Source organism: Rhizobium acaciae, assembly GCF_025941625.1.
Taxonomy (GTDB): Bacteria; Pseudomonadota; Alphaproteobacteria; order Rhizobiales; family Rhizobiaceae; genus Rhizobium; species Rhizobium acaciae.
The window spans coordinates 1-111889 of sequence record NZ_JAPCZO010000021.1 but is presented as its reverse complement, the minus strand read 5'-3'; the positions used below and the strand labels follow the sequence as shown (position 1 = coordinate 111889).

The window sequence follows — 111889 nt, the reverse complement described above, 5'->3', positions numbered from 1 at the left end:
CAGCTGCGAACAGTGCCGGTGGAATCGCGCTCGATCAGCGTGACCGGCACTTTTACGATCGCGCCTTGCCGAGATTCGTCTCCTGTTTGGTGCTCCTCGATCAGCGCTTCCAGCAGCCGTGCTGCCTGCTGTCCGACATCGCGGATCGGCTGTGCGACCGTTGTCAGCCGTGGAAAGACGTAGGCGGCCTCCGGCAGATCGTCGAAGCCCACGACGGAATAGTCGCCCGGAACAGAAAATCCGCGATCCTGGATGGCATGGATTGCGGCAATCGCCGAAACGTCGGTCGTGCCGATGATCGCGGTGACCTCGGGTCGAGACGCCAGCAATTCCCGCGCCAGCCGGTAGGTCTCTGCAAAGCTGTGCTCTTCCGCCATCGCCACGATGGCAGGCGCGATCCCATCTTTCGCCATCTCCGCCGTGATGCCCTGAAGGCGAAGCTGGATCGGCTGGCTGTGGGCCGGCGCGCCGACGATGGCGATTGCCCGGTGGCCGAGATCGATCAGGTGGCGCGCCATCAGCCGTCCGCCTTCCTCGTGATCGGCCATGACAGCGTCGTCGGCGATGCCGCTCAGCTCGCGGTCAATGGCGATGATTGGAATGCCAGCGTCCCGCAGCACCCCGAAATGCTCGATGCTGCCGAAGGCGCTTGCCACGATGACGCCGTCGACGCGCTGGGCGAGCAGCATCGAGATGTAGCGCACCTCATGGTCCATATTTTCCGCCGTGCTGCAGATCAGCGTCTGATAGCCGTGCTGGAACAGTTCCTGTTCAATCGCATGGGCCAGGATGCCGAAGAAAGGCACTTCAATCGACGGCAGCATCAGTCCGATCATCCGGCTTGGTGCGCCGCGCAGCATACGGGCACCCTTGCTGGGCGTGTAATTCAGCGTTCGGATAGCCGCCTCGACCCGCTCCCTGAGCTCAGGCGAGGCATAACCGCTGTTGTTGAGCACGCGCGAGACCGAAGAGACCGATGTTCCTGCAAGTTTAGCGATATGTCTGATGCTGGTCGTCACGTGCTCGCATTTCTTTCTCTACAGCGCCGGCGTCTTTTCAGACGCGCAAAGGACGCTAGCGTAGGAGCGGTCGAACATTCATCAGACGGGCTGCTGAAGTTCGGCTTGATTTCATCATCCACTAGATCACTAGCGGGACGCCGCATCAAGCGCGCCGCTGGTGCACTCCCGTGCAGGCTCAGCAAAGACTTTTCCAGGTGCCGAATATTTTGGCGATCACCTTCCCATTTTCGCGTCGTAGCTGCCCATGGACAGTTCTTTGCTCGTCAGAAAAATCGATAAGGTCGAAGAAGACGCTTTCATTTCGTTCGATATTTCCAAGGAAGAAGACGTCCTTTCGGACGACCGACCCTTGGCGGGGAAACCAATTTTCCAAGGCGCGATCGGCCAATGCCTGATACTCGGCAAAGTAAAATAGTCCTGCGCCGTTGAACTCCTGCGAGGCGCTGGGATCAAATCGAAAGGTTCTGAGCGCTTTGTTGGCGGGGACCGGAAACCCGAAATGCGTTGCTGACCGCCCATTCCGGATGTCTGCAGCATTCTCAGCCAGACGGCTGGGCTGGAACCGCTCTCCCTGCGGCTCAGGCAACGTCACACGGGCAATCGAGTGATTGTTGTCTTTGATCGTTCTGTGAACGAAGGTTGAGATGAGTTCGACCGCGCCGACGCTTCGTCCGTGGACAGACAACTCGTGCCGGGTCGACGTCCGGGTTCGCGAGACTGCGGACAGTCTCGAGTGGATGGCCAAAATGTCGTTTGCCTGCACCACGTCGAAACGTGCATCCGTCAGTGACGTTGCACAGATCGCGGCATAGGCCTCTTCTCCATTGGCAGTTCTGAAATCCGCATTGTCGAGCCCGAGATGACACGCAAGCATCAGCCAGTGACGATGGCCGAGTTCCTTCATCAGCCAGGTCTCGGACAGCCCGTTTCCATTCAAATGCGGCATGCCGAGGAGCATATGCGGATCGAGGGCACGTTCCATCAGGTCGCGTGCCGAAGGTCCTGCGGGCGGAAAATCGAGAAGGGCCGCGATCATGATCAGGCGCTGACCGATTGCTTGAGAGACGATGTCTGTGCCGAATGTCGCGCTGCGAGATGCCCGACCACATGTTCGGCATCCCTGCCGACGCTGAGGAACCGGCCCGAGCCCCAGGTCCAGAGCCAGGGAAGTCCGAGAACATAGACGCCATCGACGGCGGTGACGCCGCGGCGATGAACGGGATAGGCGTTGCCGTCGAAGATCGGCAGGCCGACGAAGGACCAATCCGGGCTGAATCCCGTGGCCCAGATGACCGAGGTGATCCCCTCCGCCTTCAGGTCGAGTTCGGCAATCTCCGCCTCAGGCTCCCAGACGGGGACATAGGGGGATCCGGCCGGAGCCTCGATGCCTTTTTCGGCGATATGCCGGTCAATCAGGGCATTGATGCCGTTATAGACACGGTCGGCGCCGTCGAGATTGGCCTTCAGGTTCGGCTCGAACAGCATCCGGCCGGCGGCGACACCGGACATGCGGCCATACAGCGCCATGCCCTCCTGCGCGAACTTGCGCAGATCGATATCGCGTCCGCCGTCGCGTCCCGTCAGATAGTGGTTGGTGTCGTGCTTTTTCTTCGTCATGCCGTCATGTTCGACCGTGATGTCGTACTGGCCGATATCGGAAAGCCAGTCGACCACATCGCGCCCGCGATAGAACCGGGCGCAACGCGGCGCATTGCCGGTGACGAGATGCACCTTGCGGCCGGCAAGATGCAGATCCTCTGCAATCTGGCAGCCGGACTGGCCGGAGCCGACCACGATGACGCCGCCTTCCGGCAGTTGCTCGGCATTGCGGTAGGCGGCGGTGTGGATCTGCGTGACGTCCTCGGGCAGGCGCTCGCCGGCACGCGGAATGGCCGGATCCGCATAGAGGCTGGTGGCGATCACCACGGCATCGGCGGTCACCGCGCCAGCCGAGGTCTCGAGCCGGAAGAGGCCGCCATGCTTTTCGAGCGACGTCACGCCGGTTTGCTCGAGGACCGGCGCCTCGACCTTCTTCACGAAGCGATCGACATAGGCGAGGATCTCGTCCTTGACCATGAAACCGTGCGGATCCGGACCGTCATAGGGATGATCGGGAAGCTGGCACTGCCAGTTCGGCGTCACCAGGCAGAAAGCGTCCCAGCGTTCGTTCTTCCATTTATGCGCAACGGTCTTCTTCTCGAAGACCACGTGATCAATGCCGTGCCTCTTCAGATAGTGAGAGGCCGACAGCCCGGCCTGGCCACCGCCGATGACAACCGCACTGTAATGGCTCTTGAGGGATGGTGTGGTCATGATGGGTCCTTTCAAAGGATGAAGCTTTCGCAGCGGACTTCGGCCTCTGCGTCGGTGAGATAAGGAGTGGCGGCCTGTTCGATGCGCGACAGCTGGCCGAGCGCCAGCGAGCAGGGATAGCCGTATTTCGCCTTGACCCTGTCGCTGGCGATGGTCAGTGCCGCGCGGCTGCGATCGAGAAAGTCGGACAACGGATAGGTTTGGCCCTCGGCGAAATAGTCCTTGATCACCAGCGAGGGCGAATAACAGGTCTCCTTGCGGCCATCCGGCCAAGCAATAACGAACCGCATTTCAGGCATGGTCGGGCTCCAGCAGCGTGTGATAGCGGGCAAGATGGGCAGTCGCGGTTTGCTGCCAGCCATGGCGGGCTGCAACCGCTAGACCACGGGGAATGATCTGCTCGCGGATCGGTGCGACCAGCGCCAGCGCCATGCCTTCGGCAATGGAGACCGGATGATGCGGATCGCACCAGATCGCGTCGCCGGGACCCAGATATTCGGTGAAGGGCGCAATCGAGGATGTAACAACCGGAATGCCGCTGGCCATGGCTTCCAGAACGACGAGGCCGAAGCCTTCCTTGAGCGAGGGAAACACCAGCGCATCCGCCAACCGGTAGAGGCTCGGCATGTCGGCATCCGCGATCGCACCGGTGATATGCACCGCTGCGGCGTCCCGACCGAGACAGGCGAGGCAAGAGCGGAACTCCTCCTGATAGTCTCCATGGTCCAGGAGAGAGGCGCCGCCGGCAATGACAAGCTGGGCATCCGGCTGGATGGCGCGGACCTGACGAAAGGCTTCCAGAATACCGAGGGTGTTCTTTCGCGCCTCGATGCCGCCAATACTGAGGAAGATCGGCCCGCTTCCCAGCTGCAGCCTGTCGCGCAGAGCGACCTGCTCCCCGCTCCAGGCAGGCGAGAAGCGGTTGGTGTCGACGCCATTGCCCACCACTGCCGCCTCGATGCCGCGCTCGTCTCTCAGCCTGTCCTGCCAGAGGCGGCTGACGGCGAAGAAGATATCGGCCGCATCGATCGCGCGATCCTGCAAAGCCATCAGGCGCGGATCGGCGAACTGGTCGATATGGTGGACAGTGCGGGCAAAATTCGGGATCAGGCCCTCCAGCTTGAGGGTCGCCAGCGCATTGCCGGAAATGCCGTCATGGGCGTGAAAGAGGTCGAAGCCACTGGTTCCGGTTCTCCGGAAATAGTCGACATAGTCGGCAATCCGCTGCTCGACCATTTGCGTCATGTCGGCGGGTGCCGGCGGCACGGCAATGCAGGCCGTGCCGCAGGAGGGTTGACGAAAGAAGCCCGTCCCCTTGGCATCCGGCGCATGCAGGACCACTTCATGGCCAAGCGAGGTCAGCGCTTCCGAAAGCTGCATGGCATGAACCACGCCGCCACGCGGATTGGTGGAATGGGTCAGCATGGCAATGCGCAGAGTTCGGTGCGACGGGAGGCTCATGCGACGACATCCTGTCGGCCGAGCTGCAGCAGTGGTGTTTCGACATGATTGCGCACCACTGCACGGCTTCCGCCATCGACCAGCGCGACTTCGGCGCCGGCCACGACCGCACCGATGACCGCAGCGCTGATGCCGCGCGCGGTGAAGCGGGCGACGACATCGGCCACATCTTCCGGCGCGACCGAGAGCAGGTAGCCGAAGCTCGGAAAGGTGACGAGCCAGCGATCGAGGCTGACACCGGCGGGCAGGGGAATGGCGGTGACGTCGATGTCGATGCCGACATGCGAGCATTCGGCCAGCATGATGGCCGTGCCGACGATGCCGCCCTGGCTGATATCCTTCGCAGACAGCGCCAGCCCGGCCTCGGCGACCTCGGGCAGCAATTCGAGGTCGCCGCGCAGGCGCGCCGGCGCGGCGTCGGTGGCGGCTTCCCAGTTGTTGAAGGGTTCGCGGTAACGGCCGCGATGGTCGATGGCTGCAACCAGCACATCGCCCGGCTTTGCATCGAAGCTCGTCAGCAGCTTCTTGGCGCGACCGAGAATGGCGACCGACAATTGGCCGCGTTCGCTGCGGATATTGGTATGGCCGCCGACGATCGGCACGCCAAAGGCGCTGGATGCCGCCCGCATACCTTCGAGAACGGGTGTCGCGCCTGCCTCGCCATTGGCCCAGACGGCATCGACCACGGCGATCGGCCGGCCGCCCATGGCAACGATGTCGGAGATATTGACCATGACGCCGCACCAGCCGGCGAACCAGGGGTCGGCGGCGACAAACTCGTTCATGAAGCCTTCGATGGCAAAGAGCAGATAGTCGTCGCCGTCGGGCAGCGCGGCGCAATCGTCGCCGACGGCAATCTGCTGCCCCTGCAGACCGAGCCTTGCCGCGATCGTGCCGATATCCTGCTTGGCGGCGATGCCGCTGCTGGCCGAGAGTTTTGCAGCCAGGCTCTTGATGTCGATTGCGGCCATCCTCACGCCGCCTTTCTGGAAAGGGCGGTGAAGCCTGCCTCGGGTGTGGCGCAGGGCGGATAGTAGGCAAGGTCGGCCTTCATCCTGAGATGCGGCTTGCCATAGACCTCGAACTCCTCGATCACATCCCAATGCAGCCTGCGGAACAGCAGACCGTTCTGCACCTGCACATTGGCGAGGAACGTGTGGCATCCGATCGCGTTGGCGGAGGAGACGGCGAGTTTGATCAGGGTCGCCCCCAGGGCGCCGATCTTGCGGAAATCGCGATGGACCGTCAGTCGCGAGCCCCACCAGAGACCGGGTTCCGCCTGATGGATGCGCACCGTTCCGACCAGCTGGTCGGCGGCAATGCCGAGCATGGAGAGCGCAACGATCGGGATGGCGTGATCGTCGATCGCGTCGCGGTCATCGCCCTCGAAGATCCGCTGTTCCTCGCAGAAGACGGCACGGCGCAGCGCATGCGCTTGGCTGCGCTCCCAGGCGGAGGTCGCGAACTTCACCTGGAACTCGCTCGAGCGATAGGGAGCAAAGGCTTCGAGCATCATTTGGTGAGCATCCTTTCATAGGTGGAAAGGGCGGAGCAGGCGCCGCATTTGCCGCAGCCGGCCTTGATGTCGACGGCCTTCAAGCCGCTGGCGACCAGCATCCTGGACAAGGGTCCGAGGATCGAGTGCATGAAGTCGGGCCTCGGTGCCGGGTGGCTTTCGAGCGGCGTGCCGGAGATCGGTACGAAGGGCACGACGAAGGGATAGACACCGAGCGCAACCAGCTTTTCGCAGATGTCCAGAATGGCTTCACGGCTGTCGCCGAGCCCCGCCAGAACATAGGTCGAGACCTGGCCGCGCCCGAAGACCTCCACTGCGGCCTTGAACGAGGCCATGTATTTGGCGATCGAGACCTGCGCCTTGCCGGGCATGATGCGGGCACGGACCTCCGGCGTCACGGCCTCCAGATGCATGCCGAGGGCATCGACGCCGGCCTCCTTCATGCGGGTGAACCATAGATCGTCCTCCGGCGGCTCACATTGCGCCTGGATGGGAATGTTGACGGCCGATTTGATGGCGCGGGCGCTGTCGGCGAGGATCGCAGCACCGCGGTCGTCGCCCTTCGGCGTGCCGGTGGTCATCACCATATGCTTGACGCCGTCCAGTTCGACGGCGGCCTTGGCGACTTCCGCGAGCTGCTCCGGCGTCTTGTGGGCGATGGTACGGCCGGCGGCCAGCGATTGGCCGATGGCGCAGAACTGACAGGTCTTGGTACGGCTCTGATAGCGGATGCAGGTCTGCAGCACGGTGGTGGCGAGCACGTCCTTGCCGTGCAGAACGGCGATTTGCGAATAGGGAATGCCGTCGGCGGTCGAGCGCTCATAGAAGCGCGGGCGCAGGGGAAAGGAGACCTCGCCCAGCACCGTGCCGTCCCGGCTGATACGGCTGCGGCCCATCTCGTCCGGCTTTTCCACCAGATAGGGGCTCTCGAACGCAGGTGCGGTGTGAACCGGCACCATCACCGTCATGCCGTCAATGGTCAGTGCCTTGTGGTCGGAAGGTCCGGCCCCGCCGCGGCGGCTTTCATGTCCGGCCTTGGGATCAACGAGCCGGGCTCCGTAGGACTGCAATTCGTTGATCAGAATCTCGGTCGGCAGACGTGTCGTATTCTCCATCGGAAAGGGTCCTTGCTTCGGCTGTGGGGAGGGATGGCTGGGTGGTGGTGACCATCGGCACCGTGGCGCGGCCATCCATGACAAGATGCAGCAGCTCGGGCCGGGCATAATGGCCGACCGAATCCATCATTCGCTTGCGTTTGACGATCAGGCTCATGTCGAGATCGGCGATCAGGATGCCTTCGCCTTCTATGAGCGGCGGCACGACGTGTTTGCCTTCGGGCGAGATGATCGCAGTCATGCAGCCGCCGCGCAGGGCCTTCTGCAGGCCGGCGTCGGACGTGATGGAGGCGATCTGCTCGTCGCTCAGCCAGCCTGTGGCATTGATCACGAAGCAACCGCTTTCCAGCGCGTGGTGGCGGATGGTGACCTCCATCTGGTCGGCAAAAATCGGCCCGACCATCGAGCCCGGAAACTGGGCGATATGGATGTCCTCGTGCTGTGCCATCAGGGCGTAGCGGGCCAGAGGATTGTAATGCTCCCAGCAGGCCAGCGCCCCAAGCCGTCCGACGGCGCTATCGACCACCTTCAGGCCGGAGGCGTCGCCCTGGCCCCAGATCATTCGCTCATGAAAAGTCGGGGTGATTTTGCGACGCTTGAGGATGAGCGTGCCATCGGCATCAAACAGCAGTTGGGCATTATAGAGCGATCCGTGGTCACGCTCGTTGACGCCAAGCGCCACGACGATGCCATGCTCGCGGGCGGCTGCCGAGACGGCATCGGTGGCAGCACTCGGCACTGTGACGGCTTCCTCGTAAAGTCGCACATGCTCCTTGCCGGAGAGAACGGGCGGCAGCACGAAAGAAAAATAGGGGTACCAGGGGACGAAGGTTTCGGGAAAGACGATGAGCTCGGCGCCTTTGGCGGACGCTTCGCGAATTGCATCCAGCACGCGGGCCAGTGTTTTCTCGCGCGAGGTCAGATCCGGCGCGATCTGCGCGGCGGCAACCCGGACGCTCGGTTTTTTCTCCATGACGAAATCCTCGATTGACGGTGGGGAGGCGGAGCGCCAGGCTCCGCCCCTTCTTCTTCGGCGCGCGCCTGGTTCTTAGAGCGTCCAGGTATCAAGGATGAAGGCGCCGTCGCGGCGATGGATCAGGATCAGGTCGAGAACGTCGAGCGGACTGATCGGCGTAATGCCGGGGATCAGCGCGCCTTCGCCATGGCCGTAAAGCGCCTGAAGGGCAAAACGGCAGGCATAGACCTTGCCGCCTTCTTCCATGAACTTGACGATCTGGTTGTTGAAATTCAGATGGCCGGGAAAGGCCTCCGCGCCGAGCGTCGGAAAACCGCGCTGAACACCGAGCGTCACGCCCGGGCCGTAGAGAAGGATCGAGGTTTCGAAACCCTTCCGCTTCAGGCGTGTCGCCTGCAGCAGGTTGACGAATCCGATCGATCCTTCGAAGGCCACGGTATGGAAGGTGACGAGGGCTTTTTCGCCTTCGCCGGCCTGTACGTCCTCGAAAACCTTGTCCTCGTAATCGACAAGAAAGTCGCCTTTTTGATTGGCTGGCTTGGTCACTGCGGGCATGGATGGCTCCTTGATTGAAATCCGATCCCCATCCGGGGAGCATCCATCCAATTGCAAGCGTCATGCCAGATTGATTATGCATAAATAGCAGTCAAATCTACCAATTACACATTCAATTATGCGATCAATTGCGAGAGTTAAAGTTTTAAAGCCAATTTTCTGGGCGATCGAATGCAAAAAACGAATGCATGAAAGCTCAAAACAGATGCATTCAATTGATCGTCAATCAGGGCAAGGAGACATGATATTGTGCAGCATGAGCCGCTTTCGCGGCTGGGTTCCGGGGAAGCTCTTCGAGCGTGCCGCCTCTTCTGGTGCCGGTCACATAGCCATGGATGCGAGGGAGGGCTCCGCATCAAGAAGCGTTGCCGCATCAAATGGGAAAGTTATAACTATATTGAATGCAATCAATCAATGTGTTTGGATGTATTGTGAGGGCTGCTCGGGCGCCAACGGAGTAAGCCGCTAATTCCGTCGGCGGAAGAGCGGAGGCTGGCCTGCGCCTCTCCAGCGTCGAAAGGGAGTGCTTGGATTTCGTTCTCACCGATCACTGCCGTGTCACTCTTAGCTTCGAGCACGCGTGCTCCACAGCAAAACTGCTCGGATGTCTGGCCATTCCGCATTGATCGACAATCTTCACCGCGAGAGCTACAGAATAGGCCAGATCGATAGCAGCCCGGTTAAGCGGCCACATGATGAACGACACTGTCCTCCTGTTTCACGGCATTGCCCGGACGAAGAAAAGCATGGCGAAGCTCGCCGGCTTCCTGTCCGGCTACGGTTATCGGGTTGTGAACGTCGGTTACCCCTCCACCAAATTTTCGATCAGCGACCTCATCGACATCATTCGACCGGAGATCGACGACGCCGTGAAAGCAGGCGATGGCCGGGTTCATTTCGTCGGTTATTCGATGGGTGGGCTGGTCATCCGCGCTTTTCTTACGCGTTATCGCCCGGCCAACCTGGGGAGAGTTGTGATGGTCGGAACGCCGAACAACGGCAGTCAGATTGCCGATTTCCTCAAGAACTGGCCACTATACAGAAAGTTCTATGGACCGGCGGGGCAACAGCTGATTACCGATCAAACCGCCATGACCGCGCTGTTCGGCACGGTCGATTTCGAACTTGGCATCATTGCCGGGAACCGAACCATCGACCCGGTCTCTTCGCTTATCATCGGCGTCAGGGTTCCGAATGATGGAAAGGTTTCGGTGGAGAGCACCCGTCTCGACGGCGCGGCAGCGCATATCGTCATTCCGGCAAACCACACTTTCTTGCCCGTCAACAAGACGATGTGGAGCCAGACCCTGTCGTTTCTGCAAGATGGGCGGTTTACAAGCTGAATTTCCAAATATTCAAACATCCGCCACATGCCCTCTGCTTAATTCCCCGCAGCACCGATATCGAAGGAAATGTAATGACCGCCATCCTGCGAAAGAAAGTTCACGGCGCGTCTACACGCGGACAGGTCATCGATGGTGCGCCCGATGTCGGCGTCGCCTATCAGGTGTTTTCCGATACGGTGATCGAAGACGTTATCGTCAAGAATTCTCCTCGAGGCTTCAAATTTCACAATGGCAGGAATCTCACCGTCAGGCGCTGCGAAACGGAGAATGTGAACGGCGACGGCATCTACCTGACGAAGACGACGCACGTGTTGCTGGAGAATAACCGCATCGGCGCGGCACCGGGCGAGGGAGCAGACTGCTGCCAGTTCGCTTATCAAAACAGCGACGACAATATCAGCTCCGATATCGTGATCCGCGGCAATCTCTTCCTGCAGTCGCCGGCGAGCGCATCGAACAAGGGCGCGCTGGTCTGCGACAGAACGCGAAAATACCTGGTCGAATACAATTTCATCGGCGGCAAGAATTTCTCCTTTTCGTCGATTGGGGATGACGCCGTGGTGCGCAGCAACATCATGCGCGATGGCAGGATGAATGATTATTCCTTCGGCTACGGCGTCGGCGACAAGGCCGACCACGCCGACCATCACATTTATGATAACTGGATCGAGAACACCAATCGTGGCGTCAGCCTGAGCGGCTTTTCGGATCAGGAGCTGGCATTTCGCAAAGACATCGATATCCACGACAACGTCATTAGCCAATGCGACATCGCGTTCTTCGCCAACCGTCGGTGGTCCGGCAGCTTTCGGCGCAACATATTTCTGCGGTGCGAGCAGGACATTGTTCTCAAGGGAAACGGCAAAGCGACTGCGGGTGATATCGATGGCAACTATCGCAACGATGGCAGCTTTCTGAACGTCACCCCGCCGCCGCTTCGCTTCAAGCCTGACGGCAACGCTTCCGTTTCCTCCGGCGAATGGACATCCGAGCCCGACGAAATCCGCATCCAGTGGCGGAACAAGGGTATCGATATCCCAGGCGCCAATCGGCCCTCGATCGCGGTTGAGCCTGGCATGGAATTGTCATGCGTCCTACTGGCCCGCAAGGCGCAGAACTGGATGCTGGCGATCGCCGAGACTGCCTATGACGACTTCACGCCGCGGGCATGGCAGGAACACAAGCTGCCGTGGCAGAAGCGCTATCTCTCGATTTAGACGATGCGACGGAGACCCGGATCGCGCAAAATCAGGATCGACGCCAGCCAAGCCTCATGGCCTTTCCTGCGCTGAGCGCTTTGCGAACCGGTTCATCGTAGAGGCGGGTGACGACAATGGCCAATAGGACGATCAGCGGAAGAACGATGGCAAAGATCGCCCAAGCCGGCGGTTGTCCCATGCCAGCGGCCTTCCAGGCTCCCAACAGCAATCCCAGCAGCGGAACATGAATTGCATAGAGCGCGTAGGACGCCTCTCCCGCAATAAGAAGGGGCTGCCGCAGCACGCCATCGAAGTTGGCTGTGTAAAGGACAAGCACGGCGAGAGGAAATAAAGCAGTGATGACGATCAGGTCCTTTATGCCAACCAGTGCGGCTGGCGCCTGGAAGACGAGAAGAGCAGTCGCGACGACGATTGTTGTCACTGCGGCTGCTTTTCCGATGCCCGAAGGGGAGAGCCGCTGACGGTAGCGGTACATCAGGATACCGAGGCTGAAAGAAAAGAGAACGCGGGGAAATCCGGAGAGCAAGGCGCCGTCGAGCGGGATCAGGTCGGCGCTTCCATGGGCCAGCGTTTGCGCCGCCAGCCAAACCCATGACGCAAGCAGGATGACAGCGAGCACACCGTTGGACAGCAATCTCGCCGTATAGCCGTAGGCGAGGTTGATCACGATCTCCAGGAATAGGGACCATGACGGACCGTTGAAGGGGAACAGGTTCGGCGCCTTCAGCGATGTTCCGCCGATCGCCGGCAGGAAGAACATCGAGGCAATCAACGAGGTGGCAAACAGCATCGGATCCATTTGCTGATTTCTGCTGAGCGACATGCCTGCATATGCAAGCACACCGAGCAGCAAACCGAGCAGATAGAGGGGATACAGGCGGATGAGACGCTTGATGGCGAAATCATTGGCAGAGAGCGAAGACTCTTGGATGAGTTTCCTCTCATAGGCGTGGCCGATCACAAAGCCGCTGAGACAAAAGAACAGGTCGACGGCGAGATAGGCAGCCGGCGCTGCATCAAATCCGACAAAACCTTCGGTGTGATGCACTGCCACACAAATAGCCGCCAAGCCACGAATGCCATCGAGGCCAACCAGTCTACGATTATTTGAAGTCATCTTTTTAGCCTGATGCATGTTGCGCGCCTGCCTGGGTCGGTTTGCGGAAGCGGGACAGGAACTCCGGGCCAAGGCTCGTAAGCGCGATCACGGTGTGGGGCCATAAGATGAAGGGGGCGAGCATCATTCCGGCTTCGGTGAACGCACCGATCAAGATCAGGAGGATAATGACAACCTCCTTTCTCTTGGTGATGGCGAGCGCCTGATTGAGGGGCGACGAGGTCATCTTCGCCACGAGCCGCACCACGACGAACGAGGTCCAGATGATGGTCGCGGGTATGCCCATGTTCAGCGCAAGTTCGATATAGGTGTTGTGGGTGGATTGAGCGTCCCACGTAAGGCGAACATATTGCTCCATGATGTCGGGTTGCCGGAACAAGGCAAATCCCCAGCCTGAAAGCGGCCGCTCGTAGATCAGCGGCAGCAACTGTTCCCAGACATTCGTACGTCCGCTGAGCGTAAGGTCTTTCCCGAATGACTCGGCAATCGCCTGTGCCACACCCATCAACGCGACGGAGACGACGAAGCCCAGCAGGGCGAATGCAAGAAGAACGATGAAGGATCTGAAGATGCGGCCTGGAAAGCGCTGAATCCAGCTCATTCCGTAGTATACGGCTACTCCGATGGAAAGCAGGATGATCGCAGTTGATGATTTCGCCAGCAGGATGAGCACGAGGTAGAGCAGCATTGCTGCCCATCGCAGGAGATCATAATAGCGCAGACGCCACATCGGCAGGGCTGGAAGCAGCAGGATGAAGTTTGCTGCCGAAAACTGGCCGAGCATGTTTTTGTGGTAGAACGCCCCTTTCACCATCCCGGCATAACTGCCTCTCATCACCGCAAACCGGGGAAAGGCTGCCGTGTAAAGAATATTGATGAACGCCGTCGCAATGGCAAATTTCGCCAGGCTTTCAAATGTGTCGACGGCTCCATAACGGGCTCTGTAAAGAAGGGGTCCAGCCGTCAGCAATGCGACGGCGACGAGAGCCCGGAGCGAGGCTGTAACGCTGACGGAAAAAGCAATCGACATAAAGACGCATAAGCAGACTATGCCAACCAGCGGCGAGGCGCTGCGGAGCAATTCAACGATTCGCCTGGGCTCCAGCAAGCAGTAGAGGCCAATGAGTGGAACGAGCGACATCAGCAACAGTCGCATTGGCATGGGATCTTTGCCGACACCCTCCTGGAAGTCGGCGGGCAGCCCGTACCACATGCCGGTCGCTCTCCAGAGGGAAATATAAAATATTGCCGAGAGGACGATCCGAACGAGGGTTTCACGCCGAATGCGATATTGCGCGCGAGCTCTGGGTCTATGTCTTTGCAGGCCAATCGGTTGGTAGCTGTCAAATGAGGTGCTCATGACATTCCGCCTTACGTTTTGGTAACCACCTGAGCGGCAAAAATCAAAGCTGTAGACCCGCTGCGGCGAGGAAGCTCGTGATCAGCTTGTATGCCCCTTCATTGAAATGAAGATGGTCAGGCTTGTAGTTGGAACAATCCTTATCGCTTGGCTTACCGCACCGCAACATATCATCGTTCATTTGAACGAACGTGACACCCGGCATTTCAGCCAATGACGATGCGACAAGCTGGTTGGCCGGAATTCGTACATCCTCGTAGAAAGCGTAGCGTTTACCCCGAGGCGGTATGGACAACGCGTAAATATGAGCGCCCGGCCAAAGAGCGCGAACCTTGCTGACAACAGCCACGACACCAGCTGCCACTGCGCATGGCGCGGTTTTCGCACCCAGGTTGTTCGTGCCGATCAGCACGACGACGTCCGCGGGATGGAAATCCGGAAGGCCTAAACCCTCGAGGCGGTACAATGCATTTTGCGTGGTGTCGCCGGCGACCGCGAGGTTCATCACCGGGCGGGTGGGAAAGCTGTCCTTGATCCAGGGCTGCCAGAGTTCGACGAGGGAATCACCGACAAGAGCCATGTTGTATCGGGCCGATCTGGCGCGATAGCTGGGAAGAGCGCGATTAAGTCGCTTGCTTGCCTGCTTTTGCTGGGCCGAGGCATTCATCGCTTTTGTCGGGTCAGGGCATTCCTGTGCGAAGGACGTGCCAGCATTGCCGACGATGAAAAAGAAATTGCATGCGAGGACGATGACGAGGTTGGCGAAAAGTCGCAACATTCAGATTACCGATATCCTGACGTCTTGGGGCTTTCATTATTGAAGAGGAAAATGGCGGTGGCAAGGAAAGAGTGGCTCTGGTCCCTCCGCCCGCAATGCTCGGGCCGATCCATGAAATGGAAATGCACCGACCGCATCTTATCGACGAAATCTTCAACTCCCGGAACCAAAGACCGAACCCGCCGTTGATTGCCATGTCCAACCGTGTCCGGGAGCAGGGCAGACATGGCACGTCAGACATTCTGGAAAGGTTATCTCAAGCTCTCGCTTGTCACCGCCGCCGTCTCGCTGACGCCGGCGACGACCGAAAGCAACAAGGTCCGTTTCCACGTTCTCAATCGCCAGACCAAGAACCGCGTCGAAAGCCGCTATGTCGACAGCGTCACCCACAAGCCGGTGCCTGAGCGGGACCAGGTGAAGGGCTATCCGCGCGGCGAGGACGACTATGTGCTTCTCGAGGACGAGGAGATCGAGGAGGTCGGGCTCGAAAGCACCCGCACCATTGAGATCGACAGTTTCGTGCCGCGCGGCTCGATCGATTGGATCTGGTACGACAAACCGCATTTTCTGGCGCCCGAGGACAAGGTCGGGGTGGAGGCCTTCTGTGTTATTCGCGAGTCGATGAAGGCGAATGACGTCGTCGGCATCGCCCGCCTTGTTCTCTATCGCCGCGAGCGTGCGGTGCTGCTGGAACCGCTAGGAAAAGGCATTGTTCTCTGGACCCTGCGCTATGGCGACGAGGTGCGTGATCCCGTGGCCGAACTCGACAGCAAGGCCGAGATCGACAGCAAGCTGCTGACGCTGATGACGCAACTGGTGAAGGAAGAGACGAAGAATTGGAGCCCGGCCATGGTGCAGGATCCGATCCAGAAACGCCTGAAGTCGATGATCCGCGGCAAGCAGAAGAGCCTGAAGAAGGCGGCGCCCGCGCAAAAACCCGCACCGGTGAAATCGACCGGCAATGTCATCAATATCATGGATGCGCTGAAAAAGAGCCTGGCGGCCGAAGGCGGCGAGAAGCCGCGCCAATGAAAAGTGGCCAGCGATTTCTTGAGATTGCCCATCGCCCGCCAGGGGCGAGGCCATCTCAGCTTGCCTTCTTGCTGCGGCTGTCGCTGCGCGCCGGCGCCTTCTTCGCCACGGCCTTCTTTGCTGGAGCCTTGCCGCTCATCTTGGCGCTCTGGCGCAGCGCTTCCATCAGGTCGACGACCTTGCGTTCCGGGGCCGGTTTCTTCTTCGGTGGCGCCCGGCCCTCGATCTTCGCCTTCACCAGCTCGACGAGGGCAGCCTCGTAGCGATCTTCATATTCGCTCGGTTCGAAGCTGCCTTGCTTGGTGCCGATGATATGGCCTGCAAGCGCGATCATTTCCTTGTCGAACTGGATGTCGGGAATGTCGTTGAAGACCGTTTCGGCCGAGCGCACCTCATAGTCGAAATTCAGCATGGTCGCGACGATGTAGTCGTCATGCGGACGGATCAGCAGCGTCCGGTTGCGCCGGAAAAGCACGGCTTCGGCCAGAGCCGCGACCTTGCCGTCACGCATGCCCCTGGCGATCAGCGACAGCGCCTCCTCGTCATGTTCGTCGACGGGCGCGAGATAGTAAGGGCGGTCGAAATAAAGCTTGTCGATATCGTCATAGGCGATGAAAGCCTTGATATTGAGGACCTTGTCGCTTTCCGGCATGATTTCGGCAATCTCGTCACCCTCGATGACGATGTAGTCGCCATTTTCCATCTGGTAGCCTTTGACCTGGTCGCCCCGCTCGACCGGTTTGCCAGTCTCGCTGTCGACGAATTGCCGTTCCACCCGGTGGCCGGTCCTGCGGTTGATAATGTTGAAGGAGACTCGCTCGGAGGAGGAAACGGCGGTGTAGAGCCCGACGGCGCAGGCAAGGTCGCCCACCTTCAGATGACCCTTCCAGCTTGCCCGAGCGGCCATTCCATCCTCCGTCGCAAATCAGAGCCGGCTGCCGCTCTTGTCGGTTTCGAGTTCCTGAAATGCCCAGCCGCGGCCGTCGGGCGCGGGATAGGCGAGTAGCGCATCGCCATCGCCGATTTTCTGGCGCGATGCAGCGTCCTTGGCATGGACGATCGCTTCGTCCGCTGTCGCATAGGTTTCCGAGAGTGTGTCGCCGAGCTTATAGGCCCAGCCATTGTCATGCGGCACGACCTGATAGGTGATATCGGCCATTTCGGATCTCCTCTTCTCACTCAAATAGGGTGCATGTCGTCGTCGGCTAGTTCCGATTTGGTTTGCGCCGTTCATCGAGCGCAATGATCTTCTCTAGCGACGCGATATCCTCGCTGGTGACGACCGGAACCGGATCGGCAGCGATGGCTTCCAGCACCTCCTGTGAGACGGCGCCATTTCGGATCGCCCATTCCAGCGTTTCGCGGGTTTCGCGCTCGGCCTTCAGCTGCGCATAGAGCGCAACGATCAGCCGATCGCGAGCATCCATCCGCCGGCCCTGGTTATCCATGCTGCGGACGTCAGGCATCGCAATCCACCTTTGTCACTGATTTCGTTCAGGTGTATTCAACTGATGACGGGTGGAAAGGTTCCGAAACCCATGGCGGCGTTTGCCATTGCCGCCTCAGGCGGAAATCACCATCTGCAAGATATTCGCAAGAGGATTTCAACATGGCCGATCTCAAGGCACGTCCCCGCCCGACCGGCGCCACCGCCGTTGTCGGCCGTACCGGTTTTCCGCACGTCACCTCCGCCACCAAGGGCGAGATCGATATCGTCACCGCGCCGTCGCAGCCGGGTTTCAATCCGCTCGATCTGCTCTATTCCTCGCTCTCGGCCTGTCTGGTGCTCAGCGCCCGCATCGCCGCCAGCCAGATGGGCGTTCTCGACAAGATCAGCGAGATCACTGCCGAGGTCACCGGCGAGAAGGCAACGGAAGGCCTTTCGCGCGTTGCCAAGTTCAACATCGTTTTTTCGATCAAGGGCGATATCGACGAAGAAACCCGACAGAAAATCGCCCATGCCGCCGAAGATGAGATCTGCACGGTGAGCAACACCATCCGGGGCAATCCCGAGTTCTCGACGACGATATCGGGGTAAGGCTAAATCTACATCATAATTATAGACGATCGGGGAGAGGATTGCGGGACCACTGCCCCGCTTCTATGCTCCGGCATCGAAAGCAATGATCCCGGCCACCATGCAGCCCAAGCCCCTCCCGACGTCTGAACAGCCCGTCGTCGCCATCATCGGCGGCGGTGTCTCCGGCGCCGGTGTCGCCTATCATCTCGCCAGAGCCGACTGCGGCGAGCGCCCTGCCATCGTGGTCTTCGAGCCGCGCGCCGAACTCGGCCGCGGCCTTGCCTATGACACGGCCGATCTGGCCCACCGCATCAATGTTCCAGCCGCCAAGATGAGCCTGCAGCCCGATGACCTGGGTGAGTTCCTGGCCTGGATCGAAGCCCGCGACGCCATCGCCGACGACCCTGAGGCCAGGCAGCCCGATGGCTCGCTCTTCCCCCGGCGCCGGCTGTTCGGCGATTATGTCGCCTCGCTGCTGAAGCCGCTGCTGGAAGACGGTACCGTGCGTCATTGCCGCGCTGCAGTGACGGCTGTCGAACGCCGTGCCGGCCGCTGGTCGATCCTCGACGATAGAGGCGGCGTGACGGAGGCCGATATCGTCGCGATCGCCACCAGCCATCCGCCGCCGGCAGCCCCCGGCCGGCTTGCGGGCCAGCTTGCCGCCCATCCCCGTTTCGTCGGCGATACCACCAAGCCCGGCGCGCTCGACGTGATCCGCCCGCAGGACCGGGTGCTGGTCATCGGCAACGGCCTGACGGCCGCCGATGTCATCGCCTCGCTGGCGCAGCGCGGGCATAACGGTCCGGTGACCGCGATCTCGCGCCGCGGTCTGCGGTCTCGCGGCCATCCGCCGGTACCGCAGGAGCTCTTCGGCGATTTTATCTCCGATGCGGCCCAATCCGCCGTGTCGCTGCTGAAAGGGATCCGCGCCGCCATAGATGCGGCGAAGGAAGAGGGCATCAGCTGGCATGGGGTGATCGATCAGGTGCGGGCGCAGGGATACGATCTCTGGCAGGCGCTGCCGGTTGCCGAACGACGCCGTCTCGTCCGCCATCTGCGTCCCTATTGGGATGTGCATCGTTTCCGTATCGCCCCGCAGGTCGAGGCCGTGCTCGACGCGGCGGTTGCTGCGGGCCGCCTCGATATCCTGGCCGGGTCGGTTGTCGATGCGCGCATCGAGGGCGAGCTCATTCTTTGCACCCTGCAACCGCGTCATCAGCGCCAGCCGTTGGAGGGACGCTATGACGCCGTCGTTGTCACCACCGGCCCGGCGCATGGCGGTATTCTCCAAACCCAGCCCTGGCTCGCAGCACTTGCGGCAAATGATCACCTGACGCTCGATCCGACCGGCCTCGGCCTTACCTGCACCGAGCGCTCGGAGGCGATCGGCCCGTCAGGAAAGGCAGATCCTTCGCTGCTGATCTCCGGTCCGCTGGCGCGCGGCACCTTCGGCGAGTTGATGGGACTGCCGCAGGTGACCGAGCATGCCTTCTTCGTCGCGACCGCGATCGCCGAAAAGCTGCGGACCAGCGCGACGAATAGGCATCCTGCCTGATTTTCCATCAATATGTCGCTCTTCGACTGTCCCCAGTGATCGACTTCTGATAGTCACTCGGCCACCAACTTTCGCCGGCCCGGCATTTGGGCGACCAGAAATATCGAGATCATGTCGCAGGCCGCTCCCACCCTTTCTGAAGCCTCGCCTTCCAATCGTTTCGCCCTTGCGGCGCTCCTTCTCGGCGGGGCGGCGATCGGCGGCTCGCCGATCTTCGTCAGGCTCTCCGAAGTCGGTCCGATGGCGACGGCCTTCTGGCGCGTGGCGCTGGCGTTGATCCCGATCGTCATCGTCTCGCTGATGAAGAAGGAAAGGGGGGCGAAGCCGCAAAGCCTTTCCGACTATGCCATGCTGGTTCTCCCGGGCGTCATGTTGGCGCTCGACCTCGCCGCCTGGCACCTTTCGCTCACGATGACGTCGGTCGCCAATGCGACGTTGCTTGCCAACCTCGCACCGGTTTTCGTCACGCTGATCGCCTTCGTCTTTTTCAGCGCGAGGATCAGCCGCGTCTTCGCGCTCGGGCTTCTCCTGGCGCTCTCAGGCGTCGTCATCCTGAAGGGCGGACCGGCAGCCATCGGCAATGGCGACCTCCGCGGCGACGGCATCGCGATGATCGCCGCCTTCTTTTATGCCTGCTACATCCTTGCGATCGGCAGGCTGCGCAGCCGCTTCGATACGATCCGCATCATGCTGTGGAGCACGGCCTGCGCTGCCGTCTGCATCTTTCCGATCGGCCTGATCTACGAGGGCCATATGCTGCCCGCGACCGTCTATGGCTGGTCGATCGTTTTCGGCCTCGCCTTTATCAGCCATGCTGGCGGACAGGTGGCGATCACCTATGCGCTCGCCTATCTGCCGCCGGCCTTTTCCTCGCTGACACTGCTGCTGCAGCCGGTCGTTGCAGCAATCCTTGCCTGGGCGCTGCTTAACGAGGCGATCGGGACGATGCAGGCGCTTGGCGGTGCCGTCGTGCTTGCCGGCATCATGATTGCCCGGACGTCCCGCGTTCAGGTGTGAAGCCGCGGCTGATCAGCGATTTTCCTGCAGCAGCCATTTCTGGATGATCGGCACGTCGGCATCGCCGAGATCGTGGCCGCCGGGGATGACGTCGGAATCGACGGTGGCGCCCGAACTCTTCAGCCTCTCTTCCAACTCGCTCGCATATTTGCCGTAGGCATCCGTCTTGCCGCTGATGACGAGCAGGTCCGTGCCTTTCAGATCGGCATGCGGATAGTCGCTGAGAACAGGCATGGAGCGCAGCAGCACCGCCTTGTGAACCAGGTTCGGGTGCAGGTAGAGCAGCGAGTTCAAAAGGTTGGCGCCATTCGAGTAGCCGACATAGACGACTTTCTGAGGGTCGAGCCCGTAGGATTTGACGGCACCCTCGATGAAGGCCGCGAATGCCTCAACCTCGGTCTTGATGTCGTTCTGGTCGAAGGAAAAGGGGGTAATGCGCTTGTACCAGCGCGGAAAACCTTCCTCCGTCGCCCGGCCGCGCACGCCGAGCAGTGTCGCCCGCGGCGCCACCTTGTTCAGGAGCGGCATCAGCGTCGTCTCATTGCCGCCGGAGCCGTGCAACAGCACGAAGACACTGCCATCGGGGTCCGGGGGCGTATAGAAGCGGTGGACGAATGGCAGCTCGCGATAGTTGACACGCGGCTGGCCGGGCATTGAAAATTGCGGCAGCATCACCTTCAGGTCGTGAAGATTGGCGATGGCTTCGGGCGGCGCGAACAGCTTCCCCCCGAGGGCGGCCTGCTCTTCGTCCACGGTCACGCCGGGCTTGTCGGTGGCGAGTTCCAACAGCGTGCCGCCGGGTTCGCGGGCGTACAGCGAGCGGAAATATTTGCGGTCATGCATATTGGTCGGCGAGGCGTCGGTCGCCTCCAGAGCCCTGCGAACGGAATGCAGCGTCTCCTCGTCGGCGGCGCGGAAGGCGACGTGATCGACCGTCCCGGTGCCCGGCGCGCCGGACCAGAAGCCGCGTGCATCGCGCACGTCGATGACGTCGCCGGATTGCGACACCAGCCTGTCGATCGTGCCGCGGCTGGCCTGGAAGCGGTAACCGAAATGCGCCTCGATGAAGCTGCGGCTTTCGGCGGGTTTCTCCGTCAGCATCGTTGCGCCGCGCACCCGCTGAACGGCATGCTCGACCGGGATCGAGGCGCCGTCCCAGGCGGCAGGCGATCGGAGGTTCTTTGCGCCCGCGAGCTTGAGGATGATGTTGTCAGGGTCCTTCAGCCGCAGGACAGGCTCGCCGAATTCGTCGGCCGGTCCCTCCGAACTCAGACCGAAGCTCATGGCGCGCGTCAGCCAGTAGCCGATGCTGGTGGGATTGATCGACAGCGATATTTCGCTGATCTGACCGTAACCGGCCCGGCCGGGCGCACCATCTTCCCAGGCGAGGAAAGTCAGCAGCGAACCCGGCGTCCCCACTGCATCGCCATAGAACAGATGAAGCTGCGTCGCGTCCTCGTAACCGGCCGTCTGCTTGACGAGCCGCATGCCGAGAAATCCCACGTAGAAGTCCACATTCGCCTGCACCTTGCGGGTGACGGCCGTGATGTGATGTATACCTGATACCATCGAGAGCAGTCCTGATTGAAGCGGTGTCGTCAGGAGCGCGAGTATGAGAGCTGCGAAGGTCATACCGTTGCCAATGACGATCGCTTAATTTTGTTCCGCACAAAGCGCAAGCGAATCGCCGCGCTGCAACAACTCCAAATGTTCGACATCTTCAAGTGCCTCTTCCAGTTGCTGCAGGGTCGGCGGCTTCACCATATAGGCGCGCGCGCCGAGATTTCTGGCCCGCCGCATGTCGCTCTCGTCGCTTGACGTGCTGAGGATGCACACGGGAATTTGCTTGAGGCGGATGTCGACAGAAAGCGCATGCAGCACCTCGAAGCCGTCCATGATCGGCATGTTGATGTCGAGCAGCATCAGGTCGATCTGCGGCACATCGGCGATGCCGGCGCGTTCTTCGAGCAGCCGCATCGCCTCGCGTCCGTTGGTCGCGACATGCAGGTTGAAATTCACCTTGTCCCGCCGCATCAGCTTGATCTTCAGAAGCTGGATGTCGGCCGGGCTGTCCTCGACCAGCAGCACTTCGGCGAGCCTGCCCGAACCTTCGCCTGGCTGCTCCGCCGATCTGGCGCTGTGCGGGACGGCCGATGCGGCTGATGGCACGGGCCTCGCCTCGGCGAGCGGCACTTCGAAAATGAAGGTGGCGCCCGGCCCATTTTCTGCCTCGCACCAGATCGAGCCGCCATGCATCTGCGCGATGCGGCGGCAGATGGCAAGGCCGAGCCCGGTGCCTTCGATGCCGCGCCCGACGAGACGCTTGAACGGCTGGAAGATCAGCTCGCGGTGCTCGGGGTCGATGCCGGGCCCGTTGTCACGCACCGTGAGGCGGCAGATATCGCCCTGCGCCTCGCCTGTGATGCTGATCTCCGGAACCTTCTGCTCGCAATAGCGGACGGCATTCGACACCAGGTTCTGCAGGAGCTGGGTCAGCAATGTCGCATCACCCATGACCTCCGGCAGCGCCGCGCGGATGATGACGGCTCCGCGGCTTTCGGTCTGCTGGCGCAGATTGTCCTCCACCTGGTCGAGCACATCGGAGAGCGAGACCGGCCTGAGCTCCAGCCCGCCCGAGGCCTCGAGCTTGGTGAAGCCCGAGACCTTGACGATCAGGTCTTCCATGTGGTCGGCGGCGCTGAGCACGTAATCCAGCAATTCCCGGTCTTCGGCCGGGAGCGCTGCAGAACCGTGCAGGATGCGGCTGAAGGATTTGATCGTCCGGAGCGGTTCCTTCAAATCATGGGCCATGGCGCGGGTAAAGATCTCAAGCGATTGCCGCTTCTGCTCCAGCTTCGCTTCCAGCATGCCATGCATGATGGCATTCTGAATGCAGCGATGCAGTGTCTCGGGCGAAAGCGAATCCTTTGTCAGATAGTCGCGTGCCCCACTCTTCATCACCTCGACGGCGACGGTTTCGTTGCCTTGGCCGGTCAGCATGATGACGTTGGCGGCGGGATCATCCTCCAGGATATCGGCAAGAACGCCGAGCCCGTCGCGCCCCGGCAGCGAATAATCGAGCAGGATGCAGTCCGGCCGTTTCCGGCCGTTCAGCGCACGACCCTCTTCGCCCGTCTCCGCCTCCACGACGGTATAGGCAGTGCTGGAAACGCGGCCCAATATGCGGCGATAGACCTCGAGATCGTCGATGTTGTCGTCTATGATGAGAATAGAGCAGCGTTCCGCCAATCTGTCAGTCCTCGAGTGGCAGAATCGCGATTTCGAACCAGTATTCCTTCAGCCGCTGGATCGCGGCGAAGAGCCCGTCGAGATCCACCGGCTTCTGCACATAGGTATTGGCGCCGAGCGCATAGCAGCCTTCGATATCGCGTTCGTCGTCGGAGGTCGTGAGGATCACCACCGGGATCTTGCGCCAGCCGGCGTTCGACTTGATCGCCTCCAGCGTCTTGCGGCCGTCAAGACCCGGCATGTTGAGGTCGAGCAGGATCAGCCCGGGTTTCGGCACCATCTCGGCGAGCATGTCGAGCGCTTCCTGACCGGAGGCCGCCCAGCGAATCGAATTGCGCAGATTGGTGCGTTTGAAGGCGCGCATCGTCGCTTCGAAATCGTCTTCGCTGTCCTCGACGATCAGGATCGGTTGCGTATCACGCTGCTGCATTCTGCCCCTCGCGCCTTTTTCCCAGAGTGAAGTAGAATGTTGTGCCGGTGCCGACCTCGGATTCCAGCCAGATATCGCCATTGTGCCGTGCGATGATCTTGCGAACGAAGGTGAGGCCTGCTCCGGTCCCGTCGTCGGAATCCTGCGACTTTTCCAGCCGTTTGAAAATGCGGAAAATATCCTCGTGGAATTCCTGCGGAATGCCCTTGCCGTTATCCTTAACGAAAAACACGTTGCGGGCAACCGTGCCGTCCTTGCCGACGAACCGGTCAAGATAGCCGATCGAGACGAGCGGCGCCGGCTTGTCGTTGTATTTGATCGCATTGGTTATGAGATTGCGGAACACTTCGGTCAACCGCGGCGCGTCGCAGACCACCTCCGGCAGCCGGCCGTCGATGATGACCTTGGCGTGCCGTTCCTCCAGCAGCAACTCCATCGTCGCGACGACATCCTTGACGATCAGGCCGATATCGGTGCGTTTGACCGCCAACTGCTGGCGCCCGAGCCGGGAGAAATAAAGAAGCTCGTTGACGAGCTTCTCCATGCGCTGGCTGAGACGCACGAGCCGGTTCAGCCGGCGCACGCCGTCCGCATCGAGCTTGTCTTCATAATCCTCCAACAGGAAGCGGGAGTGGTTGTGCAGGCCGCGCAGCGGTTCCTTGAGATCATGCGAGGCGATATAGGCGAATTCATCAAGGTCGTGGTTGCTACGCTCGAGTTCGGCCGTATAGGCCTCGAGCTGGGAAAGCGTCGTTTTCATCCGTTCTTCCTGCCGGACGCGCTCGCTGATGTCGCGCACGATACCGACGAAGGTCTTCGTATGGCCGGTGACGACGGCGCTGATGGAAACATCGATCGGAAAGACGATGCCGTTCTTGCGTCGTCCGGAGACCATGCGCGTCGTGCCGATGATGCGCTCCTCGCCGGTCTGCCGGTAATGGGCGAGATAGCCGTCGTGCTCGGAATGGTAGGGTTCGGGCATCAGCATCTTGATGTTTTTGCCGATCGTCTCCTGCGGGGAGTAGCCGAACATGCTTTCAGCCGCCGGATTGAAATTCTTGATCGTCCCACGCTCGTCGATGACGACGACGGCATCGGGCGTGCCGCGTACCAGCGCGCCGAAGCGGACACGCTCGCTTTCCAGATGATGGGTGTTGCGCATGAAATAGAAGACGAAGAGCGCGATCAGCCAAAGCGTGGCAGCCGTAATGGTGCGGTTGGCGATCTCCTGCCAGAACCCCGCCTCGTCGTGCCCGACAGCGAAGAAGCCGAGCATCAGGAGCACGGTGCAGGCAAAGGCGAAGAAAAGCGGCGCATTTCTGTTGCCGAACCAGAGCGCCGTCAGCACCAGCGGTACATAGAGAATGCCGTTAGCAACACCCAGCGGCGTATAGAGATCGGCGAGAAGGCCGGTGAAGCAGACCGCAGCCGGGATCCACAGCGGGATCTGCGCCCGGTTTGCCGGCTGCATCCACCAGGAGCGGGCGAGAAGTCCGGAGCCGAAGATCACCATGCCGACCGCCGTATGCAGCGCCATCGCCGCATAGGGGCCCCAGCGGTAGCCCTGTTCGGCATCGGTGACATAGCTGGCCAGCGCGATCATGCCGAGGGTGATGACGACGTAGCTCGTCAATTCCTGCACCACCTGGCTTCTCGACCTCTCCACTTGGAGCGAGAGCAGCAGCGAAAGATTGGCGATCAGGAAGACCAGCGCCGTGTTCGGCCCCATGCCGCCGCCGATCTCGGCGATGAAATCCGGCGAAACCAGGAAGCGCGCGATCAATACGTCGACGTTGTGAAAACTCCGCCCGATCATGACGATTTCCACGAGCCGGGCCGCGGCGATCGCCGCCGCAAGCCCCGCCGTGAGCATCGCCGTTGCTCGAAAACGGCGGGCGGCGAGTGTCGAAGCGGCAAGCCCCACGCCGGAAAGCACGAAGCAGAGCGCGGTATTGAAGGCCATCGACGGAAAGCCGGGAACCAGCGAAATGACAATCTCGACCTGCAGCAGCCAGCCGGTAAGCGCCGTCACGCCGAGAAGCAACATCAGGCAGCCGACGGCAATCGCAAAGGCACGGTAGTGCCGCCTTGGCTGGTCCTGCAGGTCCACGTTGCCCTGATCCTGCACCCGTGTGTCCTCCTTCGGTTTGCGCGGCCATCTTTTCCGAAATCGAGGAATACTCAATAGGCAAGGCAGGGCAGTGCCGCGCTTTTTGCGAAATGATCTGCGATGAGGTATATCGAATTTTAGTGGAACCGCGGTATGGTGATGTCGAAGGACAGCGAGGTTCATTCGAACAATATCCAGATCACGGTGCTAGATGACCACCCTATTTTATGTCGACGATAGCAAGGATGACCTCTTCTATGTCGACTATATGAGCAAAAAGCAGCAGTTAGACGTCGATTTATTCTGTTTTTCGACCGCCGAAATGGCGCTGGAGGTACTGGAGACGCGCGCGGCGGAAGGCAAGACCTCGCCCGATCTGCTGGTCGCCGATCTCTACATGCCGCTCGATAGCGGTATAGGCCTGATCACTCGGTTGCGCCTGGATGATCGTTTCAAGGCGATGCGGCTTGCTATCTGCAGCGGATCGGATGCTGCCGAGGACCGCGCGCGCTCACTCGATGCCGGCGCCGATGTCTATCTGGAAAAGCCACTTGACCTTGCCAAGATCATTCTCAATCTCGAGATGTAGAAAACGGCGAAAGCCGCATGGCCTGTTCCTCCTCATTCGTCCCAACCATATGACAAACCGCAATTGACAAGGGCGAGGACGCATCACAAGATGCAACCGAAGCGAAGAATATGGAACGCAAAATAAGCGCTGAGAGAACCGATCAACCCGCGTTCGCCGCCACGAACATCAGCCAACCCCTTAGCTGAATGGGTCTATCGGCTCTCTCGCGCTTACGTCTGGCACTGCCTTCTCGCATTCATGGATGTTGAATGCAGGAAGAATACGATACCCAGGTAAGAACTACTGCCCCTCAGTAAAATCTGCCCGTGCATCACCTGTCGTTGAGATAATTGATGATTTCCGCCTTACATATCGAAAGTCCCCGTTTTCGATATCTCTCATCAACCGTCTCGCAATTTTTGTAGCTCTTCGCGTTTAAGACGTATATCCCAAGATTTCGGGATTAGAGGCATTGGCGGGAGGAGAGGAAGAGTGGGAATGAACAATGCCCCGGCAATTCCCTTTCATGCCGGACCGGAGCTGAGCCGGGCGATCAACCGCACCGATTTTTTCCGTCTGCTGAAATCGGCGGCACAGCATTACAACTTCGATAATTTCGCGCTTGCCCGCATTTCCGAGGCTTCGGCCCCGTTCGGTGAACGCGATATCGTCATCACCAATGTTGCCGATCGGCGTGTCGGCCTTTTCATCACGACGTTGAAGGAAGCACTGGGCACCGTCCGGGCGAAGACCGCCCAGTTCCTGGCAACGCCGGTCCATGGCCGGAGCGCACAGCCTGAAGGTTATCCGTCCGATCTTGTTTTCAACGAGTTCCTGAGCGGCGTCTTTCTCTTTATCCCGCTGTTCACGCCGGAAGGTCGGCGATATTGCCTCGTCCTCAGCGGCGAACGTCTGGAGCCGGATCAGAGCGAGATCGCCGACATGCTTCTCGACGCCATGCGTATTTTTGACAAGCTCTACGAGGAAATCCTGACGCCGGAAATGTCCGGACGCCTGACCCAGCGCGAATCGGAAATCGTCAAATGGACGAGCGAAGGCAAGACGTCGGCGGAAATCGCCATCATTCTCGGTCTGTCCGAACATACGGTCAATTCGCACATCACCGCGGCTGCGCGCAAACTTGACGCTGTGAACCGCGTTCATATGGTGGCGATCGCCTTGAGGAATGGTTTGGTTTCGTGAAGTTGGTTTCGGGATTGGGGAAATGAGACGATGATCACCGAAACGAGCCGGAGGAATGCCGTAAAGGTTCTCTTTGTCGACGACGAATTCATCGAATTTCGCGCGCTCAAGAAGAAGATCGCCGATCTCTCCGAGCCGGCCGTCGAGGTTGAATATTCGCAATCGATCGGTGACGCGCTGGAAAAGATTCGCGCGGCACGCTTCGATCTCATCCTGCTCGACAATCGTCTTTTGCCCAATGCCGATTTCCGCGACACGGTGCCGGAGTTGCGCGGCATCGGTTACACCGGTCCGATCGGCGTCGTCTCGACCGATATATCGGGCGGCTATTTCCAGGAATTCCCGGATTACGGCGTCGATTTCCGCATCGGTAAGGACGAAATCGATGCCCAGACGCTGCAGCACATCATCCGTGAATATGTGACCTATGACGTTCCGGACTTCTGGAAGGACGATTACAGCATCTAAAGCGCGTCGCGATCCTTCGGATTCGCTTGTCGCGCTTCAGTCTTTGTACTTTCGCAATTCCGGACGCAAAACCGCTGCACACTTTTGCTGGAATTGCTCCAATCTCAAGCAATCGGAAGGCGGATGATGAAGCGACTGCCGCCTTCATCCGAATGTTCGAGGTTGATATCGCCGCCAAGCGCGGCCAGAAACTCTCGCGTCGTCGTCAGTCCAAGACCGGCTCCTTGGACCGTTCCGGGCTTCGGCAGTTTCCAGAAAGGCTCGAATATCCGCTCCCGATAAGCGGGATCGATGCCCGCCCCGTTGTCGGAAATCCGGATGAACCAGTCCGTCCCCTCGCGCTCCGCGGCAATGGCCACATGCGGCGGCGCTTCCCCGCGATAAATGAGGGCATTGGTCAGCAGATGCCGCAGCACCAGACCGAAGAGGGCAGGGTCGGTACGGATGGAGGGCAGGCCGTCGCTTTCGAGCGTTGCCTCGCCGACCGCCGTCTCGTCGGTCAGTTCGCCCCAGACATTTTCGGCGAGCGCCTGCAGATCGACCTCTTCAGGCGTCACCTGAGGTGTGCCGCCGGCAAGGCTCATCAATGCCTTGGTGAGACGCTGCGCCGTCTGCGCCTTTTCCATGATCATCCGCAGGCTCTGAAGCTGTTCGCCGTCGAGCGTCCCCTCGAGATCGTCGAGCAGCAGCTCGGCATACATGGCGATATGGCGGAGCGGCGATTGTAGGTCGTGCGAGGCGGTCGCGAGAAAACGTTTGATGCGCTTCTCGCTGTCATTGGCACTGTTGGATTCCGGCGGTCTCGTCGGGTCGGATGACATCTGGCGGCTTCCCCGATCTCAATTACGGCGCCGCGCGTCATTTCAGACGCGCGAAGGACGCTGTAACACCTTGAATTGGCACATAATGCAGTAGCCGACAATAGAAAGAGGGCGCCGGCTCTGCAACCGGCGCCCTATCAAGGATGCGTTAACTGGATTTTAGCTCGCGGACTTGCGCGGGCGACCCTGTTCCGGCGGAATGATCTCGACTGCTGCATCGGTTGCCGGTGCCACCTTGGCATGGCGGCGGCGCCAGTCGCCGAGGAAGAGCAGGATGGGTGCTGCGATGAAGATCGACGAGGCGCCGGCCACGAGAATGCCGAAGACCATCGGGATCGCGAAGCTCGAGACCGCGCTGCCGCCCCAGATCGCCATCGGCACCAGCGCGAGGAAGGCCGTCGCATTGGTGTAAAGGCTTCGCGCCAGGGTCTCGTTGATCGACTTGTCGATGATCTCGCGCAGCGGCATCGACTTATAAAGCCGCATGTTTTCGCGCATGCGGTCATAGACGACGACCTTGTCGTTCACCGAATAACCGACAAGCGTCAGGATGGCGGCGATCGCCGTCAGGTTGAAGTCGAGGCCGGTGATCGCGAAGAAGCCGATTGCTTTGGTGACGTCGAGCACCAGCGTGACGATGGCGCCGACGGCAAATGGCCATTCGAACCGCACCCAGATGTAGATGAGCATCGCAAAGCTTGCGATCACCACCGACAGGATACCGGCCCAGGCAAGCTCACCGCTGACCTTCGGACCGATGACGTCGGTGCCTTCGACGGTGGCGGTTGGATCGATCTTGGCGACTTCGGCCTTCAGCTTGGTCACCGCCGCGGTTTGCGCTTCTTCGCCGCCTTCCTGCCGCTGGGCGCGAACGAGAATGCTATTGTTGTCGCCGAAGGACTGCAGCGTGATTTCGCCGAGGCCGAGACTATCAAGACCTTCGCGGAACTTCGCGAGATCGGCCGCCCCTTGAGTCCTGACTGACATCTGGATGCCGCCGCGGAAATCGACGCCGTAGTTGAGACCGGGGTGAATGAAAAGCACGACGGAGGCGATCGACAGCAGCGCCGAAACGGTGACGCCGAAGAAGCGCGCCTTCATGAACTGGATGTGCTTGTCATAGGGGCTGAACGGGATTAGCGGCCGGATATTCAGCACTTTGAGTTTCTGGCGGCGGGTGATCTCGATCATCGCGACGCGCACGAAGGCGACCGAGGTGAACATCGAGATGATCAGGCCGAGCGCCATGGTGACGGCAAAGCCGCGAACCGGCCCAGAGCCGAACCAGAACAGGATGGCCGCGGCGATCAGGGCGGTCATGTTGCCGTCGATGATGGTCGAATAGGCGCGGCGGAAGCCGGTGTCGATGGCAGCGAAGGCGCTCTTGCCCTTGCGCGTTTCCTCGCGGATGCGCTCGTTGATGAGAACGTTGGCGTCGACCGCAAGGCCGATGCCGAGAACGACACCGGCAATGCCGGGCAGCGTCAGCGTCGCGCCGACCAGTGTCAGGGCCGAGAAGGTCAGGATCGTATGGATCAACAGCGCGATATTCGCCAGGACGCCCCAGGTTCCGTAGAGCACCAAGATGAAGAGCGCGACGAGAGCAAAGCCGACGATGCCGGAGTAAATGCCCATCTTGATGGCGTCGGCGCCGAGGTCGGCGCCGACGGTGCGTTCTTCGATGACCGTCAGCTTGGCGGGCAGGGCGCCGGCGCGCAGCATGGCGGCCAGCGTCGTGGCGCTGTCGGCCGAGAAACTACCTGAGATCTGGCCCGAGCCGCCGGTGATCGGCTCGCGGATGACGGGCGCGCTCAGCACCTTGTTGTCGAGGACGATGGCGAAGGGATTGCCGACGTTCTGGCGGGTGATCTCGGCAAAGCGGGTGGCGCCGGCGCTGTCGAAGCGGAAGCTGACGATCGGCTCACGCGTATTCGGATCGAAGCTGACGCGGGCATCCGAAAGGCGGTCGCCGGAGATTTCGACGCGGTCGAGGACCGGATAGGTATTGCCTTCATCGTCCTTCAGCATGGTCACGCCGGGTCCGGGAGCATTGTTCGGCGCCAGCATGTGGAACGACATCTTGGCGGTGGAGCCGAGCAGTTCGCGCAGGCGCGACGGATCCTGCGCGCCCGGAAGCTGGACGAGCACGCGGTTGGCGCCGATGCGCTGGATGGTCGGCTCGGAGACGCCGACCTGGTCGACGCGCTGGCGGATGACTTCAAGGCTCTGCTGGACGGCGTTGTCGACATTGGCGGCGATGCCGGCCCGCGAGAAGCCGACAGTGATGGTCGCGCCGTTCGCCGTAACATCAAGATCCGCCTGGCCGGCACTGAGGCCGGTGCTGATCGGGTTGGCAAGCGTCTTGAGTTCGGTGACGGCAGCATCGCTCTGCGCGGCATCGGCGAGCGTCACGACGATCTGGTTCTGGCTGCGGACCACGGCCTTCGGCTGGATGCCCTTTTCGCGCAGCACGCGGCGCGCGTCCTGAAGCAGCGATTGCAGCCGCTCCTTGGTAAGGTCGGCTTCGTCGACTTCCAGAACGAGGTGCGAACCGCCGCGAAGGTCGAGGCCGAGCGACACCTGCTCATGCGGCAGCCAGGCCGGCAGGCGCTGGAGGACGGATTGCGGCAGGACGTTCGGCAGGGCGATCAATAGGCCGAGTAGGATGATCACCGTATAGGTGACCACCAGCCATCGTGAAGTACGCATGTTGTATTCCTTGATATCGAGGGCCGGCGCTTGGGCGCTGGCGGAATGTCGTCAATGGTCGGAAGCGCCGATCGGCGCGAGCGTCAGGCAGCGACCGGCGGTGCGCGCGGCTGATGGGTCCTGGAGACTGCGGCATGAAGCAAAGCTTCAAATGCCGGAAAAGGCGCGGCCATGGTCCAGCCGGAAAAATCGACAACCGGGGCGGCGGCAAGGGCAAGCGGTCCGGCGTCATGCGCCGCCTGCTTCGGTGCAAGCTTGCGTTCTGTGGCAAGCAACCCGCGCACGGCATCGCGCGCAGTCAGCTGCTGCGGCTGCGAATCCCGATCGGAAGAGGAAAGCGTATTGGCGGCGGCGGCCGGCGAGATCACCAGATTGCCGCCGAAAAGCAGGCCGAGATAGGCAAGGACGGCGACGAGGAGGGAAGCGGCGATACGGCTCGTCAGACGGCGCTGGTCCAGCTCCATCTTCTCCGTCCCGGCGATGTCACTCCCGCATCGGCTCAAAAGCGCGCCAATCTCTCATTCTCTTTCCGGCGGAGGGTCATCCGTCGGCATAATTGTATCAGGCCCATGCCCGTCTTCATAGGGCACACTCTCATGATGCACTTGGGCGAGCCGGTCAACCATGCCCAGCGCAATTTCACGCTCGCCCATGATGACGGTGTCGGCGCCATATTGCTTCAGTTCATCGACCTCGGCGTCGGAATGGGCGCGGGCGACGATGAGGATCGATGGATTGACGCTACGCGCCTGCTCGGCGATGCGGCAGGCTTCGAAGGCGTTCGGGATGGCGATGGCAATGCTGCGGGCGCCAGAAAGATTGGCAAGGTCGAGCGTTTCCCGCATCACCGCATTGCCCGCCAGAGTTTCGATACCCTGCGCCTTCAGCTCGCCGATGCGCTTGTCGGAGTCCTCGATGACGAGAAAAGGTGTGGCTGACGATTTAAGATTCTGTCCGACGATGCTGCCAACCCGCCCATAGCCGACGAGAATGGCGTGGCCGCTGAGAGCGGTCGGCTGCACCTCGTCGTCTTCGGGCGGGATCTCCTCCTGCGCTGCTATCGCATCTGCAGCGGGAGCAGGGTCTGCCACGACGTCTTCGCGCTTTGCACCATCCAGCAGCGGCCGCATGCGGTCGCAGAGGAAGAACAGCAGCGGATTGAGGATGATCGAGATGATGGCGCCGGCAAGGATCAGATCGCGGCCCTCTTCCGGCAGCAGTCCGAGTTCGACGCCGAGGGCTGCGAGGATGAAGGAGAATTCGCCGATCTGGCCGAGGCTTGCCGAAATCGTCAGCGCCGTGCCGAGCGGCTTCTTGAAGGCGAGCACGATCAGGAAAGCGGCGACGGACTTGCCGATGACGATGATGAAGATGGTGGCGAGGATCGGCAGCGGCTTGTCGATCAGGATGTTCGGATCGAACAGCATGCCGACCGAGACGAAGAACAGCACGGCAAAGGCGTCGCGCAGCGGCAGGCTTTCCTGTGCGGCGCGATGGCTGAGCTCGCTTTCTGCAAGCACCATGCCGGCAAAGAAGGCGCCGAGCGCCAGCGACACGCCGAAGAGCTTCGCCGCTCCGAAGGCGACGCCGAGCGCGATCGCCAGCACGCCGAGCCGGAAGAGCTCGCGCGAACCGGTATGGGCAATGCGGTGCATCGTCCAGGGAATGAGCTTGCGGCCGAAAACCAGCATCAGCGCCACGAACAATGCCACCTTCACCAGCGTCATGGCGATCATGCCGCCGATGCCGAGATCGAGGCCGAACAGGCGGCTCAGCGCGGCCGAGAGCGGCTCGACGGGAGCGTGACCCTCACCGCCGATGCTGGCCGCGGCCGGAATCAGCACCAGCGCCAGCACCATGGCGAGATCCTCGACGATCAGCCAGCCGACGGCGATCCTGCCGCGTTCTGTTTCGACCATGCGCCGCTCCTGCAGCGCCTTCAAGAGCACGACGGTGGAAGCGACCGAAAGCGCCAGGCCGAAGACCAGGCTGCCGCCGGTCGGCCAGCCCATGAAGGCGCCGAGCCCCCAGCCGAGCAATGTCGCAAAAGCGATCTGCACGATCGCGCCGGGCACGGCGATGCCGCGCACCGACAGCAGGTCTTTCAGGGAGAAATGCAGCCCGACGCCGAACATCAGCAGGATGACGCCGATTTCGGCAAGCTCCGGCGCAAGGCTCTGATCCGCCACAAAACCCGGCGTATGTGGCCCCACGAGCACGCCGGCGATCAGATAACCGACGAGCGGCGGCATCCGCAGCCGATGGGCGAAGGCCCCGAAGATGAAAGCCAGCACGAGACCGCCGACGATTGTCGAAATCAAAGGCGTATCGTGTGGCATCGTTGTCTCCGCTCTGGAAATCCCGTTTATAATATGACATATATGGTCTATATCAACCAATATGGGCAACTTGAAATCATGGGTCAAGGCGCAAGGGAAACAATTCTCACTCCCGCTCTCTGCCGCGCGGCGCGCGGTCTGCTGGACTGGACCCAGACCGACCTTGCCGAAAGGGCCGCCGTTTCGCGCAGCACCATCCGCGATTACGAGGGCCGGCACCACGACATCCATCGCGCGACTGAGGCGCAACTGCGCCTCGCCTTCGAAGAAGGCGGCGTCAAATTCGTGGAGATCGAAGGGGCGGGCACCGGCCTCTGCCTGCCCACTGCATAAAATGGTGCAGCAATTCAAAGTGTTACTTCGTCGCACCTCTGAAAAGAGGCTTGGCGCTGTCGTCGGGCAGGCTGAACACGCTCAGGGCGCCAGGCAGTTGGCAGAGACCTTGTAGATGGAAAGCGTCTTGCCCTTGTAGTAGCCCTCCGTCGGCTGCCAGTTCTTCAGTACTTCGGGCGTCTCGGTGGCACAGGTAAAGGCCCCGTCCGTCAGGAAAAGAACCTTGCCGGTGATGCCGGCGGGCAGAGCGAATTCCTGCTCGTAATAGCTTTCCGGAAGGCCCGCGGGCGCCCGCGCATAGATCCTGTAGGATGCATCGCGGAGCGTATAGAAAAGATCGGCGACCATATCGCGATTGTCGGTGACGATGATGTCGGTGCCGGCCTGAGCTGCGAACGCGGCGGCCTCGCGGCTGACCTCGGCGCGGCCGAGATAGCGCTTCATCACCTCGTCGCCGTTCGGCAGCAGCAACTGATGCGGAAAGATCGTCGCCAGCGGAAAGAGCAGGCTGGCGATGCCGTTGATGGTCAGCGACAGCCTGAGCCCCTTCGGCCACTTCAGGTAAAGCAGCCAGACGGCAAGGATGGTACCTGCGACATAGGCAGTCACGGCCCAGTTGGCATAGGCCTTGGCGACCGTTGCCTGCAGCGTGATGAGCAGCACCACCGGCATCGACAGCCAGACAAGTATCTTTTCCCGATCGTCGCTCCTGCCTCTGATCATCCGGTAGACCGCCCAGAGCATCGCAAAGAAGATGATCGGTCCGACGACGCCGAATTGGGCGGCGAAGAATTCAAGCCCGCGACGGAGATTGATGCCGAGTTCGCTCCAATGGGCGATATCCTGCGTATGCCTTACCGTCGTGTTGTCGTGCTGCAGGTTCCACCAGAGATTCGGCAGGGCGACGACCGCCGCGACCGCGACCGCGATGATGAAATCCCGGATGGCGATGCGCGCCGCCGGAATGAGGAGGAGGGCAATCGCGCCGCCCGGAACGACGAACAGCACGGCATATTTCGTCAGGAAGGCGAGGCCGACGCCAAGGCCCATGACCAGCGCCAGCCCGAACGAGCGCCGCTGCGTCAGGCCGAAATAGGCAAGCAGCGCGATCGCGATGAAGAACAGCAGGATCACGTCGGTTGAGAAGAACACCGAAGAAAGCGCCACACCGGGGAGCGTGATGTAGGTGGCGCCCGTCCAGCCTTCGATCTCCGGCCCGACGAAACGTTTTGCCGTCTTCATCAGCACCAGTGCCGCTGCCATGTGGATCAGCGGTCCGAGCAGCCTGATCCAATAGATGGCGTTGGAGCCGGAAAGCTCGGTCATCGCCCGGATCACCCACGCAATCATCGGCGGCTTGGAATAATAGCCGAGGTCGAGGTTTTGCGACCAGAACCAGTACTGCGCCTCGTCGACGAAAAGGTCCGTCGCATCGAAATTGAGCATGACGACGCGCCAGAGCGTGAAGCCAAGAACGATGAGGAGACCAGATCTGGGGGACATGAACCGATAGTTCCGCTGACATGAAAGGCGCGAGTGCGATACACCAAAGGTGCCGGACTGCCAACGGGGGAAGGATGGGTTTTAGAACACCCGAAGGGCGCGGATATCGCGGTTCGCGGCGAGGGAATCGAGGCGGGCGACGGCTGCAAGCAGCGTCATTGCAATCAAGCAGGCACCCAATCCGAGAACAATCATTGCTCTGTCCTTGTCGACGTCATGTCTTGGTTATCGACCGGCATATAACACGGAGCTTGCGTGTGCCTTGTAGCAGCCATGCAACTCCGCAACAGTATTTGCTGCGAACGGCCTTGAATTGCTTCAAAAGCCTGTCCTCCGAAAGGCTTATTAACCTTCAAGCAAGGAATTAACCATAAACATTGATGTACACGTCGGAATGGGAAGATGCACTCGTTCCCACCAGGCATGACGCCGTCCCGCCGTACCGGGTTGATCCGGTATCCATCTCTTCAGACAGCTCCGAAACATAGCTGATCAGGGGGTTTCGATCCGCCGGTTGTAACCGGTGGTGAGGACCGTCTCCATGCTTCGCGTTCAACGGATGCTGCGCAAGTTTTTGGCCGGGCCTTCGCCCGGAAAGTGGTTGGGGACAGGCGTTGAGGCAGGACATGCCATCAGATCAGGCTCGTGGAGCGCAGGCAGGCAGCTTGCGCGACCGCCTGCGCTTTGCCGGTCTCGATGCCGATCAGTGCGAGCTGGTGCGCCGTAACCGGCCGGCGCTCGAAGCGCATCTGAAGGCAGGCCTCAGGGATCTCTTCCACAGGTTTCAGTCATTCCCCGACGCCTCGCGCAATTTCGAGAGCGAGCGCCAGGTCGAGCGCCTGCACGATCTGCAGTCCTCGCATTGGGACGTGCTGACGGACGCGCGGTTCGACAGCCTCTATGCCGAGCGCGTCAAGGTTCTCTCCGATACCGAAAGCAAGATGGGCCTCGACCCGCGCTGGCATGTGGCCGGCCATGGCGTCATGCTGGAGCATGTCGTTTCCGGTCTCGCCGAAGAGATCGCCGGCCGTCCGCTGCTGCCGTCGGCCAAGCGCCGCGCCCGCGAAATCTCCGATCTGATGACGGCGATCATCCGCATCGTCATGGTCGATGTGGAAATCGCCGTCTCGCTCCGCTTCAATGCGCTGCGCGCCGCCCAGAGCCGCGCGCTCGCCGACCAGCGTGCCGACAACGAGGCCGAAATCATCAGGATCTTCGGCGATGTTATCGAAAGCCTCTCCGCACGCGACCTGACGCGGCGCGCGCCGGTCGACGGCGACGGCGCCTATGGCGGCATCGCCGTCGCGCTGAACGGCGCGTTGGACGGCCTCCAGGCCGAGTTCACCACCATTACCGAGCGCACGGTCAAGGCCGAAGCGGCGACAGGTTCGCTTGCCGGCCTGTCGCGGCAGTTTGCCGGCACGGCGTCCGGCCAGGCCGACCGGCTGCAGCTTTCCGCTGCTGCCCTTGCCGGCATCGCCGGTAGTGTCCGCGACGGTGCTGCCGACAGCCGCGCTGCCGAACAGGCGGCCGCCACGACGCGCGCTGCCGTCGAGGAAAGCGGCGAAGTCGTCGGCCGCGCGATCAGCGCCATGGCCGATATCGAGCAGTCGGCCGAAAAGATCGGCCAGATCATCGGCGCGATCGACGAGATCGCCTTCCAGACCAATCTTCTGGCGCTGAATGCCGGCATCGAAGCCGCCCGCGCCGGCGATTCCGGCCGCGGCTTTGCCGTCGTCGCTCAGGAAGTCCGCGCCCTTGCCCAGCGTTCGGCCGAAGCCGCCCGCGAGATCAAGACCCTGGTGACGACGACCAAGGCGCAGGTCGACGCCGGCGTGCAGATGGTCGGCCGCACACAGGATTCGATCGGCAGCATCGTGCGCCAGGTCACCGACATCAACGCCGCCATATCAGGCATCGCCACCCGAACCGGCGAACATGCCGCAAGCCTCGACAGCGTGACATCAGACGTCAAGGGCCTGGGTAGTGAGGTGGCCGGTAGCGCCGACCTTGCGGAGCGCTCGGCCGAAGGCGCCGACCACCTCCAAACCGTCATTCTCGAGCTTGGCCAGACGATTCGCGAATTCCGCATCGCCCGGGAAAACGCCACTGCCGGGCGCCCGGCGCCGGTGCGCGTGACACCGCCGCGCGCCCTTGAGGGCGCTAGCCGCCCGGCACCGGTCGTCGACGAATACGAAAATGACGATTTTGGCCTTCCGCAGGCGCTCGCAAGCGTCGGAGGTGGGCGGAATGTTTACTAACCTATCGGATGATTGCCTCAGCTCGTCTTTTCGGGCCGGGGACAAGGGGACAAGGAAAAGCTGATGGCAGCAAAGAAGAGTGGCAAGACGCTGGATTTGACAGCGGTGCTCGACCTCAACGAGGCTTCCGCCTTGCGCGATAAACTCCTCTCTCTCCGGGGCAGCGGTCTTTCGATAGACGCTTCCGGCGTCGAACGGATCGGTGCTCTTTGCGCCCAGGTTCTGATGTCCGCCGAGAAGACCTGGGAGCAGGACAAGCAGCCGTTCACCTTCTCCAAGGTGTCCGACGCATTTCAGAAAACCATGCAGCTGGTTGGCGTCAATATTGACCACCTGCTTGCCAAGGAGATTCGGCAATGAAGAAAAAAGTGCTGACCGTGGATGATTCCCGCACCATCCGAAACATGCTTCTCGTGACGCTGAACAATGCCGGCTTCGAGACGATCCAGGCAGAAGACGGCATCGAGGGCCTCGAGGTCCTCGAAGAGTCCAATCCTGATGTCATCGTGACCGACATCAACATGCCGCGCCTCGATGGCTTCGGCTTCATCGAAGGTGTGCGCCGCAACGAGAAATATCGGGCGATCCCGATCCTGGTCCTGACCACCGAAAGCGACGCGGAGAAGAAGAACCGCGCCCGCCAGGCCGGTGCCACGGGCTGGATCGTCAAGCCTTTCGACCCGGCCAAGCTGATCGATGCCATTGAGCGTGTAACCGCTTAAACCCAGGATTTGCTCCTATGGATATGAACGAAATCAAAGAGATCTTTTTCCAGGAGTGCGAGGAACAGCTCGCCGAGTTGGAATCCGGTCTTCTGAAAATGAATGATGGCGATCGCGATCCGGAAACCGTCAATGCGGTGTTTCGCGCCGTGCATTCGATCAAGGGTGGCGCCGGCGCCTTCGGCCTTGACGATCTGGTCGCCTTCGCCCATGTTTTCGAGACCACTCTCGATTGCGTTCGATCCAACAAGCTCGAGCCGAACCAGGATGTCCTGAAGGTGATGCTGAAGTCGGCCGACGTGCTCGCCGACCTGACGAATGCTGCGCGCGACGGCGGCAGCGTCGATGAAAGCCGCAGCCGCGGCCTCGTCAAGGAGCTCGAGGCGCTGGCCAACGGCGAATTGCCGTCTCCCTCGGCCTCAGCCGAGGCGCCTGCGCCGAAGGCCGCCGCAAAGGCTTCTCCGACCGCTCCGGCGCCGACCCCCAAACCGACTGACGACAGCGGCTTCCAGCCGGTCCCCTTTTCCTTCGACGATTTTGGCGGCGAAGACGATGCGGGTGGCATGCCGACCTATGAAGTCATCTTCAAGCCGCGCTACGAACTCTATTCCAAGGGCAATGACGCCACCCTGCTGCTGCGCGATCTCTCGCGCCTGGGTGAAATGACGATCTATTGCAATACGGATGATCTGCCGGGCCTCGAGGAACTCGATCCGGAAGGCGCTTATTTCTTCTGGAACGTCACGATCAAGACGGACAAGGGCGAGGACGCCATCCGTACCGTCTTCGAATTCGCCGAGTGGGATTGTGAACTGACGGTCAAGCCGGTCGAAGAAGCAAGGGCCGACGCAACCAGCAACGACGAACTGCCGATGGTGCCGGTTCCCTTCGATCTGTCGATCCTCGACGAAACGGGCGCAATGGACGAGGTTTCCGCCTCGGACGCGTGGGCCGAGGAGACGGCCGCAGCCGTTGCCGCCGCCGAGACTGCCTCCAACGTCACGCAGATTGTCGCCGCCCGCGTCGAGAAGAAGGAATCGGCAGCCGCCGCAGCGGCCGCAGCAAGTGCCGCCGCCCAGAACAATGCCGCCGGTGCCGGCCAGACGATCCGCGTCGATCTCGACCGCGTCGACCGCCTCATCAACCTCGTCGGCGAATTGGTCATCAACCAGGCGATGCTGTCGCAGAGCGTCATCGAGAATGACACGACCGGCACCTCCTCGATCAATATGGGCCTCGAGGAGCTGCAGCAGCTCACCCGCGAGATCCAGGACTCGGTCATGGCCATCCGCGCGCAGCCGGTGAAGCCGGTCTTCCAGCGCATGTCGCGTATCGTCCGCGAAATCGCCGACATGACCGGCAAGTCGATCCGCCTGATCACCGAGGGTGAAAACACCGAAGTCGACAAGACGGTCATCGACAAGCTGGCCGAACCGCTGACCCACATGATCCGCAATGCCGTCGACCACGGCATCGAAACGCCTGAAAAGCGTGCAGCCGCCGGCAAGAACACCGAGGGCACGGTCCGACTGACCGCCAAGCATCGTTCGGGACGCATCCTGATCGAGCTTGCCGACGACGGCGCCGGCATCAACCGCGAGAAGGTTCGCCAGAAGGCGATCGACAACGACCTCATCCCGGCCGATTCCAACCTGTCGGACGAGGAAATCGACAACCTGATCTTCCTGCCGGGCTTCTCGACGGCCGACAAGATCTCCGACATCTCCGGCCGCGGCGTCGGCATGGACGTCGTCAAGCGTTCGATCCAGGCGCTCGGCGGCCGCATCAACATCACCTCGAAGCCGGGTCACGGATCGGTCTTCACCATGAGCCTGCCGCTGACGCTCGCCGTCCTCGACGGCATGGTGGTCACCGTCGCCGGCCAGACGCTGGTCGTGCCGCTGACGGCAATCGTCGAAACCCTGCAGCCGGAAGCGGCCGCGATCCACTCCTTCGGTGCGAACCACCGGCTGATCTCGATCCGCAACAGCTTCTGCCCTCTGGTCGATGTCGGTCGCATCCTGAACTTCCGTGCGACCCAGGCCAATCCGGTCGAGGGCGTGGCGCTTCTGGTGGAATCCGAAGGTGGTGGCCAGCGCGCCCTGATGGTCGATGCCATCCAGGGTCAGCGCCAGGTGGTCATCAAGAGCCTGGAAGCGAACTACACCCATGTGCCGGGCATTGCCGCCGCCACCATCCTCGGTGACGGGCGCGTCGCCCTCATCCTCGATGTCGACGCGGTCGTCGGCGCCTCGCGCGGCCAGTCGCTCAAAGCGGAAATGTCGTTAGCAGCAGTGGGATAAGGGAATGTCGTACACTGTAAAAAATCTGAACGAAGGGGATCGCGAGTTGATCGCGTTCCGCATCGGGGATCAGGAATTTTGCGTGAACATCATGTCGGTTCGCGAAATCCGCGGCTGGACCCCGGCAACCGCGATGCCGCATTCGCCTGGCTATATGCTGGGTGTCATCAACCTGCGCGGCGCGGTGCTGCCGATCATCGATCTTGCGGCCCGGCTCGGCATGAAGCCGGCCGATCCGACTGCCCGTCATGTCATCATCGTCGCCCAGGTCCGGCGCAAGGTCGTCGGCCTGCTGGTCGATGCCGTTTCCGATATCCTGACGGTGACCGACGAAACCATCCAGCCGACGCCCGAGATCTCCTCCGAACTCGAGCGTCAATTTGCCCGCGGCGTTCTCGCCATCGAGAAGCGCATGATCTGCCTGATCGAACTCGAATCCCTCTTTCCAGAGACCGAAAGCGAAGCCGCATGAGTGTAATGGGCGCAAAAGATCAGAGGCAGGGATCCGACGAGGTCCTGGCAAGCGGAGAATATCCGCTGACGCGCCGCGACCTCACTGAGATCGCCGCGATGATCTATTCGGATGCCGGCATCTTCCTCAACGAGACCAAGGCGTCGCTCGTCTATTCGCGCCTGTCGAAGCATATCCGCAATCTCGGCCTGTCCGGCTTCCGGGAGTATTGCGACCTCGTCGCCTCGCCGGCGGGTGCTGCGCCGCGCCGCGAGATGCTCTCGCATCTGACGACCAATTTTACCCGCTTCTTTCGCGAAAACCACCATTTCGACCATCTGCGCGATCATGTCCTGCCGGAGCTTCTGCAGCGAGCGAGATCGGGCGGCAGGGTGCGCATCTGGTCGGCCGCCTCTTCCGACGGGCAGGAACCCTATTCGATCGCACTGACGGTGCTGTCGCTGATGCCGAATGTCGCGGATTACGACTTCAAGATCCTGGCGACCGACATCGATCCGAAGATCCTCGCGATCGCCCGGGCCGGCGCCTATGACGAGAGCGCACTCGAAACCGTGTCGCCGGCCATGCGCAAGCAATGGTTCAGCGAAGTCGAGGTGCAGGGCCGCCGGAAGTTCCAGGTCGACGACCGCGTGAAGCGGCTGATCACCTACAACGAACTGAACCTGATGGCGCAATGGCCGTTCAAGGGCAAGTTCGACGTCATCTTCTGCCGCAACGTTGTCATCTATTTCGACGAGCCGACGCAGATGAAGATCTGGCAGCGTTTTGCCGGTCTGCTGCCGGAGGGCGGTCATCTCTATATCGGCCATTCCGAGCGTGTGTCGGGTGAGGCAAAACACGTCTTCGAGAATATCGGCATCACGACCTATCGCTACACGGCCAAAGGTCTCGGGAGGAAGGCATGAGCGCTCCGGCAAGAGTTCTCGTTGTTGACGACTCCGCAACGATGCGGGGGTTGATCACCGCCGTGCTGAGTTCCGATCCCGAGGTCAACGTCATCGGCCAGGCCGGCGACGCTCTGGAAGCGCGCGAGGCGATCAAGCGGTTGAACCCCGACGTCCTGACGCTCGACATCGAGATGCCGAACATGAACGGCCTCGATTTTCTCGAAAAAATCATGACGCTGCGTCCGATGCCGGTGATCATGGTATCCACGATGACCCATCGCGGCGCCGAGGCGACGCTTGCGGCGCTGGAGATCGGCGCGTTCGACTGCGTCGGCAAGCCGGGGCCGGGCGAACTCAGGCCATTTGGCGACCTCGCCGAGAAGGTCAAGGCCGCCGCGCGCACGCAACGCCAGTATTCCCAGCCCGTCGCCGCTGTCGCGCCACCACCCTCGGTTGCCGATTTCCGCGTCGGCCGCAAGATCGTCGCGATCGGCTCGTCGACCGGCGGCGTCGAGGCGTTGATTGCCGTTCTGCAGAAATTCCCGGCCAATTGCCCGCCGACCGTCATCACCCAGCATATGCCGCCGACCTTCACCAAGAGCTTTGCCGAACGGCTGAACCGCCTCTGTGCGCCGGTGGTGCAGGAAGCGACCGACGGTGCCCGGCTCGAAATCGGCAAGATCTATCTGGCGCCCGGCGGCGAGCGCCACCTGCAGGTCAGCGGCGCCTCGGCGCCGTCCTGCCGTCTCATTGACCGCGCGCCGGTCAACGGTCACCGCCCCTCGGTGGACGTACTATTCGATTCGGTCGCGGAACTGGCTGGCCGTAATGCCGTCGGCGTGATTTTGACCGGTATGGGCCGCGATGGCGCCGCCGGACTGTTGAAAATGCGCCACGCCGGCGCCAGAACACTCGGCCAGAACGAAAAAACCTGTGTCGTTTACGGAATGCCAAGGGTTGCCCACGAACTTGGCGCCGTCGAGCAGCAGCTACCACTGTCTGCTATCGGTGAAGAAATATTGAAAATGACAGCCGCCCGAAAGGAAGGAACCGAATAAATGTCGCTCGCGGAGAAAATCAAAGTTCTGATCGTTGATGATCAGGTAACGAGCCGGTTGCTGCTCAGCGATGCGCTGACCCAGCTCGGTTTCAAGCAGATCACGTCGGCCGGTGACGGCGAGCAGGGCATGAAGATCATGGCCGAGCAGCCGCACCATCTGGTGATCTCGGACTTCAACATGCCGAAGATGGATGGCATCGGCTTCCTTCAGGCGGTGCGCACCAACCCGAACACCAAGAAGGCGGCCTTCATCATCCTGACCGCCCAGGGCGACCGCGCTCTCGTGCAGAAGGCGGCCCAGCTCGGCGCCAACAACGTGCTCGCCAAGCCGTTCACGATCGAGAAGATGAAAGCGGCGATCGAAGCCGTGTTTGGAGCCCTGAAATGATCACTGAGGGGGCAGCCCGCCGCGTGCATATCATTCAGGGCGAGTACAAGGTTCTGAACGATCCGAATGCGGTCCTCTCGACCATTCTCGGTTCGTGCGTGGCTGCGTGCCTCAGAGATCCTGTCGCCGGTGTCGGCGGCATGAACCACTTTCTGCTGCCCGGTTCGGCGACGTCGCCGACCTCAGGCGGCGATGCCACGCGCTACGGCGTGCATCTGATGGAACTGCTGATCAACGGTCTCCTGAAGCAGGGCGCCCGGCGCGACCGGCTGGAGGCAAAGATCTTCGGCGGCGCGAAGACGATCTCGACATTCTCCAATGTCGGTGAGCAGAACGCGGCCTTCGCCGTGCAGTTCCTCAGGGATGAAGGCATTCCGGTGGTCGGTTCCTCAACCGGCGGAGAGCATGGACGAAAGCTTGAATATTGGCCGGTCTCCGGTCGTGCCCGGCAATACCCCCTGACCGGCGCCGAAACGCAGAGAACCGTCGCTCTCGAGCAGCGCCCCGCCGCTCCGCAGAAGCCCGTCGAAACCAGTATCGAATTTTTTTGATGGCGAGGATTTTCATATGACATTTACCCAGATGATGGAGCCGCCTGCGCCTGTTGAAGCGCTGAGCGACATCCTGATGCGCATCGTGTCCGAACTGCACGATGTCGCCTACCTCATCGAGCGCATCGAGCCGCAGCTTCTCGAAATCGGCGGCGCCGAAATCCTGAATTCGCCGGATGCCATGAAGGTCATGCAGGGCATCGATCTGGCCGTGCAGAAATCACGCGGCCTTGCCGAATTCATCGACACCATCACCGGCGAAATCCCGCACGGCTGGGCAGTCGACGTCGCAACCGCGCTCAGCCTCGTCAAGCTGGCGGAGATGCAGAAGGCATTGGGCGGCGCCACACGCCACGGCCACTCCCAGCCATTGAGCAAGGCAGCCGGCGACTTCGATTTCTTCTAAAGCGCGTCGCGATCTTTCAGATTCGCTCCTCGCGCTTTAGGTCTTTGTTTTTACGCATGTCGTTGTCGCAAAACCGCCGCACACTTTTGCGCGACATGCTTTAGAACGACCCCGTTTTTCTCCGAGTCACGGAAACGCTCTCTCCTTGTTCTTGCGCAATTCCGGACGCAAAACCGCTGCGCAGTTTGGCTGGAATTACTTTACGCCTTTTCGCTCCCGCACGCTCTCACGAAACGCTCGCACAAGTTTCGCCGACTATTCGTCTGATGAGGCAATAAGCCTGCTTTGTCTTTGACGGATCGTGCGAGAACAGAATGAATCTGTTAAATCAATTAGTTCAGATCTTTAAGAACTTCGGTTCCCTGGGCCGAACACGCCTGATGATTCTTGGAGGCGTCGGTGCCGTTTCCATCGCAATCATCCTTGCGGCCGCCCTTTTCGTCAACAAGCCGGCACAGGAAACGCTCTATGTCGGTCTGGATTCGCCCGATCTCAACCAGATCAGCATGGCGCTTGCCGAAGCCAACATCAATTTCCAGGTCGGCACGGATGGCTCCAGCATCAGCGTTCCCGCGGGGATGACGGGCAAGGCCCGCCTGATGCTTGCCGAGCGCGGCCTGCCGAACAGCGCCAATGCCGGCTATGAACTCTTCGACAATGTCGGCTCCCTTGGCCTGACCTCCTTCATGCAGGAGGTAACGCGGGTTCGAGCGCTGGAAGGCGAAATCGCCCGCACCATCCAGTCGATCTCGGGTATCACAGCCGCGCGCGTCCATATCGTCATGCCGGAGGTTGGAAACTTCCGGAAGGCGGAGCAGAAGCCGACTGCCTCCGTCATGATTCGCGCGAGCGCCACCACTGGACGCAGCGCAGCGACCTCGATCCGCCACCTCGTCGCCTCGGCCGTGCCGGGGCTTGACGTTGATGACGTGACCATCCTCGATTCCGCCGGCCAGCTGCTCGCTTCCGGCGACGAGGCGAGCAACAGCTCGCTGAATCGTTCGCTCAACATCGTCCAGAACGTTCAGCAGGAAGTCGAATCCAACATTGACAAGGCGCTGGCGCCCTTCCTCGGCATGGACAACTTCCGCTCCAGCGTCACCGCCGATCTCAACACCGACGCCCAGCAGATCCAGGAAACGACCTACGATCCCGAATCCAAGGTCGAACGCTCGGTCCGATCGACGAAGGAAGCCCAGCAGTCGCAGCAGAAGACCTCCGATAGCGCGACGACGGTCGAGCAGAACATTCCGCAGGCGGCTCCCGAGGCCGGCGGTTCCGCCGGGCCTGAATCGCAGGACAAGTCCGACAAGCGCGAAGAGCAGACCAACTACGAAATCAACAGCAAGACGACGGCGACGACCCGCAGCAGCTACAAGGTCGAAAAGCTTTCGATCGCCGTGGTGGTCAACAAGGGCCGCATCGCCAAGATGGTCGGTGAGCCCGCCGATCAGGCCAAGGTCGACGCCTATCTTGCCGAAATGCAGAAGATCGTCGCTTCGGCGGCCGGCATCGACGCCAAGCGCGGCGACGTCGTCACCGTGACGGCCATGGACTTCCTTGAGAACCAGTTGCTCGAAGACGCCACCGGTGGTGTCCGCGTCATGGACATGCTGAGCCGCAACCTTGCCGGCATCATCAACTCGCTCGCCTTTGTCGCGGTCGCTTTCGTGGTGGTCTGGATGGGCCTGCGGCCTCTGGTGCGCAGCATCAACGGCAACGGCAGCTCCGCGGCTTTCGGCGACGCGACGCCGGAAGCGGCCGGCCTCGAGCTTCCGGACTTCGCGCCTGCATCGGGAGCACCCGGCGGCGCTCTCATGGACGGCTTCGGGTCCGACTTCGGCTTCGACAGTACCGAGGACCTGCTCAGCCTCGGCGACGACGATGGAAACTTCAATCGTCGCGTCAAGGAAGGCCCGGAACGCAAGCTTTCCCGTATGGTCGAGATCAACGAGGAACGCGCCGCGAAAATCCTCAGGAAATGGGCGATCGACGAAGCAGCGTAAAGGAAAGGCCGGGCAACCGGCCTTTTTTCATGTCGGTACCGAAGCTGGATCCCTAACCGATGTTTGCTGAAAAGCCGTGACTGGAAATGCGAAAGACCCGACCACTAAAATGCGGCTGTAGGGCGATATGATGAGGTGGACTCTCGTAAAACGCGAAGCAAGTTGCGATACCGCCAGAATCACCTTAGCCTCCCTATATCTTGAAGGCTGGAACGAGCGGTCGAATCAGTGCATTGGCGACAGCGAAAGTAAATCCCTAGAAGTCGGAGATGGTGATTTGCATCGGCTGGCTTACCCTTGGCTGATTCGAAGTGGGATTCGAGCGGGACTTGAATTGAATCCCTTGCAGAAAAATTGCTGTTACACCGAGTTCGATCGTTTCTCAGCCGCAGGACATTGCCAATGGATATGAATGTAATTCAGGCGAGCAAAGGCGAGAGGGATATGGCGAATTTCGCGAGTGCGGTGGTGCCGGATCTGTTGCCGCGCGATGAGCTGCTCCAGCGCCTCCACGGCGTCGCCAGCACCGGCAGGTTGCAGTCCGGTTTGCGCGCTCTGACGGACTACGTGGGTGCGTCGCACTACCTTCTGGCGCGCTGTGATCTTCTTCAGGAAAGTGGCCTCGATTTCATCGTTTCGTCGGACTGGCCTTTCGATCTGGTCAGGGACATAGCCAATGATCTGGTTCGCGGCTATGCCCGGTCGACGGAGCTGGAAAAATGCATGCAGGTCTTCCAGCCGAATTTTGCTCTTCTGCCTGACAGTGCCGAGGTTCCGGATGGCGCCAGCCGTCAATATTGTTCGGTGACCTTCAATGTCGGCCGGTCGCGGCTGGCCTTGATGTTCCTGTTCGGCGAGGGGTTCATCCTTTCGCCGGAGCGCCTGCGGGACGTAGGACTGCTTGCAGGTTATGTCGCGAGCTTCCTGCGCTGCGGTGGGACGAAGGTCGATCGCGATTTCGAATTGACCGACCGCGAGCTGGAATGCCTGTTCTGGATCGCCGAAGGCAAGACCAGCGATGAGATCGCGATGATCCTCGGAATCTCTCGCAATACCATCAACAACTACATCACCAGCGTGATGCGCAAGACGGCGACCAAGACCCGGTCCGAGGCCATAGCCTTCGCCGTCCGCAATAATCTCGTATAGGGGGATCTATGGGCTATCCAGCAGGCAGGACGATGAGCAGCGCCGAGCAGCTGCGCACGGTGCGTGTGAACAGGATTTCCAGCCGGTCCGATCTTTTTCCGCGGCTGATCGCGATGCAGAAGCTCGCCGATGCGCAAGGCTTCGCGATCTTCCGCGTCAGCGGCTCTGGCCTTCCGGCAAAGCAGCGGCTTGTCTGCGAGCTTGAGAACTGGGGTTCTTCCAATGCCGGATTCGGCAAGGCCTTCACGGATGCCTACGGCGATATTCTTCTCGATCATATCGACAAGTCGCTGCTGCCGCTCTCATGGGCCGGCGGTTACGACCGTGCGGCACCCGGTCCGGCAGACTTCTCGCCGTTCATGACGCGGCTGCAGGACGGTATTCTGTCTTTCTCCGGCCTTGCCTTTCCGGTGCGGCTCGGGGCCGTCGGCAATGGTTTCATCCTTTTCACCGGCGATGAGATCGATCCCTCGAGCGACACCATCGTCGAGCTGCACGGTCGCTGCTGCCATATCATGATGGATCTGCTCTCGCTCGACGAACGCCGCACGGCTGCCGCTGAGGCGCTCAGCGAACGCGAGATTGCCTGTCTGCAGCTTGCCGGCGACGGCCGCATCAGCGAAGAGATTGCCGACAAGCTCGGCCTGTCGGTGCACACCGTGAACGCCTATCTCGGCTCGGCGACCATCAAGCTCGATTCCGTCAATCGCATCCAGGCGATCGCCAAGGCGATCCGGCTTGGTTATATCAGCTGAACCCACGCGTTGTCCCTTTCAGCGCCGGCGCGTCTTTTCAGGCGCGCGAGAGCATGTCGCGCAAAAAGAAGGTCAGCCTGCCAGCGCCTGCGGCGGCTCATTGACGCTGTAGCGCGCTTCCCGAAGGCTCTTTTTGAGGAAGATGGTGTTTTCGTCCGGATCGGCCGAGGGCTCCTGGAAAGCGATATGGCTGATCTCGATGCCGGCGTGATCTTCGGCAAGGGTGAGCTGCGCGTAGACGGTGACGCCGCGCGGCTTGATTTCCAGATCGAGAACGACTTCGGGCTTGCCGCCCCACTCCAAAGTATAATTGCCGCCCAGGCCGAAATTCACCGTGCCCGGATGAAAGAAAAGCTCCGCCGCCGAAGCGACGAGATCGGAAAGATTGCCGTAATACTCGAAGCGCAGCAGTGAAATGAGGTCAGAAGCATCCAGAAGGCGCAGTTCAGTGGCGACCGGGCTGATCGCGTCTGCAAGGATCTTTTCACGCTGGGTAGAGTGGGGGCATTTTTTCATTCGGCTTATCTGACCCGTTTGTTCTTGGCGTCCGCAGCGTAGACCCGGTGGATGAGCTCCGCTACCGCCTTATAGAAGACTGACGGGATGACACTATCGATCGAGACTTGCGCAAACATGGAGCGCGCAAGTGGCGGATCTTCGAACACCGGTATGCCGTTCTTCTCGGCGATCTCCCTGATTTTGAGAGCAATCAGGTCCTGCCCCTTGGCCAGCACCACCGGCGCGTCGTTCTCTTCGCGCGCGTAACGCAGCGCCACCGCATAGTGCGTCGGGTTTGCAATCACCAGCGTCGCGCGGTCCACGTTGGCGATCATGCGCCGGCGCGCCCGGTCGCGCATCAGCGAGCGCTGCCGGCTCTTGACGAAGGGATCGCCCTGCGCCTGCTTGTTTTCTTCCTTCACCTCGTGCCGCGTCATCTTCAACTCGGTGAACCAGTGATGGCGCGTCCAGAAAAGATCGGCGATCGCCACGATCGCCGTGGCGATCAGCATGACGATGATGATCTTGCGCATCGCTGCCATCATTCGCACGAGAATCGTCTGCGGATCGGAGAACATCGCGTCGATCGAGCCGAAATATTCGCTCCTGAGCACGAAGAACAGGATCACCCCGACGACGACGACCTTGAACAGCGATTTTCCGAATTCGACCAGGCCGGGTAGGCTGAACAGCCGTGACCAGCCTTTGATCGGCGAGATCCGCGAGGCCTGTGGGCGGATGCGTTCGAGCACCGGCGTCGGCAGGTTCTGAAAGACGGAGGAGGCGACGCCGAACACCATGAACAGGATGAAGGCAGGCGCCACCAGCGCCGCACTTGCCCAACCGATCCGGACGAACAGCGCCAGGACATCCGGTCCCGTCTCGATCTTCCACTGGTCGGGCTGCTCGAAGATGTCGCGCAGCATTTCAGTCATGCGCCCGACACTTTCTGGAAGGAAGAACACCAGATAGATGAAGGTGGCGAGGATCGTCGCAAAGATCGACAGTTCCCGCGAAGACGGCACGTTGCCCTTTTCCGCGGCATCGCTTTGCTTTTTCGCGGTTGGGGCTTCTGTTTTGCTGTCCTTGTCATCGTCTGCCAAGTCGCGGCCCTCCGTCAAAGAAACAGGCCGCAGCCAATGCATGTCGGCCAAAAACGCGCGGCGCTTTTGGGAGGACGACATGCATCAGAACAAAGACCTAAAGCACGTCGCAAGAACCGAGTTCTATGCGACGCGCTTTAGAGCACGGTCTATTGCTGGAAGGGTAGTCGCCTGTGGCACGGCGATCAACAGCCGCCTTTCGGCATGCCGGATTTGTCAACAGTCTCGACGTGTTAGGCGGCCGCCGAAGCGTCGCCTTCCTTTTCCTTGAGCTCGATCTGGCCGGAATTGGCCAGGCGAATCGCTTCCTGCGCCACGGCGCGGCGGGCAATCGCGATCTCGCGCGGATTGACGCCGCCCATGCCGCTCTGCAGATCCGATTCGATCATGCGGCGCTGGCGTGGGCTGATGGCGGAGAGAACCGATTCGCGGATCTCGGGGGGCGACCCGCGCAGCGCGACGGTGAGCACGTCCGTCGAGATGTCGTTGAGCAGCATGACGCGGCTGCGCTGCGGCATGTACATGAGGTCCTCGAACAGGAAGATCTTCGGGCGAACTTTGTTGACCGACTCGCGGCTGATCGATTCGAGCGAGCTGAGCAGCGTGTCGACCTGGGGCTTGTCGAGTTCGTTCATGAGATCGGCGACCTTCGTCGAGCCGGCCGCATTGCGCTCTGCCTCGACTTCGGCAAGCAGCGTCATGACCTGGTTCTCGATGATCTGCGCAGCCTTCGGGCTGACCGCCTTCATGTTGACCGTTCTGTTCATGATGTCGGCGCGGCGGTTGTCGGGAAGCTGCAGCAGCACCTTGGCGCCGAAGGAGGAGGGCATCATCGAAAGAATATAGGCGACGGTCTGCGGATGTTCGCGCAGCAGGAACTGTGCGACGAATGTCGGCTCCGCCTCGCTGAGGCGATCCCAGATCGAGGTTTCGTAGGCCTGGAATGCGGTGCGGCGGCCGAGCAGGCTGTCGACCTCGTCGGGCGTCAGGCCTTCTTCAAGAATGGCCTCGATCGCCTTGGCGTTGTCCATCAGTCCGGCGCCCTCGGTGAAGAGGTCTTCGAACTCGGAGACGAGCAACAGGAGTTCGTCCGGCGGAATAGCGCGCAGCGACTGGGCGGATGAGATAATGGTCTGCAGTTCGGCCTGGGTAAAATATTTCAACAGCCGGCCGGCGACGCCCTTTCCCATAGCGAGAAGAACAGCCGCCGCCTTTTCAGCCTGGGTCAACGGTTTCCCGGCTAGCGCGCCGCCGAAATCGTCAAAGTCCATCATGGTCTAACCTCTCCGTCCCACACAGGGATCAGGCTTTTTTCGTACTCAAAACTTCAATCAGTTTCACACCGAATCGCGTGTCGTCGTTATCAAGCACCGTAATTTCGCCGCGGGCAATCCTGCGGCCATTCACCATGATCTCGACCGGTTCACCGATCTTCTTGTCGAGGGCAATCGTCGCCCCTTCATTGAGGTTCATCAGGCCGGAGACCTGCATGCGGCTGGTGCCGAGCATGATCTGGACGTCGATCGGGATGTCCATGATCAGGTCGAAGTTGGAATTCAAAGCGCTGCCGAGCGGGGCCGGCGACGCCTCGAAGGAGGGGCTGCTCCCGAAATCCATGCCGGCAGCCGGGCTGGCATCGCCGCCGCCGAAGTCGCCACCGAAATCGTCGCTGCCAAACGGAGTTTCCGAAGCCTCGCCGCCAAAGGCCGCCAGGTCCGTTCCTGCTGCGAAGGGGTCGCTCTGCAGGTCGTCGCCAAACTGTGACAGGTCGCCATCGGCATCCTGCTTCAGCACGCCGCGCAGATCGTCGATCGCCTGGTCGAGATCGGCTTCGCTGCCCGGAAGATCCAGGGAGAGGTCGCTGTTCTGCTGTGTTTTCTTCGTAGCCATGAAATCACTATTCCAGTTGAAACTTGCCTCAAACTGCCTTTGCAGCCCAAAAGCCAGAGAACCGATTAATTCATTAAATGACGGATGAGTTCGTCATCCGAGTTCATCGTATCCTTGACGCGGACCATGTAGTTTTCGCCTGAACGCCCGAACTCGCACACATACAATTCCTTGCTGTTGGCGCTGACCTCGACACGCACGTCGCCGTGGTCGCGGAACGGAATGACGTCGCCGACCATCAGCTTCGATATCGTACGCAGCGTCAGGTCCTGCAGCCTGATCTTGGCCTCGAGCGTGACATGCGAGCGGCGGACCTGGTCGCCGAGCTGTTCGGTCCATTCCGCTGAGTTGCTGCTGGCCTGGCGTTTCGGCTTCGGCGGCGTCACCTTGGTCTTGAGCAGTGCCGTCTGCGGAACGATCAACGAAAATTCCGAAACGATGCCGGCAAGGGTGATCGACATGTTGATGGCGGCCGCGAATTCATCCGGACGATCCTCCTGCGGCCGGGCGCGCATGTCATGGGCGTACGGGGCCGAAAGGCTCGGTTCGAAACCGCCCGGCGCGTTGACGGCCGAGCGCAGCACCTTGGCGATCTTGTCGAAGACCATGACCGCCAGATCGAGCTCGATGATCGACAGCAGCCGGTCGGCCGGTTCCTCGATCGTATCGGCTGTGGCGCCGAGCAGATGCTCCATCAGCGTGATGACGAAGCCGTTGCCGCAGGCAAGCGTAATGTTCTGCGACCAGTTGCGCAGCGTCGCGTCGACGAGTGTGACGTTCGCGCTCAGGTCTTCGATGAGGTGGTTCTTGTAGCCGATCTCGCAGCCGAGATAGTTGACCGTCACGTCGAGGCCGGTCTCGCTTTTGATGACGTCGGGAAAGAATTCGCTGTAGATTTCCCCGAAGGAGCTGCAGATCTTGGCGACCCTGCCTCTGTCGCCAAGCCCGCCTGTCAGCTTGGCGAGGAGGGCGGGATCCATTGCCGGTTTGTCGTGCGAAGCATTGCTCATAGTCATTTAAGCCGCCTTGTTTTCGCCACCTGGGTTCATCATTTCCTGCTCGACCGCATCGATGGACGGACGCTCGTAAGCCGAAATCGTCTTGCGGCCGTATTCGAGAGCGACCTGCGGTACCGAACCGTTCATGTAGGCAAGCAGCGTCTGCTTGACGATGACGTAGAGGCGGTGCTGCTTGTTGCGCACGACCTTGATCTGGGAGACCAGCGGCGAGCAGACGCAGTAGGACAAGAGAATGCCGAGGAAGGTACCGACGAGCGCCGAGCCGATCAGGTGACCGAGCACTTCGGGCGAATCGTTGATGTGGGCCATCGCTTTGATGACGCCGAGAACGGCCGCGACGATACCGATCGCCGGGAAGGAATCGCCCATGATCTGGATCGCGTGATAGGGCTTCATCTTGTCGTGCATGATGGTGTTGAGCTCTTCATCCATCAGCGCCTCGATCTCGTGGCTCCGGGCATTGCCAATGATGATCAGGCGCACGTAGTCGCAGATGAACGCCGTCAGTTCCTTGTTCTTCAGAACGGTCGGAGCCGATTGAAAGATCGTCGATTCGGCCGGATTGTCGATATGGGCTTCGATTTCGTTTCGCGACTTGGTACGCAGGTCGCGCATCAGCGAATAGAGCACGCCGAGCGTATCGAGATAGTTACGTTCCTTAGGCACAGCATGCTTGAAGGCTTCGCCGAGCGCCTTGCCGGAATCCTTCACCACCTTCATCGGGTTCGCCATGATGAAGCTGCCGAGACCGGCGCCACCGATGATGACGAATTCGAAGGGCTGGAATAGAGCGTTCACGTCGCCGCCCATCGCCATGAAGCTGCCGATGACACAGCCGCAAGTCACTATAAATCCGATAATGATGTTCATCGTCAGCCCAATCTGAACGTTGCTTTTCATTGAGACCGATAGGGTTTCTGCCTTGCGTGAGGCTGATGAAAGGCCCGCTCGCGAGGCATTTCCGCGTGCCAGCTTCGCGCAAGCATCTGCCGTCAGTCTAAAGGGGACGAATGGGTGCGAGCGCCCGTTTCTGAGATGCCGCCTCAGCGAAATCCCGGCCGAACCACATAAGACGACGCCCGGCCTTTCGTTCCGTTCATCGCCAATGCTTGGAGCTTACCGACATGCAATCCGGTCTTTATGTTTCTTTGTCGTCGCAGATGGCCCTCGAAAAGCGCCTGACCACCATCGCAGACAACATGGCGAACGTGAACACGACCGGTTTTCGCGCCACCGAGGTGAAGTTCGACGAGATGGTGGCAGCCACCAAGAACAAGCTGAACACCAAGGTCGCCTTCGTTTCCCAGGGCAACGACTACCTGAACGAGGGAAATGGCGAGTTGCAGCACACCGGCAACATGCTCGATTTCGCCATCAAAGGGGATGCCTGGTTTGCGCTCGACACGCCGGCCGGCCAGGTTCTGACGCGGGACGGCCGCTTTACGATCAAGGATACCGGCGAACTCGTCTCGATCCGCGGATACCCGGTTCTCGACGCCGGCGGCGCGCCGATCCAGCTCAACACGACAGGCGGCGAGCCGGCCGTCGGCACAGACGGCATCATCTATCAGGGCGGCCGCCAGATCGGCTCGCTCGGCCTGTTCGAGGCCGATGTCAGCAAGGGTTACCTGCGCTATGAAAACAGCGGCATCATGACTACCGAGCAGCCGCGCGCCGTCGTCGACCGCTTCAATGTCGGTGTCGAGCAGGGTTATCTCGAAAACTCCAACGTCAACGCCATGCGCGAGATCACCCAGCTGATCGAAGTCAACCGCGCCTTCGAAAGTGTCTCTTCACTGATGCGCGACAGCGAGGATTCTTTCAAGGAAGCCGTCCAGACGCTTGGGGGCAGCCGCTAGGCTAGAGTTAAAGCATGAGCACCACACTACTGTCCGAGGACGGCCTTTCCCCGAAGCTGGCGCATCTGGCGGGCCTCGTCGACCGATACGCATCGCCGGAGTTTGCGGTTGCCCATGGCGGCCGCGTGCAGACCATCGCTGCCGGCCACTACACGGTTCACGGTCTCTCCCGCCACGTTCGTCTCGGCGAGTTCGTGGCCCATAAATCGGCCACCGGCATCCATCTGGGCGAGGTCGTGCGCGTCGAGCCGGAATTGATCTATGTCTGCCCGATCGAACCCGGCGAACCGATCGGTATCCATGATACCGTCATCCGCAAGGGTGCCTTCCGCATTTCACCGACGGACAGCTGGTGCGGGCGCACCGTCAACTCGCTCTGCGAGCCGATCGACGGGCTAGGCCCGATCACCGAGGGCCTCGATCGCCGCTCGATCTCCAATACCGCGCCGCCCTCGATGACCCGCAAGCGTGTCGAGACCGGCTTCAAGACCGGCGTGCGCGCGATCGACATCTTCTCGCCGCTCTGCCTCGGCCAGCGCCTCGGCATCTTCGCCGGTTCCGGCGTCGGCAAGTCGACGCTTCTGTCCATGCTCGCCCGCGCCGATGCCTTCGACAAGGTTGTCATTGCGCTCGTCGGCGAACGCGGCCGCGAGGTGCGCGAATTCATCGAGGATACGCTCGGCAGCAATATGAAGAAGGCGATCGCCGTCGTCGCCACCAGCGACGAGAGCCCGATGCTGCGCAAAATGGCGCCGCTGACGGCGGTCACCATCGCCGAGCATTTCCGCGACAAGGGCGAGAACGTCCTCTTCATCGTCGATAGCGTCACGCGTTTCGCCCATGCGATCCGCGAGGTGGCGACCGCCTCCGGCGAACCGCCGATCGCGCGCGGTTATCCCGCTTCCGTTTTCACCGAGCTGCCGCGCCTCCTGGAACGCGCCGGTCCCGGTCCGGAGGGCGCCGGCACCATCACGGCGATCATCTCGATCCTCGTCGACGGCGACAATCACAATGATCCGATCGCCGATTCGACCCGCGGCATCCTCGACGGTCATATCGTCCTGCAGCGCAGTCTCGCCGAAGAAGGGCGGTATCCGCCGATCGATCCGCTCGCCTCGATCTCGCGTCTTGCCCGCAAGGCCTGGACGCCGGATCAGGAAAAGCTGGTATCGCGGCTGAAGGTGTTGATCCATCGTTTCGAAGAGACGCGCGACCTGCGCATGATCGGCGGTTACCGCCAGGGTGCTGATCCCGATCTCGACATGGCGATCAAGCAGGTGCCGATTATTTACGACGTTCTGAAGCAGTCTCCGGGCGATCGCGACTCGCTCGACGCTTTCGCCGATCTCGCCGGCGCGCTCAAGGCTGCAGCCGGCATGGGCAATCAGGGCGCCCCTATTCAGAGGAGAGGCTAGACGTGGCTGATTTCGACGACGAACGTATCGCTTCCCTGAAGCAGCGCAGGAAAGCCGCCATCCTGGATCGGTTTCTGACCTTCTCCGGCCTGGCGCTTGCCGGCGCCTCCGCCTTCTTTCCCTGGTACGTCTTCTTCAACGCGGACAAATTCGGCATCAATGTCGCCGCCAACGAGAATTCGCGTGAACTGCCGGATTGGCCGGCCCGCAACGTCTTCAGCGTCTCGCCGCTTGCCATGGTTAACAAGAACGAGGCGGACAAGAAGGCCCCGCCGATCGATCCGCTGACGACGGCGACGGTCTCCGATCTCGGCAAGGAGCGCGATGGCCGCGCCATACAGGAAGATCAGCCTTTCCCCGGCAAATCTTCCTTCCGCCTGCTGCATGTTTCCAACGGCCGGGCGCTGATCGAGGATCCCTCGGGCATGTATGTGGTGCGCATCGGCTCGATCCTGCCCGACGAAAGCCGCCTTGCGACACTCGAGCAGCGCGACGGCAAATGGGTGATCGTCACCTCCAAGGGCGAGATCTACCGGAACAATTGAACCTGTCCGTAAACGCCGAAGGCAACAGGGGCTCCGCCGCGAACCGGCCGGAGCCCCTTTTTCCTTAAATCGATTCCAGTTTAAGAAATGGCGCAGCAATTCAAAGAGTTACAGCGTCCATGCGCGTCCGAAAGACGCGCGGCGCTGTCATCGCGGCGGCCTTCGCCGAAAACCGCCCCGAAGCCTGAATTCCCGTAAGTCCCACGCAAGATTACCGCACTAGGTTCGGGACAGTAAAAACGGAGAGTTCTCATGCAACCGATCCAACTTTTCGACTTGGCTTCGCGGCAGGCGGAATGGCTGACGATCCGTCAGCAGGTTGTTGCCGGCAACATCGCCAATGCCAATACGCCGAAGTTCCGCGCCAAGGACGTTACGCCCTTTGATGCGGTGCTCGACAATTCCAATATCAACATGGCGCGCACCAATCCGGCGCATCTCAGCGGCAACGATTTCAGCGACAGCGGCGATATCGACGTCAAGGACGCCGCACTCGACCAGGAAATCGGCGTCCAGGAATCCGGCAATACGGTCGGTTTGGCCGAGGAGCTCTCCAAGTCGGGCGATATCAAGCGTCAGTACGATCTGAACACTTCGCTGGTCAGTTCCTTCAACCGCATGATGTTGATGACGGTCAGGAGGTAAAGTCATGGATCCGCTTTCAGCAGCAATGAAAATCGCCGGTTCCGGGCTCGAGGCGCAGTCGACGCGCCTGCGCATCGTTTCGGAAAACATCGCCAACGCCCGCTCGACCGGCGACACGCCCGGCGCCGACCCCTATCGCCGCAAGACGATTACTTTCGGCCAGCAGATGGATCGCAGCAACGGCGTCGAGACTGTCGGCGTCAAAAAGGTCGGCGTCGACGAAGGCGACTTCAGCACTGAATTCGACCCCAGCAATCCGGCTGCGGACCAGAAGGGCGTCGTCAAACTGCCGAACGTCAATATCCTGGTCGAGATGGCCGACATGCGCGAAGCCAACCGCTCGTATGACGCCAATCTGCAGACCATCAAACAGACCCGCGATCTCATCTCCTCCACGATCGACCTCCTGAAGAGCCAATAATAATGATCAGCAGCGTCCAGAATGTCAGCAACCTTTCGATGACCCGTGCGCTCGGCGCCGTCGACACCGAAAATTCCGCCTCGTCGTCTGCCGCCACCATGTCGGGTGCCGCCGGTGCGGCCAATGGCATGAGCTTCGCCTCTGTCATGGGCAGCATGGCGAGCGACGCGGTCAGCAGTCTGAAGGGTGCGGAAAGCATGTCCTTTGCCGGTATCAAGGGCACGGCGACGACGCGCGAAGTCGTCGATTCCATGCTCCAGGCCGAGCAGACGCTGCAGACCGCGATTGCCATCCGCGACAAGGTCGTCTCGGCCTTTCTCGAAGTCACCAAGATGCAGATGTAACTGATTTGAGGACGAACACATGAGAGCGCTCGCCATCGCAGCAACGGGCATGGATGCCCAGCAGACCAATCTGGAAGTCATCGCGAACAACATCGCGAACATCAATACGACCGGTTTCAAGCGCGCCCGCGCCGAATTCTCGGATCTCCTCTACCAGACCGAACGTGCCAAGGGTGTCGCCAACCGCGCCAACCAGGCCGTCGTTCCTGAAGGTGCCAATATCGGCCTCGGCGTCCAGACCTCGGCGGTCCGCAACCTGCATCTCCAGGGCGAACTGACCCAGACCGGCAACGATCTCGACGTAGCGCTGATCGGCAAGGGCTTCTTCCAGATCCAGTCGACCGACGGTACGACGCTTTACAGCCGCGCCGGCGCCTTCAACAAGAACGACCAGGGCCAACTCGTCACCATCGACGGCTACGAGGTCCTTCCCGGCATCACCATTCCGACGGGCTCGACCGAACTGACGATCAGCCGCTCCGGCCAGGTCTCGGCCAAGCTGCCGGGCGCGACGGAGGCGACCGAGCTCGGCCAGTTGACCCTTGCCGACTTCGTCAACGAGGCCGGTCTCCAGCCGCTCGGCGACAATCTCTTCCAGGAAACGCCGGCCTCCGGTGAAGCCGTCATCGGCAATCCCGACGAGGAAGGTTTCGCCTACATGAAGCAGGGTTACCTGGAATCTTCGAACGTCGACCCGGTGAAGGAAATCACCGAGCTGATCTCGGCCCAGCGCGCTTACGAAATGAATTCCAAGGTGATCACCACCGCTGATGAAATGGCCTCCATCGTCAGCAAGAACCTGAAGTAAAGGGAAGGGCCGAAACATGATGTTTTGCCGGGCAGGACACATCTCAGGATGGGTGGCGGCAGCCACGATCGCAGTCGCGGGCATTTTCTTGCCCGCGGACGTGGATGCCGGCATGGGTTATGCCGTCGTCCCGACGACGATCATCTACCCCGGCGACACATTGTCGTCGAGCCAGCTTCAGGAGGTCGAGGTCACCAACCCCAACCTCGCCGGCGATTATGCCAAATCCATTTCCCAGGTCGAAGGCATGGTTTCCAAGCGCACGCTTTTGCCGGGCCGCACGATTTCGGTTTCGGGTCTGCGCGAGGCCTATACGGTGACGCGCGGCTCTTCGATCCGCCTGGTCTTATCGCTCGGCGCGATGACGATCTCCGCCGCCGGCACGCCGCTCGAAGACGGCACGATCGGGCAGGTCGTTCGCGCGCGCAATATGGACTCCGGCGTCATCGTCAGCGGCACGGTGCTTGCGGACGGCACGGTCCATGTGAGGGCAAAATGAAATTGTTCTTCCGTTTCGTCACCCTTGTCGCGGTTCTCGCCATGAGTTTGGCTGATGTCGCGCCCGCCTGGGCGCTGACCTCCCGCATCAAGGATATTGCCTCCCTTCAGGCCGGGCGCGATAACCAGTTGATCGGTTATGGCCTCATCGTCGGCCTGCAGGGAACCGGCGACGGCTTCCGTGCCTCGCCCTTCACCGAGCAGTCGATGCGGGCGATGCTGCAAAATCTCGGCATCTCGACGCAGGGCGGTCAGTCCAACGCCAAGAATACCGCGGCCGTGATGGTCACCGCCAACCTGCCGCCCTTCGCAAGTCCCGGCAGTCGTATCGACGTGACGGTGAGCTCGCTCGGCGACGCGACGTCGCTGCGCGGCGGCACGCTCGTCATGACCTCGCTTTCCGGCGCCGACGGCCAGATCTACGCCGTTGCGCAGGGCGCTGTCATCGTCTCCGGTTTCCAGGCGCAGGGCCAGGCGGCGACCGTGACCGAAGGCGTCACCACTGCAGGCCGCGTGCCCGGCGGCGCGATCATCGAACGTGAACTGCCGTCCCGCTTCAAGGACTCGGTCAATCTCGTCCTGCAATTGCGCAACCCAGACTTCTCGACGGCGATCCGTATCGCCGACATCGTCAACGGTTATGCCTCGGCGCGCTTCGGCGGCCCGGTCGCCGAAGCCAAGGATTCGCAGGAAGTCGTGATCCAGAAGCCGCGCGCGGCCGATCTCACCCGGTTGATGGCCGACGTCGAAAATCTCATCGTCGAAACCGATACGCCGGCCAAGGTGGTCATCAACGAGCGCACCGGAACGATCGTTATCGGCTCCGACGTCCGCGTCTCGCCGGTCGCCGTCAGCTACGGCACCCTGACGGTTCAGGTCACCGAGACGCCGCAGATCATCCAGCCCGAACCCTTCTCGCGCGGTCGGACCGCCGTCCAGCCGCAGACCGATATCGCGGCCGAGCAGACCGGTGGGCGCGTCGCCATCATCGATGGTCCAGATCTCAGGACCCTAGTCGCCGGCCTCAACAATATCGGTGTGAAACCGGATGGCATCATCGCCATTCTCCAGGGCATCAAGTCGGCAGGCGCCCTGCAGGCGGAGCTTGTGCTGCAATGATTGACATCATCAACCCTGACATGACGGTTCTGCAATTGCTACGCCGGCTGGCGCTGCCGGCCGCAGGCCTCGTCCTTCTGTCGATCCCCAGCGCCTTCGCGCAGGAACATGCGCCGGCAGGCGACATCACCTCCCAGGATGAGATCAAGCAGTTCTGCACCAACATCGCCGAGCCCGCCCGCGACCAGCGTTACCTCCTGCAGAAGCAGGAACTGGAAAAGCTTCGCGCCGACATCGACGCCCGCATGGAAGAAATGGACAAGCGCAAGGCCGAATACCAGGACTGGCTGAAGCGGCGTGACGATTTCCTGAAGCAGGCGGAAGCCGGCCTCACCGAAATCTACAGGAAGATGAAGCCGGATGCGGCCGCACTTCAGTTGCAGGACATGAAGATCGAGGTGGCCTCCGCCGTGATCATGCGGCTCGGCCCGCGTCAGTCGAGCCTCATCCTCAACGAGATGGACCCTGAGAAGGCCGCGGTCATCGCCAGCGTCATCGCCAGTGCGTCCGATCCCAATACGTCGAAGGATCCTTCATGAATATGCGTTTCCCGGCCGTGATCGCCGCCCTCGCACTCCTTGCAGGTTGCCAGTCTCCGACGGCGGTCAGCGAGATCGGCCGTGCGCCTGCCATGAGCCCGATCGGCAGCGGCCTCGCTTACGGCCAGACGCCACAGATGGCGCTTTATCCGAAGCAGCCGCGCGCCGTGGCGCAGGGCTATTCGCTGTGGAGCGATTCGCAGGCCGCCCTCTTCAAGGACGCGCGCGCGCTCAACGTCGGCGACATCCTGACCGTCGACATCCAGATCAACGACAAGGCCTCCTTCGACAACGAGACCAACCGCAGCCGCACGAATTCGAGCGGTATGAACTGGGATGTCAACGCCCAGATCTTTGGCTGGACGCCCGAGTCGAAGACCGACCTGACTTACGGCTCCGATACCAGCACCGACGGCAAGGGCAAGATCGAGCGCACCGACAAGCTCACCCTTCTGGTCGCCGCCGTCGTCACCGGCATTCTCGAAAACGGCAACCTCGTCATCTCGGGCTCGCAGGAAGTTCGCCTGAACCAGGAGCTGCGCATCCTCAATGTCGCCGGTATCGTTCGCCCGCAGGACGTCAATGCCGACAACCAGATATCCTACGACAAGATCGCCGAAGCCCGCATCTCCTACGGTGGCCGCGGCCGCCTAATGGAAGTGCAGCAGCCCCCGCGCGGCCAGCAGGCCGTCGATCTTTTCTCGCCGCTTTGAGGCTGAACGACAATGGCAGAGCCAGACGCAAGCGCAGGTCAATCGCAGAAGAAATCCGGCTCGCTGATGACGATCATCGGCATCGCCGTCCTGACCCTGCTCGGCGCCGGCGGTGGCTGGGCGGTCGGTACGATTGTCGCACCCAACATCAAGGGTGCCAAGGAGGTCGAGCAGGCCAAGGATGCAGAGGCGAAGAAGAAGGCCGAGGAAGGCCTGGCGCGCATCTCGACCGAGGCCAACAACGTCGTCCAGCTCGAGCCGATCACCTCGAACCTCGCCTACCCCTCAGAAAACTGGGTGCGACTCGAAGTCGCGCTGCTGTTCAACGGGCCTCCGGATGTCAAGGTTTCCGAGGATATTCACCAGGATATCCTCGCTTATATCAGGACCGTTTCCCTCCAGCAGATCGAGGGACCGCGGGGCTTTCAATATCTCAAGGATGACATACAGGAACGTGTTGACCTTCGCTCGCAAGGGCGGGTATCGAAGGTCATGTTCAGGACATTTGTCATCGAATGATTCGTCTCATAGTTTTCCTTGCCGCCATGATGGCGGTACCGGAACTGGCGGTGGCACAGCAGCTGCCGACTGACTTGTTGAACGTGCCGGTCGATGGCTCCGTCGCTGCCTGGATCATCCGCACATTCGGCCTGCTGACCATTCTTTCGGTCGCGCCGGGTATCCTGATCATGGTGACGAGCTTTCCGCGCTTCATCATCGCCTTCTCGATTCTGCGCTCAGGGATGGGCCTCTCCTCCACGCCCTCCAACATGATCCTCCTGTCGTTGTCGCTGTTCATGACCTTCTACGTCATGTCGCCTACCTTCGATCAGGCCTGGCAAAACGGCGTGCAGCCGCTGCTTGCCAATCAGATCAACGAGACCGAGGCGGTCCAACGTATCGCTGAACCCTTCCGCACCTTCATGGCGGCCAATACCCGCGACAAGGATCTGGCGCTCTTCGTCGATCTCGCGCGCGAACGCGGACAGAATATCCAGACGACCGCTCCGATCGACTACCGCGTGCTGATCCCGGCCTTCATGATTTCCGAGATTCGCCGCGGCTTTGAGATCGGCTTCCTCGTCGTGCTGCCGTTCCTCGTCATCGACCTCATCGTCGCGACCATCACCATGGCGATGGGCATGATGATGCTGCCGCCGACCTCGATCTCGCTGCCTTTCAAGATTCTCTTCTTCGTGCTGATCGATGGCTGGAACCTGCTCGTCGGCAGCCTGGTGCGCTCGTTCAGCTGACCGGCTGCCGCCGCTTGGATATTCGCCAATGAGAAAACCCGTCGGATTTGCTCCGGCGGGTTCTTTCATTATGCAACAATTCAAAGTGCTACAGCGTCCCTTACCCGTCTGAAAGACGCGCGACGCTGTAGCGGTCGAAAAGTCTCACTCGGCCGCGAACGGCGCCGTGCGCGGCGGCAGCGCCGGAATGTCCATGTGATCGGGTGCAAGACCCTGCCTGGCGCGCTCGGCCATGACTTCATAGGCCTTCTCCAGATGGTCGCAGAACCGTTCGGCATCGAAGAGCGGTGCGATATAACGCTTCTCCTTGAGATGCGCCTTGTATTCGGCGATCCGCCCGGGATTCTCAGCCAGTTCGACGGCCATATCCTCATAGGCCTGCAGGTCGGGCGCGACGAGATCGGGCAGGTCGATGGCCCTGAGCAGGCTCTCGCTGACGCGTGACGCGAAGTTGGTACCCTTGACGGTCAGAACCGGCAGGCCGCCCCAGAGCTGCTCCGAGGTGGTCGTGTGGCCGTTGACGGGGAAGGTATCGATGCCGAGGTCGGCCGCCTGCTGGCGGTCGATGTGCTGTTCATAGGGCGCGCGCGGGCAGAAGATGATCCGCTTGGGCGAAATGCCTGCCCCCTGGAATTGCTTCAGAAGGTTTGCCTGGTTGCGCGGCGTATTCGCCATCAACCAGAGTACGCTGTTTGGGGCGCGCTTCAGGATACGGCACCAGCTGCCGATCGTCTCCGGCGTGATCTTGCGGTTACCGTTGAAGGACGCGAAGATGAAGGCGTCATCAGGCAGGCCGAGTTGCTCGCGGGTGACAGGACGCGGCTTCGGACGATGCATCGGGTCGTTCGGCTGGTAGCACTCCGGCAGCCGGCAGAACTTCTCATGGTAGAAGGGCTTGGCCACCTCGGGCAGGACGAAATGGTCGCCGATGACGTAGTCGAGGTCGACATTGACCGTGCTGCCGGGAAAACCGAGCCAGCCGACATGCACTGGTGCGAGCGGCAGGTTGAAGGCCGTCGCGCGACTGCCCGAAGTGTGGCCCTTCAGGTCGACCATGATGTCGATATTGTGCTCGCGCACCACTTCCAGCACCGCCTGATCGGAGAAGCCGTGAACGGTGACGATCCGGCCCCAGCGGCTGCGGTCGATCGTGTTATGCTTGAGGTATTCCGGGCCTGTATGGCAGAAGAGCGTCACCTCGAACCGGTCCTTGTCGTGCAGTTCGAGGATGCGCTGCAAGAGCTTCATCGTTGCGTGGCGATCCCAGAAGTCTGATGACATGTAGCCGATCCGGATCTTGTCCGACCAACTGTGCGGCTGGTTGCGGCGGAAGGCCACCCGTTCCTGGTTGAGGGGGTTGGTGCCGATCGTCGCATACCGGTTGAAGTCTTCGTTGCCGCACCAGTGCAGGTGATAGAACGGGTTGTCCTTGCGCAGGATCTCGATATCGCCCTTTGCAAGGGCCGCGTCGATCACCGCCTGATGCTTGCTCGCCTCTTCGAACTCATTGAATTCGCGTGCGAAAACAAGGTGAAGGAAGCGAAATGCGAGGTTGCCGGGAAAACGCTTGAAGATGTTGCGCGCGAGGTTCTGGTTGGTTGCGTCGTTCAGATCGTCGCTCAGCAGCAGGGCCGCCAGGCGCATATGATCGGGATTGGCACTCTGCGACAGCACCGTCTTGAACGGGCGGATGATATCCCGCTGCTGCCGCTTCAGATAGATCGCGGTGATGATGAAGGCGAGCTCCGCGTCTTCCTGCGCCTTGGTGAGGTTTCGCATGGCGATCAGCAGAGCATCGTCCTCGTTGCCGGTCTCGTAATGCAGCTTGGCAGCCTGTTTCTGGTATTCGTAGGAATTCGGTCCTTCGCAGTTGCCGGCCAGGCCATAGGCTTTCGCGGCGTCGGCCTTGAAGCCGAGCTGCACGAGGTTCTTGGCCAGCAGCGCATAGGTCTTGGCGTCCTGCTGGATATCCATCAACTGGTTGAGCGTCGCCAAGGACTGTGTGTAGCGGCCCATCTGGTAATCCTTGGATGCCGCAGAGAACGAAACTTTGCTGTTCAAAACCCAACTCCGTGAAGGAAATGCTCTGGCGTGACTGTCGATCGCCGAAGCGCGCATGGACCGTCCTCCCGAAAACGAGGTCAGTCCGATGATGCTATCCCGGCATCTGCCATACTGGCATTCGAAGCTTGCTTGAAACCGGTGGCGCGATGAGTGCCTGCTTTGTCCGGAAAGCCTCGACTGTCCCAGGAAAGCGCCCCTTCCGCCGGTAAAATTCGCTTTTACCGCTCGAATTCGGATGCCAAGAATTATCTTCAGCAGGCATTAACTAAGCCTTGTGAGAAGGCATTAACTATGCCCCGCAAGGAGCCGGCCGAGGGTCTGTATTTTTAAGGAGTTGGCAAGCATTGGCTGCGAGATTGCCCTGGACATGACGGGTTTGGGCCAAACAAAACAGGCGCCGAGTAGCATGAAGCTGGTCCGTCATCGCCGGTACTATAGTCCGGTATGTCCTCCTTTTTGTATCTAGTTTCCAGGGGACAGACTTATGACAAGCATTAACACGAATTCTTCCGCAATGGCCGCTCTGCAGACGCTGCGTAGCGTCAACCAGAACCTGAACAACACGCAGAACCACGTTTCCTCTGGTTACCGTGTTGAAAAGGCTTCGGACAACGCTGCTTACTGGTCGATCGCAACGACCATGCGTTCGGACAACAAGGCTCTCTCGGCCGTCTCCGACGCTCTCGGCGTAGGCGCCGCCAAGGTCGACACTGCTTACACCGCCATGGACAGCGCCATCGACGTCGTCGGCGACATCAAGGCGAAGCTCGTTGCCGCCACTGAAAACGGCGTCGACAAGGCCAAGGTCCAGGAAGAAATCGGTCAGCTGCAGCAGCAGCTCCTGAGCATCGCTCAGTCGGCTTCCTTCAATGGGGAAAACTGGGTTGCCGGCGCTGACGGCACCAAGAGCGTCGTCTCCTCGTTCGTCCGTGACGGCTCCAACGCCGTTTCGATCACCACGACCGACTATATTCTCGACAGCGGCTCTGCAGGCAACGTTCTGTTCGGCATGAGCGGCGGCTCGGTCGAAACCTCCACGGGTATCCTCGGTACTTCGACTGGTGCGACCGGTTCGATCTACGCGATGGACATCACCAGCTTTACGTCCGGCCAGATCCAGTCGGCTCTGACCAACGTTGAAGCGGCTCTGAAGGCCATGACCAGCGCCGGCGCTGCTCTCGGCTCGCTCTCCAGCCGCATCGACGCTCAGGACGACTTCGTCTCCGCTCTCAGCGACTCGATCGACTCCGGTGTCGGCCGTCTCGTCGACGCCAACATGGAAGAAGAGTCCTCCAAGCTCAGCGCCCTGCAGACCCAGCAGCAGCTGGCGATCCAGTCGCTGTCGATCGCGAACTCCTCTTCGCAGAACATCCTGTCGCTCTTCCGCTAAAACCGGTCGGCACAAGGTTTCCAAGTCTCGCGGCCGGGTCATCCCCGGCCGCGAAATATTTTAATATAAGGTTAATGAAAATCCCTCTAACCATCAGATATTTTTAAGTAATTTCCAATTCGAATTCAGCTTTCCTTAACCATCTTGGTGTTTTCTAGGCCCATCGAAACGGCGAGTTAACCTTAACAGAAATGGTTAACAGGCATGATGCTGATCGCTGTGGGCCGGCCGAAAATCCGGAATGTCCCTGTTTAAAATCTGCCAACAAGGGGCAAGCAAACTATGACGAGCATCAACACCAATAACGCTGCAATGGCAGCCCTCCAGACTCTCCGTGGCATCAACCAGGGTCTCCAGGAAACCCAGGCCCACGTTTCGTCCGGCTATCGCGTCGGCAAGGCTTCCGACAACGCTGCTTACTGGTCGATCGCAACGACCATGCGTTCTGATAACAAGGCTCTCTCGGCTGTCTCCGACGCTCTCGGCCTCGGCGCTGCAAAGGTCGACACCGCTTACTCCGCCATGGACAGCGCCATCGACGTCGTCGGCGACATCAAGGCGAAGCTCGTTGCCGCCACTGAAAACGGCGTCGACAAGGCCAAGGTCCAGGAAGAAATCAGCCAGCTGCAGCAGCAGCTCCTGAGCGTCGCTCAGTCGGCTTCCTTCTCCGGTGAAAACTGGGTTGCTGGCGCTGACAGCACCAAGAACGTCGTTGCCTCCTTCGTCCGTGACGGCTCCAACGCCGTTTCGGTCGTGATGACCGACTATGTTCTCGACAGCTCCTCCATGGGCAACGTTCTGTTCGGCATGAGCGGCGGCTCGGTCGAAACCTCCACGGGTATCCTCGGTACTTCGAATGGTGCGACCGGTTCTGTCTACGCAATGGACATCACCAACTTCACCCTCGGCGAAATCCAGTCGGCTCTGACCAACGTTGAATCGGCTCTGAAGGCGATGACCAGCGCCGGCGCTCAGCTCGGCTCGATCTCCAAGCGCATCGAACTGCAGGAAAACTTCGTCTCCGCTCTCAGCGACTCGATCGACTCCGGTGTCGGCCGTCTCGTCGACGCCAACATGGAAGAAGAGTCCTCCAAGCTCAGCGCCCTGCAGACCCAGCAGCAGCTGGCCGTCCAGTCGCTGTCGATCGCGAACTCCTCTTCGCAGACCATCCTCACGCTGTTCCGCGGCTAATAACCCTCGGAAACATCAGCCCGCCGGTCTCCGGCGGGCATTGGTATCGAGCCGCGCTCCGATGGAGCGCGGCTTTTTTAATTTCCGTTAACGATCGATTAACCATAATGCTGTCTTCTGCGGTCAACGAGACGGCGGGTTAACCAAATTTAAGAATCGGTTAACAGGCATGAGGCTGGTCCCCGTTCCCGGTAGCTTTCCGGAATGTCCCTTTTTTCCACATGCCGACAAGGGGCAATCATTTCATGACCAGCATTTTGACGAACGTCGCGGCAATGGCCGCTCTTCAGACACTTCGCGGAATCAACGACAGCCTCGAGGACACGCAGAACCGCGTATCATCGGGTTACCGCGTCGAAAAGGCGGCCGACAACGCCGCCTACTGGTCGATCGCAACGACCATGCGTTCCGACAACAAGGCACTTTCCGCCGTTTCCGACGCTCTTGGCCTCGGCGCCGCCAAGGTCGACACCGCTTACTCCGCCATGGACAGTGCCATCGATGTCATCAGCGAGATCAAGGCGAAGATCGTCGCTGCAACCGAAAAGGGTGTCGACAAGGCTAAAGTGCAGGAAGAAATCGGCCAGCTGCAGCAGCAGCTCCTGAGCATCGCGCAATCGGCTTCCTTCTCCGGTGAAAACTGGGTTGCCGGCGCTGACGGCACCAAGAGCGTCGTTTCCTCGTTCGTCCGCGATGGCAACGGCAATGTCTCGGTCAAGACGACGGACTACATTCTGGACACGAGCTCGGCGGGCAACGTTCTCTTCGGCATGGACTCGACCGGCGCGATCGAGACCAGCTCCGGCCTTATCGGCACATCATCCGGTACGATCGGCTCGATCTACTCGATGGACATCACCAACTTCGATTCGCCTGAGATCTCCATGGCCCTGACGTCGATCGAGGCAGGCCTTGAGGCGATGACCAAGGCTGCATCGCAGCTCGGCTCTATTTCCACTCGCATTGAGCTGCAGGAAGGCTTCGTCAGCGCGCTCAGCGATTCGATCGACTCCGGTGTCGGCCGCCTCGTCGACGCCAATATGGAAGAAGAATCCTCCAAGCTCAGCGCCCTGCAGACCCAGCAACAGCTGGCCATTCAGTCGCTGTCGATCGCCAACTCCAGCGCTCAGAACATCCTCACGCTGTTCCGCAGCTAAGTCAGGCGCTGAAGCTGGACCGAATCTTGCGCCATCGTCTGGCAGCACGTGTAAAGCCTCCCGGACCGCGCCCGAAACGGCGCGGTTCCTTCTTTTATATCAATAGTTTGATCGAAATTTCTGTCGACGCGCCAAGCTCGGCGCCGCGCTCTTGCCCAACAGGTTGATATCGAGTTAACTTCGCTTTGAGTTGATTTGCTTTTGCGACACACCGGTGGAAACCCTGCCGGAGGCATGACGCCACCCCAGTCGCCGCCGGCAATCCGGCCTGCCCTTTCACCCCGATTCCGAGACCTGTCGATGACCGTTAAGATTACCAGCGCGGCCGCGGTGAATGCGCTTGCGGTGCTGCGCAGCATCAACAAAGAAGCCAGCCAGACCCAACAGCAAGTGTCCTCGGGATATCGTATCGAGACGGCCGCCGACGATGCGTCCTACTGGTCGGTCGCGACCGTCATGCGTTCGGACAGCACCAATCTCGGAACGGTCGGAGATGCGCTCGGTCTTGGCGCTGCCAAGGTGGATGCGACCTATACGGCGATGAACTCGGCGATCGATCTCATAGGTGAGATTCGCGCCAAGCTGGTTTCGGCAAGAGAGCCGGGCACCGACAAGGACAAGATCAACGCCGAGATCAGTGAATACAAAGAGCAGTTGCAGACGATCGTTGAATCGACGTCGTTTGCGGGAGAGAACTGGCTGCTGAACGGCGACACTGCTGCGCCGCCGACATGGTCGATCATTTCCGGTTTCGTGCGCGCTCCGACCGGCGAATACCAAGCCCAGACCATAGATTTCCCATCGTCGCAGACCATCCTCATCGACAAGAACAATGCGAGCGGCGGCCTGCTGACCAAGTCGGTCGATGCCAACGCGATCAACAACAGCGGTGCGACGTCGCGCAACTACTATCTTTTGAACGCCAACTCGACCACGCCGGCGACAGGTACGGAAATTGCGATCGACAACAACACGACCGATGCGCAACTCACCGACATGCTTGACGTCACCGACGCGCTTCTCTCCTCGCTGACGACGACGGCCGCGTCCATCGGCGTGATGAAGACGCGCATCGACGATCAGATCGACTATACCGCGGATCTGGCCGATTCGATCGACAAGAGCGTCGGCGCGCTCGTCGACACCGACATGGACGAAGCTTCGATCCGGCAGAAGGCGATCGAGACCCAGAAGCAGATGGCCGTCGAAGCGATCTCGATCCTCAACACGGCCGCCAGCAAGATCCTGATCCTGCTGGAATAGGGGTGGGCGCGATCACGAGTGGCGGCGGCGCCATTCATCCTCGCGCAAGTTTGACTGCCTAGTTTCCGGCATGAAGGCATCGTCCGAATCCATGCCGGTGCAGGGTCAGGCCCTTGCCCGTTTCGAAGGGGATGCCGGCGCGCAAGGTCACTTTAAGCGGGGGCGGGCATGCTGCATGCCTCCCGAATGCTGGATGGTTTTTTATGAGCATTACGCTTTCCCGGTATTTGAAGGATTTCGGTGAACCGGAATCGTCAGCGCCGATCCTCGACATGAACGATTTCGGCGGCGACGATTTCCCCGAAATGCCGAGCGAACCCGCAATCGACGTCGAGGCGGAGCGCCGCGAAGCCTATGCGGAAGGTCATGCCGCAGCGACCGTGGAATTGACCGAGAAATACGAACGCGAGGCGCGGGCGCTGGCGGAGGTCCATGCGCGTGAACTCGAGGAACTGAAGCTTCGCTACGAAGTCGAGGCGGCGGCGGTCATTGCATCCCGCATCCGCGATATTGCAGAAGAGGTCGCTCAGCTGGTCAGCGCCGGCGCTGCTCAGGTCATCGCGCCTGTGATGACGGAAGCGCTCGCCGCCAAGGCTGCCGAAAGCCTCGCCGCCCTGCTGCGTGATGCGATCCTCGAAGGCGCGGCCGGAGCAATCGTCGTCAGGGGCCCGACCCGGCTTTTCGACATATTGAAGGCCGAGCTCGGCGAACATGCCGGCGCGGTTCGCCACTTTGAGACCGACGATATCGATCTTGCCGTCGAAATCGGTGATTCCGTTATCGTCACCCGTATGTCCGCCTGGGCGGCCAGCTTGAAGAAAGTTCTGGAATGAGCGAAGGCGAAAACCACCACCACGGCAAGAACGAGATTATCATCGTCAAGAGACATGGCGGCGGTGATCACGATGGCGCCCACGGCGGTGCGTGGAAAATTGCCTATGCCGACTTCATGACGGCGATGATGGCGTTCTTCCTGGTCATGTGGCTGGTCAATGCCGCTAACGAGGAGACCAAGGCCTCGGTCGCGACCTACTTCAATCCGATCAAACTCTCCGACGAAAAGCCGACCGAGAAGGGCCTGAAGAAGCCCGTCGACAATGCCGAGGGTGAGGAGAAGCAGGAGAAGTCGAAACAGAAGGAAGAAGATCCGAACGACGGCAAGGCCGCGGCGGATGGTGACGACCAGACATCGACCTCCGGCGACCAAACCAATTATTCCGAGGCCGATTTCTTCGAAAACCCTTATTCGGTTCTCGCCGAGATCGCCCAGGAAGTCGGCCAGCAGGCCAATGTCAGCGCCAAGGGCGATGGCGGTGCCGCCGATTCCGGCCCGGCCACCGGCGCCGATGGCGGCGAGGCCTATCGTGATCCCTTCGATCCGGATTTCTGGACGAAACAGGTCGAGGTCACGACGGCCGGCAAGCCGTTGCCGCCCGGCAAGAGCGACGACCAGGCGGTCGAGAGCGAGACGACCGAGATCGCCAAGCTTGAGGATGCCAAGCCGATACCGCTGACCACCGATCAGAAGGGTGCCCAGGAAACCAAAGAAACCAAGGAAACCAAGGGCGCGGTCGAGGCCAAGGACGGCAAGACGCCGGGTGGCAAATCGCCCGAAGACAAGAAGGCCGACGCTCAGAAGGACGCCGATCATCAGAAGGATGCGGACAAGAGTGCCGCCGAGGCCGAGCAGCAGCAGAAGGAAGCCGAGCAGTTGCAGGCGCAGATCGCCCAGCAGATCGGCGGCGTGGCCGGCAAGCTCGCCGAAGGCCTGACCGTGACGGCGTCCGAAGGCGGATTGCTGGTCAGCATCTCCGACCAGAGCGACGATTCGATGTTCAATATCGGTTCTGCGGTTCCGCGCCAGGAAATGGTGCTCGCCATGGAAAAGATCGGCGCGATCCTGAAGGAGAGGGGTGGTGCGGTTGCCATCCGCGGCCACACGGACGGTCGCCAGTATAAGGGCACGCAGAACGAGAACTGGCGGCTTTCGATGGACCGCGCCCAGAGCGCCTACTACATGCTTGTACGTGGCGGGCTCGACGAGAAACGCATCTCCCAGGTCTCCGGCTTCGCCGACCGTAGGCTGAAGCTGCCGTCTGACCCGTTCAACGCGACCAACCGCCGGATCGAGATTCTGGTGCAGGCGGATCAAGGATAGTCGAATGGCGCGTCGGCAGCATCGTTACGTCGGATTTGTGGCCCTCGGCCTGGCGATGCTTTCGCCGGCCGCAGCCAATGCGCAGGATTCGGACGATCTCGCGCCCTACAAGATGCTGCGGTCGCTGCAATTCGTGCAGGATTCCGTCGTTACCGGCGATCATTCGGCCGGTGAGATGCAGCGCTTCATGCTGGGCACGATCGACGAGCGGCTGCGCACCGTCAATCCCTCGATCTTCGACGACGACCGCAATGTCGACGCAGCGCTGATCTACACGATGAGCGGCGGCAATCCCCAGACGCTCGAATATCTGATCGCCCACGACGTCAACGGCTATTTCGACAACCGCGTTACCGACGTGCTGCGCAAATATCTGAGCGGCAAGGGCCTCCTCGTCGCCAAGACGCTGCAGGAGACGGCCAGGGAATATCGCGACAAGAAGATCGGACCCTACCTTGCGCTGATCGGCGGCAACGTGCTGATCGCGACGAAACCGACAGACGCGCTGGATCTCTACGACCAGGCGCGTCTTGCCGCGCCGGGTACGATCGTCGAGGAGGCGGCGTTGCGCCGCTCAGTCGCCATTTGCGTCGACAAGGGGATGCTCGACAGGGGAATGGCCTATTCACAGCGCTATGTCAGACGATTCCTGCATTCGCCCTATGCCAGCCAGTTCGCCGATCTTTTCGTCACCCTCGTCGTCGGCCACGATCACGACGTGAAACCGCAGGATGTCATTGACATCCTGTCCTTCATGGACGCACCCCGCCAACGCGAGGTTTATCTGCGTATCGCCCGCGCCGCCGCTATATCAGGCAAGCCGGAGCTGGCGCGCATGGCGGTCGGACGCGTGCAGTCGCTTGGCGGCGGCACCGACAATGCTTTCGGTCCGCTCGCGGATTTCTATGGCGGCATGGCCGGCCTTCCCACGGAGGATATCGATCAGGCAGCAAAGAATGTCAGCGGCATCGACGGCAATGCGCTGTCGCGGCGGGATCGGGCTCTGCAGGAGGCGGCGCGATCCGTTGCCGAGCAGATCCTGCGCGCTCCCGACCCGGCAAGCTTGACGCAAGCCTCCAATCCTAACACTGATCATCAAGAAATCACTTCTGAAAAGGCTGCGGCGATAGCCATGCAACCGGGAGCGCCAGGCGCGCTTTCCGAGCCTGTTCCGGGAGGTGTGGCATCGACTGGCCAAAGCCAGGATACCGACCCCTCATTCAACGCATTTGTGACGACCAGTCGATCCAAGCTCGACGAGATCGACGGTCTTCTGGCGCAGGAAGGCAACGAACAATGATGGATATAAGCGTCTCGGGCGGAGCCTCCGGTACGGAGACGGCTGCGGTTGCGAAATCCGCGCGACTGGCCGGAAAAGGTGATGCCGACGGCCAAAAGAACGGCTTCTTCGACGCGCTTGCCAAGGCAGGCAGCGATGCCGTCAATGGCGAGCCCGACGATGCGCAGCCGGATCAGGGCGTGGCTGCCGATGGCGGCGCCGAGAAAGTGGCGCGGACGATCCGCGGCCGCAGCAGTGCAAAGCCGCTGATCGACCTAAGCGACGCCGCTCTGAAGGCACAGGCGGAGGTGCAGCCGGAAACGATTGCCAGTGTTGAAAAGGCCACGACAAAGCCCGTAAAGGCTGAGGTCAAAATGCCGGCCGATCTCGCCTTCGGCAAGCTCGATCCGAAGGACAGTCCCGCAGACGAGGTCGCTCCGGCAGCCAAGGGCGGCAAACACACCAAGGCCGACGCGTTGGAAACCGATACGGACAAGGTCAGCGACGATGATGACGGCGGCATTTCCGATGTCCTGGGTCTGCTGAAGCAGGAGCCTGCCGACGGGACCGTGACTTTGCCGGCGGCCACCGCACATCACCTCTCCGCCAAGGTCGACCAGGCTGGAGCGGGCGACAAGAGCCTCGATAGTATCGAGGCCAAGGCGGGCGGCCATGCGTCCGACGCTCTTGCCGCGGTCAGCGGCAATAACGAGAGCGGCAAGGCGAATGACATCAAGGTTCCCGGATCGGAGACTGCCGAAGCCGCCGATGGCAAGACATTCTGGTTGAGCCGCGCCGATGGCCGCGGCGTGTCGATGGATGTCCACATCGGCACGGATCAGGCCGGGCCGAAAGATGGCACGAAGAAGGCCGATGTCGAAAACGTTTCGGTGCTCGAATCGCGCCGCTATATCGGCCTGATGCAAAATACGAATTCCGCCGCCGTCACCGCCGCTCTCGCCGGCGATACCGAATGGGCGCGCGCCATGGAGCCGAGCTCGGCGCTCTCCAACGCGGCGGAATGGACGAGCACCGGCAAGGTGGTCAATACGTTGAAGATCCAGATGAACCCGCTCGATCTCGGCCTGGTGACGGCGACCATGCGCCTGTCCGGCGACGCCCTGAACATCGACCTCAAGGTCGATACCGGAGCGGCCTATCGTCAAATGAAGGAAGATCACGGCAAGATTCTCGAAGCTCTGCGCAGCCAGGGTTACGCGGTCGAAAACGTCACCATCAGCATGGCGCCGGTCGAGCGTCCCGACGCCGGCAATCAGGGCCAGGCCTCTCAGCAGCAGTCGCTTCCTCAACAGGGGCAGGGCGGCGAGGCGCGCGAGCGCCAAAATCAGACGGCACAGCGGACGGACGGAGGCTTCAATGGCGCAGGCGATACCAGTATTGAAGACACTCGTTCTGGCGGCAGCAGCGGCACTGGCGGCGTTTACCTCTGAGGCGATCGCCTCCACCGGCGCCTGCGAACGCGAGATCCAGTCGGCAGCGGCCAAATACGGCATCCCGGAAGGCATCCTCTATTCGGTCGGTCTGACGGAGACCGGCCGCAAGGGCTCGCTCTATCCCTACGCCATGAACGTCGAAGGCAAGGCGATCTTTCCGCCCTCGGAGCAGGACGCGATGCGGCAGTTCGATGTCGCCCGCAGCAGCGGCGCCAAGCTCATCGACATCGGCTGCATGCAGATCAACCATTACTTTCACGGCGAGAATTTCCGCTCCGCTGAGGAGATGTTCGACCCGCATCGCAACGTCGAGTATGCGGCAAAATTCCTCCGCAATCTGCATGACCGTCACGAGACATGGACGATGGCGGTAGCCAGATACCATGCTGGACCCAACAACAATCCGGCGCAGAAGCAATATGTCTGCCGCGTCATCTCCAATCTCGTGGCTACGGGTTACGGCAAGTGGACTCTCAATGCGAGTAACTTTTGCCGAAATTGATTCAACCAAAGATGGAAGAGGCGTATTGTGACGAAACTGTGTCACAATGTGGCGGGAATCCGGCGGGAATCCCCTGCGCAAGTCATATTTAACCGACTGTTAACTTTTCCACGAAATTTTGGTGTGCATAATCAGGTGTACCCACTAGATATAGATCAAATCGCTACCCAGATCTTAATCAATTATTAGTTTCTGCCATTAACTTTAACGAGTTGTCGCCGATTCGTGCGATTCGTACCCATAGATCATCGAAGTGCCACACTGATTCGGAGGCGGACGAATGATCGTAGTGGTTGATGAGCGTGAGCTCGTGAAAGATGGATACACATCTCTGTTCGGTCGTGAGGGCATTCCCTCCACCGGCTTTGATCCAGCGGAATTTGGCGAGTGGGTACAGACCGCCGCCGATTCCGACATAGCTGCAGTCGAGGCCTTTCTGATCGGTCAGGGCCAGCGCAACTTCGAACTGCCCCGGGCGATCCGGGACCGGTCGATGGCGCCGGTGATTGCGGTCAGCGACCAGCACTCGCTCGAAAACACTCTTGCGCTTTTCGATTGCGGCGTCGACGACGTGGTGCGCAAACCGGTGCATCCCCGCGAGATCCTCGCAAGGGCGGCTGCCATCCGGCGCCGGCTGAAGGCGATCACCAACTACACCGAGATCGGCGGTATCCGCGTCTTCTCGGATGGTCGTGACCCCGAGATCAACGGCGAAGTCTTCGCACTTCCCCGGCGCGAGCGCCGCATCCTCGAATATTTGATCGCCAATCGCGGTCGCCGGGTCACCAAGACCCAGATCTTCAACGCCATCTACGGCATCTTCGATGAAGAGGTCGAGGAGAACGTCGTCGAAAGCCACATCTCGAAGCTGCGCAAGAAGCTGCGCAAAAAGCTCGGCGTCGATCCGGTCGATTCCAAGCGCTTCCTTGGTTACTGCATCGATTGGGCCTGATTTCTCGGCCGGGCGGCGGCGCCCGGCTGAACCTCAATATCCGGCCTCGCAACTCGCCATGACAGACAGCTTCACGCAAGGCCCGACAAATACTCTCGTGCATAACATGTAAAACGAGGTTTTCAGATGAGCATTTTCGGCAGCATGAAGACGGCAGTATCGGGGATGAACGCGCAGGCGAACCGCCTCAGCACCGTCGCCGACAACATCGCCAACGTTAACACCACCGGTTACAAGGCTGTGTCGACGAGCTTCTCGTCGCTGGTTCTGCCCTCCTCGGGCGGCAACTACAATTCCGGCGGCGTTCAGACCTCGGTCCGCCAGGCCGTTTCCGACCAGGGCGATATTTCCTACACCACCTCGAGCACCGACCTCGCGATCTCGGGCGACGGCTTCTTCATCGTCCAGGGTGCGGACGGTACGCCGGTCCTGACCCGCGCCGGCGACTTCACCAAGGACGACGAAGGCAACCTCGTCAACGCCGCCGGCTTTCAGCTGATGGGTTATTCCTATGACGCCGGCTCTCCCGCCGTCGTCGTCAACGGCTTCGATGGCCTCGTTCCCGTCAATGTCAATCAGGAAGGGCTGACCGCCATCGCCTCGACATCAGGGGTCTTCAAGGGCAACCTCGATTCCGGCGCCAATGTCGTTTCGACCGCGGCGGATCGCCCGAGCGCCAACAGTGCCACCACGACAGCCGACACCAAGAAGTTCTCGATGGTCGCCTACGACTCTCTCGGCAACAAGGTGATGTACGACTTCTATTTCACGAAGACCTCGGTCACGACACCGCCGCCGGCAACTCCTGCGACTGCCAGCACCTGGGAAGTTGCGATCTTCCGCAACGCCGATGCTGCGACGGGCGGCACGACCTCCTTCCCTTACAGCACCGCCGCTATCGGCACGACCACGCTCGATTTCGACGCCACTGGAAAAATAACCAACTCGACGGGTGCCGTCACGATCGACGATACGGCGAGGACCGGCCAGATGATCGACATGGATCTCACGGGCTTCACGCAGCTCGGCGCCGACTTTGCCGGCACCGGTACGCCGAACGGCCAGGCCGCCAGCCCGGTCAAGGACGTCACGGTCGATGGTGACGGCATCGTCTACGCCAAATACGAGGACGGCAGCACCAAGCCGCTCTACCGCATTCCGCTGGCCAACGTCGCGAGCCCGGACAAGCTGACGCTGATGAGCGGCAACGTCTACAGCGCCAACGGCCAGTCGGGCGTCACTGTCACCGGCTTCCCGCAGACCAACGGTCTCGGCACGATCAAGGCAGGTGCCCTCGAAGGCTCGAATGTCGACCTCGCCGGCGAGCTGACCGAGATGATCGAATCGCAACGCAGCTATACCGCCAATTCCAAGGTGTTCCAGACGGGTTCCGACATTATGGACGTTCTCGTCAACCTCAAGAGATAAGCAAGGTACCGGGTAAGCCATGTCGCTCACGTCAGCACTTAATACCGCGCAGAGCATATTCAACAATACGGGCACTCAGAGCAGTGTCGTATCGAACAATATCTCGAATGCCGGCAACAAAGATTACGTGCGCCGGCAGGCGATGCTCACCACGTCCTTGAATGGCGCGCAGGTCGTCAAGATCGACCGGGCGCAGGAAGAGGCGCTGCTGCGCCAATACCTGAAGACATCCTCTCAGGACAGCGCCCAGCAGACCCTGCTGAGCGGTCTCGAGGACCTGAAGTCAATCGTGGGTGGCAACGACTACGAAACGTCGCCATCCACCTATCTCGGTGTTTTCCAGCAGAAGCTTCAGGCCTTCCGCACGACGCCGGGCAGCACTGTCGCCGCTCAGGGCGCCATCACCGCCGCCCAGGACGTCGCCAACTCGCTGAACAATGCCTCGCAATCCGTTCAGAACGTTCGCGCCACCGCCGACAAGCAGATCGCCACCGACGTCGATAAGCTGAATACACTCCTCAGCGACTTCGAGAAGGCCAACAACGCGGTGAAGACCGCCACGTCCTCGGGTGCGGATGCCTCCGGCGCCCTCGACGAACGTGAAAAGGCTCTCAAGCAGATTTCGCAGATCGTCGGTGTCAACACAACGACGCGCGACAATAACGACATGGTGCTGAGCACGTCTGACGGGACGATCCTCTTCGAGACGATCCCGCGCAAGGTGACGTTCAAGTCTCAGGACGTCTATACCGCGACCATCGCCGGCAACTCGGTCTATGTTGACGGTGTGGCACTTCCGCGCGGCAGTGGCTCGACGACGACGGGGCAGGGAAGCCTTCAGTCTCTCCTCCAGGTGCGCGACGAAATCGCCCCGAACTTCCAGAAGCAGCTCGACGAAGTCGCTCGCGGCCTGGTCTCGCTCTTCAAGGAGCAGAACACGGTGGCCGGTCCGGCCTATGTGCCAGGCCTCTTCACCTGGAGCGGCGGTACGGTCGATACCGGCGCCACCGCGGTTGCCGGCATGGCGGCGACCATCACGGTGAGCAGCCGCGTCATCACCTCGCAAGGCGGCGATCCGATGCGCCTGCGCGATGGTGGCATCAACTTGACCGGCCTCGTCCTGAACACGTCAGGCGCCAGCGGTTATACGACTGAACTCGATCGTCTCTATACCGCATTGGGCTCCGACATTGATTTCGATCCGGCGGCGGGGACGCCGGTCGGTTTCGACGCCACGACGGGTATCGATTCGAACGTCAGCATCATGGAATTCGCCACGAATTCGCTTGGCTGGCTCGAGCAGTACCGCAGCAACGCCACGACGGCGGCGGAGAACACCTCGGCGGCGCTGTCGCGCTCCGACGAAGCCTATTCCAATGAGACCGGCGTCAACCTCGACGAGGAGCTGACTCTGCTCCTCGACATAGAGCAGTCCTACAAGGCGGCAACCAAGATCCTGAACGCCGTTGACGAAATGTTGAAGTCATTGCTGGATATTGCGAGTTAAGCCATGAAGAGCTCATTTATTTCAAGTTCGGCCATTCAGAATGCGATGCGGTTGACCATCCGTCAGGCGCAGAACCAGATGACGAAGGCGACGATGGAAGCGACGACGGGAGTCTATGCCGATATCGGCGTCTCGCTCGGCGGCAATGCCGCCAGGAGCGTGGATTTCAGCCGCGAGGTCGACCGGATAGCCTCGATCAAATCGAGCAATTCGCTTGTCACCGCGCGCATGGAATCCTCGCAGCTCGGCCTTTCCAAGATGAAGGATGTCGGCGACGGCCTCGTTTCGAAGCTGACGGCTCTCCAGGGCAGCCACGACCCAGGCAGCATCACCGTCGCCATCCAGTCGGCGACCAGCGCGCTCTCCACCATGATGGACACGGCCAATACCATGGTGAACGGCGAATATCTGTTCTCCGGCATCAATACCGATGTTCAGCCACTCACCGACAAGACCACCGCGACGAGCGCTGACATCGTCACCGCATTGAACACGTATGCGACAGGTCTCGGCAAGTCGGTAAGTGATCTCACGGGCACCGAAATGGAGACCTTCATCACCACGACGGTAGAGCCGATGTTCACCGAGGCGGCCTGGACCGACCCGACGACCGGCTGGTCGCAGGCATCGAGCCAGAACATGACGAGCCGCATCAGCAACTCCGAAGTGATCGAATCCTCGACCAATGCCAATTCCGAGGGCATGCGTTACTTCGCGCTCGCCTCGGTGATGACCTCGGCACTGTTGGGCCAGGGCCTCAGCAGCGATGCGATGAGTACTGTGTCCAAGCAGGCGATCAGCTATACGACGAAGGCGACCAGCGGCCTCGTGACCCAGGCAAGCCAGCTCGGCCTTTCCCAGGAGCGCGTCAAGAAGTCCAACGACGCCCTCGACGCCCAGTCCAACATCATCAAGAACAAGCTCGTCGATCTCCAGGGCGTCGATCCCTACGAAGCCTCGACCCTCGTCAAGACCTTGGAAACGCAGCTTGAAACCGCTTACACGATCGTCTCGAAGATCCAGCAGTTGAGTCTTGTAAACTACCTTTGATGAGCAAAGGCGCGCAATAAAGAAGGATGCATGAATGTATCAGTTCTCATATGCCGAAGTCATGCAGGACTCGGTGGCCGACGCGAAAGAGCGGGAATGGCAGGTTCTTGACCGGTCCATAGACCTGCTGTCGTTGGCGCGCGAAAAGGAAAAATACGGCCGGGAAGCCATTGAAGCCCTGTTTTATACCCGCCGGGTGTGGATCAGCTTCATCGAGGATCTGAAACATCCCGACAACCAGCTGGAGATCGAGCTCAGGGCCAACCTCATCTCGATCGCGATCTGGATATTGAAGGAATGCGACAGGATCAGAAAACGTCAGTCTAATAACTACCAGGGCATCATCGACGTTACCACCATCATCAGGGATGGACTTAAATGAAAAGTACACTTCGCATTTCTCTGAAAGCCGGAGAAAGAATCTTCATCAACGGCGCCGTCCTGCGCGTCGACCGCAAGGTCGCGCTGGAATTCCTGAATGATGTGACGTTCCTTCTCGAAAACCATGTCCTCCAGCCGGAGGGAGCCACGACGCCGCTGCGTCAGCTCTATTTCATCGCGCAGATGATCCTCATCAACCCCGAGGGCAAGGACCACTCGACGGCGATGTTCCGCAAGTCGATCACCATGCTGCTCACCTGCTTCAAGAACGAGGAAATCCTCGCCGAACTGAAGCGCATCGATGCGCTCGTCTCGACCGGCCGCGCCTTCGATGCGTTGAAGGCGATCCGCGGCCTCTACACGATCGAAGACAATATCCTCAACAACCACGAAATGCCGCCGACGATGGTCGAGCAGATTCGCAGGGAGATTGCACCATGGCGGTAGATGCCACATCAAGCGTGAGCACGACGAGCACTTCGACCTCGACGAGTTCGGCCCAGCAGAAGGCGACGCTGAACTACGACAATTTCCTTCAGCTGCTCATCGCGCAGATGAAGAATCAGGATCCGACCGATCCGGTCGACGCCAGCGAGCAGATGTCGCAGCTGGCGAGCTTCTCGCAGGTCGAACAGACGATCCAGACCAACACCAAGCTGGACACGCTGCTCGCAAGCTCGAGCCTCACCCAGGCCAGCAGCTACGTCGGCAAATATATGGAAAGCGCCGACGGCACCGTCAAAGGCACCATCGAATCCGTCAAGGTTTATTCGGACGGAATCATTGCGACGACCACGGATGGCGGTAATATACTCGTGCAGGCGGGAATCACTGTTGCCGACAAGGCGCCGACCAGCGATACCTGATACCCACGGCGCCGGTGCGCCGCATGCTCGGATGATACCAATCAATGGCGGTCCGGCCACGGCGGGGCCGCTTCAAGGCGATATGAGGTTGCCTTCGGATGAATGAAGCTGATGCATTGGATCTGTTCCAGGCGGCGATCTGGACGGTCCTGATTTCCGCAGGTCCCGCCGTCGTCGCGGCGATGGTGGTGGGTCTGGTCATTGCCTTGATCCAGGCGCTGACCCAGGTGCAGGAAGCGACGCTGACCTTCGTGCCGAAGATCGTCGCGGTTCTCATCACGGTCGGCGTCACTGCGCCTTTCGTCGGCTCGCAGATATCCATTTTCACCAATCTGGTCTTCTCGCGCATCCAGTCCGGCTTCTGAGCCACCTTCGCGCAAGCTTCGCCATTTAACTCTCGATCCGAATTGGGCGGGCTGCATGTCCGCCTCCTCTCATGAAGAGACGGAATCGTCATGGCGCAACCACCTGCACTCCCCCTTCCAAAAGTCGCCCCGAGCCTGCGCGATGTCGGTTTTGCCCTCGGCATCATCGGCATCATCTGCATTCTCTTCCTGCCGATCCCGCCATTCCTGATCGACATGGGACTGGCCTTCTCGATCGCCTTCTCGGTGCTGATCCTGATGGTCGCGCTGTGGATCCAGAAACCGCTCGATTTCTCGTCTTTCCCGACCATTCTGCTGATCGCGACGATGACCCGGCTGGCGCTGAACATCGCGACGACACGCGTGATCCTCTCCCACGGCAATGAAGGCCATGACGCAGCTGGCGGCGTCATCGCCGGTTTTGCAAGCCTGGTAATGTCCGGCGACTTCGTCATCGGTCTGATCGTCTTCCTGATCCTCATCACCATCAACTTCATCGTCATCACGAAGGGCGCCACGCGTATCGCTGAAGTCGGCGCGCGTTTCACCCTGGATGCCATCCCCGGCAAGCAGATGTCGATCGACGCCGATCTCTCGGCCGGCATCATCGACGAGAGGGAAGCTCAGCGCCGGCGCAGGGAGCTCGAGGAGGAAAGCTCCTTCTTCGGTGCGATGGACGGTGCGTCGAAATTCGTGCGCGGCGATGCCGTCGCCGGCCTGATCATCACCTGCATCAACATCTTCGGCGGCATCATCATCGGCTATTTCCGCCACGGCATGCCAATCGGCGAAGCCGCTGACGTCTTCGTCAAGCTCTCCGTCGGCGACGGCCTCGTCTCGCAGATGCCGGCTCTCATCGTCTCGCTCGCCGCCGGCCTTCTCGTCTCTCGCGGCGGCACCACCGGCTCCACCGACCAGGCGGTCGTCAATCAGTTGAGCGGTTATCCCCGTGCGCTTTCCGTCTCGGCGGTGCTGATGTTCATCCTGGCCTTGATGCCGGGTCTGCCGTTTGTGCCCTTCGTAGTCCTCGGCGGTCTTCTCGCTTTCGGCGCCTGGTTCATCCCGCGTCAGGTCGAGGCAGAGAACATGCTTCGCCGCGAGCAGGAAGAAAAGAAGGTCGTCCAGAACAAGGAACTGGAAAAGGATTCGGTCAAGGCAGTGCTGCGCACCTCGGAGATCGAGCTCGCACTCGGCAAGATGGTCTCGACGCGCCTGCTCGGCGCCCACCAGGAGCTTGCCTTCCGCGTCGGCAAGATGCGCAAGAAGTTCGCCACGCAATACGGTTTCGTCGTGCCCGAGATCAAGGTGACCGACGATATCGCCATCGCCGAGAAGTCCTACCAGATCCGCATCCACGGCACGACCGTCGCCTCCAACCTGCTGCGCGTCGGCGAAGTCCTCGTCGTCACCGGCGCCGGTCGCCGGCCGAGCATTCCCGGCGACGAAATCCGCGAACCCGCTTTCGGCATGCCTGCCGTCTCGATCCTCGAAAACTTCGCCGACGATCTGAAGCGCGAGGGCTTCCAGCCGATCGACAACGTCTCCGTCGTGCTGACCCATATGAGTGAGGTCATCCGCAACAACCTGCCGCAGCTTCTGTCCTACAAGGACGTCAAGGTGCTGATCGATCGGCTCGATCCCGAATACAAGAAGCTTGCCGACGAGATCTGCTCGTCGCACATGTCCTATTCCGGCCTGCAGGCGGTGCTCAAGCTGCTGCTTGCCGAACGCGTCTCGATCCGCAACCTGCACCTTATCCTCGAGGCGGTGGCCGAGCTCGCCCCGCATGTCAGGAAGACCGAGCAGATCGTCGAGCATGTCCGCATCCGTATGGCCCAGCAGCTTTGCGGCGACCTCGCCGACAACGGCGTGCTGCGCGTGCTGCGGCTCGGCAGCAAATGGGATCTCGCTTTCCATCAGGCGCTGAAGCGCGACGCCAAGGGCGAGGTGATCGAATTCGACATCGATCCGCGCAGCCTGGAGGAGTTCAGTGAGCAAGCGACCAAAGTTATCCGTGAGTTCATGGATCGCGGCCTGCCATTCGCACTTGTCACGTCGCCGGAAACACGCTCCTATGTGCGCATGATCATCGAACGGCTGTTCGCCACGCTCCCGGTCTTGTCGCATGTCGAACTGGCCAAGGGCATCGAGATAAAGATTTTGGGCTCTATTTCATGATAACAGACCCGCAAGGGACCGTTCTCGCGCTGTTTCTGGTTTTCTGCCGGATCGGTGGCTGTGTGCTGGCCCTTCCGGGTTTTTCCTCGGCGCGCGTGCCCGAACAGCTTCGCGTCTTCATCGCCGGCGCGCTCTCGATCGCCGTCATGCCGTTGCTCTGGGATACCGTCTATCCGGCCGTTCACACCAGTGCCGGAACCTATATCGGCCTGATCTTCAGCGAATCGCTGATCGGCGTGATGTACGGCATGCTGGCGAGGATCTACACGCTCGGCATGCAGTTCGCCGCCTCGATCACCGCCATGATGGTCGGCTACACCCAGCCGGGTTCCGCCGACATCCTCGAAGACACGCCGGAGACCAGCCTGTCGGCCTTTATCACCTTTGCCGGCATGATGATCCTCTTCATCATGGATTTCCATCACATCGTCTTCCGCGCGCTGATCGATTCCTATACGACCATGCCCTTCGGCGGCCTGATGCAGATGCGCGCGACGCTGATCTCCTTTACCGATACGCTGGAGCAGACCACCTACATCATGCTGCGGCTGTCGAGCCCGTTTTTGATCTATGGCCTGATCTTCAACGTCTCGATCGGTTTCATCAACAAGCTGGCGCCGCAGATCCCGGTCTACTTCATCTCCACGCCCTATCTGCTGATGGGCGGGCTCTTCCTGATCTATTTCTCGATTGCGGCGATGGTCAGCCAGTTCGGCCAGTCCTTCGGCTCGATCTATATCGGACGATGAGGCTGATATGATCGAAAAGAAGCGCTCCCAGAAGCTCAAGCGGCTGCTCTCGGTGCAGCGGCATATCGAAAGAATGGCCGAGAACGACCTGGCCGAAACCAGCCGCCAGCGTGTCGAGGTCAATGTGGCGATGGACGACGTCATCCTCGCGCTCGGCTCGATGGACCCCGTCCACCACGCCTTCTCGCAGAATTACGCCGACCGATTCGGCAGGCTCACCATCAAGGACCAGCAGCTGACCGGCATGCAGCAGATCCACGAGATGCGGCTGACGCGCGAGCGCGCCAAGGGCGACCGCCTTGAAGACGGCATGAAGGAAGCCCTGGAAGTCGAGCGCCGTGAGGCCGATGACAATGCCGTCTACGATGTCATCGATCAGCAATTCGCAACGCCAGCCTCCAGCAAGCTTCAAAAACCATAGTCGTTACGATCTTAAATTCAGAGGATTGTAACGTGGCTATTTCGCCTCCCAGTGATCTGGTCCTGGACGTTGTCAAAGCTGCCGACCCCATGGAGGTTCAGGCGGCCCAGGAAAAGTTGAAGGCAAATCGTGCGGCCTTTGCCGCAACGAGCCTCGCCGAGAATGGCAAGGGCTTCTCCAATACGGTCGACGTTCTCGATCATGTCGGCCAGAAGAGCGGCCTCGCCAACATCCAGAACCGCACCAAGACCGAGGAAGTTCCGGAAAGCTACCGGAAGTTCGAGGCCATGGTCCTGCAGAATTTCGTCAAGTCCATGCTGCCGAGCGAAAGCGAAGAGGTCTACGGCAAGGGCGCGACCGGCGATATCTGGAAAGGCATGATGGCCGAACAGCTCGGCAACACCATGGCCAAGGGTGACGGCATCGGCATCGCCAAGCAGATGTACAGCGAACTTCTGCGCCGGCAGGAAGGCAAGATCGTCAATGCCTCCACCGACGACGATGACCGCAACACCGCGCTCAGCATGATCGACGACTTCCAGCGTAAGACCTTTGGCACGCCGACCGCCGACGCCAAGACCGATAGAACAGGATGATCTTAGGCCGGTTGGCCAAAAATCCAAATCCCGTTCCAATTAAACAGTTGGAGCATGCTGTCGTCCGAAAACCGCGTACGTTTTTGGCATCATGCTCTAAGCGAAGCATAACCGAGGGTACCATGGAAATAATTTCGAACGAATACAGGATCAAATCCGTTCTCGGACGCCTCGAAATGATCATCGACAATGAGAACACCCGGATCGGCAACGATCCGCAGTTCGATCTCAAGGTCTCCAATGCGCATAAGAGCCGCTGCCTCTACGAGCTGTCGATGCTTTTCCGCGATACCGATCCGGCCGAGCTTGCCGCTGCCCATCTCGATCAGCTGCACGGCCTGAAGAAGAAGCTGGTTCTCAACGCCCGTCGCGTCGAGGCACATCTCGAAGCGGTTCGCGCTGTCGCCGACCTGCTGAAGAACGCAGTTCAGGACGCCGACGCCGACGGCACCTATTCCCAGGAACAATTCGCCGCGCGTGGAAACTGATGATCAAGCTCGTCCTCACCGGTGTCTGGGTTTGCGCCATCACCTTGGCATCGGTCTATTTCTCGGTGTACCTGGCGACCGCGCCGGCGCCCGCAGCAACGGATTCCAAGCAGAGCGCGCTTGAACTGGTGAAGGGCGAAACGATCACGGTGCCGATCATCGGCAACGGTGCGATCACCGGCTATTTCCTCGGCCGCGTTTCGTTTATGATGAACAAGGACATGCTGAAAGGCGTGACGCTGCCGCTGAGCGAGATGACGACGGACGAGCTTTTCAGCCTGCTGGTCGGCAACAAGATGGTCGATATCGCTCACATCAAATCCTTCGATCCGAAGGCTTTCCGCGAGGAGATCAAGAAGGGCATGAACGAGCGCCTCGGCGGCGAATACGTCGCCGACGTGATGCTGGAGCAGCTCGACTATCTCTCCAAGGAAGAGGTCAAGGAAAGCTCCGCCGGTCAGCCGAAGAAGGTGGGCGCACCCGTCAAGATCGTCGAGACCGTACCGGCCAGCGAAGCACCGGCACCAGCGGCCCACTAAGGACTGTCATATCATCAACGACAAAACGGCGCCCGCGGGCGCCGTTTTGTCGTTTGCGCGCGTGGTTAATAAACGACTTATACGAGCATGGAAATTCAAGGAATTTTCCTAAGGGTTGTTTGAAACCGTGCTGTTATATCAGGTGTCACAGCTTGGCATGCGCCGCTTTTCCAGGATCGGAGCGACGCCCACCCGGCGGGACGCGACCGGCCCTTTCGAGACCTCCGGTGCGGAAATATGGGCTTGTTTTCCGGGATGTCGGGCGCATGCAGCACCCTCGGCAGGAGGTAGGAATGAATTTGATTGCAAACTTCGCGGTGCTCGCATCGCGGCGGACGATCTTCGATCTGCCGGTCTGCGATCTCGGCTGGGACGACGCCCTCGTTTTCATCAACGAGCTGGCCTCCATTCCCGTCGGCCAGACCGTGGTTTGCTTCGTCAACGCCCACAACATGCTGACGACGCTGCGCGACGACGAATATTACCGGATCATGTCGCACAATCTGGTGCTGCCGGACGGTATCGGCCTCAACATCGCATCGCAAATCGCCCATGGTTCGCCGTTTCCCGCCAATCTGAATGGCACCGATTTCGTGCCGGCCTTCCTCACCTTCATGGAGGCCCCGCGCCGCATCGGCCTCATCGGCGGCAAGCGCTCGGTCGTCGAGGCGGCGGCGGAAAACTTCCGCAGACACACGCCCTGGCACGAATTCGTCGTCGTTTCCGACGGCTACTTCGACAAGGTCGATTCCACTGAGGTCATCGAGGAGCTCGAGCACCAGAAGCTCGATATCCTGATCGTCGGCATGGGAACGCCGCTGCAGGAGAAATGGGTTCACAACAATATCCGCGCCGATCATGCGCGCCTGGTGCTGACCGTGGGCGCTCTCTTCGACTTCGTCTCCGGCGCCGTCCCGCGTGCGCCGAAGACCGTGCGGATGATGCGCCTGGAATGGGCCTATCGCCTGCTGCAGGAGCCAGCGCGCCTCTGGCGCCGTTACGTCATCGGCATCCCGGTCTTCCTCTTCCATGTCCTGCGCTACCGCTTCCGCCGGCGCGAAAGGATCCTCAGCCATCCGGAAGAGCACGGCAGCGCACTGCAGCCGCAGGCGGACCGCAAGAAGGCGAGCTGACCCAATAGCACCGCGTGTCTAACAGGACGCGCGGTTTAGCAATTCTTGCCCGCTGCGGTTAACCATTTCTTTGCCATGAATATTTAGAGTCATTTAATCATCTGCGTCCGTGCGGATGAGCGAACTCGGCCATCATGTGCATGAGATGTGGCGCAAATGTACGATATCAGGGCCAGAAACAGCTTCCAGGATCGCGCAGCCGCAGGGCCGCGCCCCCATGACGATTCCTATGGGGCGCCCCGGTCAAGCCGACCTGATATCGCGCCGCCAGAGGCCGAATTGCTGCGCGCCATCGGCCGCGCGCTGGAAGAGCAGCGCGCAAGAGCGGCGCGCACCGCACCGCTGGTCGACCGCATCGAAACCATCCTCGGCAACCGCCTTCGGGCCGCCAACGACGTCGGCCATCCGCTTCCTCAGGAGCCGGCGGACGACAAAGAGCTAACTGTTCCGGCCGACGAGCCGATGATCTCACCCGAACCGCTGGCCGCGGTCCGTGAAGGACCCGCCGAGCCCCGGCCGGTAGCGCCGCGGCGTCGGGCGAACGGGATCGGCCTTGCGATGATGGTGGTCGCCGCGACGATCATCGGCGCGGGCTTGCCGGCTCTGATGTCAGCTTCGCCGGCCCTCTACCGTGCCGAGGCGACGCTTGCGGTGAAGAGCGATGCCGCAAGCCGCGCTGCCTTCACCCAGGCCGCGGCGAAAGGACTGCTGTCGGCGAGGGTGGTTGCTTCGACGGTCGCAGCCCTGAAACTCGATCATGATCCCGAATTTGCCGGCGCCAGCGCCAATGCGCTCGGCATCGCGCTCGATCTCCTTTCGGCGACCGGTGCTGCTGCCGATCCGGCCTCGCGCGCCGAGGCGACGCTGAAACATGCCGTCGAGATACTGCCCGATGCCGCCGCCGGCACCATCCTCGTCAGGGTGACGACCGGCGACAGCGGCAAATCCATGCGCATCGCCGCAAGGCTTGCCGAAGCGGTGTCCGCGGCAGGCGGAACCGGCGGCAACGTCGAGACCGATACCGTCTTGCGTAAAGCCTATGACGAGATGAAAGCGGAGCTTGCCGCCTTCACCGCGAAGAGCGGCGAGGGCAACGTCAAGGTGGCGATCGATCTTCGCCGCCAGATCGACCGGCTCGATGCCGATTTGAAGGTCGCCGACCAGAACATCCTTGCCGCCAAGGCGCAGGCCGACCGGCTCAAGGTCGCAAAACTTGCCGAAGTGCTCGACGGTTCGCTCCCCTCCGATATGCTTTCGCCGGCGCTGCAGGACTGGCGCGACAAATATGCCGTCGCCAAAACGACGCTTGCGCAGCTTTCGGCCGAGCTCGGCCCGCGCCATCCGCGCCTCTTGCAGCAGCAGGCCGAAACGGACGGTCTGAAGGAGAATATGAGCAAGGAGCTTACCCGTCTTGCCCAGGCTTCCAACCTCGCCGCCAAGGCCGCCCTCGATGCACGCAAGGGCCTGAACGACCGCCGCAACACGCTGATCGCCCAGAGCCGAGACACCGGCGTCGATTTGTCACGCCTGACCGAACTCAGCGACAAGACGAATGCCGCCCGCTCGCGCCTCGAAGAGGCGACGTCCGCAGCGGTGGAAACGGCCGCCAACGGTGGTATCGTTCTCCTGAAGCCGGCGTTGGCGACCGCAGTATCGGGAAGCGATGGTCTGATCGGCCGCGCGCTGGCCGGTGCCGCGGCGGGCCTTGCGATAGGCCTTGCTGCGGCTTTCCTGCTCCGGTTGCGTAGGCCCGTCGCCGATTCCGCAAGCGAGAAAATGCCCGTATCCCGGCCGCAGGCCCCACTGCCCTCGATGCCTGTGCCGGCCCCCGCGCCGGTCGACGAAATGGAGCTGCTGCGCTCCGAAATCTCCGGCCTGCGCGACCGGCTTCGTGTTCATGCGCTCGAAGCGCGGCAGCCGCTGCGCTGAACGAACATTTCCTTGCAAGCTTGCTATTGCATTGCCGCTTTCCGACAGGATAGGGCGTTAGCGGGCAATTGACGCTCGCCGAGTATCCATAGATTGACGCGAAACAGGGCGGAGAGACGTGTGACGACAGTAATCGACGGAAAGAACGTAGCTGCATCGGTCATTCAGACGGTCAAGAGTGCGACAGCGGCGCTGGAAAAGAGCAGCGGCGTCACCACCGGCCTTGCGGTCGTCATCGTCGGCGACGACCCGGCAAGCCACGCCTATGTCGGCTCCAAGGGCCGAATGGCCAAGGAGTGCGGCTTCAAATCCGTTCAGCACACGCTGCCGGCCGAAACGAAGCAGGAGGATCTGGCAGCTCTCGTCGCCACCCTCAACGCCGATCCGTCGATCCACGGCATTCTGGTGCAATTGCCCTTGCCGAAGCCGCTCGACAGCGAGGCGATCATCCAGTCGATCCTGCCGGAAAAGGATGTGGACGGCCTGAGCGTCGTCAATGCCGGCAAGCTCGCCACCGGCGACCTGAAGACCGGACTGGTCTCCTGCACCCCGGCCGGCGCCATGGTCTTCGTCCGCCGCACCCATGGCGAGGATCTCTCCGGCCTCAACGCCGTCGTCATCGGCCGTTCCAACCTGTTCGGCAAGCCGATGGCGCAATTGCTGCTCAACGCCAATGCGACGGTGACGATCGCGCATTCCAGGACCAAGAATCTCGCCGAGATCTGCCGCAACGCCGATATCCTGGTGGCCGCCGTCGGCCGGCCGGAGATGGTCCGGGCCGATTGGGTCAAGCCCGGCGCGACGGTCATCGACGTCGGCATCAATCGGGTGGCAGCCCCCGAAAGAGGCGAGGGCAAGACCCGGCTCGTCGGCGACGTCGCCTTCGAGGAAGTCTCGGCGGTCGCCAGCACCATCACCCCGGTTCCCGGCGGCGTCGGGCCGATGACCATCGCCATGCTGATGGCCAACACGGTCATCGCCGCCCATCGCATGGCAGGGCAGACACCGCCGCAGTTTTGATTAGAGCATGATGCCGAAAGTGTGAGCGGTTTTCGGACGACATCCTGTTCTAGGCCTGGGGAACGGGACCTGTCGAGGCCCTGACGATCAGCTCGGTCTTCCAGAGCTCCTGGTCGGGGAAGGGGCCGGCCTGCTTTACCGTGCCGATCAGCCGCTGCGCGATGCGAACGCCCGCCGCCCGCAATGAAGAGCGTGTCGTCGTCAGCGGCACGGAAAAGCTTTCCGGTTTCAGCAGCGGCAGCACGTCGTCATGGGCGATCAGCGAGATATCCTCACCGAGCCGCAATCCGGCCTGGTTGACCGCGCGGATCGCGCCGAGCGCCAGCACCGTGCTGGAGCAGAGGATCGCCGTCGGCCGCTCCGGCAATTGCAGGAAGTGTTCCATCGCCAGCAGGCCTTGTTCGTCCGTCATCAGCGCATGGCTCATGCAGCCCTCCTCGAGCGTGAGCCCGCGCTCGGCAAGGGCTGATATGACGCCGTTCTTCCTGCGGATGGCGAAATCGAGATGCATCGGTCCGTTCATCAGCGCAAAGCGCGTATGGCCGAGCTGCAGCAAGAGCCGCGTTGCATCGTAGAAGGCGCCTTCATTGTCAATGTCGAGATAGGGATAGTCCGGCTCCGAACCGAAGGACCGACCATGCACGATATAGGGCATCGAGAGCGATTTCAGCATGGCGAGGCGCGGGTCGTGGCCGCGCATATAGGCGACGAACAGGGCATCGACATTGCCGCTGATCGCAAGGCGGCGCAGCGCCGCCACCTCGTCATCCGGGTCGGCCGGCATGATGACGAAGTGGAAGTCGTGGCGCACGGCCTCTTCACCGAGCCCGGCCAGGAATTCGCCGAAATGCACGTCGGACTGGTGGCCGGGCGCCGTCGGCATGACGAGGCCGATCGAGCCTGCCTTGCCGGTCGCAAGCCGCTGCGCCGCTTTGTTCGGCCTGTATCCGGTTTCCTTGACAGCCTGAAGCACGCGCTCCCGGGTCGCCTCATTGACCTCTGGATAGCCGTTGAGCGCCCGGCTCACCGTCGTCTGAGACAGCCCCAGCAATTCCGATAGCTGTTTGAGATTCACCTGCTATGCTTCCTCTCAGCCCGCCCGTCAGCCGTCTTGAAAAGGCTTGCCGCCTCCCAGTGGCATCCAAAGCGCTTTCAATTATGTATCATCTGGCGCGCTTGACTCAAGAAAAATCGCTCCATATTTCCCGATAGGCGCTGTTGCGCCGCGATATGCCGCGATATCTGGCGTGTTTGCAGCGGGTTTTCGCGAATTAACTTGACTCCATTCCACCGAAAGTGGAATGAGTTGGCTGTCAAAGCGCTTTGAAATTTCTTTATTGAGGGAATTCGGCGCCGTTGGGATTGTGATGGGAGGTTGATCACATGAAAAAGTCATTTTTGATGGGCGTTGCCGTGGCAGCGCTTTTTGCCGGTGCTGCGTCCGCGGCCGATTTGAAATTTGCCCCGGGACAGGATTCGAAGTTCAACTGGAAGAGCTATGACGAGTTCAAGGCTGCTCATGCCGATCTGAAGGGTCAGCCGCTGACGATCTTCGGGCCGTGGCGCGGCGAGGACGAGGCGTTCTTCATGAGCGTGCTTGCCTATTTCACCGAAGCCACCGGCGTCGATGCCAAATACTCCTCTTCCGAAAACTACGAACAGCAGATCGTCATCGACACGCAGGCGGGCTCGCCGCCGAACATTGCCGTTCTGCCGCAGCCCGGCCTCCTGGCCGATCTCGCCAGCAAGGGCTTCCTGACGCCGCTCGGCGATGACAACTCCAAGTGGATCAAGGACAATTACGGCGCCGGCGACAGCTGGGTCGGTTACGGCACCTACAAGGGCAAGGATGGCAAGGAAGCCTTCTACGCCTTCCCGTATAAGGCCGACGTAAAATCCCTCGTCTGGTACGTGCCGGAGAACTTCGAGGAAGCCGGTTACAAGATCCCGACGACCATGGAAGAGCTGCATGCCCTGACCGACCAGATCGTCAAGGACGGTGGCGTTCCCTGGTGCATCGGTCTCGGTTCCGGCGGCGCCACCGGCTGGCCGGCGACCGACTGGGTCGAGGACATCATGCTGCGCATGCAGCCGCCGGAAGCCTACGACAAGTGGACGACCAACGAGCTGAAGTTCACCGATCCGGCCGTCGTTGCCGCGATCGACGAGTTCGGCAAGTTCGCCAAGAACGCGAAATACGTCGATGGCGGCGTTGCGGCTGTGGCCTCGACCGATTTCCGCGACAGCCCGAAGGGCCTCTTCGCGGTTCCGCCGAAGTGCTACATGCACCATCAGGCCTCGTTCATCCCCTCCTTCTTCCCTGAGGGCACGAAGCTTGGCCAGGATGCCGACTTCTTCTACATGCCGACCTTTGCTTCGCATCCCGAACTCGGCAAGCCGGTTCTGGGCGCCGGCACGCTCGTCTCGATCGCCAAGGACTCGAAGACGGCCCGCGCCTTCATCGACTTCCTGAAGACCCCGATCGCGCACGAGGTCTGGATGGCGCAGTCGAGTTTCCTGACGCCGTACAAGGGCGTCAGCACCGAGGCCTATGCCAACCCGCAGATGAAGAAGGAAGGCGATATCCTGACCTCGGCCACCACCTTCCGCTTCGACGGTTCCGACCTGATGCCGGGCAAGATCGGCGCCGGCGCCTTCTGGACCGGCATGGTCGATTTCGTCGGCGGCAAGTCCGCTGAAGAGGCCGCTGGCGAAATCCAGAGCGCCTGGGACGGCATCAAGTAATCTTTCAAAATTATGCCGCCGGCTTGCCGGCGGCATGGCTTGCATGACTGGCCGGGCTCGCAAAGAGCCCGGCCATCGCAGGATATATTGTGATTGGGCTATACAAATAGATTGACGGTGGCCGGCGTTGACCCGTCAGAATAAAAACCGGTCGGAATAAGATCAGGGGAAGCAGGGGAGGGACGAAATGCTGTCACAGATAGTGTCCGCTTTGGGCGTCGTGGTCGGAGCCGTTATCGCATGCTCGGCTTATTTCTATTTTTCGAACAAGATCCTGGATCTCGCTCTGCCGGTGAAGGATGGCGACATCCGCGCCGCATCGCGCAATCTGAACCGCCGTGCACTTGTCCGGCCGTGGTTGTTCATCGGCCCGGCGCTCTTCCTGCTCGTCGTCTATCTCGTTTATCCGGTCGTTGCGACCTTCATCCTCTCCTTCTACGACCGCGCCGGTCTGCAGTTCGTCGGCCTCGCCAACTACAAATGGGCGCTCGGCGACCGCGAATTCCGCCAGTCGATCTTCAACAACATCCTTTGGCTCGCAGTGGTGCCGGCCGCCTGCACTTTCTTCGGCCTCGTCATCGCCGTGATGACCGATCGCATCTGGTGGGGCAATATCGCCAAGAGCATCGTCTTCATGCCGATGGCGATCTCCTTCGTCGGCGCCTCGGTCATCTGGAAATTCATCTATGAATATCGCGGCGGCAACGACGTCCAGATCGGCCTGCTGAACGCCATCGTGCAGACCTTCGGCGGTACGCCGGAGGTGTGGATCTCCATTCCCTTCTGGAACAACTTCTTCTTGATGATCATTCTGATCTGGATCCAGACCGGTTTCGCCATGGTCATCCTGTCGGCCGCTCTTCGTGGCATTCCGGAAGAGACGATCGAAGCCGCCGTGATCGACGGTGCCAATGGCTGGCAGATCTTCTGGCGCATCATGGTGCCGCAGGTCTGGGGCTCGATCGCGGTCGTCTGGACGACGATCACCATCCTCGTCCTCAAGGTCTTCGACATCGTGCTGACCATGACCAACGGCCAGTGGCAGACGATGGTGCTGGCGAACCTGATGTTCGACTGGATGTTCCGCGGCGGCGGCGATTCCGGCCGAAGTGCGGTCATCGCCATCATCATCATGCTCGCCGTCACGCCGATCATGGTCTGGAACGTGCGCCGCGCCAATCGCGAACTGAAGGGGCACTGAGATGACCGCTATCGGAAGCTACTTCAAGATCGGCCCCGCCCGGCTCTTCGTTCACGCAGCCGTTCTGCTGATCGTCATCATCTGGCTCATCCCGACGCTCGGCATCTTCGTCAGCGCGCTGCGCGACAAGGACCAGATCGTCGTCTCCGGCTGGTGGACGGCCTTCGTCGGCTCGACGCAGACCGTTGCCGTTCGCTTGGGCACGCCGGACCAGCAGCAGCAGGAGGGTGCCGCCTACGTCATTGCGGGCAATGTGCTGGAAGGCCAGACCGGCCGCGCGGTGAAGGCCTTCGGCAACCGCGTGCAGCAGCCGGCCGCCTACAAGGCCGGGGAGACCGCCGATCTCGGCGACGGTGAAACCCTGCAGATCAACAGCGACGGCAGTTATCGCTATGTGAAGAACACCTCCTTTTCGCCGGACCAGCGCCCGCGGCGCATCTATGCATCCGTCTCGGCGCCGCCGGAATTCACGCTGCAGAACTACAATACGGTTCTAAGAGGCGAGGGTATCGGCCAGTCCTTCATCAACTCGCTGACCGTGACGATCCCGGCGACGATCATCCCGATCCTGATTGCCGCTTTCGCAGCCTATGCCCTGAGCTGGATGGAGTTTCCCGGCCGCGCGCTGCTGATCGCGCTCGTCGTCGGCCTCATCGTCGTGCCGCTGCAGATGTCGCTGATCCCGCTGCTGCGTCTCTACAACGAGATCGGCAACATGCTCGGCCAGCCGTCGAAGACCTATCCCGGCATCTGGCTGGCTCATACCGCTTTCGGCATGCCGCTCGCCATCTATCTCTTGCGGGCCTATATCGCCGGCCTGCCGAAGGAGATCATCGAATCCGCCCGCGTCGACGGCGCGAGTGATTTCGAAATCTTCGTCCGCATCGTTTTGCCTCTGTCCTTCCCGGCACTCGCCTCCTTCGCCATCTTCCAGTTCCTGTGGGTGTGGAACGACCTGCTCGTCGCCATGGTCTTCCTCGGCACCGACAAGGACCACATCGTGCTGACCGGCAGCCTGAACGCTCTGCTCGGCTCGCGCGGCGGCAATTGGGAGATTTTGACGGCGTCAGCCTTCGTCACCATCATCGTGCCGCTGCTCGTCTTCTTCGGGCTGCAGCGTTACCTGGTGCGCGGTCTGCTGGCGGGTTCGGTCAAGGGAGGCTGACCATTCCCGACCGTGACTTCAAACAGGATATTCCATGAACGTGGCTTCCCAATCGATCTCGACCCCTGACAAGGACTGGTGGCGCGGCGCGGTGATCTACCAGATCTACCCGCGCTCCTACCAGGATTCGAACGGCGACGGCATCGGCGACCTGAAGGGCATCACCGCCCGCCTGCCGCATGTGGCAAACCTTGGCGTCGATGCGATCTGGATCTCGCCCTTCTTCACCTCGCCGATGCGCGATTTCGGTTATGACGTTTCAGACTACGAGAATGTCGATTCGATCTTCGGCACGCTGGTGGATTTCGACACGATGATCGCCGAGGCCCATCGCCTCGGCATCCGCGTGATGATCGACCTCGTCATCTCCCACAGCTCGGATCAGCATCCCTGGTTCGTGCAAAGCCGCTCCAGCAAGACCAACGCCAAGGCCGACTGGTATGTCTGGGCCGACGCGAAGCCGGATGGCACGCCGCCGAACAACTGGCTGTCGATCTTCGGCGGCTCGGCATGGGCGTGGGATCCGACGCGCATGCAATATTACCTGCACAATTTCCTGACCTCGCAGCCGGACATGAACCTGCATAACCCGGAGGTGCAGGACCGTCTGCTCGATGTCGTGCGCTTCTGGCTCAATCGCGGCGTCGACGGCTTCCGCCTCGATACCATCAATTTCTATTTCCATGACACGCAGCTGCGCGACAATCCGGCGCTTGCGCCCGAGCGCCGCAATGCCTCGACGGCGCCGGCGGTCAATCCCTATAATTTTCAGGAGCATATCTACGACAAGAACCGGCCCGAAAACCTTGCCTTCCTGAAGCGCTTCCGCGCCGTTCTCGAGGAATTCCCGGCGATCGCCGCCGTCGGCGAAGTCGGCGACAGCCAGCGCGGCCTTGAAATCGTCGGCGAATACACCTCCGGCAACGACAAGATGCATATGTGCTACGCCTTCGAGTTCCTGGCGCCCGATCCGCTGACGCCGGAGCGCGTCGAGGAGGTGATGCAGGATTTCGAAGCTGCGGCACCCGATGGCTGGGCCTGCTGGGCCTTCTCCAATCACGACGTTATGCGCCATGTCAGCCGCTGGGGCGGGCTGGTCGCCGATCACGACGCCTTTGCCAAGCTTTATGCCTCGTTGCTGATGACGATGCGCGGCTCCGTCTGCCTTTATCAGGGCGAGGAGCTGGCGCTGACCGAGGCCGATCTCGCCTATCAGGATCTGCAGGACCCCTACGGCATCCAGTTCTGGCCGGAATTCAAGGGCCGCGACGGCTGCCGCACGCCGATGGTCTGGGACAGCCAGGTCGCCCAGGGCGGCTTCTCGACCGTCAAGCCCTGGTTGCCGGTGCCGGTCGAGCATATCCTGCGTGCCGTCAGCGTTCAGCAGGGCGACGAGGCTTCGGTGCTGGAGCACTACCGCCGCTTCATCGCCTTCCGCAAGCTGCACCCGGCTTTCGCCAAGGGCGAGATCGAATTCGAGGAAACACAGGGCGATACGCTGGTCTTCACCCGTGAATACGGCAATGAGAAGCTGCTCTGCATCTTCAACATGAGCCCGGCCGAGGCCGCCGCCATTCTGCCTGCGGGAGAATGGCAGGCATTGACGGGCCATGGCTTTACCAGCAACAACTATGGCGACAAGATCGATATTCCGGCCTGGGGGGCGTATTTCGCCCGTCTTGCCTAAGGAACATAGGCCTAAGGAAACACGGGCCCAGGGAACACAGGGAGAGAGAAATGACTGGACTGACGCTGAAGGATATCCGCAAATCCTACGGTTCCGTGGACGTTCTCCACGGTATCGACCTCGATATCAAGCAGGGCGAATTCATCGTCTTCGTCGGTCCGTCCGGCTGTGGCAAGTCCACGCTTCTGCGCATGATCGCCGGTCTCGAGGCGATCACTGGCGGTGAGATGTATATCGATGGCCATCTCGTCAATGACGTGCCGCCCTCCAAACGCGGCATCGCCATGGTCTTCCAGTCCTATGCGCTCTACCCGCATATGACCGTGTTCGATAACATGGCGTTCGGCATGAAGATCGCCGGCGAAAGCAAGCAGGAAATCGATCGCCGCGTCAAAGCGGCGGCGGAGAGCCTGCAGTTGACCCAATATCTCGGTCGCCTGCCGAAGGCGCTTTCCGGCGGTCAGCGCCAGCGCGTGGCGATCGGCCGCGCCATCTGCCGCGATCCCAAGGTCTTCCTGTTCGACGAGCCGCTGTCCAACCTCGATGCCGCGCTGCGCGTCGCGACCCGCATCGAGATCGCCCGCCTGAACGAACAGATGGCCGATACGACGATGATCTACGTCACCCACGACCAGGTCGAGGCGATGACGCTCGCTGATCGCATCGTCGTTCTCTCCGCCGGCAATATCGAGCAGGTCGGCGCGCCGCTGGACCTCTACGAGCGCCCGGCAAACCTCTTCGTCGCGAAATTCATCGGCTCGCCGGCGATGAACATCATCCCCGCGACGATATCAGCGACCGGAAGCCAGACGACGGTGACCCTGACCGGCGGCATGTCGGTGACGCTCGATGTGCCGACCGATGCGTCGGAAATGGGCAAGCAGGCAAGCTTCGGCGTTCGTCCGGAGGATCTTGGAGTTGCCGACGGCGCCGACTACCTTTTTGAAGGTGAAGTGTCGATCGTCGAAGCGCTCGGCGAAGTGACGCTGCTTTATATCGAGGGCCTGGTTCCCGGCGAGCCGATCGTCGTCAAGCTGCCCGGCATCTACGATGTGAAGAAGGGCCAGAGGATGCGGTTTGCCGCCGACAGGCAGAAGTTGCATCTCTTTGACGCAACCGGTCATACCTACCGGAAATGAGGCGGCCATTTTTGGGGTGATCACCCCAAGAATTGTGCGGGACGGGCCGAATTCTCACTTTCTGTTAAAGATCGGCTGCTACCTTTTCCCTGTCAATTTATGAGGGGGATAAGCAGGTGGCCGCTTCCAATCCGTCACAGCCAAAATCTCATTTCCTGAGCAAGGAAGAATCCTTCATGTATGACCGCGAGGCGCGGTTCAAGATGGAGGACACGATGAATGCCGCGCGCATCGAATATACGGAAAAGGGCGTCATGCACGCGGCTTCGCGCCGCTGCGATATTGTCCGGATTTCGATGAGCAGCGCGACGCTCGCGATCCTGACCCAGTTCAGCCTGCCGAAGCAGTTCTATCTGGATATTCCGGATGCCCGCATCACCAAGGTCGGCTGCCTGTTGATGAAGGTCAACGCCAACAACACGGTCGAAGTCCGCTTCCTGCGCCTGCTGACGCAGAAGGAGCTGAACAAGATCTTCGTCTACAGCACCCATCCGGCGCACCGCGACTACGTTCTCGATATCCGCGCCTGAGGGACCATCCGACTGAAATCAAAAACCCACGGGGTGCTGCGCGCGCCCCGTGGGTTTTTGTCTGTCTCCAGTGACCACGCTCAGTGGTGGAAGAGCACGCTCGCACCCTGGTCCGAAGGTCCGACGGCGCGGCGGAACGGTGCGAAGAGCTCGCGGCCCATCCCGAATTCATTGTCGGAAAGATCGACGACGACAGGTTCACGCTCGGCCATGTCGGCCGCATCGACGAGCACCTCGAGCGTGCCCTTGATCGCGTCGAGTCGAATGATGTCGCCCTCGCGGATGCGGGCGATCGGGCCGCCGTCGACGGCCTCAGGCGTGACGTGGATCGCGGCCGGCACCTTGCCGGATGCGCCGGACATGCGCCCGTCGGTGAGCAGCGCCACGCGGAAGCCGCGGTCCTGCAGCACGCCGAGCGGCGGCGTCAGCTTGTGCAGTTCCGGCATGCCGTTCGCCTTCGGCCCCTGGAAGCGCACGACGGCGATGAAATCGCGGTTGAGCTTGCCTTCCTTGAAGGCGTCCTGCAGCTCTTGCTGGCTGTGGAAGATGATTGCCGGCGCCTCGATGATGTGGCGCTCCGGCTTGACGGCGGAGATTTTGATGACCGCCTTGCCGAGATTGCCGCGCAGCATCTTCAGCCCGCCATTCGCCTGGAACGGCGTTTCGATGCTGGAAAGCACTTTGGGGTCGACGCTTTTTTCCGGCGACGGTTCGCGCAGGACGGCGCCGTTTTCGCCGAGGCGGGCGTCGACCGTATAGGCTTGGAGACCCTGGCCGAAGACGGTGCGCACGTCGTCATGCACCAGGCCGTGCTTCAAGAGCTCCTTGATCAGGAAACCCATGCCACCGGCCGCCTGGAAATGGTTCACGTCGGCAAGCCCGTTCGGATAGACGCGGGCAAGCAGCGGGACGATTTCCGAAAGCTCGGCAATGTCCTGCCAGGTGAGCTGGATGCCGGCTGCCCGCGCCATGGCGACGAGGTGCAGCGTATGATTGGTCGAGCCGCCTGTCGCATGCAGGCCGACGACACCGTTGACGACCGAGCGCTCGTCGATCATCTCGCCCGCCGGCGTGAATTCGTTGCCGAGCGCGGTGATCGCCAGCGCCCGCTTGGCGGCTTCGCGCGTCAGCGCTTCGCGCAGCGGCGTGCCGGGATTGATGAAGGACGAGCCGGGCATGTGGAAGCCCATGATTTCCATCAGCATCTGGTTGGAATTGGCGGTGCCGTAGAAGGTGCAGGTGCCGGGACCGTGATAGGATTTCGATTCCGCCTCCAACAGTTCGGCGCGCCCGACCTTGCCTTCGGCGAAGAGCTGGCGCACGCGCGACTTCTCGTCGTTCGGCAGGCCTGTGGTCATCGGGCCGGCCGGAACGAAGATCGACGGCAGGTGCCCGAAGGACAGGGCTGCGATCACCAGGCCTGGCACGATCTTGTCGCAGACGCCGAGGAAGAGGGCGGCATCGAACATGTTGTGCGACAGGCCGACGCCCGCCGACATGGCGATCAGGTCGCGCGAGAAGAGCGAGAGCTCCATGCCCGGCTGTCCCTGGGTGACGCCGTCGCACATCGCCGGCACGCCGCCGGCCACCTGCGCCACGCCGCCTGCTTCGGCTGCTGCCTCGCGGATGATTGCCGGATAGGTCTCGAACGGCTGGTGGGCCGAGAGCATGTCGTTATAGGCGGTGATGATGCCGAGATTGGGGATGCGGTCGCCGGCGAGCGCATCCTTGTCGGCGGGGGAACAGACCGCGAAGCCATGGGCAAGGTTGGCGCAGCCCAGCACCGAGCGCGCGACGCCCTGCGAGGCGGCCGCGCGCAGACGTTCCAGGTAGCGCTCGCGGGTTGGTTTCGAGCGTTCGACGATGCGATCGGTGATCGCTGAAATGCGTGCGTGAGCGGACATGGAAAATCCCTGCCTTGTTCGTTGTCTTATCTGTTTCGGCGGCTCTGGCCTAAATCTCAATGGATCTAAGGCTGATCAGGGAGCCCAGTAGATCTCGACCGGGGAAGTGGCCCGGCGCAGAACGGCGCGGATCGGCATTTCTGCCTCGTCACCGCTGCCTTCCGCCTTGGCGAGAACGTCTTTTTTGCCTTCGCCCTCAATATGGAGAACCAGGAGTGCGGCATCCTGAAGACTGGAGAAGGTGAAGGTCAGGCGGGGCTCGCCGGCTCCTTCCGCTTCCATGGTGATGATGCCGCGCGGCGTCGATGCATCGATCGCCTTGGCAAGATTGCTGCCGCCGGGAAAGAACGAGGCGGTGTGTCCGTCGCCGCCCATGCCGAGGATGACGATGTCGAAGGGTGAACTGATCGCCCTGGTCTTCTCGGTTGCGAGCCTTGCCGCCTCCTCCGCGGAGGCCGCGTCCTGATAGAGCGGCAGGAAGTGTGCCGCCTTTGCCTTGTTCTGCAGCAGATTGGCATCGACCAGCAGATGGTTCGAGCGCGGATTGTCGGCCGGCACGAAACGTTCGTCGACAAGCGTGATCGTCACCTTGTCCCAGGCGATGTCGCGCGTCGAAAGCGCCTGGAAGAAGGCCTTCGGCGTGGAGCCGCCGGAAACGGCGATGGACGCCGTTCCGCGGGCGGCAATCGCCGCCGAAAGCGTATCTGCGACCTTATCGGCGAGACTGCCGGCGAGGTCTGCGGCGCTGGCGAAGGAATGCAGGGTCGATGCCATCGATTTCGTCCTAGATTTCGTCATGCCAGGTGCGGCCGTCGCGCTCGATCAGCGCGATGGCCTGGCTCGGACCCCAGGTGCCGGCCGTATAGCCCTGCACCTGCTGGCCGGTCGTTTCCCAACCCTTGAGGATTGGATCCACCCATTTCCACGCGGCTTCGACTTCGTCGCGGCGCATGAACAATGTCTGGTTGGAACGGATCACGTCCATCAGCAGGCGCTCGTAGGCGTCCGGATTGCGGACGTTGAAGGCCTGGGCGAAGCTCATGTCGAGCGAGACGTTGCGCAGGCGCATGCCGCCCGGACCCGGATCCTTGATCATCAGCGACTGCTTGACGCCCTCATCCGGCTGCAGGCGAATGATCAGCTGGTTGGCGTTGATGCGCCCGGCCGCCTGGTCGAAGATCGCGTGCGGGATCGGCTTGAAGGTGATGACGATCTCGGACATGCGCCCGGTCAGGCGCTTGCCGGTTCTTATATAGAAGGGAACGCCGGCCCAGCGCCAGTTGTTGATCTCGGCCTTGATGGCAACGAAGGTTTCGGTGTTCGAGACGCCGCCTTCGAGCTCTTCGAGGTAGCCCTTGACCGGGCCGCTGCCCGATGCGCCGGCGCGATACTGGCCGCGGACCGTCGCCTGCTCGACATTGGAGGCATTGAGCGGCTTCAGTGCGCGCAGCACCTTCAGCTTCTCGTCACGCACGGCTTCCGAATCCATCGACGAGGGCACTTCCATCGCCGTCAGGCAGAGCAGCTGCAGGATATGGTTCTGCACCATGTCGCGCAATGCGCCCGCCGTGTCGTAATAGCCGGCGCGGCCTTCGAGGCCGACCGATTCAGCCACCGTGATCTGCACGTGGTCGATGTAGTTGGCGTTCCACAGCGGCTCGTAGAGCGCATTGGCGAAGCGCAGCGCCATCAGGTTCTGCACCGTCTCCTTGCCGAGATAATGGTCGATGCGGAAGATCTGCTCTTCCTTGAAGGCGCGGCCGATCGTGTCGTTGAGCTGCAGCGCCGAGGCGAGGTCGCGGCCGATCGGCTTCTCGACGACGATGCGGGTCGACTTGGTGATCAGCTTGTGGTCGTGGATCTTCTGCGAAATATCGCCGAAGATGCCCGGAGCGACGGCGAGGTAGAAGGCGCGCACACGCTCCTTGCCCTCGTCGAGCAGCTTCTTCAGCTGATCCCAGCCGGCATCCGTGCGGGCGTCGACCGAGACGTAGTAGAGGCGGGCACAGAATTTCTCCACCTCCGCCTCGTCATATTCACCCTTCTTCAGGTGCTCGTTCAGCGCGTCCTTGGCGAATTTGCGGTATTCCTCGTGCGTCAACGGGCTGCGCGAGGCGCCGATCACGCGGGTCGGTTCGCTGAACTGGCCTTCGATCTGGCGATGATAGAGGGCAGGCAGCAACTTGCGTTCGGCAAGGTCGCCGCTGCCGCCGAATACGACGTAATCAAAAGGCTCAACGGGAATGATCTGGCTGCTCATGAGCTTGTCTCTCAATCAGGCTTTGGTTGGCGGCTCTTTTAATCTAATCGATTTAAAAAAGCCAGTGTGCAGTGCAATGAATCTGTCAGGCACCGGTTTTAGAGCGAATTTCCGGAAGAGGAAATCCGCAATCGGACTAAAACTTGTCGCGAAGCGCAAACCACGACAAGGCGAGGAAAAGCAACGGCGCCCGCATGCGAACTCCGCCGGGAAAGGCGGGAATATCGAGCGATGTGAAGAGGTCGAGATCGCCGGATTTTCCAAGCACCGTTTCCGCGTAGAGCTTGCCACAGTAGTTTGACAGCATGACGCCATGGCCGGAATAACCGCCGATCGAGATGACGCCGGGCATGACCTCGCGCGCGAAGGGCTGGCGCGGCAGGGTGATGCCGACGCTGCCGCCCCAGGCATGGGTAATCTCGATGTCCTTCAGGTCCGGATAGATCTCGGCGATCTGCCGGCGGATGTGCTCTGAAATGTCGCGCGGATTGTCCGAGGTATAGGCCTCGCGTCCGCCGAACAGCAGGCGGCCGTCGCCGAATTTGCGGAAGTAGCGCACGACGAAGCGCGAATCGGCCACGGCCTCGCCCCCGGGAAGCACATTGGTATGCCCATCGAGCGGCGCGGTGGCACCGATGAAGGAGCGGATCGGCATGACGTGGCTTGCCGTCACCGGCTCGAGGTCGCCGATATGGCCGTTGCAGGCGATCAGCGCGCGCTCCGCGGTGATCGTTCCCCTTTCGGTTTCGATCGTCACCTTGCCGCCGCTTTGGCGGATCGCCGTTGCCTTGGTCATCTCGAAGACTTCAGCACCGGCATTGGCGGCGACCCGCGCCAGCCCCACCAGCAGCTTCAGCGGATGGATGTGGCCGGTGCCGACATCGCGCACGCCGCAATGGAAACGCTTCGAACCGAGCCTTTCCTGCGTTTCCTCCTCGTCCATGAAGCTGAGATGCGGATAGCCGTAGCGTAAGGCGGCGATTTCGGCATTTTCGTAATAGTCGCGTTTGTAGCTCGCCTTGTGTGCGACATTGAGCTGGCCGGGCGCGTAGTCGATCTCGATCTGATGCTCACGGGCGAAATCGATCAGATGGCGCTTGGCCGCTTCGGCAAGATCGAACAGCGCCTTCGAGCGTTCGTAGCCGATCTTCTCCTCGAGTTCTTCCGGCCACCATCGCTGGCCGGTACCCAGTTGGCCGCCATTGCGCCCGGATGCCCCGTCGCCGAAGCGGCAGGCCTCGATCAGGACCACCGAAACGCCTGACTTGGCAAGATTATAGGCGGCCTGCAGGCCGGTATAGCCGCCGCCGACAATCGCGACGTCGCATGTTCTTGAGCCATCGAGAGCGGGGTAGGTGGGCCGCTCCCCGACGGTTGCCTGATACCAGGACAGCCCGGGCGAGATCGGGCTCTGCCACATCTCCTGCGATGCCATGATAGTCCCTCACACGTTGAGCAGAAGGAATTCCCGCTCCCAGGGGCTGATCACCTGCATGAAGGTCTCGAACTCGCCGCGTTTGACGCCGGCATAAAGGCCGATGAACTGCTTGCCGAATATCTCCTCGAAGGCAGGTTCGTCCTCGAGCAGCGCCACGGCTTCCAGCAGGCCGCGCGGCAGATCGATCGAACCCTCATTGGCCGAATCCTCGGTCGGCGCCGTCGGCTCGATCTGCTTCATGATGCCGAGCAGCCCGGAGGCGAGCGAGGCGGCGAGGGCGAGATAGGGATTGGCGTCCGAGCTCGGCAGCCGGTTTTCCACGCGCCGCGCCTGCGGATCGGAGACCGGGACACGGAAGGCGGTCGTCCGGTTGTCGTAACCCCAGGCATTGTTGACCGGGCAGGACATATCGGGCTGCAGGCGCCGGTAGGAATTCACATAGGGCGCCAGCATCGCCATCGCGCTCGGCACGAATTTCTGCATGCCGCCGATGAAATGGAAGAATTCCTTCGAGGCAGAGCCATCGGCATTGGAGAAGATGTTCTTGCCGGTCTCAATATCGACCACCGACTGGTGAATATGCATCGCCGAACCTGGCTGGCCCTGCATCGGCTTGGCCATGAAGGTCGCATAGATGTCGTGTTTCAGCGCCGCCTCGCGGATCGTCCGCTTGAACAGGAACACCTGGTCGGCAAGTTCGATCGGATTGCCGTGGCGCAGGTTGATTTCGAGCTGCGCCGGTCCCTCTTCATGGATCAGTGTATCGATCTCCAGCCCCTGCTTCTCCGAGAAATGATAGACGTCGTCGATCAGCTCGTCGAACTCGTTGATGCCGGCGATCGAATAGCCCTGGCCGCCGAGGATCGAGCGGCCGGACCGGCCTTTCGGCGGGTGGAGCGGATAGTCTGGATCGTCGTTCTTGGCGACGAGGTAGAATTCGATCTCGGGCGCCACGATCGGTTTCCAGCCGCGCTCATGATAGAGGCTCATGATCCGCTTCAGCACGTTGCGCGGCGTATAGGGCACTTCGCCGCCGTCCGAATCGACGATATCGCAGATCACCTGCGCCGTCGGGTCGGTCTCCCAGGGCACGACGGAAAGCGTCGAAAGGTCGGGCATCAGCTTCAGATCGCTGTCGCGCGGCTCATAGCGGAAGCTCTCCGTCTCGTCGGGATATTCGCCCGAAATCGTGTGCCGGTAGATCGCCGAAGGCAGCGCCAGCGAGGTGTTGGAGGTGAACTTCGAGCTCGGCATCATCTTGCCGCGCGCCACGCCGGCAAGGTCGGGCGTGATGCATTCGATGTCTTCGATGCCCCTGTCCCTCAGCCACCGCGCTGCTTCCTTCCAGTTCGCAACGCCGCGCAGGGATCCGGGCTCCGGGGGAGTTTTCTTCGAGGCGGGTACGTTTCTGGCAGGCTTCAGCGTCGTCTTTTTTGGGGACATGACACACCGGTTTGTATTGATCGTGGCGCCATCATAACCAGACTTTGCCAATTGGCGAGGGGTGGCAAACGTTGACTTTCGCCCTTTGATGGAAAAAGAAGACGCGGGTTTGATCGGGGAAACGGGTTTGCAGCGCAAAAGCGACGTTATCGTCATCGGCGCCGGAGCGGCGGGCATGATGGCCGCCATCCGTGCCGGAAAACGCGGCCGTTCGGTCGTCATCCTCGACCATGCCAGGGCGCCTGGCGATAAGATCCGCATATCAGGTGGCGGCCGCTGCAATTTCACCAATATCAATGCCGGACCGAAGAATTTCCTCTCCGCCAACCCGCATTTCTGCAAGTCGGCGCTTGCCCGTTTCACGCCCGCCGATTTCATCGCCATGGTCGACCGCCACGGCATCGCCTGGCACGAGAAGACGCTCGGCCAGCTCTTCTGTGACGATAGCGCCAAAGACATCATCCGCATGCTGCTGGCGGAGATGCGCACGGCCGGTGCAGTGCTGCATCTTGGCACCGAAATATCAGGCGTCGAAAAGACCGAATCCGGCTTCCGTGTATCGACGAGTGAAGGTCACTGTGAAGCATCGTCGCTGATCGTCGCCACCGGCGGCAAGTCGATCCCGAAGATGGGCGCCACCGGCTTTGCCTATCGCCTCGCCGAGCAGTTCGGCTTGCCCGTGCTCGAAACCCGACCCGGCCTCGTGCCGCTGACGCTCGATCCCGGCCTGCTGGAAAGCATCGCGCCGCTCGCCGGCATTGCCGCCCCGGCCGAAATCCGCCACGGCAGGACCGCCTTCCGCGAAGCGCTGCTTTTTACCCATCGCGGGCTGAGCGGCCCCGCTGTCCTGCAGGTCTCTTCCTATTGGCGCGAGGGCGACGAGGTCGTGGTCTCGATCGAACCGGATATCGACATCGCGGCCCATCTGAAGGCGGCAAAACAGATCAATGGCCGTCAGTCGCCGCAGACGGCACTCGGCGATATCTTGCCGAAGCGGCTGGCACAGTTTCTCGTCGAGCGCGAAAAGATCTCCGGCAATATGGCCGATCTGCCCGACAAGGCGCTGCTGCGTCTTGCCGCCGGCGTCCAGAACTGGGCGGTCAAACCGTCCGGCTCGGAAGGCTACCGCACCGCCGAAGTGACGCTCGGCGGCATCGACACGGCAGCGCTCGATTCCCGCAGCATGGAAGCAAAAGCCGTGCCCGGCCTTTATTTCATCGGCGAATGCGTCGACGTCACGGGCTGGCTCGGCGGCTATAATTTTCAGTGGGCCTGGGCTTCCGGTTTTGCCGCCGGCGAATGCGTCTAATGCCCTTTGTTTTGATGCATGTCGTGGCCCTAAAGTCGCTGCACATTTTTTGACATGCCTTGGAAATGTCCGGAGATACCGATTCAAGACTTCTTAATAGAGGTGCGCCATCCTGTCTCAATTGGCGGTTTGCAAGGTCGTTCCTAAATTAAGCTTTACCGGCAAGCCGATTTGTTGGATTGTTGTTGTGTTAGAGAGAAGTGAGGTTTCGACCATGACCAGAAACACACGACGCGCCCGCGCCATCGCAATTGCTGAGGCAAAGCCGAACGCTCGAATGGTCGCCCTGCGCTATCTGATGCTTGCCGCCGGCGCCACCGCCGCCAGCATCGCCCTGCTGCTCTCGCACTTCATCTGATCCTGTCCGCAGACGTGGAACGAACGTTGCGACATGCTCATTGTCGCACCGCGGCGTCGCGGCCCATAATTTGCAACTATTTCACTGCCTTGGCTTAACCCGCCATGACCGCTTATCCGAAAATTAATATCTAATCTGACACAATTGCTCGCGAATATTTGGGCATCTCCAAGTTGTTTGGACGTGAACTGGCAATGACTGCCGCCTGGCCTCCGGGTTCCCCAATGTAAAATAAGAACAGCTCGATGTGCACCCGGCTGGCGCCATGTGGCCGCCTGCGGGAGGAGTGGTGTATGAAAGGCCCGGAACGCCATGTTGATTGACAAGATTCTTTCCCGCTTCAGGATCAAGACCAAGGTTCTGATCTTCGTTCTGCCTTTCGTCGTCACCATTTCGGCGGTGGGTCTGACCGGCCTCTACGCCTCGGGACTTCTGCAGGGCCGCATGGAAATATCCAACAGCGTGCTGCAGTCGCTGAGCGGCTTCAAAGATCTCTATGGCTCGATGGACGATTTCCTGCGCGTCACCAGCCCTGAGGCGCGCGACAAACTGATCGCGGATCTGAAGACCCAGCAGGGCGTGCTCGACCAGACGCTGAGCCAGGTCGGTGACGAGGCCGCCGGTCGTGACAGCCTTGCGGAAGCATCGCGCCGCACCAAGGAAATTTCGGGCGTCGTCGACAAGCTGTGGGCCCTGCACGAGCAGGAACAGGCATTGCATGAGCAGATCGACGCGGCCCAGAAGAGCGTGATCAGCACCCGTTTCACCGTGTCCTACCAGGCCGAGCAGTTGCAGAGCACCGTCCAGAGCGACGAGAGCGCCGCCACCAGCACCCTTCGCACGGCCGACCGCCTGCTGAAGGGCGGGGATTTCCTCGGCACCGTCGCCAGCGGCTTCAGCAAGCCGCAGACACCGCAGGACAAGATCGCCTTCATCAACGAACAGATGCCGGAGATCATCAAATCGCAGCGTCTGATCGCCATCTCGGTTCCGAGCAATCAGAAGAATGTCATCGACGCGCTGGCTGCGACCATCGACGGCATCAAGGCAATCGTCCAGACGCCCAATCCGACCGACGAGACCGCCACCGAACTCGGCCGTCTCATTTCGCGCTTCCGCCAGACCTCGACCTATACGCAGCTGACCGCAACGCAGAAGATGCGTGACGCGACCCAGGAATTCGCCGCGCTCGACGGCCGGATTGCCCAGGCCAACTCGGTCCTGCAGGATACGAGGCGTCTCGAAAATTCCGTCTATTCGCTGCAGATCGTTCTTTCCGACTTTCTCGCCGATTCCAGCAAGGAAAATCTCGTGCGCCTGCAGCAGCAGGCCGGCACGCTCGGCAAGGACATGCAGGTGCTGGTCACCAGCGCCAAGGGCATGGGCTTTGCCGAGGGCATATCCGGCGCGATCCAGCCGGCGCTCGACGTCATTTCCGGCGGCGGCTCGAAGATCGTCGACACGATCGGCCAGCGCGTCACCGCCTATGCCGCGGCCCGCCAGGAACTCGACCAGATCTGGAAAAAGCTGACCGATTTCGCCGAACTGCAGAAGCAGACGGCCGGCACCGAGCGCACCCAGGCAAACAGCATCTCCGTCATGACCACCGGTCTCGGCATCCTTCTGTCGATCCTCGGCGGCATTGCCCTGGTGCTGACGCTGCAGCGCCCGATCAGCCATATCACCGGCGCCATGCGCCGCATCGCCGAAGGGGCGCTGGATACCAGCATCTCCGGCGAGCAGCGCCACGATGAAATCGGCGACATGGCCCGCGCGCTCGGCATCTTCAAGGAAAACGCCATCTCGAAGATCCGCATCGAGGAGCAGAGCGACGAGGAACGCGCCGCCGCCGAACACGAGCGCCAGCGCAACGACGCCGAAAAGCGCGAGATGGATCGTCAGATCGAATTCGCGGTCAATGCGCTCGCCGCCGGCCTCGAACGCATGTCGCAGGGCGATATCTCGACGACGATCGAAACGCCCTTCATCGGCCGTCTAGAACAGCTGCGCCAGGATTTCAACGGTTCGATGATGCGCCTGCAGGCGACGATGAGCCAGATCCGCGACAATGTCGAACTGATCCAGGGCAATGGCAACCAGATGGCCCAGTCGGCCGAGGATCTCTCTAAGCGCACCGAACAGCAGGCTGCCTCGCTCGAAGAGACCGCGGCCGCCGTCGACCAGATCACCGTCACGGTCCGCTCGTCGGCCGAACGCGCCAAGGATGCCGACCAGATCGTCCGCCAGGCCAAACGCAGCGCCGACGATTCCGCCGTCGTCGTCAGCAATGCGATCGACGCCATGAGCCGCATAGAAGGTGCCTCGCGCCAGATCGAGCAGATCATCGGTGTCATCGACGAGATCGCCTTCCAGACTAACCTCCTGGCGCTCAACGCCGGCATCGAGGCAGCGCGCGCCGGTGAAGCCGGCAAGGGCTTCGCGGTGGTCGCGATGGAAGTCCGCGAACTGGCTCAGCGCTCCGCAGCCGCGGCGCAGGAGATCAAGGGGCTGATCAACAAGTCGACCAGCGAGGTCAATTCCGGCTCGCAATTCGTGCAGGAGACCGGCACGGTGCTCGCCAAGATCAGCGCCCAGATCGTCACGATCAGCCAGCATGTCGAGATGATCGCCCGCGCCAGCCACGACCAGTCCAACGCGCTGCAGAGCGTCAACGCGACGGTCAATCAGATGGACCAGATGACCCAGCAGAACGCCGCCATGGTGGAGGAAACGACTGCCGCCAGCCGCGAACTGGCCGACGAGGCCGGTTCGCTGCGCAGGCTCATCCAGCAGTTCAAGATCGACGGCGAAGCCACCGTTGCGCCGGTCTATCGCGCCGCCTGATCATCGGCCGACCCGTCTTATTCGAACGGCCCCGGACT

At 61.0% G+C, this 111889-nt stretch carries 109 protein-coding genes (1 of these 109 cut by a window edge); 71 read left to right on the top strand and 38 right to left on the bottom strand.

The window, feature by feature from the left end; translation table 11 throughout:
- The 10 genes from OLZ32_RS28810 to OLZ32_RS28765 all read right to left on the bottom strand — a co-directional run.
- Positions 1-1019, bottom strand: partial view of a LacI family DNA-binding transcriptional regulator gene (locus OLZ32_RS28810; RefSeq protein WP_075224292.1) — the 5' portion only. The gene continues 1 nt to the left of window position 1, outside the view; the window shows 1019 of its 1020 coding nt (coding positions 1-1019); the start codon lies at positions 1017-1019; only part of the stop codon is in view: it crosses the left edge, with 2 bases visible at positions 1-2.
- 178 nt (positions 1020-1197) lie between these two features.
- Positions 1198-2058, bottom strand: coding sequence for a Pnap_2097 family protein (locus OLZ32_RS28805; protein WP_003545436.1), 861 nt, complete (start codon positions 2056-2058; stop codon positions 1198-1200).
- Between the two features lie 2 nt (positions 2059-2060).
- A complete protein-coding gene (locus OLZ32_RS28800) occupies positions 2061-3335 on the bottom strand; it encodes an MSMEG_0569 family flavin-dependent oxidoreductase (protein ID WP_222261808.1) in 1275 nt (424 codons plus the stop codon).
- 11 nt (positions 3336-3346) lie between these two features.
- Positions 3347-3634, bottom strand: a complete 288-nt coding sequence (locus OLZ32_RS28795; RefSeq protein WP_222261809.1) for an MSMEG_0570 family nitrogen starvation response protein — start codon at positions 3632-3634, stop codon at positions 3347-3349.
- On the bottom strand, positions 3627-4796 hold the full coding sequence (locus OLZ32_RS28790; protein ID WP_003545441.1) for an MSMEG_0565 family glycosyltransferase: 1170 nt from the start codon (positions 4794-4796) through the stop codon (positions 3627-3629). Before OLZ32_RS28790 ends, OLZ32_RS28795 begins: the two co-directional genes overlap by 8 nt.
- Positions 4793-5767 carry a sll0787 family AIR synthase-like protein gene (locus OLZ32_RS28785; protein ID WP_003545443.1) on the bottom strand — a complete coding sequence of 325 codons (975 nt, stop codon included), beginning with the start codon at positions 5765-5767 and terminating at the stop codon, positions 4793-4795. Before OLZ32_RS28785 ends, OLZ32_RS28790 begins: the two co-directional genes overlap by 4 nt.
- 2 nt (positions 5768-5769) lie before the next feature.
- A complete protein-coding gene (locus OLZ32_RS28780) occupies positions 5770-6312 on the bottom strand; it encodes an MSMEG_0567/Sll0786 family nitrogen starvation N-acetyltransferase (RefSeq protein WP_264424148.1) in 543 nt (180 codons plus the stop codon).
- Entirely contained in the window at positions 6309-7427 is a 1119-nt protein-coding gene (locus tag OLZ32_RS28775) for an MSMEG_0568 family radical SAM protein (RefSeq protein ID WP_264424146.1), read from the bottom strand. The genes OLZ32_RS28780 and OLZ32_RS28775 overlap by 4 nt, the downstream gene beginning before the upstream one ends.
- Positions 7354-8400 carry a Nit6803 family nitrilase gene (locus OLZ32_RS28770; RefSeq protein WP_264424144.1) on the bottom strand — a complete coding sequence of 349 codons (1047 nt, stop codon included), beginning with the start codon at positions 8398-8400 and terminating at the stop codon, positions 7354-7356. The genes OLZ32_RS28775 and OLZ32_RS28770 overlap by 74 nt, the downstream gene beginning before the upstream one ends.
- A gap of 75 nt (positions 8401-8475) precedes the next feature.
- The gene (locus OLZ32_RS28765; protein ID WP_003545449.1) at positions 8476-8958 is read right to left on the bottom strand and encodes an MSMEG_0572/Sll0783 family nitrogen starvation response protein; all 483 of its coding nucleotides are present in this window, start codon (positions 8956-8958) and stop codon (positions 8476-8478) included.
- Positions 8959-9653: 695 nt separating this feature from the next.
- Between OLZ32_RS28765 and OLZ32_RS28760 the strand changes: the two genes are divergently transcribed.
- Together OLZ32_RS28760 and OLZ32_RS28755 are read left to right on the top strand one after the other, a co-directional pair.
- Complete coding sequence (locus tag OLZ32_RS28760) at positions 9654-10301, top strand: esterase/lipase family protein (protein WP_264424141.1); 648 nt, start codon at positions 9654-9656, stop codon at positions 10299-10301.
- 74 nt (positions 10302-10375) lie between these two features.
- The gene (locus tag OLZ32_RS28755) at positions 10376-11521 is read left to right on the top strand and encodes a right-handed parallel beta-helix repeat-containing protein (RefSeq protein ID WP_264424139.1); all 1146 of its coding nucleotides are present in this window, start codon (positions 10376-10378) and stop codon (positions 11519-11521) included.
- Positions 11522-11552: 31 nt separating this feature from the next.
- Here the strand turns inward: OLZ32_RS28755 and OLZ32_RS28750 are convergent, their stop codons facing one another.
- The 3 genes from OLZ32_RS28750 to OLZ32_RS28740 are packed head-to-tail and all read right to left on the bottom strand — an operon-like array spanning position 11553 to position 14779.
- A complete protein-coding gene (locus tag OLZ32_RS28750; RefSeq protein WP_264424137.1) occupies positions 11553-12659 on the bottom strand; it encodes an acyltransferase family protein in 1107 nt (368 codons plus the stop codon).
- Positions 12646-14001, bottom strand: coding sequence for an O-antigen ligase family protein (locus tag OLZ32_RS28745; RefSeq protein WP_264424135.1), 1356 nt, complete (start codon positions 13999-14001; stop codon positions 12646-12648). The genes OLZ32_RS28750 and OLZ32_RS28745 overlap by 14 nt, the downstream gene beginning before the upstream one ends.
- Before the next feature lie 43 nt (positions 14002-14044).
- Positions 14045-14779, bottom strand: coding sequence for an SGNH/GDSL hydrolase family protein (locus tag OLZ32_RS28740; RefSeq protein WP_264424133.1), 735 nt, complete (start codon positions 14777-14779; stop codon positions 14045-14047).
- Between the two features lie 225 nt (positions 14780-15004).
- On the opposite strand from OLZ32_RS28740, the gene ku (OLZ32_RS28735) reads away from it, so the two are divergent.
- Positions 15005-15811, top strand: a complete 807-nt coding sequence (gene ku / locus OLZ32_RS28735; protein ID WP_264424131.1) for a non-homologous end joining protein Ku — start codon at positions 15005-15007, stop codon at positions 15809-15811.
- Between the two features lie 55 nt (positions 15812-15866).
- On the opposite strand, the gene ku (OLZ32_RS28730) is transcribed toward ku (OLZ32_RS28735), so the two are convergent.
- The 3 genes from ku (OLZ32_RS28730) to OLZ32_RS28720 are packed head-to-tail and all read right to left on the bottom strand — an operon-like array spanning position 15867 to position 17277.
- Complete coding sequence (ku, locus tag OLZ32_RS28730; protein WP_264424130.1) at positions 15867-16718, bottom strand: non-homologous end joining protein Ku; 852 nt, start codon at positions 16716-16718, stop codon at positions 15867-15869.
- An 18-nt stretch (positions 16719-16736) separates the two neighbouring features.
- On the bottom strand, positions 16737-16970 hold the full coding sequence (locus OLZ32_RS28725) for a DUF2188 domain-containing protein (RefSeq protein ID WP_003545457.1): 234 nt from the start codon (positions 16968-16970) through the stop codon (positions 16737-16739).
- A 46-nt stretch (positions 16971-17016) separates the two neighbouring features.
- Positions 17017-17277, bottom strand: coding sequence for a hypothetical protein (locus tag OLZ32_RS28720; RefSeq protein WP_003545458.1), 261 nt, complete (start codon positions 17275-17277; stop codon positions 17017-17019).
- 143 nt (positions 17278-17420) lie between these two features.
- On the opposite strand from OLZ32_RS28720, the gene OLZ32_RS28715 reads away from it, so the two are divergent.
- The 3 genes from OLZ32_RS28715 to OLZ32_RS28705 all read left to right on the top strand — a co-directional run bounded on the left by OLZ32_RS28715 (position 17421) and on the right by OLZ32_RS28705 (position 20403).
- Positions 17421-17849 carry an OsmC family protein gene (locus tag OLZ32_RS28715; protein ID WP_222286598.1) on the top strand — a complete coding sequence of 143 codons (429 nt, stop codon included), beginning with the start codon at positions 17421-17423 and terminating at the stop codon, positions 17847-17849.
- 85 nt (positions 17850-17934) lie between these two features.
- Positions 17935-19386 carry an FAD/NAD(P)-binding protein gene (locus OLZ32_RS28710; RefSeq protein ID WP_264424124.1) on the top strand — a complete coding sequence of 484 codons (1452 nt, stop codon included), beginning with the start codon at positions 17935-17937 and terminating at the stop codon, positions 19384-19386.
- A 111-nt stretch (positions 19387-19497) separates the two neighbouring features.
- Entirely contained in the window at positions 19498-20403 is a 906-nt protein-coding gene (locus OLZ32_RS28705; RefSeq protein ID WP_264397680.1) for a DMT family transporter, read from the top strand.
- Between the two features lie 12 nt (positions 20404-20415).
- Here the strand turns inward: OLZ32_RS28705 and OLZ32_RS28700 are convergent, their stop codons facing one another.
- Genes OLZ32_RS28700 through OLZ32_RS28685 form a run of 4 tightly spaced genes read right to left on the bottom strand, consistent with a single transcriptional unit; the run spans position 20416 to position 26375 of the window.
- A complete protein-coding gene (locus OLZ32_RS28700) occupies positions 20416-22035 on the bottom strand; it encodes a VOC family protein (protein WP_264424121.1) in 1620 nt (539 codons plus the stop codon).
- A gap of 21 nt (positions 22036-22056) precedes the next feature.
- A complete protein-coding gene (locus tag OLZ32_RS28695) occupies positions 22057-23652 on the bottom strand; it encodes a response regulator (protein WP_264424119.1) in 1596 nt (531 codons plus the stop codon).
- A 4-nt stretch (positions 23653-23656) separates the two neighbouring features.
- Positions 23657-24082: a response regulator gene (locus OLZ32_RS28690; protein WP_003545468.1), complete on the bottom strand. Its 426-nt coding sequence runs from the start codon at positions 24080-24082 to the stop codon at positions 23657-23659.
- On the bottom strand, positions 24069-26375 hold the full coding sequence (locus OLZ32_RS28685; RefSeq protein ID WP_264424117.1) for a sensor histidine kinase: 2307 nt from the start codon (positions 26373-26375) through the stop codon (positions 24069-24071). The genes OLZ32_RS28690 and OLZ32_RS28685 overlap by 14 nt, the downstream gene beginning before the upstream one ends.
- A gap of 28 nt (positions 26376-26403) precedes the next feature.
- Between OLZ32_RS28685 and OLZ32_RS28680 the strand changes: the two genes are divergently transcribed.
- The 3 genes from OLZ32_RS28680 (at position 26404) to OLZ32_RS28670 (ending at position 28434) form a co-directional block, all read left to right on the top strand.
- Complete coding sequence (locus tag OLZ32_RS28680) at positions 26404-26781, top strand: response regulator (RefSeq protein ID WP_003545472.1); 378 nt, start codon at positions 26404-26406, stop codon at positions 26779-26781.
- Positions 26782-27261: 480 nt separating this feature from the next.
- A complete protein-coding gene (locus OLZ32_RS28675; protein WP_264424115.1) occupies positions 27262-27966 on the top strand; it encodes a helix-turn-helix transcriptional regulator in 705 nt (234 codons plus the stop codon).
- Between the two features lie 30 nt (positions 27967-27996).
- A complete protein-coding gene (locus OLZ32_RS28670) occupies positions 27997-28434 on the top strand; it encodes a response regulator (RefSeq protein ID WP_003545475.1) in 438 nt (145 codons plus the stop codon).
- Positions 28435-28538: 104 nt separating this feature from the next.
- Here the strand turns inward: OLZ32_RS28670 and OLZ32_RS28665 are convergent, their stop codons facing one another.
- The 4 genes from OLZ32_RS28665 to ybaL all read right to left on the bottom strand — a co-directional run bounded on the left by OLZ32_RS28665 (position 28539) and on the right by ybaL (position 34303).
- The gene (locus OLZ32_RS28665; RefSeq protein WP_264424113.1) at positions 28539-29255 is read right to left on the bottom strand and encodes a sensor histidine kinase; all 717 of its coding nucleotides are present in this window, start codon (positions 29253-29255) and stop codon (positions 28539-28541) included.
- 159 nt (positions 29256-29414) lie between these two features.
- On the bottom strand, positions 29415-31964 hold the full coding sequence (gene secD / locus OLZ32_RS28660; RefSeq protein WP_264424110.1) for a protein translocase subunit SecD: 2550 nt from the start codon (positions 31962-31964) through the stop codon (positions 29415-29417).
- 83 nt (positions 31965-32047) lie between these two features.
- Positions 32048-32428 (bottom strand): hypothetical protein, encoded by a 381-nt coding sequence (locus OLZ32_RS28655; RefSeq protein ID WP_264397691.1) that lies wholly within the window; start codon positions 32426-32428, stop codon positions 32048-32050.
- Positions 32429-32482: 54 nt separating this feature from the next.
- Positions 32483-34303, bottom strand: coding sequence for a YbaL family putative K(+) efflux transporter (gene ybaL / locus OLZ32_RS28650; RefSeq protein WP_264424108.1), 1821 nt, complete (start codon positions 34301-34303; stop codon positions 32483-32485).
- 33 nt (positions 34304-34336) lie between these two features.
- On the opposite strand from ybaL, the gene OLZ32_RS28645 reads away from it, so the two are divergent.
- On the top strand, positions 34337-34636 hold the full coding sequence (locus tag OLZ32_RS28645) for a helix-turn-helix transcriptional regulator (RefSeq protein WP_018486379.1): 300 nt from the start codon (positions 34337-34339) through the stop codon (positions 34634-34636).
- A gap of 81 nt (positions 34637-34717) precedes the next feature.
- On the opposite strand, the gene OLZ32_RS28640 is transcribed toward OLZ32_RS28645, so the two are convergent.
- Positions 34718-36139 (bottom strand): ArnT family glycosyltransferase, encoded by a 1422-nt coding sequence (locus OLZ32_RS28640; RefSeq protein WP_003545488.1) that lies wholly within the window; start codon positions 36137-36139, stop codon positions 34718-34720.
- 626 nt (positions 36140-36765) lie between these two features.
- Between OLZ32_RS28640 and OLZ32_RS28635 the strand changes: the two genes are divergently transcribed.
- From OLZ32_RS28635 to visR, 13 genes are all read left to right on the top strand, one after another.
- Positions 36766-38400, top strand: coding sequence for a globin-coupled sensor protein (locus tag OLZ32_RS28635; RefSeq protein ID WP_264424105.1), 1635 nt, complete (start codon positions 36766-36768; stop codon positions 38398-38400).
- A gap of 63 nt (positions 38401-38463) precedes the next feature.
- Positions 38464-38760: an STAS domain-containing protein gene (locus OLZ32_RS28630; RefSeq protein ID WP_003545491.1), complete on the top strand. Its 297-nt coding sequence runs from the start codon at positions 38464-38466 to the stop codon at positions 38758-38760.
- Entirely contained in the window at positions 38757-39122 is a 366-nt protein-coding gene (gene cheY1 / locus OLZ32_RS28625) for a chemotaxis response regulator CheY1 (RefSeq protein ID WP_003545492.1), read from the top strand. The genes OLZ32_RS28630 and cheY1 overlap by 4 nt, the downstream gene beginning before the upstream one ends.
- Before the next feature lie 17 nt (positions 39123-39139).
- A complete protein-coding gene (locus OLZ32_RS28620; RefSeq protein WP_264424103.1) occupies positions 39140-41425 on the top strand; it encodes a chemotaxis protein CheA in 2286 nt (761 codons plus the stop codon).
- Positions 41426-41429: 4 nt separating this feature from the next.
- Positions 41430-41897 (top strand): chemotaxis protein CheW, encoded by a 468-nt coding sequence (locus OLZ32_RS28615; RefSeq protein WP_003545496.1) that lies wholly within the window; start codon positions 41430-41432, stop codon positions 41895-41897.
- Complete coding sequence (gene cheR, locus OLZ32_RS28610) at positions 41894-42802, top strand: protein-glutamate O-methyltransferase CheR (RefSeq protein ID WP_003545497.1); 909 nt, start codon at positions 41894-41896, stop codon at positions 42800-42802. Before OLZ32_RS28615 ends, cheR begins: the two co-directional genes overlap by 4 nt.
- Positions 42799-43842 (top strand): protein-glutamate O-methylesterase CheB, encoded by a 1044-nt coding sequence (cheB, locus tag OLZ32_RS28605; RefSeq protein ID WP_003545500.1) that lies wholly within the window; start codon positions 42799-42801, stop codon positions 43840-43842. The genes cheR and cheB overlap by 4 nt, the downstream gene beginning before the upstream one ends.
- Positions 43843-44232 (top strand): response regulator, encoded by a 390-nt coding sequence (locus OLZ32_RS28600; protein ID WP_003545503.1) that lies wholly within the window; start codon positions 43843-43845, stop codon positions 44230-44232.
- Entirely contained in the window at positions 44229-44783 is a 555-nt protein-coding gene (gene cheD, locus OLZ32_RS28595) for a chemoreceptor glutamine deamidase CheD (RefSeq protein WP_003545509.1), read from the top strand. Before OLZ32_RS28600 ends, cheD begins: the two co-directional genes overlap by 4 nt.
- Before the next feature lie 16 nt (positions 44784-44799).
- A complete protein-coding gene (cheT, locus tag OLZ32_RS28590) occupies positions 44800-45189 on the top strand; it encodes a chemotaxis protein CheT (RefSeq protein ID WP_003545510.1) in 390 nt (129 codons plus the stop codon).
- 314 nt (positions 45190-45503) lie between these two features.
- Positions 45504-47195, top strand: a complete 1692-nt coding sequence (gene fliF, locus OLZ32_RS28585) for a flagellar basal-body MS-ring/collar protein FliF (RefSeq protein WP_264424101.1) — start codon at positions 45504-45506, stop codon at positions 47193-47195.
- Positions 47196-47597: 402 nt separating this feature from the next.
- Entirely contained in the window at positions 47598-48344 is a 747-nt protein-coding gene (gene visN / locus OLZ32_RS28580) for a transcriptional regulator VisN (protein ID WP_264424099.1), read from the top strand.
- Between the two features lie 8 nt (positions 48345-48352).
- Positions 48353-49099, top strand: a complete 747-nt coding sequence (visR, locus tag OLZ32_RS28575) for a transcriptional regulator VisR (protein WP_017990277.1) — start codon at positions 48353-48355, stop codon at positions 49097-49099.
- Between the two features lie 72 nt (positions 49100-49171).
- On the opposite strand, the gene OLZ32_RS28570 is transcribed toward visR, so the two are convergent.
- The 6 genes from OLZ32_RS28570 to motA form a co-directional block, all read right to left on the bottom strand.
- Positions 49172-49615, bottom strand: coding sequence for a hypothetical protein (locus tag OLZ32_RS28570; protein WP_264424096.1), 444 nt, complete (start codon positions 49613-49615; stop codon positions 49172-49174).
- A 5-nt stretch (positions 49616-49620) separates the two neighbouring features.
- Positions 49621-50700 (bottom strand): flagellar biosynthesis protein FlhB, encoded by a 1080-nt coding sequence (gene flhB / locus OLZ32_RS28565; protein WP_168344812.1) that lies wholly within the window; start codon positions 50698-50700, stop codon positions 49621-49623.
- A gap of 233 nt (positions 50701-50933) precedes the next feature.
- A complete protein-coding gene (gene fliG / locus OLZ32_RS28560; protein ID WP_003545520.1) occupies positions 50934-51974 on the bottom strand; it encodes a flagellar motor switch protein FliG in 1041 nt (346 codons plus the stop codon).
- 28 nt (positions 51975-52002) lie between these two features.
- On the bottom strand, positions 52003-52590 hold the full coding sequence (gene fliN / locus OLZ32_RS28555) for a flagellar motor switch protein FliN (protein WP_003545521.1): 588 nt from the start codon (positions 52588-52590) through the stop codon (positions 52003-52005).
- Positions 52591-52655: 65 nt separating this feature from the next.
- Positions 52656-53606: a FliM/FliN family flagellar motor switch protein gene (locus OLZ32_RS28550; RefSeq protein WP_003545522.1), complete on the bottom strand. Its 951-nt coding sequence runs from the start codon at positions 53604-53606 to the stop codon at positions 52656-52658.
- On the bottom strand, positions 53607-54479 hold the full coding sequence (gene motA, locus OLZ32_RS28545) for a flagellar motor stator protein MotA (RefSeq protein ID WP_011650470.1): 873 nt from the start codon (positions 54477-54479) through the stop codon (positions 53607-53609).
- A 254-nt stretch (positions 54480-54733) separates the two neighbouring features.
- Here motA and flgF point away from each other — a divergent pair, with 254 nt between their 5' ends.
- From flgF to fliP, 13 genes are all read left to right on the top strand, one after another.
- Positions 54734-55468, top strand: a complete 735-nt coding sequence (flgF, locus tag OLZ32_RS28540; RefSeq protein ID WP_003545524.1) for a flagellar basal-body rod protein FlgF — start codon at positions 54734-54736, stop codon at positions 55466-55468.
- Positions 55469-55482: 14 nt separating this feature from the next.
- On the top strand, positions 55483-56883 hold the full coding sequence (gene fliI / locus OLZ32_RS28535; protein ID WP_003545525.1) for a flagellar protein export ATPase FliI: 1401 nt from the start codon (positions 55483-55485) through the stop codon (positions 56881-56883).
- A 2-nt stretch (positions 56884-56885) separates the two neighbouring features.
- Positions 56886-57428 (top strand): hypothetical protein, encoded by a 543-nt coding sequence (locus OLZ32_RS28530; protein WP_003545527.1) that lies wholly within the window; start codon positions 56886-56888, stop codon positions 57426-57428.
- A gap of 252 nt (positions 57429-57680) precedes the next feature.
- The gene (flgB, locus tag OLZ32_RS28525; protein WP_003545529.1) at positions 57681-58073 is read left to right on the top strand and encodes a flagellar basal body rod protein FlgB; all 393 of its coding nucleotides are present in this window, start codon (positions 57681-57683) and stop codon (positions 58071-58073) included.
- Positions 58074-58077: 4 nt separating this feature from the next.
- Positions 58078-58494, top strand: a complete 417-nt coding sequence (flgC, locus tag OLZ32_RS28520) for a flagellar basal body rod protein FlgC (RefSeq protein ID WP_003545531.1) — start codon at positions 58078-58080, stop codon at positions 58492-58494.
- Between the two features lie 2 nt (positions 58495-58496).
- Positions 58497-58838, top strand: coding sequence for a flagellar hook-basal body complex protein FliE (locus OLZ32_RS28515; protein ID WP_003545533.1), 342 nt, complete (start codon positions 58497-58499; stop codon positions 58836-58838).
- Positions 58839-58857: 19 nt separating this feature from the next.
- The gene (gene flgG, locus OLZ32_RS28510) at positions 58858-59646 is read left to right on the top strand and encodes a flagellar basal-body rod protein FlgG (RefSeq protein WP_003545534.1); all 789 of its coding nucleotides are present in this window, start codon (positions 58858-58860) and stop codon (positions 59644-59646) included.
- Between the two features lie 16 nt (positions 59647-59662).
- On the top strand, positions 59663-60145 hold the full coding sequence (gene flgA, locus OLZ32_RS28505; RefSeq protein ID WP_003545535.1) for a flagellar basal body P-ring formation chaperone FlgA: 483 nt from the start codon (positions 59663-59665) through the stop codon (positions 60143-60145).
- Positions 60142-61263 (top strand): flagellar basal body P-ring protein FlgI, encoded by a 1122-nt coding sequence (locus OLZ32_RS28500; RefSeq protein ID WP_003545536.1) that lies wholly within the window; start codon positions 60142-60144, stop codon positions 61261-61263. The genes flgA and OLZ32_RS28500 overlap by 4 nt, the downstream gene beginning before the upstream one ends.
- Positions 61260-61802: a MotE family protein gene (locus OLZ32_RS28495; RefSeq protein WP_003545537.1), complete on the top strand. Its 543-nt coding sequence runs from the start codon at positions 61260-61262 to the stop codon at positions 61800-61802. Before OLZ32_RS28500 ends, OLZ32_RS28495 begins: the two co-directional genes overlap by 4 nt.
- Entirely contained in the window at positions 61799-62515 is a 717-nt protein-coding gene (gene flgH / locus OLZ32_RS28490) for a flagellar basal body L-ring protein FlgH (protein WP_003545538.1), read from the top strand. Before OLZ32_RS28495 ends, flgH begins: the two co-directional genes overlap by 4 nt.
- Before the next feature lie 12 nt (positions 62516-62527).
- Positions 62528-63034, top strand: coding sequence for a flagellar basal body-associated FliL family protein (locus tag OLZ32_RS28485; protein ID WP_003545539.1), 507 nt, complete (start codon positions 62528-62530; stop codon positions 63032-63034).
- Positions 63031-63768, top strand: coding sequence for a flagellar type III secretion system pore protein FliP (gene fliP / locus OLZ32_RS28480; protein WP_003545541.1), 738 nt, complete (start codon positions 63031-63033; stop codon positions 63766-63768). Before OLZ32_RS28485 ends, fliP begins: the two co-directional genes overlap by 4 nt.
- Before the next feature lie 144 nt (positions 63769-63912).
- Here fliP and OLZ32_RS28475 read toward each other — a convergent pair whose 3' ends face one another.
- Positions 63913-65886 carry an O-linked N-acetylglucosamine transferase, SPINDLY family protein gene (locus OLZ32_RS28475; protein ID WP_017990282.1) on the bottom strand — a complete coding sequence of 658 codons (1974 nt, stop codon included), beginning with the start codon at positions 65884-65886 and terminating at the stop codon, positions 63913-63915.
- 430 nt (positions 65887-66316) lie between these two features.
- Between OLZ32_RS28475 and OLZ32_RS28470 the strand changes: the two genes are divergently transcribed.
- From OLZ32_RS28470 to folD, 26 genes are all read left to right on the top strand, one after another.
- Positions 66317-67222 carry a flagellin N-terminal helical domain-containing protein gene (locus OLZ32_RS28470; protein WP_003545546.1) on the top strand — a complete coding sequence of 302 codons (906 nt, stop codon included), beginning with the start codon at positions 66317-66319 and terminating at the stop codon, positions 67220-67222.
- A 282-nt stretch (positions 67223-67504) separates the two neighbouring features.
- On the top strand, positions 67505-68413 hold the full coding sequence (locus OLZ32_RS28465) for a flagellin N-terminal helical domain-containing protein (RefSeq protein WP_003545548.1): 909 nt from the start codon (positions 67505-67507) through the stop codon (positions 68411-68413).
- A 245-nt stretch (positions 68414-68658) separates the two neighbouring features.
- Positions 68659-69570 (top strand): flagellin N-terminal helical domain-containing protein, encoded by a 912-nt coding sequence (locus OLZ32_RS28460; RefSeq protein WP_003545550.1) that lies wholly within the window; start codon positions 68659-68661, stop codon positions 69568-69570.
- A gap of 300 nt (positions 69571-69870) precedes the next feature.
- The gene (locus tag OLZ32_RS28455; RefSeq protein ID WP_003545552.1) at positions 69871-70833 is read left to right on the top strand and encodes a flagellin N-terminal helical domain-containing protein; all 963 of its coding nucleotides are present in this window, start codon (positions 69871-69873) and stop codon (positions 70831-70833) included.
- A gap of 203 nt (positions 70834-71036) precedes the next feature.
- Entirely contained in the window at positions 71037-71666 is a 630-nt protein-coding gene (locus OLZ32_RS28450) for a hypothetical protein (protein ID WP_264397736.1), read from the top strand.
- Complete coding sequence (locus OLZ32_RS28445) at positions 71663-72991, top strand: MotB family protein (RefSeq protein WP_003545554.1); 1329 nt, start codon at positions 71663-71665, stop codon at positions 72989-72991. Before OLZ32_RS28450 ends, OLZ32_RS28445 begins: the two co-directional genes overlap by 4 nt.
- Positions 72992-72995: 4 nt before the next feature.
- Positions 72996-74291, top strand: a complete 1296-nt coding sequence (gene motC, locus OLZ32_RS28440; protein WP_264424086.1) for a chemotaxis protein MotC — start codon at positions 72996-72998, stop codon at positions 74289-74291.
- Complete coding sequence (gene fliK / locus OLZ32_RS28435) at positions 74288-75721, top strand: flagellar hook-length control protein FliK (RefSeq protein ID WP_264424084.1); 1434 nt, start codon at positions 74288-74290, stop codon at positions 75719-75721. Before motC ends, fliK begins: the two co-directional genes overlap by 4 nt.
- Positions 75669-76226, top strand: coding sequence for a transglycosylase SLT domain-containing protein (locus tag OLZ32_RS28430; RefSeq protein WP_017959005.1), 558 nt, complete (start codon positions 75669-75671; stop codon positions 76224-76226). Before fliK ends, OLZ32_RS28430 begins: the two co-directional genes overlap by 53 nt.
- Positions 76227-76506: 280 nt before the next feature.
- Entirely contained in the window at positions 76507-77178 is a 672-nt protein-coding gene (gene rem / locus OLZ32_RS28425) for a transcriptional activator Rem (RefSeq protein ID WP_003545558.1), read from the top strand.
- 126 nt (positions 77179-77304) lie between these two features.
- Positions 77305-78606 carry a flagellar hook protein FlgE gene (locus tag OLZ32_RS28420; protein ID WP_003545559.1) on the top strand — a complete coding sequence of 434 codons (1302 nt, stop codon included), beginning with the start codon at positions 77305-77307 and terminating at the stop codon, positions 78604-78606.
- 19 nt (positions 78607-78625) lie between these two features.
- Positions 78626-80113 (top strand): flagellar hook-associated protein FlgK, encoded by a 1488-nt coding sequence (flgK, locus tag OLZ32_RS28415; RefSeq protein WP_003545560.1) that lies wholly within the window; start codon positions 78626-78628, stop codon positions 80111-80113.
- A gap of 3 nt (positions 80114-80116) precedes the next feature.
- A complete protein-coding gene (locus OLZ32_RS28410) occupies positions 80117-81163 on the top strand; it encodes a flagellar hook-associated family protein (protein WP_264397745.1) in 1047 nt (348 codons plus the stop codon).
- A 34-nt stretch (positions 81164-81197) separates the two neighbouring features.
- Positions 81198-81545 carry a flagellar biosynthesis regulator FlaF gene (flaF, locus tag OLZ32_RS28405; protein ID WP_003545562.1) on the top strand — a complete coding sequence of 116 codons (348 nt, stop codon included), beginning with the start codon at positions 81198-81200 and terminating at the stop codon, positions 81543-81545.
- A complete protein-coding gene (flbT, locus tag OLZ32_RS28400) occupies positions 81542-81991 on the top strand; it encodes a flagellar biosynthesis repressor FlbT (protein ID WP_003545563.1) in 450 nt (149 codons plus the stop codon). Before flaF ends, flbT begins: the two co-directional genes overlap by 4 nt.
- Positions 81982-82410: a flagellar hook assembly protein FlgD gene (gene flgD / locus OLZ32_RS28395; protein ID WP_003545564.1), complete on the top strand. Its 429-nt coding sequence runs from the start codon at positions 81982-81984 to the stop codon at positions 82408-82410. The genes flbT and flgD overlap by 10 nt, the downstream gene beginning before the upstream one ends.
- 98 nt (positions 82411-82508) lie before the next feature.
- Positions 82509-82775 (top strand): flagellar biosynthesis protein FliQ, encoded by a 267-nt coding sequence (gene fliQ / locus OLZ32_RS28390; RefSeq protein ID WP_003545565.1) that lies wholly within the window; start codon positions 82509-82511, stop codon positions 82773-82775.
- Between the two features lie 90 nt (positions 82776-82865).
- Positions 82866-84953: a flagellar biosynthesis protein FlhA gene (gene flhA / locus OLZ32_RS28385; RefSeq protein ID WP_168268991.1), complete on the top strand. Its 2088-nt coding sequence runs from the start codon at positions 82866-82868 to the stop codon at positions 84951-84953.
- Positions 84950-85702, top strand: coding sequence for a flagellar biosynthetic protein FliR (locus OLZ32_RS28380; RefSeq protein ID WP_017990289.1), 753 nt, complete (start codon positions 84950-84952; stop codon positions 85700-85702). Before flhA ends, OLZ32_RS28380 begins: the two co-directional genes overlap by 4 nt.
- A gap of 7 nt (positions 85703-85709) precedes the next feature.
- Complete coding sequence (locus OLZ32_RS28375) at positions 85710-86123, top strand: hypothetical protein (RefSeq protein WP_003545570.1); 414 nt, start codon at positions 85710-85712, stop codon at positions 86121-86123.
- Positions 86124-86155: 32 nt separating this feature from the next.
- Positions 86156-86719, top strand: a complete 564-nt coding sequence (locus tag OLZ32_RS28370; protein WP_017990290.1) for a rod-binding protein — start codon at positions 86156-86158, stop codon at positions 86717-86719.
- 122 nt (positions 86720-86841) lie between these two features.
- On the top strand, positions 86842-87207 hold the full coding sequence (locus tag OLZ32_RS28365) for a hypothetical protein (RefSeq protein ID WP_003545575.1): 366 nt from the start codon (positions 86842-86844) through the stop codon (positions 87205-87207).
- On the top strand, positions 87207-87746 hold the full coding sequence (locus tag OLZ32_RS28360) for a hypothetical protein (protein ID WP_003545577.1): 540 nt from the start codon (positions 87207-87209) through the stop codon (positions 87744-87746). Before OLZ32_RS28365 ends, OLZ32_RS28360 begins: the two co-directional genes overlap by 1 nt.
- 293 nt (positions 87747-88039) lie before the next feature.
- On the top strand, positions 88040-88879 hold the full coding sequence (locus OLZ32_RS28355) for a WecB/TagA/CpsF family glycosyltransferase (RefSeq protein ID WP_003545579.1): 840 nt from the start codon (positions 88040-88042) through the stop codon (positions 88877-88879).
- Positions 88880-89035: 156 nt separating this feature from the next.
- Positions 89036-90808: a GumC domain-containing protein gene (locus OLZ32_RS28350; RefSeq protein ID WP_264424078.1), complete on the top strand. Its 1773-nt coding sequence runs from the start codon at positions 89036-89038 to the stop codon at positions 90806-90808.
- Positions 90809-90928: 120 nt separating this feature from the next.
- On the top strand, positions 90929-91828 hold the full coding sequence (gene folD / locus OLZ32_RS28345; RefSeq protein ID WP_003545582.1) for a bifunctional methylenetetrahydrofolate dehydrogenase/methenyltetrahydrofolate cyclohydrolase FolD: 900 nt from the start codon (positions 90929-90931) through the stop codon (positions 91826-91828).
- 49 nt (positions 91829-91877) lie between these two features.
- Here the strand turns inward: folD and OLZ32_RS28340 are convergent, their stop codons facing one another.
- Complete coding sequence (locus tag OLZ32_RS28340; RefSeq protein WP_003545584.1) at positions 91878-92903, bottom strand: LacI family DNA-binding transcriptional regulator; 1026 nt, start codon at positions 92901-92903, stop codon at positions 91878-91880.
- Between the two features lie 308 nt (positions 92904-93211).
- Between OLZ32_RS28340 and OLZ32_RS28335 the strand changes: the two genes are divergently transcribed.
- The 6 genes from OLZ32_RS28335 (at position 93212) to OLZ32_RS28310 (ending at position 100295) form a co-directional block, all read left to right on the top strand.
- Positions 93212-94573 carry an ABC transporter substrate-binding protein gene (locus OLZ32_RS28335; RefSeq protein ID WP_003545586.1) on the top strand — a complete coding sequence of 454 codons (1362 nt, stop codon included), beginning with the start codon at positions 93212-93214 and terminating at the stop codon, positions 94571-94573.
- A 187-nt stretch (positions 94574-94760) separates the two neighbouring features.
- The gene (locus OLZ32_RS28330; protein WP_003545587.1) at positions 94761-95774 is read left to right on the top strand and encodes a carbohydrate ABC transporter permease; all 1014 of its coding nucleotides are present in this window, start codon (positions 94761-94763) and stop codon (positions 95772-95774) included.
- 1 nt (position 95775) lies between these two features.
- Complete coding sequence (locus OLZ32_RS28325) at positions 95776-96939, top strand: carbohydrate ABC transporter permease (protein WP_264424076.1); 1164 nt, start codon at positions 95776-95778, stop codon at positions 96937-96939.
- A 34-nt stretch (positions 96940-96973) separates the two neighbouring features.
- Positions 96974-98626 carry a beta-galactosidase BglA gene (gene bglA / locus OLZ32_RS28320; protein WP_264424074.1) on the top strand — a complete coding sequence of 551 codons (1653 nt, stop codon included), beginning with the start codon at positions 96974-96976 and terminating at the stop codon, positions 98624-98626.
- A 50-nt stretch (positions 98627-98676) separates the two neighbouring features.
- Positions 98677-99765, top strand: coding sequence for an ABC transporter ATP-binding protein (locus OLZ32_RS28315; RefSeq protein ID WP_003545590.1), 1089 nt, complete (start codon positions 98677-98679; stop codon positions 99763-99765).
- Positions 99766-99941: 176 nt separating this feature from the next.
- A complete protein-coding gene (locus OLZ32_RS28310) occupies positions 99942-100295 on the top strand; it encodes a hypothetical protein (protein ID WP_003545591.1) in 354 nt (117 codons plus the stop codon).
- A gap of 80 nt (positions 100296-100375) precedes the next feature.
- Here OLZ32_RS28310 and edd read toward each other — a convergent pair whose 3' ends face one another.
- The 5 genes from edd to OLZ32_RS28285 form a co-directional block, all read right to left on the bottom strand.
- Positions 100376-102199: a phosphogluconate dehydratase gene (edd, locus tag OLZ32_RS28305; RefSeq protein ID WP_264424072.1), complete on the bottom strand. Its 1824-nt coding sequence runs from the start codon at positions 102197-102199 to the stop codon at positions 100376-100378.
- 75 nt (positions 102200-102274) lie between these two features.
- Positions 102275-102973 carry a 6-phosphogluconolactonase gene (gene pgl / locus OLZ32_RS28300; RefSeq protein WP_264424070.1) on the bottom strand — a complete coding sequence of 233 codons (699 nt, stop codon included), beginning with the start codon at positions 102971-102973 and terminating at the stop codon, positions 102275-102277.
- 10 nt (positions 102974-102983) lie between these two features.
- A complete protein-coding gene (gene zwf / locus OLZ32_RS28295; RefSeq protein ID WP_029874072.1) occupies positions 102984-104459 on the bottom strand; it encodes a glucose-6-phosphate dehydrogenase in 1476 nt (491 codons plus the stop codon).
- A 136-nt stretch (positions 104460-104595) separates the two neighbouring features.
- On the bottom strand, positions 104596-105894 hold the full coding sequence (locus OLZ32_RS28290; RefSeq protein WP_264424067.1) for an NAD(P)/FAD-dependent oxidoreductase: 1299 nt from the start codon (positions 105892-105894) through the stop codon (positions 104596-104598).
- Between the two features lie 9 nt (positions 105895-105903).
- The gene (locus OLZ32_RS28285) at positions 105904-107340 is read right to left on the bottom strand and encodes a glutamine synthetase family protein (protein ID WP_033181612.1); all 1437 of its coding nucleotides are present in this window, start codon (positions 107338-107340) and stop codon (positions 105904-105906) included.
- A gap of 88 nt (positions 107341-107428) precedes the next feature.
- On the opposite strand from OLZ32_RS28285, the gene OLZ32_RS28280 reads away from it, so the two are divergent.
- From OLZ32_RS28280 to OLZ32_RS28270, 3 genes are all read left to right on the top strand, one after another.
- A complete protein-coding gene (locus OLZ32_RS28280; protein WP_264424065.1) occupies positions 107429-108649 on the top strand; it encodes a BaiN/RdsA family NAD(P)/FAD-dependent oxidoreductase in 1221 nt (406 codons plus the stop codon).
- A 214-nt stretch (positions 108650-108863) separates the two neighbouring features.
- Positions 108864-109007: a hypothetical protein gene (locus OLZ32_RS28275; protein ID WP_003556626.1), complete on the top strand. Its 144-nt coding sequence runs from the start codon at positions 108864-108866 to the stop codon at positions 109005-109007.
- 312 nt (positions 109008-109319) lie between these two features.
- Positions 109320-111851 (top strand): methyl-accepting chemotaxis protein, encoded by a 2532-nt coding sequence (locus tag OLZ32_RS28270; RefSeq protein ID WP_264424063.1) that lies wholly within the window; start codon positions 109320-109322, stop codon positions 111849-111851.
- Positions 111852-111889 lie beyond the last annotated feature (38 nt).

What these genes read in the sequence shown, in the direction of transcription:
- OLZ32_RS28805 (WP_003545436.1), bottom strand. Translation starts at nt 2,058, where the DNA reads ATGATCGCGGCCCTTCTCGATTTTCCGCCCGCAGGACCTTCGGCACGC.
- OLZ32_RS28800 (WP_222261808.1), bottom strand. Translation starts at nt 3,335, where the DNA reads ATGACCACACCATCCCTCAAGAGCCATTACAGTGCGGTTGTCATCGGC.
- OLZ32_RS28795 (WP_222261809.1), bottom strand. Translation starts at nt 3,634, where the DNA reads ATGCCTGAAATGCGGTTCGTTATTGCTTGGCCGGATGGCCGCAAGGAG.
- OLZ32_RS28790 (WP_003545441.1), bottom strand. Translation starts at nt 4,796, where the DNA reads ATGAGCCTCCCGTCGCACCGAACTCTGCGCATTGCCATGCTGACCCAT.
- OLZ32_RS28785 (WP_003545443.1), bottom strand. Translation starts at nt 5,767, where the DNA reads ATGGCCGCAATCGACATCAAGAGCCTGGCTGCAAAACTCTCGGCCAGC.
- OLZ32_RS28780 (WP_264424148.1), bottom strand. Translation starts at nt 6,312, where the DNA reads ATGATGCTCGAAGCCTTTGCTCCCTATCGCTCGAGCGAGTTCCAGGTG.
- OLZ32_RS28775 (WP_264424146.1), bottom strand. Translation starts at nt 7,427, where the DNA reads ATGGAGAATACGACACGTCTGCCGACCGAGATTCTGATCAACGAATTG.
- OLZ32_RS28770 (WP_264424144.1), bottom strand. Translation starts at nt 8,400, where the DNA reads ATGGAGAAAAAACCGAGCGTCCGGGTTGCCGCCGCGCAGATCGCGCCG.
- OLZ32_RS28765 (WP_003545449.1), bottom strand. Translation starts at nt 8,958, where the DNA reads ATGCCCGCAGTGACCAAGCCAGCCAATCAAAAAGGCGACTTTCTTGTC.
- OLZ32_RS28760 (WP_264424141.1), top strand. Translation starts at nt 9,654, where the DNA reads ATGAACGACACTGTCCTCCTGTTTCACGGCATTGCCCGGACGAAGAAA.
- OLZ32_RS28755 (WP_264424139.1), top strand. Translation starts at nt 10,376, where the DNA reads ATGACCGCCATCCTGCGAAAGAAAGTTCACGGCGCGTCTACACGCGGA.
- OLZ32_RS28750 (WP_264424137.1), bottom strand. Translation starts at nt 12,659, where the DNA reads ATGCATCAGGCTAAAAAGATGACTTCAAATAATCGTAGACTGGTTGGC.
- OLZ32_RS28745 (WP_264424135.1), bottom strand. Translation starts at nt 14,001, where the DNA reads ATGAGCACCTCATTTGACAGCTACCAACCGATTGGCCTGCAAAGACAT.
- OLZ32_RS28740 (WP_264424133.1), bottom strand. Translation starts at nt 14,779, where the DNA reads ATGTTGCGACTTTTCGCCAACCTCGTCATCGTCCTCGCATGCAATTTC.
- ku (WP_264424131.1), top strand. Translation starts at nt 15,005, where the DNA reads ATGGCACGTCAGACATTCTGGAAAGGTTATCTCAAGCTCTCGCTTGTC.
- ku (WP_264424130.1), bottom strand. Translation starts at nt 16,718, where the DNA reads ATGGCCGCTCGGGCAAGCTGGAAGGGTCATCTGAAGGTGGGCGACCTT.
- OLZ32_RS28725 (WP_003545457.1), bottom strand. Translation starts at nt 16,970, where the DNA reads ATGGCCGATATCACCTATCAGGTCGTGCCGCATGACAATGGCTGGGCC.
- OLZ32_RS28720 (WP_003545458.1), bottom strand. Translation starts at nt 17,277, where the DNA reads ATGCCTGACGTCCGCAGCATGGATAACCAGGGCCGGCGGATGGATGCT.
- OLZ32_RS28715 (WP_222286598.1), top strand. Translation starts at nt 17,421, where the DNA reads ATGGCCGATCTCAAGGCACGTCCCCGCCCGACCGGCGCCACCGCCGTT.
- OLZ32_RS28710 (WP_264424124.1), top strand. Translation starts at nt 17,935, where the DNA reads ATGATCCCGGCCACCATGCAGCCCAAGCCCCTCCCGACGTCTGAACAG.
- OLZ32_RS28705 (WP_264397680.1), top strand. Translation starts at nt 19,498, where the DNA reads ATGTCGCAGGCCGCTCCCACCCTTTCTGAAGCCTCGCCTTCCAATCGT.
- OLZ32_RS28700 (WP_264424121.1), bottom strand. Translation starts at nt 22,035, where the DNA reads ATGACCTTCGCAGCTCTCATACTCGCGCTCCTGACGACACCGCTTCAA.
- OLZ32_RS28690 (WP_003545468.1), bottom strand. Translation starts at nt 24,082, where the DNA reads ATGCAGCAGCGTGATACGCAACCGATCCTGATCGTCGAGGACAGCGAA.
- OLZ32_RS28685 (WP_264424117.1), bottom strand. Translation starts at nt 26,375, where the DNA reads ATGAACCTCGCTGTCCTTCGACATCACCATACCGCGGTTCCACTAAAA.
- OLZ32_RS28680 (WP_003545472.1), top strand. Translation starts at nt 26,404, where the DNA reads ATGACCACCCTATTTTATGTCGACGATAGCAAGGATGACCTCTTCTAT.
- OLZ32_RS28675 (WP_264424115.1), top strand. Translation starts at nt 27,262, where the DNA reads ATGAACAATGCCCCGGCAATTCCCTTTCATGCCGGACCGGAGCTGAGC.
- OLZ32_RS28670 (WP_003545475.1), top strand. Translation starts at nt 27,997, where the DNA reads ATGATCACCGAAACGAGCCGGAGGAATGCCGTAAAGGTTCTCTTTGTC.
- OLZ32_RS28665 (WP_264424113.1), bottom strand. Translation starts at nt 29,255, where the DNA reads ATGTCATCCGACCCGACGAGACCGCCGGAATCCAACAGTGCCAATGAC.
- secD (WP_264424110.1), bottom strand. Translation starts at nt 31,964, where the DNA reads ATGCGTACTTCACGATGGCTGGTGGTCACCTATACGGTGATCATCCTA.
- OLZ32_RS28655 (WP_264397691.1), bottom strand. Translation starts at nt 32,428, where the DNA reads ATGGAGCTGGACCAGCGCCGTCTGACGAGCCGTATCGCCGCTTCCCTC.
- ybaL (WP_264424108.1), bottom strand. Translation starts at nt 34,303, where the DNA reads ATGCCACACGATACGCCTTTGATTTCGACAATCGTCGGCGGTCTCGTG.
- OLZ32_RS28645 (WP_018486379.1), top strand. Translation starts at nt 34,337, where the DNA reads ATGACATATATGGTCTATATCAACCAATATGGGCAACTTGAAATCATG.
- OLZ32_RS28640 (WP_003545488.1), bottom strand. Translation starts at nt 36,139, where the DNA reads ATGTCCCCCAGATCTGGTCTCCTCATCGTTCTTGGCTTCACGCTCTGG.
- OLZ32_RS28635 (WP_264424105.1), top strand. Translation starts at nt 36,766, where the DNA reads ATGCCATCAGATCAGGCTCGTGGAGCGCAGGCAGGCAGCTTGCGCGAC.
- OLZ32_RS28630 (WP_003545491.1), top strand. Translation starts at nt 38,464, where the DNA reads ATGGCAGCAAAGAAGAGTGGCAAGACGCTGGATTTGACAGCGGTGCTC.
- cheY1 (WP_003545492.1), top strand. Translation starts at nt 38,757, where the DNA reads ATGAAGAAAAAAGTGCTGACCGTGGATGATTCCCGCACCATCCGAAAC.
- OLZ32_RS28620 (WP_264424103.1), top strand. Translation starts at nt 39,140, where the DNA reads ATGGATATGAACGAAATCAAAGAGATCTTTTTCCAGGAGTGCGAGGAA.
- OLZ32_RS28615 (WP_003545496.1), top strand. Translation starts at nt 41,430, where the DNA reads ATGTCGTACACTGTAAAAAATCTGAACGAAGGGGATCGCGAGTTGATC.
- cheR (WP_003545497.1), top strand. Translation starts at nt 41,894, where the DNA reads ATGAGTGTAATGGGCGCAAAAGATCAGAGGCAGGGATCCGACGAGGTC.
- cheB (WP_003545500.1), top strand. Translation starts at nt 42,799, where the DNA reads ATGAGCGCTCCGGCAAGAGTTCTCGTTGTTGACGACTCCGCAACGATG.
- OLZ32_RS28600 (WP_003545503.1), top strand. Translation starts at nt 43,843, where the DNA reads ATGTCGCTCGCGGAGAAAATCAAAGTTCTGATCGTTGATGATCAGGTA.
- cheD (WP_003545509.1), top strand. Translation starts at nt 44,229, where the DNA reads ATGATCACTGAGGGGGCAGCCCGCCGCGTGCATATCATTCAGGGCGAG.
- cheT (WP_003545510.1), top strand. Translation starts at nt 44,800, where the DNA reads ATGACATTTACCCAGATGATGGAGCCGCCTGCGCCTGTTGAAGCGCTG.
- fliF (WP_264424101.1), top strand. Translation starts at nt 45,504, where the DNA reads ATGAATCTGTTAAATCAATTAGTTCAGATCTTTAAGAACTTCGGTTCC.
- visN (WP_264424099.1), top strand. Translation starts at nt 47,598, where the DNA reads ATGGATATGAATGTAATTCAGGCGAGCAAAGGCGAGAGGGATATGGCG.
- visR (WP_017990277.1), top strand. Translation starts at nt 48,353, where the DNA reads ATGGGCTATCCAGCAGGCAGGACGATGAGCAGCGCCGAGCAGCTGCGC.
- OLZ32_RS28570 (WP_264424096.1), bottom strand. Translation starts at nt 49,615, where the DNA reads ATGAAAAAATGCCCCCACTCTACCCAGCGTGAAAAGATCCTTGCAGAC.
- fliG (WP_003545520.1), bottom strand. Translation starts at nt 51,974, where the DNA reads ATGATGGACTTTGACGATTTCGGCGGCGCGCTAGCCGGGAAACCGTTG.
- fliN (WP_003545521.1), bottom strand. Translation starts at nt 52,590, where the DNA reads ATGGCTACGAAGAAAACACAGCAGAACAGCGACCTCTCCCTGGATCTT.
- OLZ32_RS28550 (WP_003545522.1), bottom strand. Translation starts at nt 53,606, where the DNA reads ATGACTATGAGCAATGCTTCGCACGACAAACCGGCAATGGATCCCGCC.
- motA (WP_011650470.1), bottom strand. Translation starts at nt 54,479, where the DNA reads ATGAACATCATTATCGGATTTATAGTGACTTGCGGCTGTGTCATCGGC.
- flgF (WP_003545524.1), top strand. Translation starts at nt 54,734, where the DNA reads ATGCAATCCGGTCTTTATGTTTCTTTGTCGTCGCAGATGGCCCTCGAA.
- fliI (WP_003545525.1), top strand. Translation starts at nt 55,483, where the DNA reads ATGAGCACCACACTACTGTCCGAGGACGGCCTTTCCCCGAAGCTGGCG.
- flgB (WP_003545529.1), top strand. Translation starts at nt 57,681, where the DNA reads ATGCAACCGATCCAACTTTTCGACTTGGCTTCGCGGCAGGCGGAATGG.
- flgC (WP_003545531.1), top strand. Translation starts at nt 58,078, where the DNA reads ATGGATCCGCTTTCAGCAGCAATGAAAATCGCCGGTTCCGGGCTCGAG.
- OLZ32_RS28515 (WP_003545533.1), top strand. Translation starts at nt 58,497, where the DNA reads ATGATCAGCAGCGTCCAGAATGTCAGCAACCTTTCGATGACCCGTGCG.
- flgG (WP_003545534.1), top strand. Translation starts at nt 58,858, where the DNA reads ATGAGAGCGCTCGCCATCGCAGCAACGGGCATGGATGCCCAGCAGACC.
- flgA (WP_003545535.1), top strand. Translation starts at nt 59,663, where the DNA reads ATGATGTTTTGCCGGGCAGGACACATCTCAGGATGGGTGGCGGCAGCC.
- OLZ32_RS28500 (WP_003545536.1), top strand. Translation starts at nt 60,142, where the DNA reads ATGAAATTGTTCTTCCGTTTCGTCACCCTTGTCGCGGTTCTCGCCATG.
- OLZ32_RS28495 (WP_003545537.1), top strand. Translation starts at nt 61,260, where the DNA reads ATGATTGACATCATCAACCCTGACATGACGGTTCTGCAATTGCTACGC.
- flgH (WP_003545538.1), top strand. Translation starts at nt 61,799, where the DNA reads ATGAATATGCGTTTCCCGGCCGTGATCGCCGCCCTCGCACTCCTTGCA.
- OLZ32_RS28485 (WP_003545539.1), top strand. Translation starts at nt 62,528, where the DNA reads ATGGCAGAGCCAGACGCAAGCGCAGGTCAATCGCAGAAGAAATCCGGC.
- fliP (WP_003545541.1), top strand. Translation starts at nt 63,031, where the DNA reads ATGATTCGTCTCATAGTTTTCCTTGCCGCCATGATGGCGGTACCGGAA.
- OLZ32_RS28475 (WP_017990282.1), bottom strand. Translation starts at nt 65,886, where the DNA reads ATGCGCGCTTCGGCGATCGACAGTCACGCCAGAGCATTTCCTTCACGG.
- OLZ32_RS28470 (WP_003545546.1), top strand. Translation starts at nt 66,317, where the DNA reads ATGACAAGCATTAACACGAATTCTTCCGCAATGGCCGCTCTGCAGACG.
- OLZ32_RS28465 (WP_003545548.1), top strand. Translation starts at nt 67,505, where the DNA reads ATGACGAGCATCAACACCAATAACGCTGCAATGGCAGCCCTCCAGACT.
- OLZ32_RS28460 (WP_003545550.1), top strand. Translation starts at nt 68,659, where the DNA reads ATGACCAGCATTTTGACGAACGTCGCGGCAATGGCCGCTCTTCAGACA.
- OLZ32_RS28455 (WP_003545552.1), top strand. Translation starts at nt 69,871, where the DNA reads ATGACCGTTAAGATTACCAGCGCGGCCGCGGTGAATGCGCTTGCGGTG.
- OLZ32_RS28450 (WP_264397736.1), top strand. Translation starts at nt 71,037, where the DNA reads ATGAGCATTACGCTTTCCCGGTATTTGAAGGATTTCGGTGAACCGGAA.
- OLZ32_RS28445 (WP_003545554.1), top strand. Translation starts at nt 71,663, where the DNA reads ATGAGCGAAGGCGAAAACCACCACCACGGCAAGAACGAGATTATCATC.
- motC (WP_264424086.1), top strand. Translation starts at nt 72,996, where the DNA reads ATGGCGCGTCGGCAGCATCGTTACGTCGGATTTGTGGCCCTCGGCCTG.
- fliK (WP_264424084.1), top strand. Translation starts at nt 74,288, where the DNA reads ATGATGGATATAAGCGTCTCGGGCGGAGCCTCCGGTACGGAGACGGCT.
- rem (WP_003545558.1), top strand. Translation starts at nt 76,507, where the DNA reads ATGATCGTAGTGGTTGATGAGCGTGAGCTCGTGAAAGATGGATACACA.
- OLZ32_RS28420 (WP_003545559.1), top strand. Translation starts at nt 77,305, where the DNA reads ATGAGCATTTTCGGCAGCATGAAGACGGCAGTATCGGGGATGAACGCG.
- flgK (WP_003545560.1), top strand. Translation starts at nt 78,626, where the DNA reads ATGTCGCTCACGTCAGCACTTAATACCGCGCAGAGCATATTCAACAAT.
- OLZ32_RS28410 (WP_264397745.1), top strand. Translation starts at nt 80,117, where the DNA reads ATGAAGAGCTCATTTATTTCAAGTTCGGCCATTCAGAATGCGATGCGG.
- flaF (WP_003545562.1), top strand. Translation starts at nt 81,198, where the DNA reads ATGTATCAGTTCTCATATGCCGAAGTCATGCAGGACTCGGTGGCCGAC.
- flbT (WP_003545563.1), top strand. Translation starts at nt 81,542, where the DNA reads ATGAAAAGTACACTTCGCATTTCTCTGAAAGCCGGAGAAAGAATCTTC.
- flgD (WP_003545564.1), top strand. Translation starts at nt 81,982, where the DNA reads ATGGCGGTAGATGCCACATCAAGCGTGAGCACGACGAGCACTTCGACC.
- fliQ (WP_003545565.1), top strand. Translation starts at nt 82,509, where the DNA reads ATGAATGAAGCTGATGCATTGGATCTGTTCCAGGCGGCGATCTGGACG.
- flhA (WP_168268991.1), top strand. Translation starts at nt 82,866, where the DNA reads ATGGCGCAACCACCTGCACTCCCCCTTCCAAAAGTCGCCCCGAGCCTG.
- OLZ32_RS28380 (WP_017990289.1), top strand. Translation starts at nt 84,950, where the DNA reads ATGATAACAGACCCGCAAGGGACCGTTCTCGCGCTGTTTCTGGTTTTC.
- OLZ32_RS28375 (WP_003545570.1), top strand. Translation starts at nt 85,710, where the DNA reads ATGATCGAAAAGAAGCGCTCCCAGAAGCTCAAGCGGCTGCTCTCGGTG.
- OLZ32_RS28365 (WP_003545575.1), top strand. Translation starts at nt 86,842, where the DNA reads ATGGAAATAATTTCGAACGAATACAGGATCAAATCCGTTCTCGGACGC.
- OLZ32_RS28360 (WP_003545577.1), top strand. Translation starts at nt 87,207, where the DNA reads ATGATCAAGCTCGTCCTCACCGGTGTCTGGGTTTGCGCCATCACCTTG.
- OLZ32_RS28355 (WP_003545579.1), top strand. Translation starts at nt 88,040, where the DNA reads ATGAATTTGATTGCAAACTTCGCGGTGCTCGCATCGCGGCGGACGATC.
- OLZ32_RS28350 (WP_264424078.1), top strand. Translation starts at nt 89,036, where the DNA reads ATGTACGATATCAGGGCCAGAAACAGCTTCCAGGATCGCGCAGCCGCA.
- OLZ32_RS28335 (WP_003545586.1), top strand. Translation starts at nt 93,212, where the DNA reads ATGAAAAAGTCATTTTTGATGGGCGTTGCCGTGGCAGCGCTTTTTGCC.
- OLZ32_RS28330 (WP_003545587.1), top strand. Translation starts at nt 94,761, where the DNA reads ATGCTGTCACAGATAGTGTCCGCTTTGGGCGTCGTGGTCGGAGCCGTT.
- OLZ32_RS28325 (WP_264424076.1), top strand. Translation starts at nt 95,776, where the DNA reads ATGACCGCTATCGGAAGCTACTTCAAGATCGGCCCCGCCCGGCTCTTC.
- bglA (WP_264424074.1), top strand. Translation starts at nt 96,974, where the DNA reads ATGAACGTGGCTTCCCAATCGATCTCGACCCCTGACAAGGACTGGTGG.
- OLZ32_RS28315 (WP_003545590.1), top strand. Translation starts at nt 98,677, where the DNA reads ATGACTGGACTGACGCTGAAGGATATCCGCAAATCCTACGGTTCCGTG.
- OLZ32_RS28310 (WP_003545591.1), top strand. Translation starts at nt 99,942, where the DNA reads ATGTATGACCGCGAGGCGCGGTTCAAGATGGAGGACACGATGAATGCC.
- edd (WP_264424072.1), bottom strand. Translation starts at nt 102,199, where the DNA reads ATGTCCGCTCACGCACGCATTTCAGCGATCACCGATCGCATCGTCGAA.
- pgl (WP_264424070.1), bottom strand. Translation starts at nt 102,973, where the DNA reads ATGGCATCGACCCTGCATTCCTTCGCCAGCGCCGCAGACCTCGCCGGC.
- zwf (WP_029874072.1), bottom strand. Translation starts at nt 104,459, where the DNA reads ATGAGCAGCCAGATCATTCCCGTTGAGCCTTTTGATTACGTCGTATTC.
- OLZ32_RS28290 (WP_264424067.1), bottom strand. Translation starts at nt 105,894, where the DNA reads ATGGCATCGCAGGAGATGTGGCAGAGCCCGATCTCGCCCGGGCTGTCC.
- OLZ32_RS28285 (WP_033181612.1), bottom strand. Translation starts at nt 107,340, where the DNA reads ATGTCCCCAAAAAAGACGACGCTGAAGCCTGCCAGAAACGTACCCGCC.
- OLZ32_RS28280 (WP_264424065.1), top strand. Translation starts at nt 107,429, where the DNA reads ATGGAAAAAGAAGACGCGGGTTTGATCGGGGAAACGGGTTTGCAGCGC.
- OLZ32_RS28275 (WP_003556626.1), top strand. Translation starts at nt 108,864, where the DNA reads ATGACCAGAAACACACGACGCGCCCGCGCCATCGCAATTGCTGAGGCA.
- OLZ32_RS28270 (WP_264424063.1), top strand. Translation starts at nt 109,320, where the DNA reads ATGTTGATTGACAAGATTCTTTCCCGCTTCAGGATCAAGACCAAGGTT.